The 98,878-nt window shown below is 68.3% G+C and carries 91 protein-coding genes and 3 tRNA genes; 48 read left to right on the forward strand and 46 right to left on the reverse strand.

All coding sequences use genetic code 11. The features are described from left to right. The 4 genes from AVMA1855_RS17385 to AVMA1855_RS17400 form a co-directional block, all read left to right on the forward strand. The coding region (locus AVMA1855_RS17385; RefSeq protein WP_284426671.1) for an aldehyde dehydrogenase family protein at nt 1-311 on the forward strand (311 nt) is incomplete at its 5' end. 301 nt (nt 312-612) lie between these two features. After that, entirely contained in the window at nt 613-1,461 is an 849-nt protein-coding gene (locus AVMA1855_RS17390; RefSeq protein ID WP_284426672.1) for a pentapeptide repeat-containing protein, read from the forward strand. Next, nucleotides 1,458-2,087 (forward strand): hypothetical protein, encoded by a 630-nt coding sequence (locus AVMA1855_RS17395; protein WP_284426673.1) that lies wholly within the window; start codon nt 1,458-1,460, stop codon nt 2,085-2,087. The genes AVMA1855_RS17390 and AVMA1855_RS17395 overlap by 4 nt, the downstream gene beginning before the upstream one ends. Next, nucleotides 2,080-2,376, forward strand: a complete 297-nt coding sequence (locus AVMA1855_RS17400; RefSeq protein WP_284426674.1) for a hypothetical protein — start codon at nt 2,080-2,082, stop codon at nt 2,374-2,376. Before AVMA1855_RS17395 ends, AVMA1855_RS17400 begins: the two co-directional genes overlap by 8 nt. Nucleotides 2,377-2,504: 128 nt before the next feature. Here AVMA1855_RS17400 and AVMA1855_RS17405 read toward each other — a convergent pair whose 3' ends face one another. Both AVMA1855_RS17405 and AVMA1855_RS17410 read right to left on the reverse strand, forming a co-directional pair. Then, the gene (locus AVMA1855_RS17405; protein ID WP_284426675.1) at nt 2,505-4,286 is read right to left on the reverse strand and encodes an SIR2 family protein; all 1,782 of its coding nucleotides are present in this window, start codon (nt 4,284-4,286) and stop codon (nt 2,505-2,507) included. Nucleotides 4,287-4,561: 275 nt separating this feature from the next. Beyond that, on the reverse strand, nt 4,562-4,771 hold the full coding sequence (locus AVMA1855_RS17410; protein ID WP_284426676.1) for a hypothetical protein: 210 nt from the start codon (nt 4,769-4,771) through the stop codon (nt 4,562-4,564). Between the two features lie 347 nt (nt 4,772-5,118). Here AVMA1855_RS17410 and AVMA1855_RS17415 point away from each other — a divergent pair, with 347 nt between their 5' ends. Further along, a complete protein-coding gene (locus AVMA1855_RS17415; protein ID WP_284426677.1) occupies nt 5,119-6,042 on the forward strand; it encodes an AraC family transcriptional regulator in 924 nt (307 codons plus the stop codon). A 129-nt stretch (nt 6,043-6,171) separates the two neighbouring features. Here AVMA1855_RS17415 and AVMA1855_RS17420 read toward each other — a convergent pair whose 3' ends face one another. Next, nucleotides 6,172-6,564, reverse strand: coding sequence for a YkvA family protein (locus AVMA1855_RS17420; protein WP_284426678.1), 393 nt, complete (start codon nt 6,562-6,564; stop codon nt 6,172-6,174). A gap of 97 nt (nt 6,565-6,661) precedes the next feature. On the opposite strand from AVMA1855_RS17420, the gene AVMA1855_RS17425 reads away from it, so the two are divergent. After that, entirely contained in the window at nt 6,662-7,714 is a 1,053-nt protein-coding gene (locus AVMA1855_RS17425; protein WP_284426679.1) for a sensor histidine kinase, read from the forward strand. A 41-nt stretch (nt 7,715-7,755) separates the two neighbouring features. Here the strand turns inward: AVMA1855_RS17425 and AVMA1855_RS17430 are convergent, their stop codons facing one another. Continuing rightward, the gene (locus AVMA1855_RS17430) at nt 7,756-8,370 is read right to left on the reverse strand and encodes a putative glycolipid-binding domain-containing protein (RefSeq protein ID WP_284426680.1); all 615 of its coding nucleotides are present in this window, start codon (nt 8,368-8,370) and stop codon (nt 7,756-7,758) included. Nucleotides 8,371-8,604: 234 nt separating this feature from the next. Here AVMA1855_RS17430 and AVMA1855_RS17435 point away from each other — a divergent pair, with 234 nt between their 5' ends. After that, nucleotides 8,605-9,150, forward strand: coding sequence for a GNAT family N-acetyltransferase (locus AVMA1855_RS17435; RefSeq protein WP_284426681.1), 546 nt, complete (start codon nt 8,605-8,607; stop codon nt 9,148-9,150). Nucleotides 9,151-9,205: 55 nt separating this feature from the next. Here AVMA1855_RS17435 and AVMA1855_RS17440 read toward each other — a convergent pair whose 3' ends face one another. After that, nucleotides 9,206-10,132, reverse strand: a complete 927-nt coding sequence (locus AVMA1855_RS17440; RefSeq protein ID WP_284426682.1) for a LysR family transcriptional regulator — start codon at nt 10,130-10,132, stop codon at nt 9,206-9,208. Between the two features lie 165 nt (nt 10,133-10,297). Between AVMA1855_RS17440 and AVMA1855_RS17445 the strand changes: the two genes are divergently transcribed. Next, nucleotides 10,298-11,173, forward strand: coding sequence for a pirin family protein (locus AVMA1855_RS17445; RefSeq protein WP_284426683.1), 876 nt, complete (start codon nt 10,298-10,300; stop codon nt 11,171-11,173). Nucleotides 11,174-11,215: 42 nt separating this feature from the next. On the opposite strand, the gene AVMA1855_RS17450 is transcribed toward AVMA1855_RS17445, so the two are convergent. Next, the gene (locus AVMA1855_RS17450) at nt 11,216-11,881 is read right to left on the reverse strand and encodes a Crp/Fnr family transcriptional regulator (RefSeq protein ID WP_284426684.1); all 666 of its coding nucleotides are present in this window, start codon (nt 11,879-11,881) and stop codon (nt 11,216-11,218) included. Between the two features lie 120 nt (nt 11,882-12,001). Between AVMA1855_RS17450 and AVMA1855_RS17455 the strand changes: the two genes are divergently transcribed. From AVMA1855_RS17455 to AVMA1855_RS17465, 3 genes are read left to right on the forward strand one after another with little or no spacing between them, the layout of a single operon-like run. Beyond that, nucleotides 12,002-12,604: an HD domain-containing protein gene (locus AVMA1855_RS17455; protein WP_284426685.1), complete on the forward strand. Its 603-nt coding sequence runs from the start codon at nt 12,002-12,004 to the stop codon at nt 12,602-12,604. Between the two features lie 47 nt (nt 12,605-12,651). Continuing rightward, complete coding sequence (locus AVMA1855_RS17460; protein WP_284411924.1) at nt 12,652-13,419, forward strand: class II aldolase/adducin family protein; 768 nt, start codon at nt 12,652-12,654, stop codon at nt 13,417-13,419. Nucleotides 13,420-13,433: 14 nt separating this feature from the next. Then, nucleotides 13,434-14,312 carry a bile acid:sodium symporter family protein gene (locus AVMA1855_RS17465; protein WP_284426686.1) on the forward strand — a complete coding sequence of 293 codons (879 nt, stop codon included), beginning with the start codon at nt 13,434-13,436 and terminating at the stop codon, nt 14,310-14,312. Nucleotides 14,313-14,478: 166 nt separating this feature from the next. On the opposite strand, the gene AVMA1855_RS17470 is transcribed toward AVMA1855_RS17465, so the two are convergent. The 8 genes from AVMA1855_RS17470 to AVMA1855_RS17505 form a co-directional block, all read right to left on the reverse strand. After that, nucleotides 14,479-16,113: a methyl-accepting chemotaxis protein gene (locus AVMA1855_RS17470; protein ID WP_284426687.1), complete on the reverse strand. Its 1,635-nt coding sequence runs from the start codon at nt 16,111-16,113 to the stop codon at nt 14,479-14,481. Nucleotides 16,114-16,332: 219 nt separating this feature from the next. Continuing rightward, nucleotides 16,333-17,580 (reverse strand): MFS transporter, encoded by a 1,248-nt coding sequence (locus AVMA1855_RS17475; RefSeq protein ID WP_284426688.1) that lies wholly within the window; start codon nt 17,578-17,580, stop codon nt 16,333-16,335. Nucleotides 17,581-17,623: 43 nt separating this feature from the next. Continuing rightward, nucleotides 17,624-18,454, reverse strand: a complete 831-nt coding sequence (locus AVMA1855_RS17480; RefSeq protein ID WP_284426689.1) for a putative hydro-lyase — start codon at nt 18,452-18,454, stop codon at nt 17,624-17,626. A 202-nt stretch (nt 18,455-18,656) separates the two neighbouring features. Next, the gene (locus tag AVMA1855_RS17485) at nt 18,657-19,565 is read right to left on the reverse strand and encodes a LysR family transcriptional regulator (RefSeq protein ID WP_284426690.1); all 909 of its coding nucleotides are present in this window, start codon (nt 19,563-19,565) and stop codon (nt 18,657-18,659) included. Between the two features lie 28 nt (nt 19,566-19,593). Continuing rightward, on the reverse strand, nt 19,594-21,321 hold the full coding sequence (locus tag AVMA1855_RS17490; RefSeq protein ID WP_284426691.1) for a phosphoethanolamine transferase: 1,728 nt from the start codon (nt 21,319-21,321) through the stop codon (nt 19,594-19,596). A 76-nt stretch (nt 21,322-21,397) separates the two neighbouring features. Next, on the reverse strand, nt 21,398-22,279 hold the full coding sequence (gene fghA, locus AVMA1855_RS17495) for an S-formylglutathione hydrolase (RefSeq protein WP_284426692.1): 882 nt from the start codon (nt 22,277-22,279) through the stop codon (nt 21,398-21,400). Beyond that, nucleotides 22,276-23,205 (reverse strand): alpha/beta fold hydrolase, encoded by a 930-nt coding sequence (locus tag AVMA1855_RS17500; RefSeq protein ID WP_284426693.1) that lies wholly within the window; start codon nt 23,203-23,205, stop codon nt 22,276-22,278. Before AVMA1855_RS17500 ends, fghA begins: the two co-directional genes overlap by 4 nt. A 32-nt stretch (nt 23,206-23,237) precedes the next feature. Then, nucleotides 23,238-24,344: an S-(hydroxymethyl)glutathione dehydrogenase/class III alcohol dehydrogenase gene (locus AVMA1855_RS17505; RefSeq protein WP_092744641.1), complete on the reverse strand. Its 1,107-nt coding sequence runs from the start codon at nt 24,342-24,344 to the stop codon at nt 23,238-23,240. 354 nt (nt 24,345-24,698) lie between these two features. On the opposite strand from AVMA1855_RS17505, the gene AVMA1855_RS17510 reads away from it, so the two are divergent. The 3 genes from AVMA1855_RS17510 (at nt 24,699) to AVMA1855_RS17520 (ending at nt 29,618) form a co-directional block, all read left to right on the forward strand. After that, the gene (locus tag AVMA1855_RS17510; protein WP_284426694.1) at nt 24,699-25,682 is read left to right on the forward strand and encodes a GlxA family transcriptional regulator; all 984 of its coding nucleotides are present in this window, start codon (nt 24,699-24,701) and stop codon (nt 25,680-25,682) included. 148 nt (nt 25,683-25,830) lie between these two features. Beyond that, nucleotides 25,831-29,220, forward strand: coding sequence for a PAS domain S-box protein (locus AVMA1855_RS17515; protein WP_284426695.1), 3,390 nt, complete (start codon nt 25,831-25,833; stop codon nt 29,218-29,220). A 191-nt stretch (nt 29,221-29,411) separates the two neighbouring features. Continuing rightward, on the forward strand, nt 29,412-29,618 hold the full coding sequence (locus AVMA1855_RS17520) for a hypothetical protein (RefSeq protein ID WP_272568429.1): 207 nt from the start codon (nt 29,412-29,414) through the stop codon (nt 29,616-29,618). Between the two features lie 109 nt (nt 29,619-29,727). Here AVMA1855_RS17520 and AVMA1855_RS17525 read toward each other — a convergent pair. After that, nucleotides 29,728-29,804: transfer RNA gene (locus AVMA1855_RS17525), tRNA-Arg, on the reverse strand. A gap of 226 nt (nt 29,805-30,030) precedes the next feature. Between AVMA1855_RS17525 and AVMA1855_RS17530 the strand changes: the two genes are divergently transcribed. After that, nucleotides 30,031-31,776, forward strand: coding sequence for a cation:proton antiporter domain-containing protein (locus AVMA1855_RS17530; RefSeq protein ID WP_284426696.1), 1,746 nt, complete (start codon nt 30,031-30,033; stop codon nt 31,774-31,776). A 171-nt stretch (nt 31,777-31,947) separates the two neighbouring features. On the opposite strand, the gene AVMA1855_RS17535 is transcribed toward AVMA1855_RS17530, so the two are convergent. From AVMA1855_RS17535 to AVMA1855_RS17545, 3 genes are all read right to left on the reverse strand, one after another. Then, nucleotides 31,948-33,837 carry a M14 family metallopeptidase gene (locus AVMA1855_RS17535; RefSeq protein ID WP_284426697.1) on the reverse strand — a complete coding sequence of 630 codons (1,890 nt, stop codon included), beginning with the start codon at nt 33,835-33,837 and terminating at the stop codon, nt 31,948-31,950. Nucleotides 33,838-33,987: 150 nt separating this feature from the next. Next, entirely contained in the window at nt 33,988-35,079 is a 1,092-nt protein-coding gene (locus tag AVMA1855_RS17540) for an endonuclease/exonuclease/phosphatase family protein (protein WP_284426698.1), read from the reverse strand. Nucleotides 35,080-35,138: 59 nt separating this feature from the next. After that, on the reverse strand, nt 35,139-36,980 hold the full coding sequence (locus AVMA1855_RS17545; RefSeq protein WP_284426699.1) for a DEAD/DEAH box helicase: 1,842 nt from the start codon (nt 36,978-36,980) through the stop codon (nt 35,139-35,141). 401 nt (nt 36,981-37,381) lie between these two features. On the opposite strand from AVMA1855_RS17545, the gene ettA reads away from it, so the two are divergent. Together ettA and AVMA1855_RS17555 are read left to right on the forward strand one after the other, a co-directional pair. Next, the gene (gene ettA / locus AVMA1855_RS17550; protein WP_272568457.1) at nt 37,382-39,043 is read left to right on the forward strand and encodes an energy-dependent translational throttle protein EttA; all 1,662 of its coding nucleotides are present in this window, start codon (nt 37,382-37,384) and stop codon (nt 39,041-39,043) included. 51 nt (nt 39,044-39,094) lie between these two features. Then, nucleotides 39,095-41,482, forward strand: coding sequence for a DUF1631 family protein (locus AVMA1855_RS17555; RefSeq protein WP_284426700.1), 2,388 nt, complete (start codon nt 39,095-39,097; stop codon nt 41,480-41,482). On the opposite strand, the gene AVMA1855_RS17560 is transcribed toward AVMA1855_RS17555, so the two are convergent. The 10 genes from AVMA1855_RS17560 to AVMA1855_RS17605 all read right to left on the reverse strand — a co-directional run bounded on the left by AVMA1855_RS17560 (nt 41,469) and on the right by AVMA1855_RS17605 (nt 51,885). Next, nucleotides 41,469-42,848 (reverse strand): TAXI family TRAP transporter solute-binding subunit, encoded by a 1,380-nt coding sequence (locus tag AVMA1855_RS17560; RefSeq protein WP_284406152.1) that lies wholly within the window; start codon nt 42,846-42,848, stop codon nt 41,469-41,471. The genes AVMA1855_RS17555 and AVMA1855_RS17560 overlap by 14 nt on opposite strands. Further along, a complete protein-coding gene (locus AVMA1855_RS17565; RefSeq protein WP_284398801.1) occupies nt 42,845-43,855 on the reverse strand; it encodes a P1 family peptidase in 1,011 nt (336 codons plus the stop codon). Before AVMA1855_RS17565 ends, AVMA1855_RS17560 begins: the two co-directional genes overlap by 4 nt. A 34-nt stretch (nt 43,856-43,889) precedes the next feature. Beyond that, nucleotides 43,890-44,348: a copper-binding protein gene (locus tag AVMA1855_RS17570; RefSeq protein WP_284426701.1), complete on the reverse strand. Its 459-nt coding sequence runs from the start codon at nt 44,346-44,348 to the stop codon at nt 43,890-43,892. Continuing rightward, a complete protein-coding gene (locus tag AVMA1855_RS17575) occupies nt 44,345-44,878 on the reverse strand; it encodes a DUF411 domain-containing protein (protein ID WP_284426702.1) in 534 nt (177 codons plus the stop codon). Before AVMA1855_RS17575 ends, AVMA1855_RS17570 begins: the two co-directional genes overlap by 4 nt. Nucleotides 44,879-45,004: 126 nt before the next feature. After that, nucleotides 45,005-46,411, reverse strand: coding sequence for a multicopper oxidase family protein (locus tag AVMA1855_RS17580; RefSeq protein WP_284426703.1), 1,407 nt, complete (start codon nt 46,409-46,411; stop codon nt 45,005-45,007). Between the two features lies 1 nt (nt 46,412). After that, nucleotides 46,413-47,870: a TolC family protein gene (locus AVMA1855_RS17585; RefSeq protein ID WP_284426704.1), complete on the reverse strand. Its 1,458-nt coding sequence runs from the start codon at nt 47,868-47,870 to the stop codon at nt 46,413-46,415. Next, entirely contained in the window at nt 47,867-48,238 is a 372-nt protein-coding gene (locus AVMA1855_RS17590) for a hypothetical protein (protein ID WP_284426705.1), read from the reverse strand. Before AVMA1855_RS17590 ends, AVMA1855_RS17585 begins: the two co-directional genes overlap by 4 nt. A gap of 94 nt (nt 48,239-48,332) precedes the next feature. Further along, nucleotides 48,333-48,779 carry a hypothetical protein gene (locus AVMA1855_RS17595; RefSeq protein WP_284426706.1) on the reverse strand — a complete coding sequence of 149 codons (447 nt, stop codon included), beginning with the start codon at nt 48,777-48,779 and terminating at the stop codon, nt 48,333-48,335. A gap of 65 nt (nt 48,780-48,844) precedes the next feature. Then, complete coding sequence (locus tag AVMA1855_RS17600; RefSeq protein WP_284426707.1) at nt 48,845-49,471, reverse strand: YitT family protein; 627 nt, start codon at nt 49,469-49,471, stop codon at nt 48,845-48,847. Between the two features lie 287 nt (nt 49,472-49,758). Beyond that, nucleotides 49,759-51,885: a heavy metal translocating P-type ATPase gene (locus AVMA1855_RS17605; RefSeq protein ID WP_284426708.1), complete on the reverse strand. Its 2,127-nt coding sequence runs from the start codon at nt 51,883-51,885 to the stop codon at nt 49,759-49,761. A gap of 79 nt (nt 51,886-51,964) precedes the next feature. On the opposite strand from AVMA1855_RS17605, the gene AVMA1855_RS17610 reads away from it, so the two are divergent. The 4 genes from AVMA1855_RS17610 (at nt 51,965) to AVMA1855_RS17625 (ending at nt 55,201) form a co-directional block, all read left to right on the forward strand. After that, a complete protein-coding gene (locus tag AVMA1855_RS17610; protein ID WP_272568473.1) occupies nt 51,965-52,426 on the forward strand; it encodes a MerR family transcriptional regulator in 462 nt (153 codons plus the stop codon). Nucleotides 52,427-52,556: 130 nt separating this feature from the next. Then, complete coding sequence (locus AVMA1855_RS17615; protein WP_284398774.1) at nt 52,557-53,360, forward strand: MlaE family ABC transporter permease; 804 nt, start codon at nt 52,557-52,559, stop codon at nt 53,358-53,360. A gap of 144 nt (nt 53,361-53,504) precedes the next feature. Next, the gene (locus AVMA1855_RS17620) at nt 53,505-54,512 is read left to right on the forward strand and encodes an MlaD family protein (protein WP_284406162.1); all 1,008 of its coding nucleotides are present in this window, start codon (nt 53,505-53,507) and stop codon (nt 54,510-54,512) included. After that, on the forward strand, nt 54,509-55,201 hold the full coding sequence (locus AVMA1855_RS17625; RefSeq protein ID WP_284426709.1) for a hypothetical protein: 693 nt from the start codon (nt 54,509-54,511) through the stop codon (nt 55,199-55,201). The genes AVMA1855_RS17620 and AVMA1855_RS17625 overlap by 4 nt, the downstream gene beginning before the upstream one ends. A 78-nt stretch (nt 55,202-55,279) precedes the next feature. On the opposite strand, the gene AVMA1855_RS17630 is transcribed toward AVMA1855_RS17625, so the two are convergent. The 3 genes from AVMA1855_RS17630 to AVMA1855_RS17640 all read right to left on the reverse strand — a co-directional run bounded on the left by AVMA1855_RS17630 (nt 55,280) and on the right by AVMA1855_RS17640 (nt 58,461). Further along, nucleotides 55,280-55,462: a hypothetical protein gene (locus tag AVMA1855_RS17630; protein WP_272568478.1), complete on the reverse strand. Its 183-nt coding sequence runs from the start codon at nt 55,460-55,462 to the stop codon at nt 55,280-55,282. 170 nt (nt 55,463-55,632) lie between these two features. Then, nucleotides 55,633-57,198 (reverse strand): NAD(P)H-hydrate dehydratase, encoded by a 1,566-nt coding sequence (locus AVMA1855_RS17635; RefSeq protein WP_284426710.1) that lies wholly within the window; start codon nt 57,196-57,198, stop codon nt 55,633-55,635. Between the two features lie 15 nt (nt 57,199-57,213). Then, entirely contained in the window at nt 57,214-58,461 is a 1,248-nt protein-coding gene (locus AVMA1855_RS17640; protein WP_284426711.1) for an FAD-dependent oxidoreductase, read from the reverse strand. 310 nt (nt 58,462-58,771) lie between these two features. On the opposite strand from AVMA1855_RS17640, the gene rpsB reads away from it, so the two are divergent. The 16 genes from rpsB to AVMA1855_RS17720 all read left to right on the forward strand — a co-directional run bounded on the left by rpsB (nt 58,772) and on the right by AVMA1855_RS17720 (nt 73,932). Beyond that, a complete protein-coding gene (gene rpsB, locus AVMA1855_RS17645; protein WP_284426712.1) occupies nt 58,772-59,524 on the forward strand; it encodes a 30S ribosomal protein S2 in 753 nt (250 codons plus the stop codon). Nucleotides 59,525-59,628: 104 nt separating this feature from the next. Further along, nucleotides 59,629-60,555 carry a translation elongation factor Ts gene (tsf, locus tag AVMA1855_RS17650; protein ID WP_284426713.1) on the forward strand — a complete coding sequence of 309 codons (927 nt, stop codon included), beginning with the start codon at nt 59,629-59,631 and terminating at the stop codon, nt 60,553-60,555. A gap of 56 nt (nt 60,556-60,611) precedes the next feature. Further along, nucleotides 60,612-61,334, forward strand: coding sequence for a UMP kinase (pyrH, locus tag AVMA1855_RS17655; RefSeq protein ID WP_272568484.1), 723 nt, complete (start codon nt 60,612-60,614; stop codon nt 61,332-61,334). Nucleotides 61,335-61,382: 48 nt separating this feature from the next. After that, nucleotides 61,383-61,943: a ribosome recycling factor gene (gene frr / locus AVMA1855_RS17660; RefSeq protein ID WP_272568485.1), complete on the forward strand. Its 561-nt coding sequence runs from the start codon at nt 61,383-61,385 to the stop codon at nt 61,941-61,943. Nucleotides 61,944-61,975: 32 nt separating this feature from the next. Continuing rightward, on the forward strand, nt 61,976-62,707 hold the full coding sequence (uppS, locus tag AVMA1855_RS17665) for a polyprenyl diphosphate synthase (RefSeq protein ID WP_284399043.1): 732 nt from the start codon (nt 61,976-61,978) through the stop codon (nt 62,705-62,707). A gap of 12 nt (nt 62,708-62,719) precedes the next feature. After that, complete coding sequence (locus tag AVMA1855_RS17670) at nt 62,720-63,574, forward strand: phosphatidate cytidylyltransferase (RefSeq protein WP_284398750.1); 855 nt, start codon at nt 62,720-62,722, stop codon at nt 63,572-63,574. Continuing rightward, nucleotides 63,571-64,749, forward strand: a complete 1,179-nt coding sequence (gene ispC, locus AVMA1855_RS17675) for a 1-deoxy-D-xylulose-5-phosphate reductoisomerase (protein ID WP_284426714.1) — start codon at nt 63,571-63,573, stop codon at nt 64,747-64,749. Before AVMA1855_RS17670 ends, ispC begins: the two co-directional genes overlap by 4 nt. Nucleotides 64,750-64,776: 27 nt before the next feature. Further along, a complete protein-coding gene (gene rseP, locus AVMA1855_RS17680; RefSeq protein WP_284426715.1) occupies nt 64,777-66,141 on the forward strand; it encodes an RIP metalloprotease RseP in 1,365 nt (454 codons plus the stop codon). Between the two features lie 42 nt (nt 66,142-66,183). Then, nucleotides 66,184-68,481, forward strand: a complete 2,298-nt coding sequence (bamA, locus tag AVMA1855_RS17685) for an outer membrane protein assembly factor BamA (RefSeq protein WP_272568493.1) — start codon at nt 66,184-66,186, stop codon at nt 68,479-68,481. Continuing rightward, nucleotides 68,481-69,008 carry an OmpH/Skp family outer membrane protein gene (locus AVMA1855_RS17690; protein ID WP_272568495.1) on the forward strand — a complete coding sequence of 176 codons (528 nt, stop codon included), beginning with the start codon at nt 68,481-68,483 and terminating at the stop codon, nt 69,006-69,008. Before bamA ends, AVMA1855_RS17690 begins: the two co-directional genes overlap by 1 nt. 27 nt (nt 69,009-69,035) lie before the next feature. Then, the gene (gene lpxD / locus AVMA1855_RS17695; RefSeq protein ID WP_284426716.1) at nt 69,036-70,016 is read left to right on the forward strand and encodes a UDP-3-O-(3-hydroxymyristoyl)glucosamine N-acyltransferase; all 981 of its coding nucleotides are present in this window, start codon (nt 69,036-69,038) and stop codon (nt 70,014-70,016) included. Between the two features lie 13 nt (nt 70,017-70,029). Beyond that, nucleotides 70,030-70,470 carry a 3-hydroxyacyl-ACP dehydratase FabZ gene (gene fabZ / locus AVMA1855_RS17700; protein WP_092744676.1) on the forward strand — a complete coding sequence of 147 codons (441 nt, stop codon included), beginning with the start codon at nt 70,030-70,032 and terminating at the stop codon, nt 70,468-70,470. Nucleotides 70,471-70,492: 22 nt separating this feature from the next. Beyond that, nucleotides 70,493-71,284 carry an acyl-ACP--UDP-N-acetylglucosamine O-acyltransferase gene (gene lpxA / locus AVMA1855_RS17705; protein ID WP_284411994.1) on the forward strand — a complete coding sequence of 264 codons (792 nt, stop codon included), beginning with the start codon at nt 70,493-70,495 and terminating at the stop codon, nt 71,282-71,284. 5 nt (nt 71,285-71,289) lie between these two features. Beyond that, nucleotides 71,290-72,459, forward strand: coding sequence for a lipid-A-disaccharide synthase (gene lpxB / locus AVMA1855_RS17710; protein WP_284426717.1), 1,170 nt, complete (start codon nt 71,290-71,292; stop codon nt 72,457-72,459). After that, nucleotides 72,431-73,153 carry a ribonuclease HII gene (gene rnhB, locus AVMA1855_RS17715; RefSeq protein ID WP_284426718.1) on the forward strand — a complete coding sequence of 241 codons (723 nt, stop codon included), beginning with the start codon at nt 72,431-72,433 and terminating at the stop codon, nt 73,151-73,153. The genes lpxB and rnhB overlap by 29 nt, the downstream gene beginning before the upstream one ends. Further along, on the forward strand, nt 73,150-73,932 hold the full coding sequence (locus AVMA1855_RS17720) for a TrmH family RNA methyltransferase (RefSeq protein ID WP_284426719.1): 783 nt from the start codon (nt 73,150-73,152) through the stop codon (nt 73,930-73,932). The genes rnhB and AVMA1855_RS17720 overlap by 4 nt, the downstream gene beginning before the upstream one ends. Before the next feature lie 132 nt (nt 73,933-74,064). Here AVMA1855_RS17720 and AVMA1855_RS17725 read toward each other — a convergent pair whose 3' ends face one another. The 6 genes from AVMA1855_RS17725 to AVMA1855_RS17750 form a co-directional block, all read right to left on the reverse strand. Next, nucleotides 74,065-74,550 (reverse strand): hemerythrin domain-containing protein, encoded by a 486-nt coding sequence (locus AVMA1855_RS17725; protein ID WP_284426720.1) that lies wholly within the window; start codon nt 74,548-74,550, stop codon nt 74,065-74,067. Nucleotides 74,551-74,839: 289 nt separating this feature from the next. Further along, nucleotides 74,840-74,915: transfer RNA gene (locus AVMA1855_RS17730), tRNA-Thr, on the reverse strand. An 11-nt stretch (nt 74,916-74,926) separates the two neighbouring features. Next, on the reverse strand, nt 74,927-75,934 hold the full coding sequence (locus AVMA1855_RS17735; RefSeq protein ID WP_272568522.1) for a class 1 fructose-bisphosphatase: 1,008 nt from the start codon (nt 75,932-75,934) through the stop codon (nt 74,927-74,929). Between the two features lie 31 nt (nt 75,935-75,965). Beyond that, entirely contained in the window at nt 75,966-78,686 is a 2,721-nt protein-coding gene (pepN, locus tag AVMA1855_RS17740) for an aminopeptidase N (RefSeq protein ID WP_284426733.1), read from the reverse strand. A gap of 25 nt (nt 78,687-78,711) precedes the next feature. Next, nucleotides 78,712-79,816 (reverse strand): peptide chain release factor 2 gene (gene prfB / locus AVMA1855_RS17745; protein ID WP_272552141.1). Its coding sequence is split into 2 segments (ribosomal slippage): nt 78,712-79,734 and nt 79,736-79,816, totalling 1,104 coding nucleotides; the frame shifts between segments, so codons are not numbered across the junction. Between the two features lie 186 nt (nt 79,817-80,002). Then, nucleotides 80,003-80,956 carry an alpha/beta fold hydrolase gene (locus tag AVMA1855_RS17750; protein ID WP_284426721.1) on the reverse strand — a complete coding sequence of 318 codons (954 nt, stop codon included), beginning with the start codon at nt 80,954-80,956 and terminating at the stop codon, nt 80,003-80,005. A gap of 174 nt (nt 80,957-81,130) precedes the next feature. Between AVMA1855_RS17750 and AVMA1855_RS17755 the strand changes: the two genes are divergently transcribed. The 3 genes from AVMA1855_RS17755 (at nt 81,131) to plsY (ending at nt 83,435) form a co-directional block, all read left to right on the forward strand. After that, on the forward strand, nt 81,131-82,192 hold the full coding sequence (locus tag AVMA1855_RS17755) for an aldo/keto reductase (protein WP_284426722.1): 1,062 nt from the start codon (nt 81,131-81,133) through the stop codon (nt 82,190-82,192). After that, complete coding sequence (locus AVMA1855_RS17760) at nt 82,189-82,692, forward strand: aminoacyl-tRNA deacylase (RefSeq protein ID WP_284412002.1); 504 nt, start codon at nt 82,189-82,191, stop codon at nt 82,690-82,692. The genes AVMA1855_RS17755 and AVMA1855_RS17760 overlap by 4 nt, the downstream gene beginning before the upstream one ends. Before the next feature lie 107 nt (nt 82,693-82,799). Then, nucleotides 82,800-83,435 (forward strand): glycerol-3-phosphate 1-O-acyltransferase PlsY, encoded by a 636-nt coding sequence (plsY, locus tag AVMA1855_RS17765; protein ID WP_284398703.1) that lies wholly within the window; start codon nt 82,800-82,802, stop codon nt 83,433-83,435. Between the two features lie 39 nt (nt 83,436-83,474). Here the strand turns inward: plsY and AVMA1855_RS17770 are convergent, their stop codons facing one another. Genes AVMA1855_RS17770 through AVMA1855_RS17780 form a run of 3 tightly spaced genes read right to left on the reverse strand, consistent with a single transcriptional unit; the run spans nt 83,475 to nt 85,696 of the window. Then, nucleotides 83,475-84,494: an HD-GYP domain-containing protein gene (locus AVMA1855_RS17770; protein ID WP_272568533.1), complete on the reverse strand. Its 1,020-nt coding sequence runs from the start codon at nt 84,492-84,494 to the stop codon at nt 83,475-83,477. Nucleotides 84,495-84,504: 10 nt separating this feature from the next. After that, nucleotides 84,505-85,152, reverse strand: a complete 648-nt coding sequence (locus AVMA1855_RS17775) for a retropepsin-like aspartic protease family protein (protein WP_284426723.1) — start codon at nt 85,150-85,152, stop codon at nt 84,505-84,507. A 58-nt stretch (nt 85,153-85,210) separates the two neighbouring features. Then, nucleotides 85,211-85,696: a YajQ family cyclic di-GMP-binding protein gene (locus AVMA1855_RS17780; RefSeq protein ID WP_272568536.1), complete on the reverse strand. Its 486-nt coding sequence runs from the start codon at nt 85,694-85,696 to the stop codon at nt 85,211-85,213. Nucleotides 85,697-85,764: 68 nt separating this feature from the next. On the opposite strand from AVMA1855_RS17780, the gene murB reads away from it, so the two are divergent. Further along, complete coding sequence (gene murB / locus AVMA1855_RS17785; protein WP_284426724.1) at nt 85,765-86,847, forward strand: UDP-N-acetylmuramate dehydrogenase; 1,083 nt, start codon at nt 85,765-85,767, stop codon at nt 86,845-86,847. 150 nt (nt 86,848-86,997) lie between these two features. On the opposite strand, the gene AVMA1855_RS17790 is transcribed toward murB, so the two are convergent. The 6 genes from AVMA1855_RS17790 to AVMA1855_RS17815 form a co-directional block, all read right to left on the reverse strand. Next, the gene (locus tag AVMA1855_RS17790; RefSeq protein WP_284426725.1) at nt 86,998-87,456 is read right to left on the reverse strand and encodes a carboxymuconolactone decarboxylase family protein; all 459 of its coding nucleotides are present in this window, start codon (nt 87,454-87,456) and stop codon (nt 86,998-87,000) included. Between the two features lie 139 nt (nt 87,457-87,595). Then, nucleotides 87,596-88,486: an RNA polymerase sigma factor SigJ gene (gene sigJ / locus AVMA1855_RS17795; RefSeq protein ID WP_284426726.1), complete on the reverse strand. Its 891-nt coding sequence runs from the start codon at nt 88,484-88,486 to the stop codon at nt 87,596-87,598. Nucleotides 88,487-88,641: 155 nt separating this feature from the next. Then, the gene (gene argG / locus AVMA1855_RS17800) at nt 88,642-89,985 is read right to left on the reverse strand and encodes an argininosuccinate synthase (RefSeq protein ID WP_272568543.1); all 1,344 of its coding nucleotides are present in this window, start codon (nt 89,983-89,985) and stop codon (nt 88,642-88,644) included. Nucleotides 89,986-90,002: 17 nt separating this feature from the next. Then, the gene (gene ppnP / locus AVMA1855_RS17805; protein WP_284426727.1) at nt 90,003-90,320 is read right to left on the reverse strand and encodes a pyrimidine/purine nucleoside phosphorylase; all 318 of its coding nucleotides are present in this window, start codon (nt 90,318-90,320) and stop codon (nt 90,003-90,005) included. Nucleotides 90,321-90,500: 180 nt separating this feature from the next. Next, nucleotides 90,501-91,136: a glycine zipper 2TM domain-containing protein gene (locus AVMA1855_RS17810; protein WP_272568547.1), complete on the reverse strand. Its 636-nt coding sequence runs from the start codon at nt 91,134-91,136 to the stop codon at nt 90,501-90,503. Between the two features lie 112 nt (nt 91,137-91,248). Continuing rightward, the gene (locus tag AVMA1855_RS17815) at nt 91,249-91,674 is read right to left on the reverse strand and encodes an ArsC family reductase (RefSeq protein WP_284426728.1); all 426 of its coding nucleotides are present in this window, start codon (nt 91,672-91,674) and stop codon (nt 91,249-91,251) included. A 47-nt stretch (nt 91,675-91,721) separates the two neighbouring features. Between AVMA1855_RS17815 and folC the strand changes: the two genes are divergently transcribed. The 7 genes from folC (at nt 91,722) to AVMA1855_RS17850 (ending at nt 98,830) form a co-directional block, all read left to right on the forward strand. After that, the gene (folC, locus tag AVMA1855_RS17820; protein WP_284426729.1) at nt 91,722-93,047 is read left to right on the forward strand and encodes a bifunctional tetrahydrofolate synthase/dihydrofolate synthase; all 1,326 of its coding nucleotides are present in this window, start codon (nt 91,722-91,724) and stop codon (nt 93,045-93,047) included. Nucleotides 93,048-93,069: 22 nt separating this feature from the next. Further along, entirely contained in the window at nt 93,070-93,918 is an 849-nt protein-coding gene (locus AVMA1855_RS17825) for an SPOR domain-containing protein (RefSeq protein WP_284426730.1), read from the forward strand. A gap of 24 nt (nt 93,919-93,942) precedes the next feature. Continuing rightward, complete coding sequence (locus AVMA1855_RS17830) at nt 93,943-94,431, forward strand: CvpA family protein (protein ID WP_284426731.1); 489 nt, start codon at nt 93,943-93,945, stop codon at nt 94,429-94,431. A 78-nt stretch (nt 94,432-94,509) separates the two neighbouring features. Further along, nucleotides 94,510-96,018, forward strand: a complete 1,509-nt coding sequence (gene purF / locus AVMA1855_RS17835; protein WP_284406189.1) for an amidophosphoribosyltransferase — start codon at nt 94,510-94,512, stop codon at nt 96,016-96,018. Between the two features lie 26 nt (nt 96,019-96,044). Then, nucleotides 96,045-97,277, forward strand: coding sequence for an O-succinylhomoserine sulfhydrylase (locus AVMA1855_RS17840; RefSeq protein ID WP_284412024.1), 1,233 nt, complete (start codon nt 96,045-96,047; stop codon nt 97,275-97,277). Further along, the gene (gltX, locus tag AVMA1855_RS17845) at nt 97,274-98,689 is read left to right on the forward strand and encodes a glutamate--tRNA ligase (protein WP_284426732.1); all 1,416 of its coding nucleotides are present in this window, start codon (nt 97,274-97,276) and stop codon (nt 98,687-98,689) included. Before AVMA1855_RS17840 ends, gltX begins: the two co-directional genes overlap by 4 nt. Before the next feature lie 65 nt (nt 98,690-98,754). Further along, nucleotides 98,755-98,830, forward strand: a tRNA-Ala gene (locus AVMA1855_RS17850). The last annotated feature ends 48 nt before the right edge of the window (nt 98,831-98,878 follow it).

A 98,878-nucleotide genomic window follows, 5' to 3' on the forward strand; every position in this document is an offset into this window, starting at 1 on the left:
GCGCGTGCGAGGAGACGTTCGGGCCGGTGGCGCCGCTCACGCGCTTCGACAACGAAGAAGAGGTGATCGCCGCCGCCAACGACACGCCGTTCGGGCTGGCCGCGTACTTCTACAGCCAGGACGTGCGGCGCATCTGGCGGGTGGCGGAGGCCCTGGAGACGGGGATCGTGGGGATCAACGAAGGGGCGCTGGCGGCGGAAGCCGCGCCGTTCGGGGGGGTGAAGGAGTCAGGCTACGGGCGCGAGGGATCGACGCACGGGCTGGAGGATTACCTGCACACTAAGTACGTGTGCCAGGGGGGGCTGGGCTGACGGGGAGGGCATTCAGTGGAGAGATGCATGGCCACATAAGGTGGGGCCATGTTCGCTCAGGCGCTGAAATTGACTATTGGCTGTTTTGGACGCACTCGTGGCTGAGAGCTGCTTTGTTTACCGCTCAAAAAGTTACTAGAGCGATAGTGACTTAGTGCGTTGTGAAGTTTCGGTAGGAAGTATCGCGCGACATGAAAGTTGTGGATAGATAATGGGTTTCTAAGCCCCGCTCGGCCCCTAGCTGCTCGAAAGAAGAGTTGGCTTTAGCGGGGTGTGAGTCAGACCCAAATGCGAGCCAAAAATGACAGACGATCTTTTGCCTGCGATTCCGCCTCATTTTTCTCCTGGCAACAGGGAGGCCATAACCGACCACTATGTACCAAAAAACGTTTTAGACGAGACTGTTGCATTCAAGTTTAAGGTCTTCATCCGCCTTAACGCGAGCAAGATCAAGTTCAAGAACGTGTCATTCGAGCACAGCGTGTTTGACGGATGCTATTTTCGCAGCTGTGTATTTGATTCATGCAATTTCACGGGGTGCCGATTCATCGGTTCTAACCTCCATCAGTCGAGCTTTCCGGGTTCCAGGTTTGACTACGCGACCTTCGAGCGTTGCCAAATCGACTCCGACATTTTGACTGCGTGGAGTCCTAGGGAGGAGAACTTAAAGATGCGTTTCGCGCGTTCGCTGCGGATGAACTTCCAGCAGGTTGGAGACGCCAAGGCGGTCAATGAGGCAATCACACAAGAACTCGATGCTACTTCACGTCATTTGCTTGAGTCCTGGCTATCTGAGGACGAATTTCATCGTAAGAAATATCGCGGTCTGCAGCGTATCCGTCAGTTCCTTGCTTGGGTGGAATTTTGGGTGCTTCATTTTGTTTGGGGAAACGGTGAGAGCATTACCAAACTACTGCGGACCATCATCATCGCAATGGTTGCCATTGCAGTCTACGATGCGAATGCATCCAACGGCTCGGCAACTATCTTGGACTACTTGGGGAGCCTGAAGGACGCCCCGGCAATCTTCCTGGGCACAATCTCCCGGTCTTTTCATACCACCGCTGCCGCGTCGATGATTGTCGCTGCCAGACTAATCGCGTTGTCACTGCTCACTGCGCTCTTGGTAAAGCGCTTCGGCCGGCGATGACTGTGCATTTCTACGCGTTTGGCTCGATTTGCCGTGGTGAGGTCGATAGGTCGTCAGACATCGATCTGCTCGCCTGCATCACGGAGCCTAATCGCCCTGATATCGACACTAAAAAGTTCTCGGTTTATGGGCACGATCGATTGGGCTACTTGTGGGCAGAGGGAAATCCGTTTGCCTGGCATCTACATTTGGAATCTAGGCTACTGTTTTCATCCGACGGTGTTGACTTCATCGCATCGCTTGGCGTTCCTGCCGCCTACAAAGCTGGGGCAGAGGACTGTAAGAAATTTGCTCGCCTCTTTTTCGATTCGTTTGATCAGCTATCGAAGACCCGCGTGAACGCTACTTTCAATCTGTCTTGCATGTTCCTGGGTATCAGGAACTTTGCCACCTGCTATTCGCTATGGCGTGGTCATCCCGTGTTCTCCCGGAGGTCACCCTTGTTGATTGATGCTCCGCTGAGCGTGGATGAAGAGGCCTTTGATGTGCTCGCGCGCGCGCGAGTGCTGTCGACGCGTGGAATTGGCGATGCGTTGTCAAGCGAAGAGGTTATGCTTGCAATCAAGGTGGTTCCTGTCATCCGAGCTTGGATGGCTCAGCTGCTCGCCGAGGTAATAAATGACTGAGTTCAACAATCGTATCGCCGCTCAGCGAGAGATTCTTCTCGCTGTGAACAGCGCGCCTTGGCGCGAAGAACTCTACGGAATGTCCAGTGGAGCACTTGATCGCTGGGTCCAGGCTAACAGCCTCGATCAAAGCTCGACATTGGTCAGTTTGCTCATGGAGGTTGCAGGAAAGCTATTTTTCCTTGCCAACAAGAGCCAAGAGCAGGTGACTGCCGAGTATCAGCTTCGTTCTTGCGAGGTGTCCGGACTTACTGAAAAAATCCGATTTGAACTTCGGCAAAAGAATTAACAATTAAAGGCGCGTGGCCGATGATGAGCATCGGCACGCAAACTGATCTTGTCGCGCAGCAAGCCTGATACGGTGTGATCAACTCCACCTCCGCTAATCGGGTGACCGATTACTGCATTGAAAAATATCTACCAAGAAATCTTGCTGATGTAACGCTTCAGGCTTTCGACGAACAGTTCGAGGTAGCGGCGACTCTTGTGCGCGAATCCCGCGTTCAGCAAGTCAGTGATCATCGCCTCCGACTGAAGCTCCTGCACCAGCGTAGTTGCCGATGTTCCATGCCAGCCCACACGCCCGACTGGCATTTGGGCAAACAGCCCATGCGGCGTATTGGTGAATGCCTGTTCTAAGCTGGCTTCGCTGTCTTCTTCCAGATATGTCAATGCGGCCAGAGTCTCGAATCTTTCGTACACCAACTCGAAATCAGCCGACACGCCAGCAAAGCTGGAGCGCCATTCATTCATCACGTCAAACAAGTGATCGCTTAAGGCCGTCTTGCGATTGTTCAAGCCGTCTAACTGAACCCAAAGATCGTTTCGTTCGCCCTTCCAAGCCCCGAGCAGCAGCATTGACACAGTTCTCTTGGCGTCTTGATACTCTCTTGGCCAAGGAGCAATAAGGAACTTGTGCAGCGTTTGCCAGCGATTCGAACGTGTCAGACCAACACCGTAGGCCGTGAATACCAAGACAGCAGGATAGGAGCGTAGACCAAGCCATACATTCAAGCCATTGCCAACCTTTTCGGCATGGAGATACAAACCTTTGACTATGTCTAACATCGTGCCTAGTTCATTGCCATCTCCCCATCTGCCCAACACGCCAGCCATGCGTGTCAAGGGCTCGGTCATTGCTTTGTATAGCTGGACGCGAGATCGGAATTCTTCCTGACTCCACGGTCCATGGGGCTCGAATTGCTGGGCATCAAGCTGCACCATCAACCGTTCTGTTTCGTGCGAAAGCAATTCTTCTAGTTGAATGCGGTGCTCTGGTTTTGAAAGGTATCGTTTTGCACTGTTGACAAGGAGTTCGACGCTTGCCGGATTTTGACGCTGGCTTTGCTCAAGAGTTTCGACTCGCCTTTGAAGAGTCTGGAAAAATTCATCGGCACCCGTGATTGGGATGGCCCTTGCGGCTCTGTGCATCGCTAACTCCTGCGCGCCCGAGCCCAGTGTTCCACGTGCGCCCCAGTAGACCGGATAGCGCCGGTTCGGCGCTCTAAGGAAGGCTGCACGCAAGGCATGATCCCATTCCCCCGACCAACCGCAGATGATCAGACCATGTTCATCGAAGATGCGGTCCAGCAACCTGTTGTAGCCTTCAGGATAGGCGCTCAGTTCCTGATCGGTGTTCAGGATGCGTGCGTCTTTGTAATCTCCGTGCAGCTTTAGCAGATAGCAGCGACTGTGGGTAAGAGGTTCGGCGCCTGCGAGCGCGTCTGCGGACGCGACAACCGTTGGCTCAACCCCCTGTTCCCGCAGAGCGTTTTCCATTAGTCGGTCGAAATTGGTGGTGACGATCACCCGCACATAGCCGGCCCGGACTAGGTTTGCGATAGCGTGGTGTGCCTTGGTCGCAATCTTCCGGCCTTCCTCGCGGTCCTGCTCATCTGGCTCTATGTAGCGATGCAGTATCGCCCTGCGTTCATCCGGTGAACTGGCGATCTCCTCCAGTAGCACGGAATAGTTCGGCTCCATACCTGTTTTCTCCCGATACCACTTTGCCCAGTCAGGTTGCTCCGCAACGTCCTGAGCCATGGCTACACGGCGTACGAGGTCCAGAGTAATTTCCCAGCCAGTTGGAATCTCAGCGGAGCGAGACAGGCCAGACCCTAGTAAAACAGCGAACACACCTTTGTTTTCGTATACAGAAAACGCAAGTTGGGTGATGGGGTCGTTCTGAAGCAATGTCATTGATCGTCATCCGTGGAAGTACAGCTCTTGCCTCAATCATCATCAATGATGATCGTGCACGTTCATTTGCCAAGCACACGATCTTGCCGTGTACCTGCTGAGTGCGTTGACCGTACAGGCTTGAAAAGACTCGGGATAAACGCTAAATCAATCATGTTTGATTGGCAATAAGCGTCTTGTCAGGGCTATTTCATACAGTCAGAAGCCGAATTCGATTGACAGCAGGGCGGCCTATTGCTGCGGTATTCTGGGCGGTCAACTCTACGACTGCTGAATCATCCCGCCTTGCAATAAGCAAAGTAATCCTTGCTCATCAGCACATCCACGCGATGCACCCGCGCCACCTCAGCAAGGATCGCATTCATCCGCGTCACGTCGCGAAAGATATCGCCCCCTCCACCATCGACATGCGCCTGCCGCCCCGCCAGATCGGGAAACGCTTCAAAATCGCAAAGCGTGTTTCCGAAAACCGCACGGCGAACCACGGCCCCGTGGCGGGTTCGGTTTCGACGCAGGCCCGGATGTCCCGCAGCATCTGCACCACCGCCTCCTCCTGCCCGGGGCGGGCCTCGATCTCGATGAAGAAGGCCTTGCGCCCTCAGCGCCTTGTTCTCCCAGCACCTGCACACCCCGGTGCGGTGCGTGGGCCTGTTCGGCGGCGGGCGGGTTCTCGTGCGGGGGCGACAGCGGAGTCATGGTTGCCTTTCGGGGTTCGGTACAACGCAACGACTGTAGGGTCGCGCTCACTCCGTTGCCTGCCCGAAGATCGGCATTCCTTGCCTGATCGTCCAGGCCGGTTGTGCCGGGTCAGCCTTCCTGGCCAGAATGCGCCATGGCGGACGACGAATTGACGCAAGCGGTCTTGCGCTACACAGGCACCACGCACCAACGGACGGGCGGCATCACCGCCACGCCGGTGCATGGCCTGTACCTGGTTCGGCGCACGGCGCCGAGCGCGTTGGAGCATGCGGTGGAGCAGCCCCTGGTGTGCCTGGTGCTGCAGGGGCGCAAGCGGGTCGCCATGGGCAGCCGCACGGCGTCCTATGCGGCGGGCGACACGACGATCGTCACGGCCAACGTGCCCACGGCCAGCCGCATCAGCCAGGCCAGCATCGCCCAGCCCTATCTGGCCGTTGCCCTGGAGCTGGACCCGTCGGTGATCACCGATCTGGTCCTGGGATCGCCTGCGTGCGATGCGCCTCCCGCCGCGCCCGACGCGGCCGACACGGGCGATGAGGAGGATCTGCGCGATGCCGTGCGCCGGCTGGTGCGGCTGCTGGACCGGCCCGAATCGCTCGCGGTGCTCAAGGACGGCTTGGTCCGGGAGATCCACCATTGGTTGCTGCGGGGCCGCCAGGGCGCTGTGATCCGCCACCTGGGCTTGCCAGACAGCCACGCGCGCCGCATCGCGCGCGCGGTGGCGATCCTGCGTGCCGAGCCCGCGCGGCCGGTGCGTATCGAGCAACTGGCAGCGGCGGCCGGCATGGGCCGCTCGGCATTCCATCTTCACTTTCGGGCCATCACCTCGCTGTCGCCGCTGCAGTTCCAAAAAGCACTGCGGTTGATGGAGGCGCGCCGCCTGATCCTGTCGCAGGGCAAGAGCATGAGCCAGGTCGCTTTCGAAGTGGGGTACGAGAGTGCCTCGCAGTTCAGCCGCGAATACGCCCGCATGCATGGTCAGCCTCCCACCAGGGACAAGCGGCAGGCATCCGGCCGGATGGGCATGGTCCGCACTGCGGGTATCGCCAAGGGCTAGCTAGCCCATCGGCCTTGCATGCGTTTGCTATTAAATATGTAGCGGTATGCCCTAGTGCTGATTGCGCTGGAGCCCGAAAAGGCAAAAAGCGCCGCCCGCTCGCCTGCACCGGCAGGCAAAGCGATAGAGCTACCACCAGCGCTGAACCAGCAGGTACCCCGCAACGCCGGCCCCCAGCCAGACCCCCAGAACCAGAAACACCCCTGCTCGGCTGCGAGGCTTCTTGCCTTCCGTGCGCATCCATTCTTCCGCCTGGCTTCGGCAGGAAGCCAGCACGGGCGCGGGCAGCAGCTTCACCGTGAGCCAGATCAGCGCCGGCAGCAAGAGGACGTCGTCCACATAGCCCAGGACGGGGATGAAGTCCGGAATCAGGTCGATCGGGCTGAGCGCATAGGCCACGACGAACATGCCCAGGGCTTTCGCGTGCCACGGCGTGGCGGGGCTCTTGCAGGCGAACCAGAGCGTGACGCCGTCTCGCTTGATGCGCCAGGCCCAGGCCTTCAGGGTTTCGTGGACGGACATGGTGCGGGCAGGGGTTGGGAGACCGATTTTGCGGCAGAACCCGCAGAGCGCCCGCGGCACGGCAAAGAGGGGCCAAGGCCCTGGCATCATCGCGCGCATGAATCGCCACTATCTGACCGCCGTCGCCGCCGTGGCGGCAGCGCTGCTGTTGCGCTACCTGCTCAATCCGGTGCTGGGGCAGCAGGGGCCGTACCTCATTTTGACGGTGCCGATCGTGGTGGCCGCGATCTATGGAGGGTTCGGCCCGGCACTGCTGGCCACGGTGCTGGGCACGTCGGTGGGCACGTACCTGTTCATCGAGCGCGGCGCTGGTTTGCGCGAGGTGCTGCAGCCAGAGAACGTGGCCCGGCTTCTGCTTTTCCTGGCGATCGGACTGGGCATCGGTCTGATGGGCGGGCAACTGCGGCGCTCGCGCGTGGCGCTGGCGGAAAAGATGCAGCAGCTCAAAGCCAGCAACCGTGCCAAGGACAACGCCATGGCCATCCTCGGCCATGAGATCCGCAACCCGCTGTCCGCCATCCATTCCGCGCAGGCGGTGCTGCAGCGCTCGCCCGGCGATGAAAAACGGGTGCTGCGGGCCAGCGAGATGATTGGCCGCCAGGTGGCGCAACTCACGCGCATGGCGGACGACCTGCTCGACCTGTCCGGGCTGATGCGCGCAAGCCCGCCGCCGAAGGTGCCGGTGGATCTGCAGCAGGTACTGCGACAGGCGCTCGAGCAGAGCGCGCCGCTGGTGGCCAAGAAAGGCCACCGGCTCAACGTCGATCTGGGCGATGCGCCCGTGGTGGTCACTGGCGATGCGCTGCGGCTGGTCCAGGTGTTCGCCAATCTGTTGACCAACGCCGCCAAGTACACCGATCCCGGTGGCGAGATCGCCCTGCAGGTGCAATGGCGCGGCGAGCGCCAGGTGGCGGTGGCGATCCGGGACAACGGCGTGGGCCTGCCTCCAGGCTCCGTGGCCGACTTGTTCGAGCCGTTCGTCCAGGCGCCGGGCGCCGCCTCGAATGCGGAAGGCGGGCTGGGCCTGGGACTGGCGATCGTGCGCAAGATCGTGCTGGCCCACGGGGGCGAGGTGGTGGCCGAGAGCCAGGGACTGGGCCTGGGAAGTGAGTTCACGGTGGTGCTTCCCCTGGCCCGCACGGGTGCCTGAAGGCGCCGCCGCCCGGCGCGGCAGCCCGCGCTGCACCAGGGTCAGGAGGCCGGTCGGATGCGTTCGAAGAGGCCTTCATAGCGCTCGACGAAACCGTTGGCGTCCACCGTCAGGAGGGCTTCGAATCCCCTGAAAAGGCCCAGGTCCACATAGCGCAGCTGCCTCGGTCCGAGCCGGTCGTACCGCTGCCGCGACCGCGTGACGGTCCACTCCAGTGCGTCGATGAAGGCGGTTTCCAGGCGGAGGCTTTTGCCGGTGGACAGCGGCGTGCGCAGGATCGGGAAGGTGTTGCAGAAAGGGGTCGCGGACAGGTCGGGTTCTTCGGCGCCGTCCAGATCGGTGCGCGGCTTGCCGTCGACGGTCCAGCCGCTGCCGTTGCGTTCGAGCGCCAACCGCCGGTGGCCGTTGGCGTTCCAGCGCTCGACCTCGACCGACTGCGTGCGCCAGTCGGGTGTGATCCGCCAGCGATGGGTGAGCTGGAAGCCGCCGCCCTCCAGGCCGATCACCGTGGACGATGCGGTGATGCCGTCGTGCGCGACGTGCAGCGCCAGCCGCTCCAGGCTGGCATTGGCCGTTCCGCGCCAGAACAAAACGGATGTGCCGGGTGTGGCGCAAGTGGGTGCGGGAGTGGGGTCGGAAGCAGGGGCGATGGGCATGTGCGGGCTCCTTCAGGCGGCTGCACCGGCGAAGAAGCCGGGTTCGCGGTTTCGGTTCTGGTGCAGGATGGTGCGCAGATTCCATTAAGATGGAAACATATTCCACTTTACTGGACGAGGCGATGGTGGCATGAAAGGCAACAGGGCCGGCGGGCCGCTTTCGCACGGCGTTCTGCCGATGCCGCCGGATTGTTCCAAAGCGCTGAAGTCCGCCCGCCGTTCGGCATGTTCCCCATGAATCACACCCCCATCCCCGAGGTTCGACTGATCGACTGCGACGAGGCCGCCCATGCGGGGGCAATTCTCGACATTCTGAACGAGGCCATCGCTCATTCGACGGCCCTCTACGACTATGCGGCACGCCCGCCATCGGCGATGTCTGCCTGGTTCGCCACGAAGCGCGCGAACGGCTTTCCCGTGGTGGGAGCGGTCGACGCGCAAGGCGCGTTGATGGGTTTTGCCTCCTGGGGCGCGTTCCGGGCGTTTCCGGCCTACAAGTACACGGTGGAGCACAGCGTCTACGTGCACAAGGACTTCCGAGGGCGCGGGCTGGGCGCGCTGCTGATGCGAACCCTGGTGGAGCGGGCCCGGGCCGCGGGCCTGCACGCGATGGTGGGCTGCATCGACGCGGCCAACGAGGGGAGCATCCGGCTGCACCGGCAAATGGGGTTCGTCCACACGGGCACGATGCCGCAGGTGGGGTTCAAGTTCGGCCGGTGGCTGGATGCGGCGTTCTACCAGCTCACGCTGGAGACGCCGCTCGATCCGGTCGACGGTTAGGCGGCGGACCGTTCGGTGCTGGTGAGAGGGCGCGCCGCACCGCACCGCGCCGTCCTCAAGCCGCCGGGGCCGCGCGCGCTTCGCCGCAATCCGGGTATTGCCGCAGCCGCTCGATCAGCCATCGGCCCGCAGGCCCGGGCAGCGCGTCGCGCCGATAGACCGCTTTCATCTCCAGCATGGGATCGCCCTGCACGCCAGTCTCCACCTGGATGCGCACCAGCCGCCCGTCGCGCAGGTCGTCTTCCACCATGGGCCGGGGCATGTGCCCCCAGCCGAGGCCGGCGCGCAGGAAGGCGTGCTTGGCGCCGATGTCCGCCAGGCGCCACACGGTGTCGCCCAGCACGCCGAAGTCGCGGCCGGCGGTGAGGGGCGAGCGGTCGGTGAGGACGAGCTGGACATGGCCTTTCAGCTGCTGGCGCGTCAGCCGGCCCGGCTGCTTTGCCAGCGGCGATCCCGTGGCCGCCACGGTGACCATGGGCACGCCCATGAGCGGCACCTGTTCGAACTCCGGCGGAATGACGGGCAGCGAACCCATCACGCCCACGCGGCAGCGCCCGTCCAGCACCCATTGGGCCGCGGCGCCGAGTGCCTCCACCTGCAGTTGCAGCGTGGTGCCGGGAAAGGCGACGGCAAAGGCGCCGATGGCGTCGGTCAGGGCCGCCATGGGGAACATGACATCGACCACGACCGACAGTTCGGGCTCCAGGCCGGCGGCCATCGAGCGTGCCTCGGCCTTGAGTGTGTCGGCCGCGCGAACGATGTCGCGGGCGCGGCCGGCCAGGGCCTGGCCTTCCGGCGTGAGGGCGGGCAGGCGCGCCGCCCTGGTGAACAGCGTGACGCCGAGTTGCGCCTCCAGCCCGGCGATGGCCTGGCTGACGACCGATTGCGCCCGGCCGACGCGGCGGCCGGCGGCCGAGAAGCTGCCGGTTTCCACCGCGGCGACGAAGATGCGCAGGTGATCCAGGGAGACGCCATCGAGCATGGTGATGTCCTCAATCCATCGTTAAAGCAGATGGATCATATTCAATCAAATAGGCTTTGCAGATGGAGGGCGCGTCTCTACATTGGATGGGTAGCGGCGCCACGGCAAACCGGATGTGGCGCCGACGCAGATTTGTCCGGCCCGTCTTTTCAGGAGCACCCCACCATGTCCGCCTTGCTTTCCCCCACCGCCCAACGAACCATCGTGCGGCGCACCCGTGGCCGTGGACACGGCCCCATCACCCGGCTGATGAGCCCCGGCGACCTGGGCCAGGTGCTCAAGCCTTTCGTGTTTCTGGATCTGTTCCAGGGCGAATCGTCGTTTGCCGGTGGCATGCCCATTCACCCGCACTCGGGCCTGGCCACCGTCACGGTGGTGACCGAAGGCGACTTTCGCTTCGACGATGCGGTCTCGGGCGAGGGCGAACTGGCCTACGGCGGTGTGGAGTGGATGCGTGCCGGGGGCGGCGTGTGGCATGGCAAGGAGCTTTCACCAGGGCAGTCGCCGCGCATCGCGGGTTTCCAGCTGTGGCTGGCCCTGCCGCCCGAACTGGAAAACGGCCCGGTGGACAGCCAGTACATCGAGGCCAGGGCCATGCCCGCCAGCGGCCCGGTCACGGTGATCCTCGGCGAATACGCCGGCCTTCGCAGCCCGGTGCGGGCGCCGGAGGGCGTTCACTACCTGCTTGTCACGCTGCAGCCCGGCCAGGCATGGACGTATGCGCCGCCCCAGGGTCACGATGCGGCCTGGCTGGCGGTCAGCCACGGCCAGCTGGTCGGCCCCAACGCGGTGGCCACTGGCGAGATGGCGGTGTTTGGCGCATCCGGCACGATCGGACTGCAGGCCTCGCAGGAGCGCAGCGCGGTGTTCGTGATCGGGTCCGCCAGTCCGCATCCGCACGATCTGGTAACGGGCATGTATTCGGTGCATACCAGCCGGGCGGCCCTGGCGAAGGGGGAGGCAGGCATTCAGGCGCTGGCCGAGCGCATGGCACTGCGCCCTGCGGGGCAGCAGCGGCGCATGGCGGTGTTCAGCGGCTGACGGCATCGCGCCGCCGGGCGAGCACGGTGGGCCCGGGCCCGTTCAGTTCGCGCCGCCCACGCGCTGCAGCGCTTCCAGTTGCAGCAGTTCGATGCGCCGGTAGCGCAGGCCGATGAGCCCTAGCTGGGCCAGGGTGTTGAGCTCTTTCGACAGGGTCTGCCGTGTCACGCCGAGCATCATGGCCAGCGCTTCCTGCGGCACGGCCACGCTGGGCCGCAGGGTGGCCGACTGGGTGGCGTCGCCGCGCGCCAGGGCCAGCAGGCGGTGCACCACGCGCACGCGCAGCCCGCGCAGGGTGGCCATGGCGTTGGCGAACACGGGGTCGGCCATCTGCGCGGCGAAGGCGAAGGGCGGCACCACCAGCAGGTCCACCCCGGTGAGCGCCGTGGCGTCGTGCGTGCGCGGCGAGCCGTCGATGAGCGTGATCTCGCCGAACCAGTTGCCCGGCTCCAGCAGCACCAGGATGGCTTCGCGGCCATCGTCGCGCAGCGTGGAGATCTTGAGGGTGCCGGCCAGCAGGCCGTAGAACCCGCTACCGGCCGCGCCCACCGGGTCGCCCTGGCGAAACGGCATGGCGCCGCGCTGCAGGTGCACCCGCTCCGCCGCGCCCAGCAGTGCGCCGCGCTGCGCGGCGGGCAGGGCGGCGAACCAGGGATTGCCTTCCAGGGTGCGGCGGTGGGCGGGCGACAGCGGGGGCGCGTGGGGCATGCAGTGCGGTGTACGGTGCGGCGCGGGCGGGTAAACCAAGGGGTCGAACTGTCAATTATTGGACAGTTGGCAGGGCGGGGCGCGCCTACAGTGGCCCGGTTCCCCCACGGAGACAAAACGATGCAGACCCATCAAAAGGCGACTTTCGTGCGCATGCAGGACAGCACGCGCGAGGACTGGCAGACCATCGGCAGCGAATTCATGCAGTTCTCGCGCGGCCTGGCAGACCGGCTGGCGGCGCACCTGCGCATCTTGGAAGGCGACTACGGCGGCTTTCCGGTGGACCGCTACACGCATTCGCTGCAGACCGCCACCCGCGCGCTGCGCGATGGCCGGGACGAGGAGTACGTGGTGTGCGCGCTGCTGCACGACATCGGCGACACGCTGGGATCGTTCAACCACCCCGACATCGCGGCCGCCATCCTGCAGCCGTTCGTGAGCGAGGCCAACCACTGGATGGTCAAGCACCACGGCATCTTCCAGGGCCATTATTTCTTTCACCACATCGGGCTGGACCGCCACCTGCGCGACCAGTTCGCGGGGCACCCGCACTACCAGCAGACGGCCGATTTTTGCGAGCGCTACGACAACCCGGCGTTCGACCCGCACGCCGAGACGCTGCCGCTCGACACGTTCATGCCGATGCTGCGGCGCGTGCTGGCCCAGCCGCGCCAGAGCCTCTACAAGGCGGCGCTGCAGCCGCCGCAGCCGGCCGCCGCCTGACGGCTGCCGGCGCCCTCTGTGCCATGCACCCAACCCAAGGAATGCTCATGAATGCGATCACCCCGTCCGAAGTCCGGCAACTCGTGTCTGCCGAAGAGTGGCAGTTGCGCGTCGATCTGGCCGCCTGCTACCGCCTGGTGGCCCTGCACGGCTGGAGCGACCTGGTGTTCACCCACATCAGCGCGCGGGTGCCGGGGCCGGAGCACCACTTTCTCATCAACCCCTACGGCCTGATGTTCGACGAGATCACGGCGTCCAGCCTGGTCAAGGTGGATTCGCAATGCAACAAGGTGATCGACTCGCCCCACCCGGTGAACCCGGCGGGCTTCGTGATCCACAGCGCGGTGCATGCGGCACGCGACGACATCCAGTGCGTGCTGCACACCCACACGCGGGCCGGCATCGCCGTGAGCGCGCAAAAGGACGGCGTGCTGCCCATCAGCCAGCAGTCGACCTTCGTGCTGGCCTCGCTCGCTTACCACGACTACGAAGGCGTGGCGATCCGCGACGACGAGAAGACCCGCCTGCAGGCCGACCTGGGCCACGCCAACTTCCTCATGCTGCGCAACCACGGCCTGCTCACCTGCGGCAAGACGGTGGCGGATGCGTTCCTGGCCATGTACACGTTCGAATCCACCTGCCAGATCCAGATCGCCGCGCAGTCGGGCGGCGGGGAGTTGACGCGGGTGCACCCGCAGATCGTGCAGGGGGTGGGCCATGCGATGAAGGTGCAGACGGGCGGCCTGGGCGGGCAGTTCGTCTGGCCCGCGCTGATCCGCAAGCTCGACCGCACCGACCCGGGCTACCGCGACTGAGCGCGGCGGCCCCGATGGACAGCACCCTCATCGTCACGCGCTTTCTGTTCGGCGCGCTGGCCCTCGTCATGTTCGGGCTCGGCCTCACCCTGCGGGTGGCCGACTTCCGGCGGCTGCTGCACAGCCCCAAGGCCGTGGGAATCGCGCTCGGCCTGCAGGTGATCGGCCTGCCGATCCTGTGCTACGCGATCATCCGCGCCTTCGGCTTGTCGCCGATGTTCGCCATCGGCCTGATGCTGCTGGCCGCGTCGCCGGGCGGCATCTCGGCCAACCTGTTTTCTCATCTGTTCGGCGGCAATGTGGCGATGAACATCTCGCTGACGGCGGTGAACACGCTGCTGTCCATCGTCACGCTGCCGATCATCGCCAACGCGGCCATCGCCCACTTTGCCCAGAGCGGGCAGGTGGTGCCGATCCAGACCGGCAAGCTCCTGGAGGTGATCGCCATCGTGCTGGTGCCGGTGGGGCTGGGCATGGCCGCGGCGGCGCGCTGGCCGGCCTTCGCGGCGCGCATGGAAAAGCCGGTGAAGGTCTTCAGCGCGCTGGTGCTGGCTGTGGTGTCCATCCTGTCCATCGCCAAGGAGTGGAGTTCGATCGCCAGCACCTTCGCCGAGATCGGGCCGGCGGTGCTGGTGTTCAACCTGGCGAGCCTGCTGTCCGGCTACTACCTGAGCCGCGCGGCCGGGCTGGACAAGCCGCTGGCCACCGCGGTGAGCTACGAGATCGGCATCCATAACTCGACGCTGGCCATCTTCATCGCCCTGAGCGTGCTGGGCAGCTACACGCTGGCGCTGCCCGCGGCCATCTACTCGGTGCTGATGTACATCACGGCGCCGCTGTTCGGCTGGCTGCTGCTTCGCCGTCCGGCGCCTGCGGTGCCGGCTCGGAATTAGTGCGCCTGCGATGCCGGTTTCGAGTTAGAGCGCCTGCGTTGTCCGTGTCACGTCAGGGCGCCTTGACGGCGGACTCGCAATAGGGTGCCGGGGCGCACACCCCCAGGACAATCTGCCCCCCGCGGGCCGCTGGCACCGTGCCGGCCAGCCCGCGCTGCAGGCCTGGTCAGGCGCGCAGCAGGCGGGTGGAAGGCCTTGGCGAGACCTTGGGCGCCGGGGCCGGCGTGGGGTGGTGCTCGGCCGCTAGGGCTGCGGCCTCGCCCAGCTGGAACACGGCCAGCGCCTCGCGCAGCACGGCCACCTGCGAGGCCATGGCCGAGGTGGCAGCGCTGGCTTCTTCCACCATGGCGGCGTTCTGCTGCGTCATCTCGTCCATCTGCGAGACGGCGCGGTTCACCTCTTCGATGCCGGCCGTCTGCTCCACGTTGGCCGAGGCGATGCCTTCCATCAGGCCCGAGATGCGGTGCACGGACTCGACCACTTCGCCCATGGTCTTGCCGGCTTTTTCGACCAGTTCGGAGCCGGTGTGGACCTCGTTGACCGATTCGCTGATGAGGGTCTTGATTTCCTTGGCGGCGGCCGCGCTGCGCTGGGCCAGCCCGCGCACTTCGGAGGCCACCACGGCGAAGCCGCGGCCCTGCTCGCCGGCGCGCGCGGCTTCCACCGCCGCGTTCAGCGCCAGGATGTTGGTCTGGAAGGCGATGCCGTCGATCACGCCGATGATCTCGTTGATCTTGCGCGAGCTGGCGCTGATGGAGCGCATGGTCTCGACCACCTGGTTGACCACCTGGCCGCCCTGCACGGCGGTCTGGGCGGTGCTGGAGACGTACTGCGCGGCTTGGCGGGCGTTGTCGGCGTTCTGGCGCACGGTGGCGGTCAGCTCTTCCATGCTGGAGGCGGTCTGCTGCAGCGAAGAGGCCTGCTGCTCGGTGCGGCGCGACAGGTCGCCATTGCCCTGGGCGATCTCGCTGGCCGCATGGTCGATGGTGCTGGTGGCCTGCTGGATGCGGTGCAGGATGCTGGCGAGCCGGTCGCGCATGAATCCGATGGCGTACATCAGGCTTTGCTCGTCGCGGGCGCGCAGCGGGATCTCCGCCTGCAGGTCGCCGTCGGCCATGCGCATCGCTGCGCTGGCGGCGGCGCGCGGCTCGCCGCCCACGGAGCGTTCGATGTCGCGCACCACCAGCCCGGTGAGGGCCGAGATCACCAGCCCCAGCAGGGCCAGCAAGCCGATCGCGCGGTACAGCGAGGCGCGGTAGGCCTGCTCGATGTCGTCGACGTAGTCGCCGGCCACCAGGTCCCAGTTCCAGGGCTTGAAGCGCACCACGTAGCCGATCTTGGGGCTGGGGGCGTCGCTGCCCGGGCGCGGCCACCAGTATTCGAGGAACCCGCGGCCCTGCGCGCCGGCGGCGGCGATGTTCACGTAGAGCAGGTTGCCCTTGGCATCCTTGAAGGCGATCATGTTCTTGCCGTTCAGCTCGGGCTTGATCGGGTGCATCGCCATGATGGAGTCGGAGCCAATGACGGTGACGTAGCCGTCCTTGCCGTAGCGCTGCGAGGCGATGCGCGCCAGGGCGGCACTGCGGGCTTCCTCCTGGCTTATCTTGCCGGCCTGGGCCTGCTTTTCGTAATCGCTGGCCACGGTCAGCGCCATGTCGGTGATGTCGGAGAGGGCCGATTGCCGGGCCTGGTACTGGATCTGCCGGGTCTGCCACGCGTTCACGAAGGTCAGTGCCAGCAGCCCCAGCAACGCGAGGACCAGCGGGAGCCAGAGCTTTTGCCGCAAGGTCAGTTTTTTCATGGAAGGGGTCCTTTCAGGAGGGCGTACGGAAGGCATTGGGATGGGTCGCAGTATGGCCGTGAACACCCCTCGTCTGGCAGTCGGGCTACCCCTTTCTGTCGGGTGTTCGCAACGCTTTGATACATATGCAAGTTACGTGCTCGATCCGCACCCCGCGGCCTGCCACCCGGCGAAAACGGAGCTTCCTTTTTGCCCTTTTCCGCACCGCGCAATGCCGGCTCAGTGGATGGGCGCGGCCTCGGCGCCCAGCTCCCGGCCCAGCGTTTCGGGCAGGGCGAGCGCCGCCAAGATCACGAGCCCGTAGCAGATCGCGGTGATCCAGCCGATGGTCTGGCCCAGCGGCAGCGTGTTGCTCAGCGTGCCCACCAGCGCCGGGCAGATGGCGCCGATGGCGCGGCCGAAATTGTAGCAGAACCCCTGGCCCGAGCCCCGCACGTCGCTGGGGAACAGTTCTGACAAAAATGCGCCCATCCCCGAGAAGATGCCTGACAAAAAGAACCCCAGCGGAAAGCCCAGCACCAGCATCCAGGCGTCCGTGATCGGGATCTGCGTGTAGGCCAGCACCAGCGCCATGCCCATTGCCGCGAACAGGATGAAGCAGCGGCGCCGGCCGATCACGTCCGACAGCCAAGCGCTGGCGAGGTAGCCCAAGAACGAGCCGGCGATGAGCACCAGCAGGTAGGTGCTGGTGCCCAGCACGGACAGGTGCCGCTCGGTCTTGAGGAAGGTCGGCAGCCAGGTGGTGACCGAGTAGTAGGCGCCCTGCATGCCGGTGGCCAGCAGGCTGGCCAGCACCGTGGTGCGCAGCAGCGAGGGGTGGAAGATGCGCAGGAAGCTGCCCTGCGTGCCGGCGGCGCGGGCACGGGCCTGGGCCGCTAGGTAGACCGGCGGCTCCTGTATGTTGCGGCGGATGTAGATGATGAGCACGGCGGGCACGATGCCGATCCAGAACAGCACCTTCCAGGCGATCTCCGGCGGCAGCACCGAATACACGCCCCAGAACGCCAGCGCCGAAGCGGCCCAGCCCACGGCCCAGCTGCTTTGCACCAGCCCGGCCGCCTTGCCGCGGTGCCTGGCCGACATGGTCTCCGCGATCAGCACCGAGCCCACGGCCCACTCCCCGCCGAAGCCGAAGCCCTGCATGGCCCGGGTGAAGAACAGCTGACCGAACGATTCGGTGAAGCCGCTCAGGAAGGTGAACAGCGTGAACCACAGCACCGTCCACTGCAGCACCCGCACGCGGCCGTAGCGGTCGGCCAGCACCCCGGCCGCCCATCCGCCGATGGCGGAGGTGAGCAGCGCACCGGTGGCGATGTAGCCGGCTTCCGCCTTGGACATGTTCCACGCGGCCAGCAGCGTGGGGATGAGGAAGGTGTAGATCATGTAGTCGAAGCCGTCGACGCCATAGCCTGCGAAGGTGGCGGTCAGGGTGCGCCGCTCGGTGGGGGAGGTGTGCCGGAGCCACATGGTGCGAAGTCTTTCTTGGAAGGGGGGGACAGGAAGGGCGGCGTCAGGCGGTCACCAGATCGCGGTTGAGCAGATCGGTGACCAGCATGTGCCCCGGCGCGTGGGTGATGCAGAAGGCGGGGCGGGCTGCCGCGATGGCGGCCTGGGGCGTCACGCCGCAGGCCCAGAACACCGGCAGCTCGTGCGGCTGCACGCTCACGGCGTCGCCGTAGTCGGGCCGGGACAGGTCGTGGATGCCGATGAGCGCCGGGTCTCCCAGATGCACGGGGGCGCCGTGCACCTGCGGCATGCGCGAGGTGATCTGGATGGCACGGATCGCGTCCGCGGCCGCCATGGGGCGCATGGAAACGACCAGCGGCCCGCGGAACGCGCCGCTGGGCTCGGTGGCGCGGTCGGTGCGGTACATGGACACGTTGCGGCCCTGGTCCACGTGCCGCAGGCGAATGCCGTCCGCCAGCAGCGCGTGCTCGAACGAGAACGAGCAGCCGATGGCGAAGGTCACGAGGTCGTCGCGCCAGTGGGCGAAGAGGTCGGTGGGCGCGTCCACCTGCTCGCCGTCGCGCCACACTGCATAGCGGGGCAGGTCGGTGCGGATGTCGATGTCCGCGCCCAGCGCGGGCAGGGCGGGCGAGCCGGGCTCGCTGACCGCCAGCACCGGGCAGGCGCGCGGGTTGCGCTCGCAATAGCGTTGGAACTCGGTGGCCAGCGCCTGGGGCAGGATGGCCAGGTTGACCTGCACGTAGTCGCTGGCCAGGCCGCTCGTGTGGTCGGACAGGTGCCCGGCGCGGGCGGCCGCGCGCACGTCGCGGGCGGTGGACCGGGCGGTCAGCCCGGCGGCAGCGCCTGGGCCGGGGGAAAGAACAGGGGATGGCATCGTCGTGAAAGCCCTGGAATGCGGGGCTTGCGGTGGTGGCAATGCCGCGGATTCTGAAAGCCGCACGGCGGCGAATCCAACGCAAAATTTTGCGTTCACGTCATCGAAAAAATCGATGGCGACCACTGAATTTTCAATATTGCGAAAAGCATGCCAATGCCATCCGGGCTTTCCCGGGGGCGCGTGCACTGCGACGGTGCGGTCAGCGCGGCGTGCGCTTTTTTCGGGCAGTCTGGGTCTGGGCCACGTACGCCTGGGCCGATTCCAGCACCGATTCGGTGATTCCCGAGCCGGGGTCTTCGCGGTAGCTGGCGTGGATGGGCAGGGCGGTGAGCGCGCACGAGGCCCGCAAGATGTGCAGCGGCATGCGGTGCGACAGCCGCTGCGTCACGGCGCGCGGCAGCACCGCGATGCCGAATCCCGCTTCCACGAGCTGCAGCATGGCTGAAATCGACGAGATGGCATGCATGCGCGGCACGGCCACGCCCGATTCCTGGAACAGCTGCAGCAGGCTCTGGTGCGGGTGCGAGCCCTTTTGGAAGGTGATGAGGTCGTGCTGCGCCAGCCGTTGCAGGTCGTACCGCCCCGCGGAGTGCAGGGTGCGGTGCCCGACGAACACCAGTTCCAGCGGCGGCATGGTCCGCGTGTGGACCCCGGTGTCGGTGGCGGGCAGGGAGGTGAACACCAGGTCCTGCGCCCCGCGCCGCACCTGGTCCACCAGCACGGGCGAGGTTTCCACGGTCAGCTCCAGCTCGAAGTCGGGGCGGGTCTTGCGCATCTCCTGCAGCCAGCCGGTGAGCCAGCTGTGCACGACCGATTCGATGGCCCCGATGCGCAGCGCCACCGGCGCGTTCGGGCTGGTGCCCAGTTCTTCCTTCACCTGCCGCTGCAGTTCCAGCAGGCGCACGGCCAGCAACTGAAAGCGCTGCCCGGCGGCGGTGAGGCGGAACAGGCGCTCGCGCCGGTCCAGCAGGATCACGCCCAGTTCCTCTTCCAGCGCGGCGATGCGGCTGGACAGGGCGGACTGCGTGATGTGCAGCTTTTCGGCCGCCCGCGTGATGCTCTTGAGCGAGGCGGCCCAGTGGAAGGCTTCGACAAACCGCAGGTTCATGGGCGCGATTGTCGCCGCGCGGCGGCGTTCAGCCCGCGGCGGCAGCGCCCCGGCAGGTGGCGAACATGTCCTTCGACGCCTCGTAAACGCTGGTCTGCACGTCCATCAGCCCGAGGATGGAGTGAAAGTAGTGGTCGTGCGACAGGCGCCGCTCGCCCAGGTCCTTTTGCAGGCAGGCGGTGGCCGTGCGGGTGCGCGATTGCATGGCGGGTGACAGCCAGGTGATCCAGGGCACGTGCTTTTGCACATCGGGCGCGATGGCGTAGGGCATGCCGTGCAGGTAGATGTTGTTCTCGCCCAGCGACTCACCGTGGTCGGCCACGTACATCATCGCGGTCTGTGCGGTGCCCGACTGCGCGGCCAGCCACTGGATGGTGGCGTTGAGGAAATGGTCGGTGGACACGATGCTGTTGTCGTACGCGTTGACCACTTCCTGGCGCTGGCATTCCTGCAGCGCCGAGGTCCGGCATTCGGGCTGGAAGGGCTTTTGCGAAGGCAGGGAGCGCTTGAAATAGGCCGGACCGTGGCTACCCATCTGGTGCAGCACCACCACGGTCCCGCGGGCTCGCTGCTCGGCCGGCAGCGCCGCGATGCGGGCGTCCAGGCCCTTGATCATCACATCGTCCAGGCATTCCTTGCCGTCCGCGCACCACTGGGGGTCGTCGGGCTTGGCCGAGGTGCTGGCCTCGGCCACGCGGTCGCACACGCCCTTGCAGCCCGACTGGTTGTCCACCCACAGCACGGCCAGGCCGGCATGCTGCAGCACGTCCAGCAGCCCCTCGGAGCGGATGTGGCTAGCCTCGTAGGCGGTGCGCCCCAGGTTGGAGAACATGCAGGGCACGGATGCAGCCGTGCTGGTGCCGCAGGACCAGGCGTTGCGGGCGCTGACGAGGTCGTTGCGGGCGGACAGCTCGGGCGTCGTCGGGCGGCCGTAGCCGTTGAGGCCGAAATTGCCGCTGCGCCCGGTCTCGCCCAGCACCAGCACCAGCAGCGGTGGTTTGCCTTGGCCGGCATAGGACGCCCCCAGCCTGGCATCGCGCCCCAGCGGCATCAGCGGGCCGGCATCCCGGCGCAGGGGGCGCGCAGCGGCATTGCCCACGGCATAGATGCTGTTCAGGGGGTTGATCAGGTAGCGCAACTGCGTGTGGTTGCGCATGGCGGAGGAAAAATCCTGGAACACCAGGAAGACCGAGCCGGCGGCCAGGGCCAGCGAGCCCAGCAACAGCAGGCAGTGGAACACGATCTGCCGGGCAAAGCCCAGCAGCTTCACCCGGGTGCGTGCCAGCCACCACAGGGGTGGCACCGCCAGGGCTGCCACGGTGAGCGGCAGGCGCCAGTCGAGCAGGTCGGCGGCTTCGCGCGGATCGGTCTGCAGCACGTTGGTGATCATGCCGGTGTCGATCACGATGCCGTAGGCCATCATGAAATACGTGCCGAACGTGGCTGCCAGCACGGCCATGCCAAGCACCGGCTTGAGCAGTCGCCCCCAGGCCAGCAGACCGAGCACGGCAGCATTGGCGGCCGCCACGGCCACCATGAACATGAGCAGGAAGCCCCAGGCGCGCAACCCGCCCGATTCGTGCAAGCCCAGTACGATCTTCCACAGGTGCACGTTGCAGACGGTGGCCAGCCAGAGGCTGACCAATCCGATCACCGCAGCGGGATGCCATGGCCGCCGGGCGGGGGCGAAGGCGGGTTCGGGTTCGGTGCGGGCGGCGGTAATAACCCGCAACGGTGGCTGCAAGATGTCAGGCATGGCGCGGATTCTTTTCCGCGTGCCTTAAGTCAAGATTAAGAGCCTCCTGTCGTTGCGGGCCCCCGTCGCCAGCGGATCAGGCGGCGGTGTTTCCGGCGCTCAGAACGCCGGCGTGGTGCGCCAGATGGTCTTCGATGAAGGTCTGGATGAAGTAGTAGCCGTGGTCGTACCCCTCGTGGCGGCGCAGGGTGAGCGGCTGGCCGATGGCCTGGCATGCGGCTTCGAAGCGCTCGGGGTAAAGCTGCTCGGCGAGGAATTTGTCGCCCAGCCCCTGATCGATCAGGATGCCGGCCGGGTAGGGGGCCAGCGGCTGGTTTTCCATGAGCACCGTGGCGTCATGCTCGCCCCACGCCGTGCGGTCCGCGCCCAGATAGCCGGTGAACGCCCGCTCTCCCCAGGGGCACTGCGTGGGCGCGCAGATCGGCGCCAGGGCCGAGAGCGACCGGAAGCGGCCGGGATGGCGCAGCGCCAGCGTCAGCGCGCCATGGCCGCCCATCGAGTGGCCGAAGACGCCCAGGCGATCCAGGTCGATCGGCAGGTGCCGGCCCAGCAGGGGGAGCAGTTCCTGCACCAGGTAGCTTTCCATGCGCCAGTGCGTGCGCCAGGGGGCTTGGGTCGCATCGAGGTAAAAGCCCGCGCCGATGCCGAAATCCCAGCGGGCGGTGGCGTCCGGCAGGGCCTCCACCGCGGCACCACGGGGGCTGGTGTCGGGCGCGATCAGTGCCAGGCCCAGTTCCGAGGCCCGGCGTTGCGCGCCGGCCTTGACCATGAAGGTCTCTTCGTTGCACGTCAGCCCCGCCAGGTACAGCACCGCGGGCACCGGGCCGTGGGCGGCCTGCGGCGGCAGGTACACCGAGAACTTCATCGGCAGGCCGATCTCGGTGGAGTCGTGTTGGTAAAAGCGCTGCGTGCCGCCGAAGCTGCGGTGTTCCGGCAGGGTCTGGAGGGGATGGGTCATGGCGTGGGAAGTGAAGAAGAAGGGGTGGCACGGACCAGTTCGAGCACCGCATCGGCAAAGGCTTCGGGGGCCTCCTGCGGCAGGTTGTGGCCGGCGCCGGGCACCCAGCGGTGCGTGCGCAGGCCGCTGAACTTCGCGGCATGGGCCGAGGCGTCGGCCGGCGGGCGAACCCCGTCGTCCACGCCGTCGAAGGTGATGGCCGGCACGCGGATGGCCGGCTGCGCCGCCAGGCGCGATTCGATCCCGGCGTACGCCGGATCGCCCGTGACCAGGCCGAAGCGGTGGCGGTACGAGTGGATCACCACGTCCACGAAGTCGGGGTTGTCGAACGCGGCGGCGCTGCGCTCGAAGGTGGCCTCGTCGAACGCCCAGGTCGGCGACCACGACTGCCACAGCAGGCGGGTGAGGGCCCGCCGGTCGTTTGCCAGGCCGGCCGCGCCCCGTGCGCTGTGAAAGTAGTACTGGTACCAAAGGCGCTGTTCGTTGGCCGGCGTGTCGGGCGCCATGGCCCGGCCGATGTCCTGGATGTTGTAGCTGTTGAGCGAGACCAACCCGGCGCACCGCTCGGGCCACAGCGCCGCGACCACGCAGGCCGCGCGCCCGCCCCAGTCATAGCCGGCGAGCACCGCGCGCTCGATCGCCAGCGCATCGAGCAGCGCCAGCAGGTCCGCGCCCAGCGCCGCCTGCTCGCCCGAGCGCGGCGTGGCCGCGCTCAGGAACCGCGTGGGGCCGTAGCCCCTCAGGAACGGCACCACCACCCGGCATCCCTGCGCAGCCAGACGCGGCGCGACCTCGGCATAGGCATGGATGTCGTAGGGAAAGCCGTGCAGCAGCACGACGGGCGGCCCCCCGGCGGGGCCCGCCTCGAAATACGCGACTTCGAGCACGCCGGCCTCGATCCGGCGCAGGGGTTCCATGCGGTCCATGGCGGGCACCATCGGGGTCTGCCGCGGGGCGGTCAGTAGATGACCACGCCGCGGATCGACTCGCCGCGCTTCATCAGGTCGAACCCGTGGTTGATGTCGGCCAGGGGCATGGTGTGGGTGATCAGGCTGTCGATGTCGATCTTGCCTTCCATGTACCAGTCCACGATCTTGGGCACGTCGGTGCGGCCCCGGGCGCCGCCGAAGGCCGAGCCTTCCCACTTGCGGCCCGTCACGAGCTGGAAGGGGCGCGTGCTGATCTCGGCGCCGGCCTCGGCCACGCCGATGATGATGCTGCGGCCCCAGCCCTTGTGCGTGCACTCCAGCGCCTGGCGCATCACCTTGGTGTTGCCGATGCATTCGAAGGAATAGTCCGCACCGCCGTCGGTCAGCTGCACGATGGCGTCCACCACGTTCTCGACCTCGTTGGGGTTGATGAAGTGCGTCATGCCGAACTGGCGCGCCATCTCCTGGCGGGCGGGGTTGATGTCCACGCCGATGATCTTGTCCGCGCCCACCATCTTGGCGCCCTGGATCACGTTCAGGCCGATGCCGCCCAGGCCGAACACCACCACGTTCGCGCCGGCCTCCACCTTGGCGGTGAACAGCACCGCACCGATGCCGGTGGTCACGCCGCAGCCGATGTAGCAGACCTTGTCGAACGGGGCGTCCTCGCGGATCTTGGCCAGCGAGATCTCGGGGGCCACGGTGTAGTTGCTGAACGTGCTCGTGCCCATGTAGTGGAAGATGGGCTGGCCGTCGATGCTGAAGCGGCTGGTGGCGTCCGGCATCAGCCCCTTGCCCTGCGTGCCGCGGATCAACTGGCACAGGTTGGTCTTGCGCGACAGGCAGAACTTGCACTGGCGGCATTCGGGCGTGTACAGCGGGATCACGTGGTCGCCCTTCTTGAGGGTGGTCACGCCCGGCCCCACGTCCACCACGATGCCCGCGCCTTCGTGGCCCAGGATGGCGGGGAAGATCCCTTCCGGGTCGGCGCCCGAGAGGGTGTAGTAGTCGGTATGGCAAATGCCGGTGGCCTTGATTTCGACCAGCACCTCGCCGAATTTCGGGCCCTGCAGGTCCACGGTTTCGATGGTGAGGGGTTCTCCGGCCTTCCAGGCGACGGCGGCTTGGGTTTTCATGGGATGGGGCTCCTGTCAGTGGTGGTTCGGTGGCTCGCAAGGGGGCGGCGCGGCGCCGCCGTGGGTCGGCGGGCGCGGCGGCACGTCGGGTGGCTGCAGCAGTCTTTCTAGCAGATGCGGCGGGGCCGCCGCGCTTCATGGCCGGATCGTCCGGCGACAATCGCTGCGCCGGCCCGGCCCGGGCGGCGCCCGGACGGTCCTGCATGCCGGTGCCGCGAGCGTAAAAGCGTTTGGCCGGCTCGGCCACCCGGCGCGCTGCGCCCGGCCGTGTTTGGCCGCCGTGCCGGGCATCTTGGCCGCTGAAGCGGGTCGTGCCGTCCGCGGTCTGTCCATCCCTTGGTTTCCACCCCGTCCATGTCCGCTCCCTATACCGTCGATATCGTCGTCTACCCCGGCTTCAAGGCCCTGGAGGCGATCGGCCCCATGTCGGTGTTCGACTATGCCAACGTGCACCTGGCGCGGCGCGGCCAGCCGCCGGGTTATGCGGTGTCGGTGGCTGCTGAAGGGCTGCGCGACGTGCCTTCCGACACGGCCATGTCGCTGCGGGCCACGCGCCAGCTGGGGCAGGGGCCGGACCCGCACATCGCGCTGGTGGTGGGGTCCCGCGATATCGAGACGGCGCTGGCTGCCTCCCCCGGCGTGGTGGCCTGGGCGGCGGCCACTGCGCCGCGGGTGCGGCACATGGTGGCGCTGTGCTCGGGCAGCTTCTTCCTCGGGGCGGCCGGCCTGCTGGACGGCGCGCAGGCCGCTACGCACTGGAGCGTGGCCGATCTGCTGCAGCGCCGTTTCCCCTCCGTGCGCGTGGATGCCGACGCGATCTACGTGCGCAGCGGCAACCTGTGGACCTCGGCCGGGGTCACCGCCGGCATCGACTTGGCGCTGGCCCTGGTGGAGGAGGACTTCGGCCGCACCCTGGCGCTGGAGGTGGCGCGCGACCTGGTGATGTACCTGAAGCGCCCCGGCGGGCAATCGCAGTTCAGCATGCACCTGGCCAGCCAGGGCACGCGCCACCCGGGCATCCGCGAGGTGCAGGCGTGGGTGCTGTCGCACCTGGCCGAGCCTCTGGCGCTGCAGCAGCTCGCCTCGCGGGCGGCCATGAGCGAGCGCAACTTCCGCCGCGTGTTCCTGCAGGAATGCGGGCAAAGCCCGTCGGACTTCATCGAGACGGCCCGGCTCGAAGGCGCCCGCCGGCTGCTGGAGGAAGAGAACGGCCTGCCGCTCAAAACCGTGGCGGCGCGGGTGGGCTTTCGGTCGGACGAGCCGCTGCGCCGGCTGTTCCTGCGCCGCCTGGGGATCACCCCGCAGGCCTACCGCGAGCGGTTCGGCGGGCCGGGCTGAGCCCCGGCGCTGCGGCCCGGCTGGCACTCGGGCCTTTTGGAAAAAAGGCATGATGCCAGGCTGAGCAGCCTCGGGAGACCGCCGGCAACGGCCGGGCCCGACTGCACATCGACACCCAACGAGCGAGCGATTCAAAGGTTTTTTCTCAATGCACACCGTCCCCGGCCCAGCGGCCGCCGGCCCTGCCGATCCCCTTGGTAGCCGTCCCGACGCGCGAGCGATCGCCGAGTTCGATTGGTCCCTGACCCCCCTGGGGCCCGTAGCGCACTGGCCGCAGTCCGTGCAGGCCGCGATCGCGCAGTGGAGCGAGGCCGCCGCGCCATCGGCACCCTTGCCGGATACCGACATCCGCAACCGCCAGATCCTGGACAGCGCCATCGACTACGCGATCATCGCTTTCGACCTGCAGGGCCAGGTCACGCGGTGGAACGAAGGTGCCCGCCGCGTGCTAGGCTGGACGGAATCCGAAATGCTGGGCCACAACGCCGCCCGGATCTTCACCCCCGAAGACCGCGCCGCGCACCGCATGGAGATCGAGATGCAGGCCGCGCTCACGCGGGGCGTGGGCACCGACGAGCGCTGGCATGTGCGCAAATCCGGCGAGCGCTTCTGGGCCAACGGCGAGATGACACCGATCCGCGATGGTGACGGCACGCCTATCGGCTTCGTGAAAGTGCTGCGCGACCGCACCGAGCAGCACCGCGCCGCCGAGGCGCTGCGCCAGTCCGAAGAACGCCTGCACCGCGCGCAGAAGGCGGGCGGCGTGGGCACGTTCTCCCTCGAACTGGCCACCGACCTGCTGTACGGCACGCGCGAGTTCTATCGCATCTTCGGTGTGCCCGAGGCCGAGACCATTCCCGCCAAGGCGCTGGAAGCGCTGGTGATCCCCGAGGACGCCCAGGTGCGTTCCGCCCGCGAAACCCGCAACGCCGAATCGGCCCCGCTGGATGTGGAGTACCGCATCCGCCGCGCCACCGATGGCGCCCTGCGCTGGATCGCCCGCAAGGCCGAATTCGTGCGCAGCCAGGACGGCGCGATCGTTCGCATGGTGGGCGTAGTGCAGGACATCACCGACCGCAAGGCGGCGCTGCAGGCGGTGGCCGACAGCGCGGCGGAGTTCCGCACCTTCGCCCAGTCGCTGCCCAGCCACGTGTGGACCTCCCGGAGCGATGGCCAACTGGACTGGTTCAACGACCGGGTGTACGAATACAGCCAGGCCGAACCGGGCACGCTGGATGGAGACGGATGGACGGGCCTCGTGCACCCCGAAGATCTTCCGGCGGTGTCCCAACTCTGGCAGGCGAGCGTCGCCTCCGGCGAGCAATATGAAACCGAGTTCCGCATCCGCCGCGCGGACGGCGAGATGCGCTGGCACCTGGCGCGGGCGCTGCCCCTGCGCACGGGGGGCGGGGCCATCAGCCGGTGGATCGGCACCAGCACCGACATCCACGAGCAAAAACTCCTGCAGGCCGAAAGCGTGCGCGACCGCAACCGCCTGTGGGCGCTCTCTCGCGAACTCATGCTGGTGTGCGACTTCCAGGGCGTTATCGCCGCGGTCAATCCCGCCGCCACGCGCCTTCTGGGATGGGAGAAGCCCCAGATGGCCGGCCACGCCGTGGCCGAATTCATCCACCCCGAAGATGCCGAGGGCATGGCCGCCGAACTGGCCAAGCTGGAGGCCGGCGCGCCCACGCTGGTGTTCGAGAACCGCTGGCGCAAGGAAGACGGCAGCTACCGGCTGCTGAGCTGGACCGCCGTGCCCGAGGAGGGGCTGGTCCATGCGGTGGCACGCGACGTGACGCGCGAGCGCACGGCCGAAGAGGCGCTGCGCCAGTCGCAAAAGCTCGAAGCCATCGGCCAGCTCACCGGCGGGGTCGCGCACGATTTCAACAACGTGCTGGCGGTCATCCGCACGTCGATCGACCTGCTGCGGCGCGTGCAGCTCACCGACGAGCGGCGCCACCGTTTCATGGAGTCCATCTCCAACGCGGTGACGCGGGCGACCAAGCTCACGGGCCAGCTGCTGGCCTTCGCGCGGCGCCAGGCCCTGCAGCCCACGGTGTTCGATGCCGGGCACAACACCCGGGCGGTCAGCGACATGATCGCCAGCCTGGCGGGCGCGCGCATCGAGATCGAGCTGAACCTGGCGGAGACGGCTTGCTTCGTGCACGCCGACCCGAGCCAGTTCGACACCGCCCTGGTGAACCTCGCCGTCAATGCCCGCGACGCCATGCAGGGCAGCGGCAAGCTCACCATCGAGGTGCGGGCCGTCTCCGAGATTCCCGCGCTGCAGTCGCAGCCCGCGGTGCCGGGCAAATTCGTGGCCGTGTCCATCATCGACAGCGGCACGGGCATCGCGCCGGAGCACCTCACGCAGATCTTCGAGCCCTTTTTCACCACCAAGGGCGTGGGCCACGGCACGGGACTGGGCCTGTCGCAGGTGTTCGGCTTCGCCAAGCAGTCCGGCGGCGACATCCGTGTGGAAAGCACGCTGGGTGAGGGCAGCCGTTTCACCCTGTACCTGCCGCGTGCCGCGCGCCCCGGCTACGACGCGCAGGCCGCCGAGGGCGACGACCGGCTGGCCCTGGGCAACGGCGGCTGCGTGCTGGTGGTGGAGGACAACGCGGAAGTGTCCGCGTCCGTCGAGCAGACCCTGCACGAACTGGGCTACACCACCGTGGTCACGGCCAGCGGCGAGAAGGCGCTGGAGGCCTTGAAGGCCGGCCCGGGCCGCTTCGTGGCAGTGTTCTCCGACGTGGTCATGACCGGCATGAGCGGCATCGAACTGGGCCGTGAGATCCGCCAGCGCTACGGCGCGACCCTGCCCATCGTGCTGTCCAGCGGCTACAGCTACGTGCTGGCGCAAAGCCCCGACCACGGCTTCACGCTGCTGCCCAAGCCCTATTCGCTGGACGAGTTGGCGCAGGTTCTGCACGACAGCATCCACCGCGGCGCGGACGCCGCGCGGCCGCGCCGCCGCAAGGTGCGTGCGGCACTGCCCCCATCGGCCGCGGCGGATGCGGCGCAGTCGGAACTGCTGCGCCAGGCCGAACTGGAATCCATGCGCATCCTGGACACCGACGAAGAAGCGGCCTTCGACGAGTTCGCCCGGCTGGCGGCGGCCCTGTGCCAGACGCCCATCGCGCTCGTTTCGCTGGTGGATGCCGACCGGCAGTGGTTCAAGGCCAAGGTGGGGCTGGCAGCGCGGCAGACGCCCCGCGCGCATTCCTTCTGCGCCCACGCGATCCAGGTGCCGGAAAGCGTGATGATCGTGAGCGATACCTCGCGGGACGAACGCTTTGCCGACAACCCACTGGTGACGGGCGAGCCCAACATCAAGTTCTATGCCGGCGCGCCGCTCATCACCTCGACCGGGCAGGCGCTCGGAACGCTGTGCGTGATCGACCGGGTGCCGCGGGAGCTGGAGGCCCGGCAGGTGGAGATGCTGCAGTTCCTGGCCGCCCAGCTGGTCGAGCGGCTGGAGTCGCGCCGCGCCGCGCTGCCGGATGCCCCGGCGCGGCCGTCCCCGCCGCAGTAGCCCGTCCACCGCATTTCGCCCGGCCACCGGACTGCGATCCGCCCCCTTTGACCCGCCAGCCGGCGGAGAGGGGCGCGGTTGGTGTCGGATTGTGCCTACGCCCGCCGGCCCGGCCTTCCGACGCGCTGCTCTGCGGTGCGGGCGCCCAATGGCAGCCCCAGACGACGGTTCTGTTTTTGGAGGGTTTCCCCATGTTTTCCAACCCGGCTGTTCCCTCGCCGCTGCGTTTCGGCGAAAGCGTCCCCTCCGCCCAGATGGGGGAATTCGGCGGCTTCGGCCTCCAGTGGCAACAGGGCGATGGCGCCATCGACGGAGACGGCCAGCAGGCCTTCCGCTCTGCCGCATCCGAATACCAATACGGCGACAGCTGTCGTTTCGAGACCCAGGCCCAAGGCTGAAGCCCGGGTTTTAGACAGCGCGCTTTCCGCGCCGCTGCTGGATGCAAGGCGTGGGCAGGCACTGAATCGATGCCGGGGAGTGCGCCCCCGGTGGTTGTAAAAAATGGATTGGCCTGCCCGGAGGGACTCGAACCCCCGACCTATTGCTTAGAAGGCAATTGCTCTATCCGGTTGAGCTACGGGCAGACGGAAAAAGAAAAAAGACGCGGGGCTTCAGGCCCTGCAGCACGGGCCAGACGCCGTGTGGCACATCGGGACGATGGCGGGCGGGTCCGTGCGAGGCGTGAATGATACCTGCCTGCCGGGGCCTTCCCGGTCTTTTTGGCCCCTGGCGTTTTGCGGTAACCGGGGGCTTGCGGGTATAACGCAAGGGCAGGTGCCCATCGGGTGCGCCCGCTCCCCCATCACCCCCATGCCGCACAGCCTCTCACTCATCAACACCATTGCCGCGGCGCTGGGCCTGGCGCTCGTGCTGGGCTTCATCGCGACCCGGATCCGCCTGCCGGCCCTGGTGGGCTATCTGCTCGCGGGCGTGGTGATCGGCCCCTTCACCCCGGGGTTCGTGGCCGATGGCGAAATGGCCAGCCAGCTGGCGGAGATCGGGGTGATGCTGCTGATGTTCGGCGTGGGGCTGCATTTTTCGCTGGGCGACCTGCTGGCGGTGCGCAAGATCGCCGTGCCCGGGGCGCTGGTGCAGATGGCGGTGGCCACGCTGCTGGGCATGGGCCTGGCGCTGTGGTGGGGCTGGGGCCTGGGTGGGGCGCTGGTGTTCGGCCTGGCCCTGTCGGTGGCCAGCACCGTGGTGCTCTTGCGGGCGCTAGAGACGCTGGGCATCCTGGATTCGTACACCGGCCGCATCGCCGTCGGCTGGCTGGTGGTGGAGGACCTGGCCATGGTGCTGGTCCTGGTGCTGCTGCCGCCGCTGGCGCAGTGGCTGAACGGCACCGCCGGGGCGGGCAGCACGGGCGAGCTGTGGAAGACGCTGGGCTGGACCATCGCACAGGTGGGCGGCTTCGTCGCGCTGATGCTGGTCGTGGGGCGGCGGGTGTTTCCGTGGATTCTCTGGCAGGTGGCGCGCACCGGCTCGCGCGAGCTGTTCACGCTGTGCGTGGTGGCGGCGGCGGTGGGCATCGCCTTCGGCTCCGCCGCGCTCTTCGGCGTGTCGTTCGCGCTGGGGGCGTTCTTCGCCGGCATGGTGATGCGCGAGTCGGAGTTCAGCCACCGCGCCGCCCAGGAGTCGCTGCCGCTGCGCGATGCGTTCGCGGTGCTGTTCTTCGTCTCCGTGGGCATGCTGTTCAACCCCTGGGTGCTGGTGGAGCGACCCTTCCAGGTGCTGGCCGTGGTGGCCATCATCATTTTGGGCAAGACGCTCGCGGCGGCCGCCCTGGTGCTGGCCTTCCGCTACCCGCTGAACACGGCGCTCACGGTGTCGGCCAGCCTGGCGCAGATCGGCGAGTTCTCGTTCATCCTGGTGGGCCTGGGCGCGTCGCTGGGGCTGCTGCCGCCGGAAGGGGCCAGCCTGGTGCTGGCCGGTGCGCTCATCTCGATCGCGGTCAACCCTCTGCTATTCCATGCCATCGCCCCGCTGCAGGAGTGGCTGCGCGCCCGCTCGGCCCTGGCGCGCCGGCTGGAGCAGCGCGACGACCCGCTGGCGGAGCTGCCCCTGAGCACGCACCGCCGGTACCTCGCGCGCCAGGTGGTGTTGGTCGGCTACGGCCGCGTGGGGCGGCGCATCGCGGCGGCGCTGTCGGAGAGCGACATTCCCTTCGTCGTGGCCGAGCAGAACCGCGATCTGGTGGAGACGCTGCGCAACGGCGGCATGGCGGCGGTCTACGGCGACGCGGTGGAGCCGGCCGTGCTGATCCAGGCGCACATCGCCCGGGCGCACATGCTGGTGATCGCCACGCCGAACACGCTGGACGTGCGCCAGATCATCGCGACGGCGCGCACGCTCAACCCGGAGATCGAAACCTTGGTCCGCAGCCACAACGAGGCCGAGGCCCGGCTGCTGGAGCAGGAAGAGGGCGTGGCCAAGGTGTTCCTCGGCGAGGAGGCGCTGGCCGCGGCGATGACCTCGCATGTCCTGGGCCGCGCCGGCGAGCGCCAGGCCGAGGCGACGGCGCCGGGTGCGCTGGAGGAGCGGCACGCTTCGGTTTGAGTTCGGTTTGAGCCGAATCGGGCTCCACGGCATGATTGACTAGGGCATATTGCTACTATTTTTGTAGCAATGTGCAGGGGCCTTGGCGCGCCCCATTCCGTCTGTCCGTCAGGTGGTCTGCAGGCTGGCCGGCGCCGTGGCGCTGGGCCCCACGCCTTTCTTTCCCCGGCCTCAGTCGGCCTCTTCGAACACCAGCGACGGCGTGGCCATGACCCGCGCCGTGTCGCCCAGCGCCGGAATCAGGTGGTTGGCGAAGTAGCTGTTCTGCGTGTCGGGCTCCAGCGCGGCGACGGCCAGGTTGGCCAGGGGCTGGTTCAGCGGCACGTAGTAGCTGCCTTCGGGCACGTCGATGGCGGTGCGCACGGTGGTCACGCGCACGCGGGTGATGTCCTGCTGGCCGGCGATGGTGCCGCGCACGTCCTGGCGCACGCCTTCCTCGCGGCCGGTTTCCTGGTAGCTGTCGCTCAGGAGCGAACCCGGCTCGGCCACCCGCATGACCTGAAGCCCGAGCAGCTTGAGCCGCTCGGCCGCCTGGCCCGCCGTGGGCGAGAGCCAGTAGCCGCAGGGCCGGGGGAGCGATGCGACGGTGCGCAATTCGAGCGACGAGTTCCAGTCCACGCGCACGGTGCGGTCCGCACCCGTCGCGGGGTCGAGCATGACGAGGTCGCGCTGCGTGGCGGTCGGCCCCGCCTCGATGGCGACCTGGCCGCGGCAGGCCTGCGCCGCGGTGTCGCGCACCACGAACGAGCGCACCTGCTCCAGGTTGCCGGCCCGCTCGGCCGTGCTGCGCAGCGCGCTGGACAGCGCCGTCACCTGGGCATGCACGCGGCGCTGGATGTCCAGCCGCCCGATGCCCACGCCGCGCGTCTCCACCAGCAGGCTGACGGCGTTCTTGAGGCCGTTCACGTTGCGGCCCGTGTCGGGCTGCGTGCCGCCCATCGACACGCGGCGGTCCTGCGGGTCGGTGGAGGTGGTGTAGTACCACTCGCTGGTCAGGCCCTGGCCCTGCAGCGCGGCCGCCATGGGCTGGTGGTACCACTCGCGCGCCGCCTTGGTGAGGAACTCGGGCACGTTGGCCGTGGTGGCGTACTGCAGCAGCGCGTCGTACTTCTGGATGGCGCCGAACTTCTCCAGGAAGCGGCCGGCGACGGTGTATTCGTGCGCATCGAGCACGGCGATGGGGCGGTAGTCCCGCGTGAGCCGCGCCAGGGCCTGGGCCTCGGGCGTGTTCAGCAGCAGGTGGTCGCGGTTCATGTCCGTGCCGTTGGCCGTGGCGCGGGTGCCGGCCTCGGCGCCGTCCGGGTTGGCGCGCGGCACCACGACCACGTTGATGCGGTCCAGCAGAGGCTCCAGCAGGCCCTGCGACAGTTCGCGCGCCATCACCAGCAGGGCTTCGCCGCCGGCGGGCTCGTCGCCGTGCTGCTGCCCGATCAGCAGCACCGTTGGCTTGCCGCTCGCATCCAGGCTGGCCACGTCGGTGTTGGGCGCGTGCGTGAGCACCAGGGCCTGCAGGGGCGTGCCGCGCTGGGACATGCCCAGGTCCAGCACCGTGGCCTTGGTGGCGCCCTGCGGGGTGGCGGCGAGCTGCCGCAGCCACTGGGCGGCCTCGGCATTGGTGGTGAAGGCACGGCGCCCGTCGGCCAGGCCGGGGGTGTCGTAGTGCACGGCTGGCGCGGGGAAGCGGGCGGCGACCGCCGCGCTGTAGGGCAGGTCGGCCGGGGGCGCGGCCGCGGCGGGCGGCGTGGTGCCGGGCGCGGGCTCCGCGCTGGGAATGATGGGGGTGGACAGCACCGGCGAGGTGACGACCTCGGCGCGCTGTGTGCCCAGCGGCGGCGGCACCACGCGCGCGGTCTGAGGGCGGGGCGCCGCGGGCACCGTGGCCTGGGGCGGCGCGGAGGAGGGCCAGGGCGGCAGCGGGGTGCTGCTGCATGCCGCCAGCACGGCCGAGGCGAGGACCGTGCTGCAAGTCCACAAGGTGCGCGCTTTCCAAGGCTCCGAGCCGGCAGGGCCGGCCAGGGGAGGCGATGAAAGGGCGCGTTGGTGGGGAATGGGCTGTTTCATGGTCTGTGGGTCCGGCCAAGGGGGCTGCTATGGGGCTGCGCCGATGTTACCCGGCGTTGCAGACGGGGCCTGTCGGCCAAACACGCGGCTCTGCCGGGTTTTCGCGCAGGGCCGCGGCGGCGCGGCCGGGCTGCGCACGGCGGTCGCCGGTCAGGCCGCAGGCGGCACGGCGGACGTCGTGGGCCTCGTGGGCCTCGTGGGCCTCGTGGGCGTGAGGGCGGGCATCGGCAGGCGCAGCAAGGCGCGGACGAAGCCGTGGTCGGAGCGCGTGCGGTCGCGCCCCTCGTGCAGGTGGTCGTTGAAGTAATCGACCCGCCGCACGTCGCCGGTGTTCGGGCCCGACCGGGCGCTGGGCACGAACTCCTCGCTGACCAGGATCTGGTCCAGCACCGCGGGCATGCCCTGGTGGATGTGCGAGTAGGCCACATCCTTTTTCAGGCCGGCGTCGCCCTGCACGTCGTAGGCGTTGTACAGGGCCACGTCGCGCGCGCTGCGGTCGTAGGCGACCTCGGTGGTCGCGCAGATGAGCTGCGTGGTCACGCTGTCGGGCGTGTCGTTGAAGTCGCCCAGCAGCACCAGCGGCACGTCGGTGCGCTGCAGCAGGTCCACGACCAGGCAGCGCAGCGCCGCCGCTTCCACGCCGCGCATGATGAGCGAGCGCAGCGAAGCCAGGGCCGCGACCTTGCGGTCGTCGCGGTCCTCCAGCGGCTGCCCGAGGGCGTCGAGCAGGAATTTGGGGCGTTTGGATTTGAGGTGCGCCGTGACCACGTTCACCGTCTGGCCGTGCTTCATGCGCAGGGTGGCCAGCAGGGGCGGGCGTTCGAACCGGTGGTGCGTTCCCAGGCCCGGCACATCGACCGCCAGCGCGGGCGGAAACTCCGCTATCGAGCGCAGCGATTCGACGCGCAGCCGCGTGGCGATGCCCACGCGCGGCGTGCCCTGTGCGCCGTGCGAGGCGCCGGTGTTCTCGGCGCCGGGCACGCTCACGAAGTCGTAGCGCAGGCCGCTGCGGCCGATGGCCGTCTGCAGCGCCTGTTCGTCCCACACCTCCTGCACGGCCAGCACATCGGCATTCAGCGCGCGCAGGCGCCCGCCGAGCCAATCGACCTTGCGTTCGAATTCGGCCTGGGTATAGGCGTCCTGGTTGGGATAGAACACCCGCCCGGGCAGGGCGAGGTTCAGGGTGTTGCAGGTGGACACCAGCAAGGTGTCCATGGGCCGCGCGGGATCGGCAGGGCGCATGCGTTCCTCAGGATCGGGGCGCGGGCCGGCTGCGGCCGTGCACGGGCGGGGCCGGTGCTTCAGCGGCCGTAGCCGCCACCGCCACCACCCCGGGGGCCGCCACGCGAGCCGCCGCCGGAATTGCCGCGGTTGCCGCCACCGCCGTAGCCGCCACCACCACCGCCACCGCTGCGGTAGCCACCGCCGCCGCGGCGGCCGGAGCCGGCCATGCTGTCCACGCTCGTGCGCATGGGATCGGGCTGGCCGCCGCCGGCACCGGCATGGCGGGGGGCGCCGAGGTGGCCACCCGTCTGGGTGCCCAGGTGCGCGTTCTCACGGCGCGGCTGGCCGTCGTCGAAGCGGTTGCCACCGCCACCGCCGCCGCCGTTGCCACCGCCGTAGCCGCCAGCACCGGCATTGCCGCCGCCGGGGCCGCGGCCGCCACGTCCGGCTGCCTGCGCGCCGGGACCGCGGGGATTGCCGCCAGGACCGCCGGCACGCGGGCCGTTGCCGCCGCGTCCGCGGGGAGCGCCATTGCCGCCGCCTTCGCCGGCGGCGGCGCGGGGGCCGCCGCCGGAGCGTGCGCCGCCGCCTGCGGGCTTGCCGCCCCGGTCGCCGCCGCCACTGCCCTGCGTGGCCTTGTTGGTGCGGATGCGATCCATCATTTCACTGCGGGCGGCCTTTGCGGCGGCCTGCATGACTTCGCGGCTCGGGGGCTTGCCCGCGCCGCCCCAGATGGTCTGGCGGCCCATGGCGATGGGCTCGGCCTTCTCGCCGGGCTCGGGGCCGAAGCCGTCGAGGATCTGGACCGGGATCTCCTGCTTGGTGAAGCGCTCGATCTCCATCATGAAACCCTCTTCGTCCATGCAGACCAGGCTCACGGCCTGGCCGCTGGCGCCCGCGCGGCCGGTGCGGCCGATGCGGTGCACGTAGTCTTCCGACACGTTGGGGATTTCGTAGTTGACGACGTGCGGCAGCTCATCGATGTCGATGCCGCGGGCCGCGATGTCGGTGGCCACCAGCGCACGGATGTCGCCGCTCTTGAAGCCGGCCAGGGCCTGCGTGCGGGCGCTCTGGCTCTTGTTGCCGTGCAGCGCCATGGCGTTGACGCCGTTCTTGGTGAGGAACTCGGCCACGTTGTTGGCGCCGAACTTGGTGCGGGTGAACACCAGCACCTGGCTCCAGTCGTGCTCCTGGATGATGTGCAGCAGCACCTGCTTCTTCTTGCCGCGGCCCACGGGGTGGATCACCTGCGTGATGCGCTGCACCGTGGTGTTGCGCGGCGTGACCTGGATGCTCTGCGGGTTCTTGAGCAGCGTGTTGGCCAGCTCGCGGATCTCGTCGCTGAACGTGGCGGAGAACAGCAGGCTCTGCTTGTCCTTGGGCACCAGGGCGAGGATCTTCTTCACGTCGTGGATGAAGCCCATGTCCAGCATGCGATCGGCTTCGTCCAGCACCAGGATCTCGACCGTGGACAGGTCCAGGAAGCCCTGCTGCTGCAGGTCCAGCAGGCGGCCGGGGGTGGCGACCAGCACGTCCACGCCGCGCTTGATGCGGTCGATCTGCGGGTTCATGCCCACGCCGCCGAAGACGACGGTGGACGAGATGTCGACGTACTTGCCGTAGTCGCGCACGGATTCCTCGACCTGGGCGGCCAGTTCGCGCGTGGGCGTGAGCACCAGGGCGCGCACGCCCTTGCCGCCGAACTTGCTCTTGGGGGCCGTGCCCTGCGAGAGGCGGTGCAGCATGGGCAGGGTGAAGGCGGCGGTCTTGCCGGTGCCGGTCTGTGCGCCGGCGAGCAGATCGTGGCCCTCGAGCACGGCGGGGATGGCCTGTGCCTGGATGGGGGTCGGGGTTTCGTAACCCTGTTCGTGCACGGCCTTCAGAATGGCTGGGGCCAGATTCAGTTCGTCAAAGTTCATTCAAGGAAACGCCCTATCCGGGCGCTGGGGGCATCGGCCTGTCGCAGGACCCATGTCGGGGCTGCGGCCAGTCAAGGCAGATGGGATTCACGAATGGGAGCCAGAACGCCGCATGGCGGCTTCGTCGTCCCCAGCAGGTTGCTGAGGCCACCGATCACTGGAGCCGGTGGCTGGGCGCTATTGTGGCACGAGATGCCCGCTGGCGGTCGGGGCTTTACGCAGGCAGCGCGGGCAGGCCGCCCCTGGGGCAAACTGTCGCGCGCGGGCACCGCGTTGCGGGGTTGCCGAAAGCGCCGGCGCCAAAGCATCCGATAATCCGCCTGAACGCGCTTTTCCGGCAGGCCTCCCCGGCCGCTCGTGCATCCCCGGCAGCGCAGCCCCCATCTAAGGAAAGAAAGCCAATGGCCCAATACGTGTATTCGATGAACCGCGTCAGCAAGACCGTGCCGCCGAAGCGGCAGATCTTGAAAGACATCTCCCTGTCGTTCTTCCCCGGCGCCAAGATCGGCGTGCTCGGCCTGAACGGCTCGGGCAAATCCACGCTGCTCAAGATCATGGCCGGCGTGGACAAGGAAATCGAAGGCGAAGCCATTCCGATGCCGGGCCTGACCATCGGCTACCTGGAGCAGGAGCCCAAGCTCAACCCCGAGCACACCGTGCGCGAGAGCGTGGAAGAGTCGATGGGCGCGGTGTTCGCGGCCAAGGCGCGCCTGGAAGAGGTCTATGTGGCCTACGGCGCCGAAGACGCCGACTTCGACGCCCTGGCGGCCGAGCAGGCCCAGCTGGAGGCGATCATCGCCACGGCCGGCACCGACTCCGAGCACCAGTTGGAAATCGCCGCCGACGCCCTGCGCCTGCCCGCCTGGGACGCCAAGATCGGCCTGCTGTCTGGTGGCGAAAAGCGCCGCGTGGCCCTGTGCCGCCTGCTGCTGTCCAAGCCCGACATGCTGCTGCTCGACGAGCCCACCAACCACTTGGATGCCGAGTCGGTCGAGTGGCTGGAAGTGTTCCTCAAGCGCTTTTCCGGCACCGTCGTGGCCATCACCCACGATCGCTACTTCCTCGACAACGCCGCTGAATGGATTCTGGAGCTGGACCGCGGCCGCGGCATTCCATGGAAGGGCAACTACAGCACCTGGCTGGAGCAAAAGGGCGACCGCCTGGCGCAGGAGCAAAAGAGCGAGGAGGCCCACGCCAAGGCCCTGAAGAAGGAGCTGGAATGGTCGCGCCAGAACCCCAAGGCCCGCCAGGCCAAGAGCAAGTCGCGCCTGGCCCGCTTCGAGGAACTGAGCGATTTCGAATACCAGCGCCGCAATGAAACGCAGGAAATCTTCATCCCCGTGGCCGAACGCCTGGGCCAGCAGGTGTTCGAGTTCCATAACGTCAGCAAGTCCTTCGGCGACCGCGTGCTGATCGACGACCTGAGCTTCAGCGTTCCCCCGGGCGCCATCGTGGGCATCATCGGCCCCAACGGTGCCGGCAAGTCCACGCTCTTCAAGCTGCTGGCCGGCCGCGAGCAGCCGGACAGCGGCCAGGTGGTGGTGGGCTCCACCGTCAAGATGGCGTTCGTGGACCAGCACCGCGACGAGCTGGGCAACGACAAGACCGTGTGGGAAGACATCTCCGGCGGCCTGGACATCCTGAACGTCGGCAAGTTCCAGATGGCCAGCCGCGCCTATGCGGGCCGCTTCAACTTCAACGGCTCGGACCAGCAAAAGAAGGTCGGCAGCCTCTCGGGCGGCGAACGTGGGCGCCTGCACCTGGCCAAGACGCTGATCGCGGGCGGCAACGTCCTGCTGCTGGACGAGCCCTCCAACGACCTGGACGTGGAAACCCTCCGCGCCCTGGAAGACGCGCTGCTTGAATACGCCGGCACCGTGCTGGTGATCAGCCATGACCGCTGGTTCCTGGACCGGATCGCCACGCACATCCTGGCCGCGGAAGGCGACAGCCAGTGGGTGTTCTTTGACGGAAACTATCAGGAATACGAAGCCGACAAGAAAAAACGCCTGGGCGAAGAGGGCGCAAAGCCCAAGCGCATGCGTTACAAGGCACTCAAATAAGCAACAACCCGTTAGGATCGTCGCTGCTGCCTCTTTTCCTCGCCCGCCACCATGTCCCTGCCCGCGTCCCGGTCCAGAACGGTCTTTCGTGCCTGCGTCGTCAACGCGGTGCGGCAGGGCGAGGCGTTGATGGGACGGCTGACCAGCGTGACCCAGGGGGCGCTGGCCAGCGATGAATCCACCGAGCGCAACATCCAGCAGCGCACGCTGCTGGCCGATGCGCTGCGGCTGATCAAGCAGCACGAGGACGCCCTGGCCAAGGCCTACCCCATGGCCTTGCTGGAGGTGTTCGCCGAGGGGCCCTCCAACCCGCGCGCGCGTCCGGGCGACGAAACGGGCATGGACTTCGGCGAGCTGTCGCTCATGGACGAGTCCGAGGTGCTGGCCCAGGTCGAGCTGTCGCGGGCCCAGCAGATCGCGGTGCACGCCACCGAGGCTACGCTGGCCGAACTCAACACCCTGGTCAGCTCCGCCCAGGGCCTGCAGCGCGTGCAGCCCGAGCGCAATCCCCTGCGCCCCGAGAACTACATCCGCGCCCTGCAGCAGGTGGTGGGCGACACGGGCGTGTCCGCCGAGGTCCGCCAGGTGTGGATGGCCCACATGCGCAAGGTGCTGGGCGACGAACTCGTCTCCGTCTACAAAACCGCCGCCCAGAGCCTTCGCGACAACGGCATCGCCCCGGTGGGCTATGCGGTGGCGGGTCAGGCCGGCCAGTCAACGGGGCGTGCCACCGGCTACGGTGGCGCCTACCCCAGCAGCCACGGCGGCGGCTACGGCGGCCCGGCGAGCAGCTACGGCGCGCCCCATCCCGGCGCGTACCCCAGCCAGTACGGCATGCCCGGCGGCATGGGCGGCGGTGGCGGCCCGGCCTCGCTGGGCATGCCGCTCGCCGCCGAGGCCGAGGAAGCCCTGCTGACCGTGGGCATGCTGCGTCAGATGCTCGCCAGTTCCGGCGATGCCTTCGCCTACGGCATGGCGCCCGTCGCCGCGTTCGGCGGCGTGCCCTCGCAGCCGGCCGCCTGGGCCGAGGCCCGCAGCGGTGGTCCGGCCAGCTCGCAGATGGGTGCCGGTGGCTCGGACTACTTCGCGCCCAGTTCCGCGGCGGCCGCCGAGGCGATGGAAGACATCGCCCAGCTGGAGCGCCTCGTCGGCCGGCTGGCCGGCAGCCAGCCTGCAGCGCTGGGGGCCTGGAGCGGCGCTGCGGCCGTCGCGGTCCCGGCGCCGGTCGCGGCCCCCGCGCCGCCCTCTCCGTCGCGCACGGCCACCGAGGTGGTGAGCCGCATGATGGACAACATCGCGCAGGACCAGCGGCTGCCCCCGCCCATCCAGCGGGCCGTGCAGAACCTGCGGCCCGCCATCAAGCAGCTGGTGCGGCACGACCGGCGGTTCTTCACCGACGACAAACACCCCGCGCGCCGCCTGCTGGACGAGCTGACGCAGCGCGCGCTGGACTTCGAATCCGATGCCGACCCCCGTTTCGACCGCTTCATGCGGCTCGTGGACGAGGCGGTGAGCCACCTGGCCACCAGCGAAAGCCAGGACGCCGACACCTTCGCCACCGTGCTGACCGCGCTCGAATCGGCCTGGGCGTCGCAGGAGCGCCAGTTGCGCGAGGCCCAGGAGGCCGAGCGGCAGGCCGCCCTGCGCGTGCAGCAGCGCGAGGCCCTGTCCAAGCGCATCGCGGCCGACATCCGCGCGCTGGCGGGGGCGGACCAGGTGCCTCGGGACATTCTCGATTTCGCCGCCGGCCCCTGGGCCGACGTGGTGGCGCTCGCGCAGATGGACGACCCCGGCAGTGCCGATGGCGACCCCGGCGGCTACCTCGCCCTGGTGCCCGAGCTGTTCTGGATCGCCCAGCCCGAGGTGGCCGCGGCCGAGCCCGAGCGGCTGGGCGGCACCGTCACGCGCATGCTCGGCACCGTGCGCCAGGGCCTGGACAGCGTGGGCCATGCCGAGGCCATGGCGGGCGCCGTGCTCGAGCGCATCGCCGGCCTGCACCAGGCCGCGATGGAGCGCGCCGCCAGCCTGGCCTTGCAGCCGGCCGATGCGTCCACCGAAGAGCCGGACGGCATGGAAACCATCGTGCCGCCGGAATCGCTCTACGGCTCGCTGCACGAACCCGGCGTGGCCGACGAGGGGGGCGATGCCGCCGCCAGCGGCGCCGAGGCCACCAACGACTTTCCGCTGGGCAGCTGGGTCGAGCTGATCTCCAACCAGCGCGCCGTGCACACGCAGCTGACCTGGTCGAGCCCGCACCACACGCTGTTCCTGTTCACCGCGGCCGACGGCAGCACGCAGTCGATGACGCGCCGCATGCGCGACAAGCTGATGGCCGAAGGGGCGTTGCGGGTGCTGCCCGGCCCGCCGCCCGCGGTGGCGGCCGCCCACGGCCGCGCGCAGCGCGGCAAGGGCGCCGGCAAGCCCGTCAGGCCGCGCTAGCCGGCGCGCCGCCCGGCGCCGCGCGCAGCTTCTTGCGCACCAGTTGGATGTGGTTGCGCAGCGCGTACAGCTCGTCGGCATACGACAGCGGCACGCTCACCTTTTCCACCTGCGCCTCCAGCCGGTCCAGGGCCTCGTGCAGCGCCTGGGGCGCGGATTGTCCGGCGTCCATTTCGTCCTCGATCTCGCGCAGGCGGCCATACCAGCGGAACACGCGCGAGCGCACGCGGAACTGGTAGAGCGGCGGCACCACGCGCGACAGCGGCAGCATGGCGGCCAGCAGGATGCCCAGCACCAGCCACATGCGCTCGATCAGGTTGGCCATCCAGAAGGGCAGGTAGCGCTGCAGCAGCGGCGCGGGCTCGTTGATGGCGCGCTCGCCCTCGGCGGCGATGGGCAGCTCGCTGTGGCGGGTGCTCGGAAATTCCCGCGCCCGGTTGAACCAGCCGGCGCTGCCGTGCAGGGACTGCGCGTTCTGCGCGAACAGCTGCAGCAGCGCCGGGTGCGTGCCCTCGCGCGCCAGCAGCGACGTGGTGGAGGCCACCAGCCGCACATCGGCGGGCGGCACGTTGCCGGCCAGGTCCACCACGCCGCGCGGCAGCGTGACGGGCGTGAGGAACGGAAAGCGCCGCCCATAGGCCTCGTGCTGCGGAAAGTCCATGAGCCGCACGCCCGGCGTCTGCAGCAGCATCTGCACCATGAGCGACTGTGGCGCCGAGGCGAACACCAGCGCATCGAGCCGGCCCGCGAGGAACTCCACCGTCGCCGGCGTCTGTCCCAGCTCGGACAGCCGCAGCGCCCGGGGCTCCATGCGGTTGGCCTCCAGCAGCTTTTCCATCAGCGTGGGCACGCCGCTGCCGGCGGTGCCCACGTTCACGCGCAGGCCGCGCAGCTGCGCCAGGCTGTCGAGCCGGCCGCTTTTGACCACGCGGCGCGCGGCCTCGGTGCGGTAGAAGATCCACACCGGTTCCACGAACAGGCTGCCCAGCGATTCCAGGGCGTCGGCGTCTTCGGGCCGCAGTTCGCCGGTGCCGCCCTGCACGAAGGCCAGGTCGGCTTCGCCGCTGCGCAGCAACTGCAGGTTGGCGGACGAGCCTTCCGTCTCGCGCAGGACGACCTCGATGCCGTCGGCCGCCAGCGCCTTCTGGTAGCGCTGGCCGAAGTCCGCATAGGCGCTCTGCGCGGGCCCGGTGGCCAGGGTGACGCGCTTCGGGGGCGCGGGCTGCAGCCACCAGTAGGCCAGCACCAGCAGCCCCACCGCCAGGAAGGCGAGCGGCCCGGCCGACAGGATCAGGTCGCGCAGGTTCAGCAGGGCCGTGTGCACCCGTCGCGTGACGGTGCGGGAGCGGGCGGCGAGGGCGTTCATCGGCCGAGGTCCGCCGCGCTCGGCAGGTACAGGCCTTCGTGCGTGGTGAGGGACTGCGCGGCCTGCACGGCGCGCAGCGTGGCGCGGGCCACGGCCTCGGCCGCCATGGTGGCCAGCACCAGCATGCCCGCGTGGCGGCCCGTGGCGCCGGTGGCCAGGGTGAACAGCGTGTCGCCGTCCAATTGGGTGTGTACGGGGTTGATGCTGCGCGCCAACCCGTCGTGGCCCGACACGGCCAGGCGATGGGCCTGGGCCTTGGTCAGCACCGCGTCGGTGGCGATCACGCCGATGGTGGTGTTGGTGCCGGGCAGCACGGGCTCGGGCGGCACGCCGCCCAGCAGCGCGCGCCGCGTGTCCATCAGCCGCTGGCCGTCTTCCGAGCGCGCGCCGGCCACGGGCCGGGCGGTGTGCGGGTCGACCACGTCGCCCACGGCGTTGCAGGCGATCAGGGCGCCCACGGTGATGCCGTCCAGCGACACCGAGGCCGTGCCGATGCCGCCCTTCATCGCGCGCCCGATGCCGAAGAGCTTGCCCACCGCGGCCCCGGTGCCCGCGCCCACGTTGCCCTCGGCCGGATCGTCGCGCGACGCGGCGGCGCAGGCGGCATAGCCGGCCGCGGCGTCGGGGCGGATGCGCATGTCGCCCACCAGCAGGTCGAACAGCACGGCCGCCGGCACGATGGGCAGGCGGCCCACGGCCACGTCCAGGCCCACGCCGCGCTCCTCCAGCCAGCGCACGGCGCCGGTGGCGGCCTCCAGGCCCCAGGCGCTGCCGCCGGCGAGCACGATGGCATGCACCTTCTCGACCAGGTTGGAGGGCGCGAGCAGGTCGGTCTCGCGCGTGCCCGGCGCGGCGCCTCGCACGTCGACGCCGCCCACGGCGCCCTCGCGCGCGAGGATGGCGGTGCAGCCCGTGGGGCGGCGGGCGTCGGTGTAGTGGCCGACCTCGATGCCCGCCACGCGGGTGATGCTGCCAGCGTCGCTGGCCGAACGGGTTGCTGCGGTCATATGGGCGGCGATTATGGCGCCGCGCCGGTGGCCTTCAGCGGGCCGCCTCGATGCGGGTGATGACGAGCGCGCCGCGCTGGCTCTCGGCATGGAAGCGCACCGGCGTGCCGGGCGCGAGCGGCAGGTCCGGCGCCGGGTCCTGCAGGCGGAACACCATGGTCATGGGCGGCATGGCGAGGTTCTTCAGTTCGCCGTGGCGCAGCGTGAGCCGGGCGGCCGACGGATCCCAGCGCACGACCTCGCCCTGGGACAGTTCGGCGTCCACCGCGGTGGCGGTGGCCGCAGCGGACGCCGCATCGGACGCCGCATCGGACGGGGCGGCTGCCGCGGCGGTGTGGCCGGCATGTCCATCGTGTCCGCCGTGCCCGGCCTGGCCGTGCGATGACGCCTGCGCGGGGACCGTGCCCGCCAGGGCAAAGACGGCGATGGAGGCGATGGCGGCGATGAAGGGGGACAGGGCGGCACGGCCCGGGGTGGAGGGGCGGCGGGTCATGCGGGCTCCTTGGATGGCGGGTAGTGGCTGAAAACGCGGGTGCTGGCACCGCCGTGCGCCACCAGCAGCACGTCGTAGGCGTCCTTGCGCCCGCCGTAGATCGCGCCGTCCATGCCCGGCGAGCCCACCGGCATGCCGGGCACGGCCAGGCCCAGGGCCTTGGGCTTTTCGCGCAGCAGGCGCTGCACGTCCGCGGCCGGCACATGGCCCTCGATCAGGTAGCCGCCGACGAGTGCCGTGTGGCACGAGCCCAGCTTTTGCGGCAGGCCCAGGCGGCTGCGCACGGCGGCGTTGCCGGTCTCATGCACCGTGGCGCGAAAGCCGTTGGCCTGCATGTGGTCCACCCAGTCCTGGCAGCAGCCGCAGCTGGGGTCCTTCCAGACCTCGATGGCGGTGGGTTGCGGGCCGGCCGCGAAGGCCGGCCAGGGCAGGGCGGCGGCAGCGCTCCAGGCGGCGATCCCGTGCAGGGCGCGGCGGCGCGCGGCCAGTGGGGGCTGGGCGGCGCCAGCGGCGGGAGGGGTCAGGGGCATGGCAGGGTCCTTTCGGTGGGTGGGGGTGTCCACCCGGGTTTCAAGTAAAAAACGGCTCCAGTGCATATTTTTCTAGGGCATATTGCTATTTAATTAATAGCAAAAAAGGGGTGCTGGCATGGCCGGTCAATGGGCGTGGCCGGTGCCGCCGGGGCCCGGTTTTCGCACGGTGGCAGCCCCGGCCCGCGGCGCGGTGGAAGCGGTGGGTGCCGCCGGCGCGGGGGGCAGGTCCGCCGCGGCGCCCTGCCATTCCCAGGCCTGGGGGCCGGGCGGCTGCACGTAGTCGCCCGGGTCGCGCCAGTCGCCGGCGGCCAGGTGCTCGCGCACCTTGAGCACGCTGAACATGCCGCCCATCTCCAGCGGCCCGTAGGGGCCGGTGCCGGTCATCATGGGCAGGGTGTTCTCGGGCAGCGGCATCTCCATGGCGCCCATGTCGGCCATGCCGCGCTCGCCCATCACCATGTAGTCGGGCACGATCTTCTGGATCTTGGCCACCAGCCCCCGGTGGTCCACGCCGATCATGGTGGGCACGTCGTGGCCCATGGCGCCCATGGTGTGGTGGCTCTTGTGGCAGTGCACGGCCCAGTCGCCGGGCTCGTCGGCGACGAACTCGATCTGCCGCATCTGGCCCACGGCGATGTCGGTGGTCACCTCGGGCCAGCGGGCGCCGGGGGGCACCGCGCCGCCGTCGGTGCCGGTCACCTCGAATTCGTGGCCGTGGATGTGGATGGGGTGGTTGGTCATGGTGAGGTTGCCCACGCGCACCCGCACCCGCTCGCCGCGCCGCGCCACCAGCGGGTCGATGCCCGGGAACACGCGGCTGTTCCAGGCCCAGATGTTGAAGTCGGTCATCTCGTTCACGCGCGGCGTGCGCGTGCCGGCCTCCACGGCGAAGGCGTTGAGCAGGAAGGCGTAGTCGCGGTCGGCCGTGGCGATGAGCGGGTGGCGCCCGCGCGCATCCAGTCGCGGGTGGGTGATCCACAGGCCCATCAGGCCCATGGCCATCTGCGTCATCTCGTCGGCGTGCGGGTGGTACATGAAGGTGCCCGGGCGCCGCGCGGTGAACTCGTACACGAAGGTCTTGCCCGCGGGAATCGCCGGCTGGTTCAGGCCCGAGACGCCGTCCATGCCGTTGGGCAGGCGCTGGCCGTGCCAGTGCACGCTGGTGTGCTCGGGCAGGCGGTTGGTGACGAAGATGCGCACGCGGTCGCCCTCGACCACCTCGATCGTGGGCCCTGGGCTCTGCCCGTTGTAGCCCCACAGGTGGGCCACGAAGCCGGGTGCGAACTCGCGCACCACGGGCTCGGCGACCAGGTGGAATTCCTTCACGCCGGCGTTCATGCGCCAGGGCAGGCTCCAGCCGTTCAGGGTGACCACGGGGCGGAACGGGCGCCCGGTGGGCGGCGCGGGCGGCACGGCGGTGTCGGCCGATCCGTGCTGGGGGATTTCGGGCAGCGCGGCCAGGGCGGCGCGGCCCACGGAGGCGGCGGCCACGGCAGTGGCGGCGCCGGAGAAGAAGTGGCGGCGTTTCATGTCAGTGGCCTTGGGATTCGGGGTTGGCGGCGCGGCCGGCGGCGGCACCGGGCAGGGCGGCGGATGCGACGGCGCTGGACGCACCGCCCGAGGTGCCGGCCAGGGCCCGTTGCAGGTCGGCCTCGGCGAGCCAGAAGTCGCGCTGGGCCTGCAGCGCATCGGCCACGGCCTGGCTGCTGGCGCGGGCTTCGGCGAGCATCTGCCAGACGCTGGCGAGCATGCCGTTGTAGCGCAGGGTGGTTTCCTCGCTGATGAAACGGCGCAGCGGCACGACCGCGTCACGCTGCTGGCGCGCCAGGTCGTAGGCGGTGCGGTAGCCCAGCCAGGCGGTGCGCGCCTCGCTGCGGGCGCGCAGGGCCACATCCTGCAGCTGCGCCGCGCTCTGCAGCGTGCGGCCCCGGGCCTGGGAGCGTGCGGCGCCGCCCCAGTCGAACAGGGGCACGGCCAGTTCCACCTCCCAGCCGCGCTTGACGTCGGCATGGCCGGTGTCCTGCTCGGTCGTGGTGTTGCGGGTGTAGGCCAGGCCGATCCCGCCGGCCCAGGGGGCCACGCCGGCAAAGCCTTCGGTGTCGGCCACGCGGTCCAGCTCCAGCCGCGCGGCGCGCACGTCCAGCCGTTCGCGCAGGGCCCGGGCCTCGATGCCTTCGCTGGCCTCGGGCTCTGCCGGCAGGTCGGGCAGCCGGTCGGGCAGCGTGTAGTGCGCATCCGGTCCCCACAAGCCCATCAGCCGCGACAGCTGCTCGCGCTCGGTGGCGGCGTCCAGCCGCGCGCGGGCCAGCTGGGCGGCGCTGTCGGCCCACAGCGCCTGTTCGCGGGCCTGCTGCAGCCGGCTCCAGTTGCCGACGCGGGCCATGCGGCGCGCCAGTTCGGCACCGGCGTCGGCCGCCTCGTGCATGCGCTCCTGCGTGGCCGCCACCTGCTCGGCCGCCACGGCGCGCAGCCAGGCGCGCCGCGTGTCGAAGGCCAGGCGCACCACGTCCTGCGCGGCGTCCAGCGTGGCCTGCTCCATCTGCTGGCCCTGCCAGCGCGTGCGCCAGGGCAGGGTGACGAGATCGATCAGGCCCAGGCCCAGCGTGCGCTCGATCTCGCGCTCGTGCCCGCTGCGAAAGCGCCCCAGCGTGAGCGTGGGGTTGGGCAGGGTCAAGGCCTGCACGCGCTGCGCATCGGCCACGCCCAGGGCGGCCAGCCGCGCCTGAAGGCCCGGGTTGCGCAGCAGGGCGATGCGCACGGCGTCGTCGGCTGCGAGCGGCCCGGCCAGCCACCGCGCGATGGCCGCGTCGGCCTGCGCGCGCGCAGCGGGGTCGGAGGAGGGCAGCGCGGGCGCGGCCACGCCGGCGCTGCGGCCATCGGCCAGCGCCTGCACCTGGCTGCGCAGGCCGTCGGGCGACACGCTGGCGCAGCCGGCCAGCAGCAGGGCGGCGGCCAGCGCGCCCCAGGCGGCGGTGCGGGGCGCGGTCATGGCGTCCCCCGCGCGGGCGTGGGGTCGGACGGCGGGTGGTGGTGCGCACCGTGGCCTGCTGCCGGCGCTACCGATGCCGCCGAGGGCGCGGCCTGGCGGGCTTCCCACGCCACGATGTCGGCATGGCCGCGCGGCGTGGCCGCCACGGCGGCCTGGGCATCGCGCCAGGCCACCGTGCCGGTTTCGACGGGCGGCGCGGCGGCGGTGAATACGCTGCGGTGGTGGACCAGCGCACCGGCAGGTGCCAGCGGGTCGGCTACCGGCCCGGGGGCCTGGGCCAGGGCCGGCCATGGCGGCAAGAGCGCGGCGGCGGCCAGGGCACCGCGCAGGAGCGAAGAACGAACGGAAAGGGATGAGGGGGCGCGCACGGCGATCTCCTGAGCAAGGGCGAAACCAGCGGCCGCCGATCCGCGCGCCGCCGGTGGCGGGTGCGGATCGCGGACGCACTTCGGGCGTCGGGGCTCAGGAAATGGGTGGCTTGATGGCCTGTGCGGCCAGGGCGCTGGCAAAGCGGCGCTCTGCCAGGGGCAGGGGCGCACGGGGTAGCGCGGTGCGCGCGGGGTCCGCCAGCGGGGGCGTCAGCATGGCCGAGTGGCAGATGCCGCAGGCCGAGCAACCGCCGTCATGGGCGTGGTGGCTGGTGTGGGGGGATGCATCGCCTGTGCCACCGTGGGGTGCCTCCGCGGTCTCGGCCGACGGGGCGGTGGCCTCGCCATGGCAGGGCGGCAGCGCCGCGGCATCGGAGGGCGCCGCGGTGTGCAGGGTGTGCGCCGGGGGCGTGTCGGATCGCGGTTCGGCCGCTGCATGGGCCGAATGCACCGCCGTGCCCACCGCCGGCAGCATGCCGGCCGCCATGGCATTGCCCGCCAGGCCCCGAAGGGCCATGAGCACGATGAGAAAGAGGAACATGCCGCGGCGCATAGCCGGGAATGATAGCCCCGCGCTGCGGGAGTTCCTGGCGGAGCCTGCGCCGGCTACATGGCCATGTAGCGGCCCGGGCGGTGGTTCATCGCCACGACCAGGTTGAGCGCCACGGCGCCCGCGATGGACCAGAGCACGCGCATGGGGTCCACCGTGAACAGCGCCAGCAGCACGATGCAGCAGTCCACCGCCATCTGGACCTTGCCCGCGCGCCAGCCGTAGCGGTCCTGCAGGTACAGCGCCAGGATGCCCATGCCGCCCAGGCTGCACCGGTGGCGGAACAGCACCAGAAAGCCCGTGCCCGTGATGAGCCCGCCCGCCATCGCCGCATACAGTGGCTGCATTGCGACGAACTGCATCAGGCCCGCCTGTGCTTCGGTCAACGCCGACAGCAACACCACGGCCACGAAAGTCTTCAGCGTGAAGTTGAGCCCCATCTTTCGCCACGCCAGCCAGTAAAACGGCAGGTTGAGCAGGAAGAAAAGCTTGCCGAAGCCCATGTCCGTGGCGTAGTGCAGCAGGAAGGCCAGACCGGCGGCTCCCCCCGTGAGCAGGCCGGCACTGCCGAAGAAGCCGACGCCCACCGAGATGAGCAGCACACCCGTGAACAGGGCCGCAGTGTCTTCGGTAGCGGAATGGGGAACCATGGACGGCAGGGAGTTCGGGGCAGAGGTGCTCATGGAAAAGGGGCGGCACGGCCGGAACCGGGCCGCTCGGGGTCCTGGCAATCCGGCACCGGTAAAAAAAGATGGGCGAATTCTATAGGGTGGAATGCGGAATTACCCCACGGGCTACCGGTGGCCGCGCGCGATTGTGCGAAGCGCCACCTGCAGATCGCGAAGGCGGCTCCGCCGCCCCGCCAGCACTTCGTTCGCTGGGGCGCAAGCTGTCTCTCCGGGGCCCGCCCGCTGCGCGCCGGAAATCCAGCGAAAACGGGCTTGGGCCGGGGTTTCGAATGTGCCGAATGCTATTTTTTTGATAGCAATTCGCTGTGCAGCATGCGCAGGCCGTTCACCACCACCAGCAGGCTGGCGCCCATGTCCGCGAACACCGCCATCCACATGGTGGCGTGCCCGGCCAGCGCCAGGCCGAAGAACACCGCCTTGATGCCCAGTGCCAGCACGATGTTCTGCATCAGCACGGCATGCGTGCGGCGCGACAGGCGCACGGTCTCGGCCACGCGGCGCAGGTCGTCGTTCATGATGACCACGTCGGCCGTCTCCATCGCCACGTCGGTGCCGGCGCCGCCCATGGCGAAGCCGATGTCGGCCTTGGCCAGGGCGGGCGCGTCGTTGATGCCGTCGCCCGCCATGGCGGTCATGCCGTGCTTTTGCTGCAGCGCGGCGATGGCCGACAGCTTCTGCTCGGGCAGCAGGCCCGCCTGCACCTCGTCGATGCCGGCCTCGCGCGCGGCCGCCTGGGCCGCTGCGGCGTGGTCGCCGGTGAGCATCACGGGCACGATGCCCAGCGCGCGCAGGTCCGCCACGGCCTGTGCCGACTGTGGGCGCAGCGTGTCGGCCACGGCGAACAGCGCCCGCACGGCCTGGCCGTCGGCCAGCAGCGTGACGCTGCGCCCCTGGGCCTCGTGCGCGGCGGCGGCGGCCTCCACGGCGTCGGTCCACAGGCCTTTTTCCTGGGCCAGCCGGCGGTTGCCCAGCAGCCAGGTGGCGCCGGCGATGCGCGCCTGCACGCCGCGCCCGGGCAGGGCGGTGAAGTCCTCCACCTCGGGAAGGCCGGCGGGGGTGCCGAGCCCGGCCGCGATGGCCTTCGATACGGGGTGGTCCGAGCGCCCGGCGAGTGCCGCCGCCACATCCTGGGCGCCATCGCTGCCGAAGGACTCGCGGCCCACCAGCACCGGGCGCCCGGCGGTCACGGTGCCGGTCTTGTCGAAGGCCACGGCGCGCACGCCGCGGGCCAGCTCCAGCCAGTTGCCGCCCTTGATGAGAATGCCGCGCCGGGCGCCGGCGGCCAGGCCGCTCACCACGGTGACGGGCGTGGCCAGCACCAGCGCGCAGGGGCAGGCGATCACCAGCAGCACCAGCGCGCGGTAGATCGCATCCAGCCAGGTCCAGCCGAACAGCAGCGGGGCGCCGATGGCCACGGCGACGGCCATGGCGAACACGGCGGGCGTGTACACGGCGGCGAAGCGGTCCACGAAGCGCTGGGTGGGCGCCCGGGCGCCCTGGGCCTGCTCAACAGCGCGGATGATGCGGTCCAGCGTGGTCTGGCCGGCCGCGGCCGTCACGCGGAACTCCAGTTCCGACTGCGCGTTGAGCGTGCCGGCGTACACCGGATCGCCCGGGGCCTTGTCCACGGCCAGGCTCTCGCCCGTCACGCTGGATTCGTCCACCGCGCTGCGGCCGGTGGTGACCACGCCGTCCAGCGGCACGCGGCCCCCGGGGCGGATGCGCACGGTGCTGTCCACGGCCACGTCGGCGGCGGGCACGGTGCGCCACTGGCCGTCCGGGCCGCGCACGTCGGCCTGGTCGGGGCTGAGCGCCAGCAGGGCGCCGATGGCGTCCCGCGCACGGCCGACGGCGCGGTCCTCGATGCGCTCGGCCAGGGCGTACAGCGCCATCACCATGGCGGCTTCGGGCCACTGGCCGATCAGGAACGCGCCGGTCACGGCCACCGCCATCAGCGCGCTGATGCCCAGCTGGCCCCGCATCAGCGAGCGCAGGCCGCTGCGGTAGATGCCCAGCCCCGCCAGCAGGATGGCCGCCGCGGCGACGCCCATGCCCGCCACGCGCCACGGCGTGCTGTCCGGCCCCAGCAGGTGCAGCAGTTCTGCGCCGGTGGCCGCCACCAGGGCGGCGGCGAGGCGGCCCCAGCCGGGCAGGGCGCCGTGGTCGTGCCCGTCGTGGTCGCCTTCGGAGGCATCGCCGTGGTCGCCGTGCGCTTCGCCCGCCGGGGTGGCTGCCGCCTTCTTGCCGGCCTGGGGCGCGGTGCTTGAGCACCCACCACCGCAGCAGGACACATCGATGCGGGGCGCGGTGGCCGGCCGGGCGGAAGCCGGGGCAGGGACATGGTCATGCCCCGCGTGGTCATGGCCGTCGTGGCCGGCATGGGAAAGGTCGTGGCTGTGTTTTGTCATGGTTTTCCTGGTGTGTCGGGGCGCGCGCGATGCCGCCGTGCCATGATTGAAAACCTTGAAGCCGCTCGAAGGTCAAGCCATGTCTGCCCAAAGCCCCTGCCACCGTATCGGAGATGCCGCCCGCCTGTCGGGCGTGCCGGCCGCCAACATCCGCTATTACGAGAAGGAAGGCCTGCTGCCCCAGCAGGCCCGTGCCGACAACCGCTACCGCCTGTACAGCGCGGACGAGGTGCACCGCCTGCGCTTCATCCGGCTGTGCCGGGCCATGGACATGTCGCTGGACGAGGTGCGCACCCTGCTGGCGCTGGACCACAGCGGCGCAGCGGCCGACCACGCGGCCTGCGACACCCTGGACGAGCACCTGCAGCACGTGCGCACCCGGCTGCAGGAGCTGCGCACGCTGGAGGAAGAGCTGCTGTCGCTGCGCGGCCGCTGCGACGGCACCGATGCCGGCCGCTGCCGCGTGATCGAGGCGCTGCACGCCCGCGCCGATGCCGAAACCGTGCCGCCGCCCGCGCCGATGGCCAAGCGGCACGTGTGACGCCAGGCCGCGCCACCCCCGGTCACCAGTCGCATTGCAATGAAATTGATAGCGGAACGCCCTAGTGGAATATGCGCTGGAGGCCAATTTTGTTACGCTTCGTCGCCGGCCCGTCCACTATGATGCCCGCATGATCGCCGGCCTGCCGTCCCCCTCGCTGATCGACCGCATCTGGCGCGCCGCGAGGGGCTGGGCGGTGGCCTGGTGGCGCATCGTGCACCTCGGGTCGGTGGCGCTGGTGCTCATGCTCTCGCCGTCCAGCTACGGGCGCGCCACGCGCTGGCGGCTCGCGCGGCACATGTACCAGGACACGGCGCCCATCCTGCTGGGGTTCACGGTGCTGGCGGCGCTGGTCAGCCTGGTCATCACCCGCATCGTCGTCGTCACGGCGCTGAGCTACGGCCTGTCGCGTTACGCGCTGGAGATGGTTATCCGCGTGCTGGTGCTGGAGCTGATCCCGCTCACCGCCGCGCTCTTCGTCGCCATGCGCACCACCATCCCCAACGGCACCCAGCTCGCCCTCATGCGCCAGGCCGGCCGCCTGGACAGCCTGCGCCGGCACGGCGCCGACCCGATCCGCGTGGAGCTGCTGCCCCGGGTGGTGGCCGGCATCTACGCCAGCATCACGCTCGCGGCGCTGTCGTGCGTGGTCGCGCTCGCCATGGCCTATTTCGGGGTGTATGGGCTCAACACCGCGGGGTTGCCGAGCTACACGCGCATGTTCGGCCAGGTGTTCACGCCGGCCGTCACGCTGGTGTTCGTGCTGAAAACCCTGTTCTTCAGCCTGGCCGTGGCCCTCATTCCCATGGCGGCGGGGCTCTACGAAAACGGCGACGGCCGGGGCCGCCACGGCTCCGAACTGGGCGGGCTCGCGCGCATGTTCGCCGTGCTGCTGCTGATCGAAGTCGCGTCCCTGCTGGGCAATTACTACTAACTGGTTCCGTGACCCATACCACGACCGACACCGGCCATGGCACGCGCTGCGCGCCGTGGCCTCACCGAGGAAACGCTTTCATGCCCGACCCAGACACCTTCCCCGCCGGCGCTTTCGGCCCGCGGGCCCACGGCGGTGCGCGCCATGGCTGAGCGGCCCCCTTCCCACGAAGCGGACGATGCCGCCAGCGAGGCGCTGCTCGAAGCGCAGCGCCCGGTGGCGAACCTGGAGCGCAAGGCCGCGGCGCTGCTCTTGTTCACGCTGGCGCTCATCGTGGGCTCGGCGTTCTACCTGCTGTATGCGCGGGGCGTCTTCGAGCCCACGCAGCGCCTGGTGCTCACGGCCGACGACTCCGAGGGCGTGGTGGTCGGCATGGACATGACGTTTTCGGGCTTCCCGATCGGGCGGGTGCGCGGCATCGAGCTGTCGCCCGACGGCAACGTGCGCATCCTGATCGACGTGCCGCGCAAGGACGCGCACTGGCTGCGCGAGTCCAGCGTCTTCACGCTGGTGCGCGGCATCGTGGGCGGCACCACCATCAAGGCCTACAGCGGCATCCTCACCGATCCGCTGCTGGCCGACGGCGCCGAACGCCCGGTGCTGCGCGGCGATGCCACGGCCGAGATCCCGCAGCTCATGGCCTCGGCGCGCGAACTGCTGTCCAACCTGCAGGCCATGACGGCCCAGGACGCCGCGCTGGGCGGCACGCTGTCCAACGTGCGCACGCTGACCGAGCGGCTGAACGCGCCGGGCGGCGCGCTCAACGTGCTCATGGGCAGCGAGGCGGATGCCAAAAAGATCACCGCCACACTGGACCGCACCAACCAGCTGCTGGCGCGCATCGACGGCATGGCCGCCAAGGCCGACCGGCAGGTGTTCGGGGCGGCCGGCGATCCGGGGCTGGTGCCCGAGGTGCGGGCCACGGTGGTGCAGCTCAACGGCCTGCTGGCCGACACCCGCCAGAGCCTGAAAAAGGTCGATGCCGTGCTGGCCGAAGCCCAGGCCATCGGCGCCAACGCGCGCGAAGCCACCACTGACCTGGGCACCTTGCGGGCCGAAGTGGAGAGCAACCTGCGCAAGGTGGAAGGGCTGGTCAACGACATCCAGCGCAAATGGCCGTTTGCGCGCGACACGGAACTCAAGCTGCCATGAAACCCCTGCTGTCTTCCCCGCTGCGCACACCGGTGCTGCGTGCCGCCGCGCTGCTCCCCTGCCTGGCCCTGTGGGCCTGCTCGGCCAAGCCCCCCACGCCGCAATGGCAGATGAATGCCCACGGCGCGGCCCGCAACGCCACCGAGGCATACCTGTCGGGCGAGCCGCGCATCGCGCAGCTGGAGTGGGACCGGGCCCGGGCGGAAGTCGCCCGCACCGGGCGGCCCGACCTGCTGGCACGCGTGGAACTCATGCGCTGCGCCGCCCAGGTCGCCAGCCTGGTGGTCGAGCCGTGCACGGCTTTCGAGGCCCTGCGCGCCGACGCCGCGCCGCAGGACCAGGCCTATGCCGATTACCTGGCCGGCACCATCGACAGCGCCGCCGCCGCCCGCCTGCCCGAGCCGCAGCGCAGCGCCTGGGCGGCCGGCACGGCTGCGCAAGCCGGCCTGGCCGATCCGCTGTCGCGCCTGGTGGCCGCAGGGGTGTGGGTGAAAACCGGCCGGGAAACGCCGCAGGTGGTCGACTTCGCCGTGGAGGCCGCCTCTGCGCAGGGCTGGCGACGGCCGTTGCTGGCCTGGCTGACCCTGGCGGCGCAGCGTGCCGATCAAAGGGGCGATGGGCCCGCCGCTGCCGCCGCCCGCAGGCGGTTGTCGGTGCTGGAGCTGGGGCTCAGCGCTGAAAAGCGCTGATGCAGAAACTCAAGGGGGAGGGGATGGCGCGGAGGTTCAGGGGACGGCCCCGGCCCGCGCCGTGCCGGGATGCCGGACTCAGTTGAGGAACGATTCCGCGGGAAGAATCTGTTCGAGGTTGCCCGGCAGATTCACCAGCGAGTCGGCGGCCTGCACCGCCTCGTCCGGCACCAGCGTCATGGCGGTGGCGGCCACCGCGAGAAGCACTGTCACCGTAAAGGCTGCGAAAGCGCGGGTTCCGGAATGGATTTTGCGTTTCATGACAGATGTCCTTCAAGAGGGGTGGGGGCCTGCACGGCGGGTGGAGTGAACGCATTAAACCGCTTGCGTTCTGGCCCGGTCTGTCAGACAAGGCCTTTTGGAAGGCTGTTGCGACGACAGTTACGGTTGGTTGCGATCCGTTGACGCAAATCAACCGTTTCGGGCTGAATTCACCCAGGCGTCAGCCGCCGGGCGAGTGCCGACGCCGTCAGGGCGGTGCCGTCAGGCCATTGGTCTGCCGCCTCGCCGTGCATCCAGCAGGCTGCCATGGCCGCATCGAAGGCGGCGTTCGGCACGTCGGACGCCGCGGCCAGCCGCGCACCCACCAGTCCCGCCAGCACATCCCCCGTGCCGCCCGTTGCCAGGCGTGCGTTGCCGGTCGGATTGATGCGGGGCGTTTGCCCCGGGGCCGCGATCACGCTGCCCGAGCCCTTGAGCACCACGGCGCAGCCGAATTGCTCCGCCAGCCGGGAGGCCGCGGCCAGCCGGTCGGCCTGCACGCCTGGCGTGTCCACCGCCAGGAGCCGGGCCGCTTCCAGCGGGTGGGGCGTGAGCACGGTGTGCCGGCCCAGCTGCGCCGCGCGATCGCGCAGCGCCTTCGCCAAGCACGGGTCGCCGGCCACGGCATTGAGCGCATCCGCATCCAGCACCAGGCGGCGCGCCTCGGCCAGGACCTTCGGCAGCACCGCCCGGATGGCCTCGCCCCCGCCGCATCCGCAGACCACGGTGCCTTGCTCCAGGTGCAGCGCTTCGAAACGCCGGAACATGCATTCCGGCTGCATGGGGTCGAGGGACAGATCGCCCCCGTCCAGCAGGGCCACCATTACCCGCCCGGCACCCGCGTGCAGTGCCGCCGATGCCGCCAACAGCGCTGCGCCCGCCATGCCCATGCCCCGGGCCCGCAGCCCTTCTCCGCCCACCACCGCCACATCGCCGTAGCTGCCTTTGTGGCTGGCATGGGCGCGGTGGGCGGGCGGTGGCGCTGCCGCCAGCCAGGCGCAGGGCGCCACGTCCGTCGCGCCACAGCCCAGGTCGTCGAACCAAACCTGTCCGGCCGCGTCGCGCCCGTTCCCCGTGAACAGCCCGGGCTTCAAGGTGAGCAGGGCCAGGGTGTGCCGCGCAGACGCCGCGGCGCCCGGCGGCGGTGCCAGTCCGGCCGCGAACTGGCCCGCGTCGCCCGACAGGCCGGAGGGCGTATCCACGCACAGCACCGGGGCGGGCGTGGCATGCAGTTGGGCCAGCAGGTGCTGGATGCGCGGGTCGGCCGCACGGGGCTTGCCGCTGCCCGCCAGGCCGATCCCCAGCAGCGCGTCCACGCACACGTCATCGGGCCCCATGTCGGGCGGCGGGCCATCGGAAAAAACGACGCCCGCGGCTGCTGCGCGCCGATAGGACGCGAGCGCATCGGGTGGCACCGTGTCCGGCCGGCCCAGCCAGGTCACCGTGGCGATGCGCCCCGCCCGGTGCAGGTGGAACGCCGCTTCCAGGCCGTCGCCGCCGTTGTTGCCCGCGCCGCAGACCACCCATGCGTTGCGTGCGTGCGGGGCGATGGCCTGGGCCAGCCGGGCCACCGCCCAACCGGCCCGCTGCATCAGGGTGTGCGGGGGGCACTGCGCTGCCAGGGCCTGTTCGATCCGGCGCGTGGCCGGCGTGTCGAACAGGGGATGGGGCCGATCGGCCGTGATCCGGCGCAGGGTGGGCTGCGGCGCTGTTGCTGCGGGCGGCTCGGAGCGCATGGCGTCGGGTCCGGCTCAGAAGCGGCGCAGCGCGAAGTGCTGCAGATCCACCTCGGGCGCGCGTTGGGCCATCAGGTCGGCCAGGGCCCGCGCGCTGCCACTGGCGAACGCATAGCCACAGCCGCCATGGCCGGCGTTGACCCACACTCCCGGCAAGCCGCTCTGACCCACGACCGGGGCGCCGTCCGGCAGGGTGGGGCGGGCACCGCGCCACACCTGCACCTGGCCCGACGAAACCTGCACCCCGCCGGGAAACCAGCCGGAGATGGCCTGGTAGAGCGTTTGCAGCGTGGGCGCATGGTGCGCGCCATCGCCCCGGCCGAGTTCAGCGCCACCCGCGATGCGCACGCGTTGGCCCTGGCGCGTGATCGTCACCCGGTGGAGCGGGTCCACGACCGATCCTTGCGGGGCATGGGAGTCTTCGCGCACCGGGGCGCTGATCGAGTAGCCGTGGAGCGCGGCCATCGGTAGCTCGGCACCCAAGGGGCGCAACAGCGCCGCCGCTGCCACGCCGGCGCAGACGACGACGGCATCGAACCGGCGCGGCAGCGTCTCGCCGGCGATCCGCAGGCCCGCGGGCGCCGCATCCAGCCCGGTGACCTGGGCATTGAAATGAAATTGCGCCCCGCGCTCCTGCGCGGCATAGCGCAGCATCTGGGCGAAGAGGCGGCAGTTGCCGGACTCGCCGTCGGGAATGTGCAGGGCGCCGATCATGGGGGCGTCGGGCGACAGGCCCGGCTCGATCTGGCGGGCGGTCTCGGCATCCACGTCGTGGATGGCCATGCCCGCGTCCCGGAGCAGTTGCAGGGCCGGCTGCACGTGCGCCAGGTCTTCGACCGTGCGCAGCAGGACCAGCGCGCCGCGGCCGGTTTCCGCGTCCACCTGCAACTGCTCCGACACCCACCGCATGCGCGCCTGGCTGTAGCGGCCCAGTTGCTCCAGTGCGGAAAGGGCCATCGGAAGGGCCGGCGAACGGCCGGCCTTGCGCCAACGCCAGAGCCATCGCAGCTCGGAAGCCGTCACCCCCTTCGCGATCCGCACCGCCGCATGGCGTCCCCAGAGCCGGGTGCTTTGCGGGCCGCCGATGCCGGGGGCCGCCAGGGGAATGAGAAGGGCGGGCGAGGACAGGCCGGCATTGGCGAAGCTCGATTCCTCGGCCGCGGCGCTGCGTTGTTCGAAAACCGAAACCTCGTGGCCGTCGCACGTCAGTTCGTAAGCAGTGGTGACGCCGACGATCCCGGCGCCCACGATGGCGATGTGCATTTGGTTTCTGAGCTCTTTCAGGCACCGGCGCTAATGGACACTGCGCTGGCTGCTACTGTTTTTGTGTTTTCCAAGGGACTGTTTCCAGGCGGGCCCTGCCGGCGCCGGCCGCGCCGGTGGCGCAAGGGTCCGTTTGGGCTCGGTCAATCTGCCATGCTAGAATCTTTGGGTTTTGCTGGTGGCTGCGCAGTGCGTGGCCGACAACTTGGCAAGACAAATCGCAAACCAGCCCTTTCAAGGTGCTGCCTTCTTCTTGCAAGCCGGCAGTTATTGGGGCTGGATTTTAGACCCAACCTTCGGAGAAATTCTCATGTCCGTCACCATGCGCGAAATGCTGGAAGCCGGTGTCCACTTCGGTCACCAAACCCGTTTCTGGAACCCCAAGATGGCCCCGTACATCTTCGGCCATCGCAACAAGATCCACATCATCAACCTGGAAAAGTCGCTCCCGCTCTTCCAGGATGCCCAAAAGTTCGCCAAGCAGCTCACCGCCAACCGCGGCACCATCCTGATGGTCGGCACGAAGCGCCAGGCCCGCGAAATCCTCGCCACCGAAGCGCAGCGCGCCGGTGTGCCCTATGTCGACCAGCGCTGGCTGGGCGGCATGCTGACCAACTTCAAGACGGTCAAGACCTCCATCAAGCGCCTGAAGGACATGAAGGCCCAGCAAGAATGCGGCCTCGACGCCATGAGCAAGAAGGAACAGCTCACCTTCACCCGCGAAATGGAAAAGCTGGAAAAGGACATCGGCGGCATCCAGGAAATGAATGCACTGCCCGATGCCATCTTCATCATCGACGTGGGCTTCCACAAGATCGCCGTGGCTGAAGCCAAGAAGCTGGGCATTCCGCTGATCGGCGTGGTGGACTCCAACCACTCCCCCGAAGGCATCGACTACGTGATCCCCGGCAACGACGACTCGGCCAAGGCCGTGGCACTGTATGCCCGCGGTATCGCCGACGCGATCATCGAAGGCCGTGCCAATGCCGTGAACGACGTGGTCAAGGCCGTGGCTGCCGAAGGCTCTGACGAATTCGTGGAAGTGGAAGAAACCGCTGCCTGATTCCCGGCCGCGCGACCTGTCGCGAATGAAAGCGGGGCTCCTGGTTAGCCCCCTTTTTTTTAGCCCGAATGCTGTAACGAACTGAACTGAGACTGGAGAAAAAGATGGCTGCAATTACCGCAAGCATGGTCGCCGAACTGCGCGCAAAGACCGATGCCCCCATGATGGAATGCAAGAAGGCCCTGACGGAAGCCGAAGGCGACCTGGCCAAGGCGGAAGAGCTGCTGCGCGTGAAGCTGGGAACCAAGGCCGGCAAGGCCGCTGCCCGCATCACCGCGGAAGGCGTGGTCGCCAGCTACATCGACGGCACGACCGGCGGGCTGATCGAAGTGAACAGCGAAACCGACTTCGTGAGCAAGAACGACAGCTTCCTCGCGCTGGCCAAGGCCGCTGCCGAACTGGTGGCCAAGCACAATCCCGCCAACGTGGAAGCCCTGGGTGCCCTGCCTTACAGCCAGGACGGCTTCGGCCCCACCCTGGAAGAAGTGCGCAAGGGCCTGATCGGCAAGATCGGCGAGAACATGTCGTTCCGCCGCTTCAAGCACTTCTCCGGCAACAAGCTGGCCTCTTACCTGCACGGCACCCGCATCGGCGTGGTGGTCGAGTTCGAAGGCGACGAAACCGCTGCCAAGGACGTGGCCATGCACATCGCTGCCATGAAGCCCGTCGCGCTGACCAGCGCCGACGTGCCTGCCGACCTGATCGAGAAGGAACGCTCGGTCGCCGCTGCCAAGGCCGCGGAAGACAAGGCCAAGGCGGAAGCCGAGGGCAAGGCCGTGCAGTCCGACGAAATCGTCAGCAAGCGCATCGAAGGCGGCGTGCAGAAGTACCTCAAGGAAGTGTCCCTGTTCGACCAGGTCTTCGTAAAGGCCGCCGACGGCAAGCAGTCCGTGGGCCAGATGATCAAGGGCGCCAACACCACGGTCAAGGCGTTCACGCTGTACGTGGTCGGCGAAGGCATCGAGAAGAAGGTGGACGACTTCGCTGCCGAAGTGGCCGCCCAGGTGGCAGCCGCCAAGTCTGCCGCTTGATCGCAGACCCCATCGCCACCTCACCCGCCATTCCATTGCCCCACGGAGAAGTCCCCATGTCCATCGCTGCACCAGCCCACAAGCGCATTTTGCTCAAGTTGTCTGGCGAGGCGCTCATGGGGGACGATGCCTTCGGCATCAACCGTGCCACCATCGTCCGGATGGTGGAGGAGATCGCTGAGGTCACCCGCATGGGTGTGCAGGTGGCCGTGGTGATCGGTGGCGGAAACATCTTTCGCGGCGTGGCCGGCGGCTCGGTCGGCATGGACCGCGCCACCGCCGATTACATGGGCATGCTGGCCACGGTCATGAACGCGCTGGCATTGGCCGACGCCATGGACAAGCAGGGACTGACGGCCCGCGTGATGTCGGCGATCGCCATCGAGCAGGTCGTCGAGCCCTACGTGCGTCCCAAGGCCCTGCAATACCTGGAAGAGGGCAAGGTGGTGGTGTTCGCCGCCGGTACTGGCAATCCCTTCTTCACCACCGACACCGCGGCAGCGCTGCGGGGTGCCGAAATCGGTGCCGAGGTGGTTTTGAAGGCGACCAAGGTGGACGGTGTGTACACCGCCGATCCCAAGAAGGACCCGACGGCGACCCGCTACACCAAGCTCACGTTCGACGAGGCCATGTCGCGCAATCTGGGGATTCTGGATGCGACGGCGTTTGCTCTGTGCCGTGACCAGAAGTTGCCGATCCGCGTGTTTTCCATCATCAAGCACGGCGCGCTCAAGCGCGTGGTCATGGGTGAGGACGAAGGCACGCTGGTGTACGCTTGAGCGTTGGGCGCGCCCCGGCGCGCCCGGCTTCATGCTGAGGAGAAAAACATGACCATTGCCGATATCAAGAAGAATGCAGAAACCAAGATGGACCAGTCCATCGTGGCGTTCAAGAACAATCTGTCCAAGATCCGCACCGGCCGCGCCAATCCAGCGCTGCTCGATTCCGTGCAGGTCGAGTACTACGGCTCGTTCGTGCCGTTGTCGCAAGTGGCGAACGTGGCCCTGATCGACTCGCGCACCATCAGCGTCCAGCCCTGGGAAAAAGGCATGGGCGCCAAGATCGAGAAAGCCATCCGCGAAAGCGATCTGGGCCTGAATCCCGCCTCCATGGGCGACCTGATCCGCGTACCCATGCCTCCCATGAGCGAAGAGCGCCGCAAGGAAATGACCAAGCTCGCGCGCAACGAAGGCGAGAGCGCCAAGATCGCCGTGCGCAATCTGCGCCGTGACGCCAACGAAGCCGTCAAGAAGCTGGTCAAGGACAAGCTGGCCTCCGAAGACGACCAGAAGCGTTCGGAAACCGAGATCCAGAAAGTCACCGACAAGCACATCGCTGAAGTCGATGCGCTGGTGTCCGGCAAGGAACAGGAAATCATGGCGGTCTGATCCCCGGTTCCGGGAATCGATCATTGCCCTGCATGTCCGCCTCTTCGGCCATTCCGCACCACGTTGCCATCGTCATGGATGGCAATGGCCGTTGGGCCACGCGCCGTTTCCTGCCGCGGCTGGCAGGGCACAAGCAGGGCGTGGAATCTCTCAAACGCTGCGCGCAGGCCTGCGTGGAGCGGGGCGTGGCCGTGCTGACGGTGTTCGCTTTCTCTTCGGAAAACTGGAACCGGCCTGCCGATGAAGTGTCGGGCCTCATGGACTTGCTGGCCAAGGCGCTGTCCCGGGAAGTCCCCCAGTTGCAAAAGGACGGAGTGCGCCTGCATTTCGTCGGTGAGAAGGCCGGGTTGTCCGAGAAGGTGCGTGCGGGCCTGCGCCAGGCCGAGCTGGACACCGCGCACAATACCCGCCTGGTCCTGAACGTCTGCTTCAACTACGGCGGCCGTTGGGACATCGCGCAGGCCGCTGCGGCCGTCGCGGCGCGGGGCGAGCCCATCACCGAGGCCAGCCTGCATGCGGCCATGGGCCTGGCGCACGTGCCGGATCCGGACCTGGTGATCCGCACGGGTGGCGAAATGCGCATCAGCAATTTCCTGCTGTGGCAGTCGGCCTATTCCGAGTTCTACTTCAGTGACCGGCTCTGGCCGGACTTCGACGGCAAGGCCCTGGATGAGGCCATTGCCGCCTTCAATGCCCGAGAGCGCCGTTTCGGCAAGACATCCGAGCAAATACTGGCGTCGTCACCTGCCTCGCTGCAGGTCTGAAAGGGCTTTCCCATGCTTCGACAGCGCGTCATCACTGCTATCGTCCTGCTGGCCATTTTGCTGCCGGCGCTTTTTTACCCGTCTCCGTGGCCCTTTGCCACGGTTATCCTGGTCTTGATGGCCGCGGGTGCCTGGGAGTGGGGCCGTCTTCAAGGGCTGGGCTCTGGCGCGGCCGTGGGGGTGGGGGCCGCCTGCGTCGCGCTTTGCGCGGCGAGCTGGTCACTGGGCTGGTTGCAGCAACCGCTGGCCTGGCTGTGGACCCTGGGTGGCGCCGCGTGGGTGCTTGTCGGTGCATGGATGCTGCGCGCGGGTGTCCAGGGCTGGCCCCAGGTTCCCAAGGCCGTGCGGCTGGTCGGCGGCGTGTTCGTGCTGTGGCTGGCGTGGCTGGCCGCGGTGCAGGCGCGCATGGCGGGCATCAATTTTCTGATGTCGATCCTGGTTCTTGTCTGGGTGGCCGACATCTTTGCGTACTTTGCAGGCCGGGCCTTCGGCCTGCGCTTCACCAAGAACAAACTGGCCCCCTCGATCAGCCCCGGCAAGAGCTGGGAAGGCGTGTGGGGCGGCATGGCCGGTGTGGTGGTTCTGGCGGTGGGCTGGGTGGTCGCCGACGCGTCCGCCAGTGCATCGGTCGCGAGTTTCTATACCCACCTGTTCGCGCGCGGCTGGTGGCTGCTGTTGCTGGGTGCCGTGTTCATGGCGGCCATGAGCGTGGTGGGCGACCTGACCGAGTCCCTTGTCAAGCGCAGCATCGGCGCCAAGGACAGCAGCGGTTTGCTTCCGGGCCACGGCGGCGTGCTCGATCGCGTGGATGCGCTGCTGCCCACCTTGCCGCTGGCCATGATGTTGACCCACTTCGCTTCCGCATGAAACAACGCATCACGGTCCTGGGATCCACGGGGTCCATCGGTACCAACACCCTGGATGTGGTGGCACGCCATCCCGAGCGCTACGAGGTGTTTGCCCTGAGCGCTGCCACGCAGGTCGACGCCATGCTGGCGCAGTGTGTCCGTTTCCAGCCCCGCTTCGCCGTGATGGCCAGCGCGCCGCATGCGCGGCTGCTCGAGGAGCGGCTCGCGGCGCATGGCCTGGCAACGCGGGTGTTGCAGGACCCGGACGCGCTGGACACCATTGCCTCCCACGAAGAGGTGGACGTGGTGATGGCGGCCATCGTCGGCGCTGCGGGCCTGGGCCCCTGCCTTGCGGCGGCCCGGGCCGGCAAGCGCCTGCTGCTCGCCAACAAGGAAGCGCTGGTGGTGGGCGGCGAGGTCTTCATGTCCGCCGTCCGGGAGGGCGGGGCCACGCTGCTGCCGATCGACAGCGAGCATTCGGCGATCTTTCAATGCCTGCCGGAAGACCCGCAGACCTGGGCCCGCCGCGTGGACCACATTTTGCTGACCGCATCCGGCGGGCCGTTTCGCACCCGGGCGCCGGCCACGCTGCGCGATGTCACGCCGGAGCAGGCCTGCGCCCATCCCAATTTCTCGATGGGGCGAAAGATCTCGGTCGATTCGGCCACCATGATGAACAAGGCCCTGGAGGTCATCGAGGCACGCTGGCTCTTCGATCTGGCGCCGGAGCAGATCAAGGTGGTGATCCATCCGCAGCAGATCATCCATTCCATGGTCCAGTTCGTGGATGCGTCGGTGCTGGCGCAACTGGGAACGCCGGACATGCGTGTTCCGATCGCCTGCGGGCTGGCTTGGCCGGAGCGCATCGAGAGCGGAACGCCGCGGCTGGATTTTTCCACCCTGTCCGCGCTCACCTTCGAGGAAGCCGATGCGACCCGCTTCCCGGGGCTGCACCTGTCCTGGCAGGCGCTGCGCGCGCAAAGCGGCACCACGGCGGTGCTCAATGCCGCCAACGAAGTGGCCGTGGCCTCGTTCCTGGAGCGCCGCATCCGTTTCGATCAGATTCATCGGCTGAACCTTGCAACTCTGGAGGCGGTGAAGCCCTCCAACCCCGAATCGCTCGGGGCCCTGCTGGCGCTGGATGCCGAAGCACGGTCCGTTGCTCTGCGCAGTGCGCAGCGGCTGGCCGCCTGAGCGATCGCCTCCGGGCAGAAAGACACCATGTTGCTGACCGTCATTGCCTTCATCGTCGCGCTGGGCGTGCTCATCGCCGTCCATGAATACGGCCACTACCGCGTAGCGGTCGCCTGCGGCGTGAAGGTGCTTCGTTTTTCGGTGGGTTTCGGCAAACCCCTGCTGCGCTGGCAGCCCAAGGGATCGCCCACGGAGTTCGTCATCGGCGCGTTTCCCCTGGGCGGGTATGTGCGCATGCTGGACGAGCGCGAGGCCCCCGTCGATGCCCATGAGCGCCACCTGTCGTTCAATGCCAAGCCGTTGCGATCCCGCGCTGCGATCGTGGCAGCGGGCCCGGCGGCCAATCTGCTGCTCGCCGTGCTGCTGTACGCCGCAGTGAACTGGATGGGCGTGGAGGAGCCGAAGGCGGTTCTCGCCAGCCCCGTGCCCGGGTCCGTGGCCCAGAAAGCCGGCCTGCAAGGCGGCGAGCTCGTGCTGGAAGCGGCCCTCGGCAACGAAGAATCCGAGCCAGTGCGATCCTTCGAAGACCTGCGCTGGCTCCTGACCCGCGGCGCGCTCGACGGCACCGACGTCCGCCTGCAGGTGCAGCCGTCGCCCGGGGCGCCGCAGCGCCAGATGGTGCTGGAACTCGCGCAATTCGATGCGCGGGAGGCGGATGCGCAGCTCTTTCGCAAGATCGGCATCGTGGGTCCGTGGACGCGGCCCGTGCTCGGCGAGGTGGTCCAGGGTGGCCCGGCGCAACGCGCCGGATTGCGGCAGGGGGACCTGATCGTCAGGTTGGGTGCGACCAATGTGGTGGATGGTCAGCAACTGCGGGAGCTCATCCGTGCATCGGTCAGTGGCGGGGTGGCCGTATCCCAGCCGTGGCGCATCGAACGCGGCGGCCAGACCTTGACGCTGGATGTACTGCCGGATTTGCACAGCGAGCCTTCGGGCCCGGTCGGCCGCGTGGGAGCGTTCGTGGGCGCCCAGCCGGAGTTCGTGACCGTGCGGCACGGGCCGCTCGAAGGACTGTGGAATGGGGTGGTCCGCACCTGGGAGGTTTCGGCACTGACCCTGCGCATGATGGGGCGCATGGTGATCGGCGAGGCCTCGCTCAAGAACCTCAGCGGCCCGCTCACCATCGCCGATTACGCGGGTCGTTCGGCCAGCATGGGGCTGACCCAGTATCTGGTGTTTCTGGCCCTCATCAGCGTGAGCCTGGGCGTGCTGAACCTGCTTCCGCTGCCGGTTTTGGACGGTGGGCACCTGATGTATTATCTTTGGGAAGGCGTGACCGGCAAGGGCGTGTCCGACGCCTGGATGGAGCGATTGCAGCGCGGCGGCGTGGCGGTGCTTCTCCTGATGATGTCCATCGCCCTGTTCAACGATATCACCCGGCTTTTTGGCTAACCTTTTTGCCGCGCGCGTTCACCGCGCGGTACCAGTTCACTCATGAAAAAACAATTCAATCGCTTGGGCGTGCGCAAGGCTTGTGCCGTGGCCGCCATGGTTTTTGCTGCCAATGCGGCATGGGCCCTGGAGCCGTTCAAGGTGCAGGATATCCGGGTGGAGGGTTTGCAGCGCGTCGAGCCGGGCACGATCTTCGCATCGATGCCGCTGCGGGTGGGTGACGACTACAACGACGAGAAGGGCGCTGCGGCGATCCGTGCGCTGTTCGCGCTGGGCCTGTTCAAGGACGTGCGCCTGGAGGCCAGCGGCAACGTGCTCGTGGTGGTCGTGGAAGAGCGTCCCACCATCGCCGACGTGGACTTCGCCGGTGCCCGCGAATTCGACAAGGACACGCTCAAGAAAGCCATGCGCGATGTGGGCCTGACCGAAGGCCGGCCTTTCGACAAGGCGCTGGCCGACCGCGCGGAGCAGGAGCTCAAGCGCCAGTACATCAACAAGAGCCTGTACGGCGCCGAGGTCGTGACCACGGTCACCCCCATCGAGCGCAACCGCGTCAACCTCACGTTCACGGTCACCGAAGGCGAGCCCGCGCGCATCAAGGAAATCCACTTGGTGGGCAACAAGGCCTTCAGCGAATCGACGCTCAAAGGGCTGTTCGACCAGGACACGGGCGGCTGGCTCAGCTGGTACACCAAGTCGGACCGCTATTCCCGCACCAAGCTGAACGCCGATCTGGAAACCCTGCGTTCCTACTATCTGGCGCGCGGCTACCTCGAGTTCCGTATCGACTCCACGCAGGTGGCCATCTCCCCGGACAAGCAGGACATCACGATCACCGTCAACGTGACCGAAGGCCAGCGCTACGTGGTCTCCGGCGTGAAGATCGAAGGCAATTACCTGGACCGCGACGACGAGTTCAAGTCGCTGATCACCATCCAGCCCGGCGAGCCCTACAACGCCGACAAGGTGGCCGAAACCACCAAGGCATTCACCGACTACTTCGGCAATTTCGGCTTCGCGTTCGCGCGTGTCGAAGCGGTGCCCGAAGTGGACCGCGAGAACAACCGCGTTGCCCTGGTGCTGCGCGCCGAGCCGGCCCGCCGTGCCTACGTGCGCCGCATCAACGTGAGCGGCAACAACCGCACGCGCGACGAAGTGATCCGCCGCGAGTTCCGCCAGTACGAAGCCTCCTGGTACGACGGCGACAAGATCAAGCTGTCCCGTGACCGCGTAGACCGCCTGGGCTTCTTCACCGAAGTCAATGTGGAAACGCAGGAAGTGCCGGGCTCGGCCGATCAGGTGGACCTGGTGGTGAACGTGGCCGAAAAGCCCACCGGTTCGCTGCAGCTGGGCGCGGGCTTCTCAAGTGCGGAAAAGGTCTCGCTGTCGTTCAGCATCAAGCAAGAGAATGTGTTCGGTTCGGGCAACTACCTCGGGGTGGACGTCAACACCAGCAAGTACCGCCGCACGCTGGTGTTCAGCACCACCAACCCGTACTTCACGCGGGACGGCATCTCGCGCACGCTCGATCTGTACTACCGCACTGACAAGCCGTACGAGGACCAGGGCGGCAACTACGAGCTGATCACTGCGGGTACCAGTGTGCGTTTCGGCATCCCCTTCAGCGAAACCGATACCGTGTTCTTCGGGGGCGGCCTCGAACAGACGCGGATCAAGCTGGGCACCAACATTCCCGCTGCGTACCTGTCGTATGCCACGACCTACGGCTCCAGCAGCACCGCGATTCCGCTCACGATCGGCTGGTCGCGCGATGACCGCGACAGCGCCTTGGCACCCAATTCGGGCCGCTACCAGCGCCTGAACACCGAATGGTCGGTGGCCGGCGATGCGCGCTATGTCCGCGGCAATTACCAGTTCCAGCAGTATGTGCCGCTGAACAAGAAGTTCACCATGGCCTTCAACAGCGAGTTCGGCTGGGGCAAGGGCATGAACGGCCGGCCGTTCCCGGTGTTCAAGAACTACTACTCGGGCGGCCTGGGCTCCGTGCGCGGTTTCGACCAGGGCACGCTGGGTCCACGCGACGTGACGGGTGCGTCGCTGGGCGGACCGAAGAAGGTCACGCTCAATGCCGAGTTGATCGCACCGTTCCCAGGTGCGGGCAACGACCGCACGCTGCGCGTGTTCACTTTCGTGGATGCGGGCAACGTGTATGGCGAAGATGAAAAGGTCACCCTCAGCGACATGCGTGTCTCTGCCGGCCTGGGCCTGAGCTGGATTTCTCCGCTCGGTCCGCTTCGCCTCGCTTTTGCGCAACCGGTGCGCAAGTTCGCCGGCGATAGAATCCAGAAACTGCAATTCCAGATCGGAACGTCTTTCTAATGAAATCTCTCTCCCGCCATATTCCCCTCGTTCTCTTGCTGGGCACGCTCGGTGCAGCCGTGCCTGCACAGGCGCAGGAGTTCAAGGCCGGCTTCGTCAACACCGACCGCATCTTCCGCGAGGCCAGCACCGCCAAGGCGGCCCAGGCCAAGCTGGAGCAGGAGTTCTCCCGTCGTGAGAAGGACCTCGTGGAGCAGGGCAACAGCCTGAAGTCCGCCACCGAGAAGTTCGAGCGCGAAGCGCCCACGATGGCCGAGAGCCAGCGCACGGCCCGCCAGCGCCAGCTGGTCGACCAGGACCGCGACTTCCAGCGCAAGCGCCGCGAGTTCCAGGAAGACCTGGGCGCCCGCAAGAACGAAGAGCTGGGCCAGGTGCTCGAGCGCGCCAACAAGGTCGTCAAGCAAGTTGCCGAGGCCGAGAAGTACGACGTGATCCTTCAGGAAGCCGTCTACATCAACCCCAAGCACGACATCACCGACAAAGTGATCAAGGCACTGAATGCCGCTGCTGCCACGCCCGCCAAGTGATGGCCGTCGGCTGACGGGGCGCGCGGCGTGAGCCTCTCTCTGGGGCAGATCGTCGATGCGCTGGGCGGCACGCTGGAGGGGGGCGAGAGGGACGGAGAGATCCACCGCATCGCTCCCCTGGAGTCTGCAGGTCCCGGTGACCTGGCTTTTTTAAGCCATCCGCGCTACCAGCAGCAACTGGCCGCCTCCCGGGCGGCCTGTGTCATTGTGGCGCCATCGATGCGCGAGGCCGGGCTGGCCCGGGGGGCGTGCATCGTCGCGGACGAGCCGTACGTGTATTTCGCGCGTGCCACGCAGCTGTGGAAGCGCGCGCACGCCGTGGCGGTGCCGCAGGGCATCCATCCCAGCGCGGTGGTGGACCCGGACGCCACGGTGCATCCCACGGCCTTCATCGGCCCGCTGTGCGTGGTGGAGCGCGGTGCGCGCGTGGGTGCAGGCACGGTGCTCAAATCGCGGGTGACGCTGGGCGAGGACTGCCACATCGGCGATCGCTGCATCGTGCATGCCGGCGTGGTGATCGGGGCCGACGGCTTCGGCTTCGCGCCGCAGGGCGGCGAGTGGATCAAGATCGAGCAGCTGGGGGCCGTGCACATCGGCAATGACGTCGAGATCGGCGCCAACACCTGCATCGACCGCGGCGCACTGGAAAACACGGTCATCGAAGATGGCGTGAAGCTCGACAACCTCATCCAGATCGGCCACAACGTGCGCATCGGCCGGCATTCCGCCATGGCGGGGTGCGTGGGGGTGGCGGGCAGCGCGACCATCGGCGCGCATTGCACGGTGGGGGGCGGAGGCATCGTGCTGGGGCATCTCGAACTGGCCGACCACGTGCACGTGTCGGCGGCCACGGTGGTCACGCGATCGCTGACCCGGCCGGGTCAATACACCGGCATGTTCCCCATCGACGAAAATGCGAAGTGGGAAAAAAACGCGGCCACGCTCAAGCAGCTTCACAGCCTGCGCGAACGGATCAAGGCCCTCGAACAAACTCGAAAAGACGGTTAGACCGCATCTTCCAATGATGGATATCCACCAAATTCTCAAGCTCTTGCCGCACCGCTATCCGTTTCTGCTGGTGGACCGCGTGGTCGAACTCGAAAGGGGCAAGCGCATCCAGGCGCTCAAGAACGTCACGATCAACGAGCCTTTCTTCACGGGGCATTTCCCGAGCCGGCCCGTGATGCCCGGCGTGCTCATGCTCGAGGCCCTGGCGCAGGCCGCGGGCCTGCTGTCTTTCGACATGATGGGCGAGGCGCCCGGCGACGACAAGGTGTTCTATTTCGTCGGCATCGACGGTGCGCGTTTCAAGCGCCCGGTGGAGCCGGGCGACCAGCTCATCCTGGAAGTGGATCTGGACCGTATCAAGGGCGGCATCTACAAGTTCAAGGGCCTGGCACGCGTGGGCGACAGCGTGGCCTGCGAGGCCGAGATCATGTGCACCATGCGCACCGTGGGCTGACGCTGCGAGGGCAGGGCGGCACGTGACCAGCAGCATCCACTCCACAGCCATCGTCGACCCCGCAGCGCGGATCGACGCCTCCGCGGCCATCGGCCCCTATGCGGTGATCGGCCCGCACGTGACGATCGGTGCGCGCACCTCGGTGGGCGCGCACTGCGTCATCGAAGGGCGCACCACGATCGGCGAAGACAACCGGATCTTCCAGTTCGCCTCCCTGGGCGCCGCGCCGCAGGACAAGAAGTACGCCGGCGAGCCCACCGAGCTGCGCATCGGCGACCGCAACACGATCCGCGAGTTCTGCACGTTCAACACCGGCACGGCGCAGGACCGGGGCGTGACCACGATCGGCAACGACAACTGGGTGATGGCCTATGTGCACATTGCCCACGACTGCGTGGTCGGCCACCACACCGTTCTGGCCAACAACGCCACGCTGGCCGGCCATGTGCACGTGGGTGACCACGCCATCATCGGCGGCCTCACGGGCGTGCACCAGTTCACCAAGGTGGGCGCGCATGTCATGGCGGGGTTCGCCAGCCACATCTCGCAGGACGTGCCCCCCTTCATGATGGTGGACGGCAACCCGCTGTCCGTGCGCGGGTTGAACCTCGAAGGCCTGCGCCGGCGCGGGTTCTCGGCCGACCGGCTCGCCGCGATCAAGCAGGCGCACCGCCTGCTGTATCGCCAGGGCCTCACGCTGGACGCGGCGCGGCAGGCGATCGCCGAACTGCCGTCGGTCCACGGCGAGGCCGCGCCCGACATCGCGCTGCTGCTGGATTTCATCGCCAACTCCTCGCGCGGCATCGCGCGCTGACCGCGATGGCGCCTTCCCTCCAACCGGCACCGCGCATCGCGATGGTGGCAGGCGAAACCTCTGGCGATCTGCTCGCGGGCCTGCTGCTCGACGGCCTGCAGGCACAGTGGCCTGGCGTGGTGGGGCAGGGCATCGGCGGGCCGCAGATGCAGCGGCGGGGCTTCACGGCCTGGTGGCCCAGCGAGCGCCTGGCCGTGCACGGCTACAGCGTCGAGCTGCTGCGCCGGCTCTGGGGCATCGTGCAGATCCGCAAGCAATTGCGGCGTCGGCTGCTCGCGGACCCGCCGCAGGTCTTCATCGGCGTGGATGCGCCCGACTTCAACCTGGGGCTCGAATCCGACCTGCGCGTGGCCGGGATCAAGACGGTGCACTTCGTGTGCCCGTCGATCTGGGCCTGGCGTGCCGAACGCATCGAGAAAATCAAGCGCAGCGCCGACCACGTGCTGTGCATCTTCCCGTTCGAGCCCGCGCTACTGGCCCGCCACGGCATTGCCGCCACTTACGTCGGCCATCCGCTCGCCAATGTGATTCCCATGCAGCCGGACCGCGAGGCGGCGCGGGCCGGGCTGGGTCTGGCCCCAGGCGACGAGGTGCTGGCCATCCTGCCGGGCAGCCGTTCGGCCGAGGTGGACTACATCGCCGCGCCGTTCCTGCGGGCGGCGGCCTTGCTGCGCCAGGCGCGCCCCGCGTTGCGCATGGTCATTCCGGCCGTACCGGCGCTGCGCACGCGCATCGAGCAGGTGGTGCGCGAATGCGGCATGGCCGAGGCGGTGCAGGTCGTCGAAGGCCAGTCGCACACCGTGCTGGCGGCCTGCGACTGCACGCTGATCGCCAGCGGCACGGCCACGCTGGAGGCGGCCCTGTTCAAGCGGCCCATGGTGATCGGCTACCACATGCACCCCATCAGCTGGCGCCTCATGCGGCGCAAGCAGCTGCAGCCGTGGGTGGGGCTGCCCAACATCCTTTGCGGCGAGTTCGTCGTGCCCGAGCTGATCCAGGACGCTGCCACCCCTGAGGCGCTGGCCGCGGCCGTCACGCAGTGGCTCGACGCGCCCACGCACTCCCCCGACACGCTGGCAGCTCTGGAGCAGCGCTTCACCGCGCTGCACGAAGCCCTGCGCCGCGACACCCCCCGATTGGCCGCCGATGCGATCCAGAAAATCCTTGCCGCCTGAGCAGGCGGCCCTGCCGTGGCATCCCCCAGGCCTGGTGGCCGGGGTGGACGAAGCCGGGCGCGGTCCGCTGGCCGGCCCGGTGGTGGCTGCCGCCGTGATCCTCGACGATCAGAATCCGATCGCCGGGCTGGCCGATTCCAAGACATTGACCGCCGCGCGCCGCGAAGCGCTGTACGACGAGATCCGCGCCAAGGCCCTGTGCTGCGCGGTGGCCGAGGCCAGCGTGCAGGAGATCGACACCATCAACATCCTGCAGGCGACCATGCTGGCCATGCAGCGCGCGGTGCAGGGGCTGCGCCTGAAGCCCGTGCGCGTGCTGGTGGACGGCAACCGGCTGCCCGTGCTGGAAGTGCCCGCGGACGCCATCGTCAAGGGCGATGCGCTGGTGCAGGCCATTTCTGCGGCGTCGATCCTGGCCAAGGTCACGCGCGACCGCTGGTGTGCGCAATTGCACCTGGAATATCCCCAATACGGTTTTGCCGGCCACAAGGGATATGGGACGGCCGAACACATGGCGGCGCTGCAGCAGCATGGCGCTTGCCCGCACCACCGCCGCTCGTTTTCGCCCGTGGCCGCGGCTCTCGTCCGGGGCAACGCGGCGGTGCTCCCGCTGCCTGAGGTGCCTACCGTGAATGGGTCGCACGCGTTGCCGGCGCCGCAGGGCCTGGTGCGGGCGGAATGGCAGCCGGCATGACCTCGGACAACGTCACCTTCGTTCAGTCGCGCGACAACGCGTTCGTCAAGGACCTGCGGCGCCTGGCGCAGGACAGCAGCGCCTACCGCAAGCAGGGCCGTGTGTGGCTGGAAGGCGACCACCTGTGCCGTGCGGCGCTGGCCCGGGGACTGCAGCCAGCGGTGGCCGTGTATGCGGAGTCTTTTTGGCCTGCAGCGCAAGAAAGCTACTGGCATGCTGCTATCAAAAACATAGTAATCGCCGACCCCCTCTGGGCGGACGTGAGCGGCCTTGAATCGCCGGCGCGCATGGGCTTCGTGCTGGAGATGCCCGCGGCCGCCGCGTTGGTGCCCGGCGTGTCCACCGTGGTGCTCGATCGCCTGCAGGACGCCGGCAATGTGGGGTCCATCCTGCGCAGCGCGTCGGCATTCGGTTTCGGACAGATCGCGGCCATCAAGGGCACGGCGGCGCTGTGGAGCGCCAAGGTGCTGCGGGCCGGCATGGGGGCCCACTTCGGCCTGCGGCTGGTGGAGGGGCTCGATGCGACGGACATCGATGCGCTCGGCCTGCCCCTGCTGGCGACCAGTTCGCACGGCGGCGAATTCCTGCACCGGGCGCAACTGCCCTGGCCTTGTGGGTGGGTCATGGGGCATGAAGGGCAGGGCGTGTCGCCAGCGCTGCAGGAGCGCGCGAGTCGCCTGATCCGCATCGCCCAGCCGGGCGGGGAAGAATCGTTGAATGTGGGTGCGGCGGCCGCGATCTGCCTGCATGCGAGCGCTGCGGAGACGGGCCGCACCTGACGGCCTGGCCCACAGGCTTTCAGCAGACGCTGCTCAGGGCGGCGGCGAGAGAGAGGGCGGTAAGTGCCTCGCAGCGCCGACCCTGCGGTTCGCGGCAAGGCCGCCCTGAGGGAGGGCGGCCCGCCAGGGTCGTCAGGCCATTGCTTCTTCACCCGCCATCAGCTCTTCCTTGCGGGCTTCGAGCGCTTCGCGCATGGCCACGAGGTCGAGCTTGCGGGCGGCACGTGCCTTCGGAAAGATCTCGTTGCGCTCTTCTTTCACGTGGTGGTCGATGTACTCGCCCAGCACGGTCACCTTGGCATCGAACATTTCATCGGCGGCGCTGGCGGCCTCGATCTGCGCGATCAGGTCCTTGGCGCTGGCATGCTCCACTTCGGCTTCGGCCAGGAGGTCGGTGTCCTTGATGGCATCGCGCAGGGCGGGGTAGAAAATCTCTTCTTCGATCTGCGCATGCACCGTCAACTCGCGGCAGATCTGGCGCGCCAGTTCGAACCGCTGGGTGGCGGCCGCCTTGGAGCGGGACTCCATCAGCGACTCGTATTCCTTGAACATTTTCTTGACGGCGCGATGGTCCGCATCGAGCAGGGAGCAGGCGTCTCGGGGTGCATGGGTGGTCATGGGATTTCCTCGTCGATGGTTTGTGGGGAAGGCCATGCTGCACGGGTGGTCTACCCCCTGCCGTAGGACGCCAAGCCACGGGCCTGCGCGGGTTCGCCTGCGGCCGACATGCCGCTGGGGCAGGGCCATGGGCCCCATCGATCATTGGATGGGTTGCGGATGGTGCTGGCAACGTGCGTTGGCCACCGCCATTTAGCCGCTCGATGCCGGGCTGCTGTGCAGCGCCAGCACATGCGAGGCAGACACCAAAAGAAAAACCCCTGACTCTTTCGAATCAGGGGTTTCCATTTGGTGCCGGAGAGATGAATCGAACACCCGACCTTCTCATTACGAATGAGCTGCTCTACCGACTGAGCTACACCGGCGAAGACTGAAATTATATATCGGAATGGTAGCGTGTCACGCGTTCCACTTCATTTTTTGAGCCCAGCACCACGCTGACGCGCTCGTGCAACTGCGTGGGCTGGATGTCCAGGATGCGCTGCTTGCCGTTGGTGGCGGCGCCGCCGGCCTGCTCGACGAGCCAGCTCATGGGATTGGCCTCGTACATCAGGCGCAGCTTGCCGGGCTTGTTGGGTTCGCGCTTGTCCCAGGGGTACAGGAACACGCCGCCGCGCGTGAGGATGCGGTGCACGTCGGCCACCATGCTGGCGATCCAGCGCATGTTGAAGTCCTTGCCGCGCGGGCCTTCGGTGCCGGCCAGGCATTCGTCGATGTAGCGCTTGACCGGGGTGTCCCAGTGGCGCATGTTGCTCATGTTGATGGCGAATTCCTTGGTGTCCTCGGGAATGCGCACGTTCTCTTCCACCAGCACGAACGAGCCCTGCTCGCGGTCCAGCGTGAACATGGCGACGCCGTCGCCCACGGTGAGCACCAGCGTGGTCTGGGGGCCGTAGATGCAATAGCCCGCGGCCACCTGCTGGGTGCCGGCCTGCAGGAAGTCCTCGGTCATGACGCCGGGGTGGCCTTCGGGCTTTTTCAGCACGCTGAAGATGGTGCCGATGCTCACATTCACGTCGATGTTGGAGGAGCCGTCGAGCGGATCGAACAGCAGCAGGTACTCGCCCTGCGGATAGCGGTTGGGCACCACGTAGATGCTGTCCATCTCTTCGGATGCCATGGCCGCGAGGTGGCCGCCCCATTCGTTGGCTTCGATGAGCACTTCGTTGGCGATGATGTCCAGCTTCTTCTGGATCTCGCCCTGCACGTTCTCGCTGGCGGCCGTGCCCAGCACGCCGCCCAGCGCGCCCTTGTTCACGGCGTGGCTGATGCTCTTGCAGGCACGGGCGACCACTTCGAGCAACAGGCGCAACTGCGAGGGGATGAGGCCGTCCACCCGCTGCTGTTCGACGAGGTAGCGGGTGAGGCTGATGGTTTTTGCCATGGAGGGGGTTTCCTAAATTTTTTGGACGTGATCAGTCGGCCAGCGCGCGGGTGACCACCTCGCGCACGTCGTTGGACAGGTCGGGCTTGGCCGCCACGCGGGCGATGGCGTCGCGCGCTGCGCCGCGGTAGGGGTCGGCCAGCTTCTTCCAGCGGTCGAGCGCCCGGGCCAGGCGCGCCGCCACCTGCGGGTTGAGCGTGTCCAGCTCCAGAACGCGGTCGGCCCAGAACTGGTAGCCCGCCCCGTCCAGGCGGTGAAAGCCCCCGGGGTTGGCGCTGCAGTAGCTGAAGATCACGCTGCGCGCGCGGTTCGGGTTCTTGAGGCTGAAGTCCGCGTGCTTCATGAGCTGCTGCACGGCCGCCAGCACCTGCCCGCCGCGGTCGGGCGCGCCCGCCTGCAGCGAGAACCATTTGTCCAGCACCAGGGCCTCGTCCTTGAACAGGGCGTGAAAGCGCGCGAGTGCCGGCTCGGCCAGAGCATGGCCGCTGTACACCAGCGCCGTGAGGGCGTTGAAGCGGTCGGTCATGTTGCCCGCGTCCTTGAAGCGCTGGTACGCCTTGCCCGGCCACACGCTATCGCCCGTGGTGCGGGCCGCCAGGCACAGCATGGACAGCGCCAGGCCCGACAGCGCGCGGCGGCCGGCCGAGATCGCGTCGGGGCGGTAGGCGCCCGTGTCGTGGTGCTGCGCCCAGATGGCTTCCCACTCCGGCTGCAGCGCCACGGCGAGTTGCGCGCGCATCGCTTCGCGCACGGCGTGCACGCGCTGCGGGTCCACCACGTCCAGGTGCTCGGCGATGTAGCCCTCGGAGGGCAGGCTGAGCACCAGTTCCTTGAAGGCCGCGTCCAGCGCGGGGTGGCGCAGCACGCCGCGCATGGCCTCCACGAAGCTGTCGGGCACGATCGCTTGCTCGATGGGCGCGCCTGCCGGCGGATTGATTGCCTCGTTTGCTATCGTTTTGATAGCGATTCGCAGGGCCAGGCGCTGGCCTGCCTCCCAGCGGTTGAAGGCGTCGGTGTCGTGCGCCAGCAGGGCGAGCAGCTCGGCATCGCTGTAGTCGATGTCCAGCACCACGGGGGCGCTGAACCCGCGCAGCAGCGACGGCACGGGCTGGGAGCCCACGTTCACGAAGGTGAACGCATGGGTGGCCTCGGTCAGCACCACGGTGCGGTCCGCGCCGCCCGCGGCGGCCTCGCCCTCCAGTTGCAGCGGCAGTGCGCTGCCGTCCGCGCCCAGCAGGCCCAGGGCCACCGGGATCACGGCGGGCTCCTTGAGCGGCTGGCCGGGCGTGGGCGCGAGGCTTTGCGACAGCGTGAGCGTGTAGGTGCGCGCGGCGGCGTCGTACACGCCCGTGGCCTGCACGCGCGGCGTGCCGGCCTGCGAATACCAGCGCTTGAACTGCGGCAGCAGGCGGGCCAGGTCGCTGTCCGGGTTGGCATCGGCGATGGCCTGCGCGAAATCGTCGCAGGTGACCGCCTGCCCGTCGTGCCGCTCGAAGTACAGCTTCATGCCGCGCGCGAAGCCTTCGCGGCCCACCAGCGTGTGCATCATGCGCACGACCTCGGCACCCTTTTCGTAGATGGTGACGGTGTAGAAGTTGTTGATCTCGACGTAGCTGTCGGGCCGCACCGGGTGCGCCATGGGGCCGGCGTCCTCCGGGAACTGCGCGGTGCGCAGCACGCGCACGTCCTCGATGCGCTTGACGGCGCGGGCCGAGGGGCTGCCCGACAGGTCCTGGCTGAACTCCTGGTCCCGAAAGACCGTGAGGCCTTCCTTGAGCGACAGCTGGAACCAGTCGCGGCAGGTGACGCGGTTGCCGGTCCAGTTGTGGAAGTACTCGTGGCCCACCACGCTTTCGATGTTGCCGAAATCCACATCGGTCGCCGTGGCCTGGCTGGCCAGCACGTACTTCGTGTTGAAGATGTTCAGGCCCTTGTTCTCCATCGCGCCCATGTTGAAGTCGCTGGTGGCGACGATCATGAAGCGCTCCAGGTCGAGCGGCAGGCCGAAGCGCGCCTCGTCCCAGGCCACGCTGGCCATGAGGGAGTTCATGGCGTGCTCGGTCTTCTCCAGGTCGCCCGGGCGCACGTACACCTGCAGCAGGTGGTCGGCGCCGGAGCGCGAGCGGATGCGCTGCTCGCGCGCCACGAGCTTGCCGGCCACCAGCGCGAACAGGTAGCAGGGCTTCTTGTGCGGGTCCTGCCACTTGGCGAAATGGCGCGCGCCGTTGGGGCCGTCGTCCAGCGGGCCGTGGTCGATCAGGTTGCCGTTGGACAGCAGCACCGGGTAGGCGGCCTTGTCGGCGCGCAGCAGCACGGTGAAGCTGGCCATCACGTCCGGCCGGTCCAGGAAGTAGGTGATGCGCCGAAAGCCCTCGGCCTCGCACTGGGTGAAGAAGGTGCCCTGGCTCACGTAAAGGCCCGACAGCTGCGTGTTCTTGGTCGGAGAGCAGGTGGTGAAGATCTCCAGGTCGAAGGGCTCGTGGCCCTCCGGCAGGTTCTCCAGCACCAGCTGGCCGTTTTCCATCTTGAACGAGGTGCCTGCGCCGTTGACCAGCACGCGCGCCAGGTTCAGCTCGTCGCCATCGAGCCGCAGCGCGCCCGAAGGCACGTCCGCGTTGCGGCGCAGCCGCATCTTGTTGAGTACCCGGGTCTTGGCCGGGTCCAGGTCGAACGTGAGGTCCACCGTGTCGATCCAGAACGCGGGGGCGGTGTAGTCGGCACGGTGGATGGCCGTGGCGTGTCCTTCTCTCATCATGGCTTGGGGCTTTCCGGGCGCGTTACACGCCCTGCTTGAGGGAGGCTTCGATGAAGGCGTCGAGATCGCCGTCCAGCACCTTCTGGGTGGCGGAGATTTCGACGTTGGTGCGCAGGTCCTTGATGCGGCTGTTGTCCAGCACGTAGCTGCGGATCTGGTGGCCCCAGCCGACATCGGTCTTGGTGTCTTCCAGCTTCTGCTGCTCTTCCTGGCGCTTGCGCATCTCGAAGTCGTACAGGCGCGAGCGCAGGCGCTGCCATGCCACGTCGCGGTTGCTGTGCTGGCTGCGGCCATCCTGGCACTGAACGACGATGCCGGTTGGAATGTGCGTCAAACGCACGGCCGAATCGGTCTTGTTGATGTGCTGGCCGCCGGCGCCGCTGGCGCGGAAGGTGTCGGTGCGCACGTCGGCCGGGTTGATGTCGATCTGGATCGAGTCGTCGATCTCCGGATAGACGAACAGGCTGGCGAAGCTGGTGTGGCGCCCGCCGGACGAGTCGAACGGGCTCTTGCGCACCAGCCTGTGCACGCCGGTCTCGGTGCGCAGCAGGCCGTAGGCGTATTCGCCCTCGATCTTGATCGTGGCGCTCTTGATGCCGGCCACGTCGCCCGGTGTTTCGTCTTCCACCGTGGTCTTGAAGCCCTTGCGTTCGGCGTACTTGAGGTACTGGCGCAGCAGCATGCCCGCCCAGTCGCAGGCCTCGGTGCCGCCGGCGCCGGCCTGGATGTCCACGAAGCAGTTGAGCGGATCGGCCTCGTTGCTGAACATGCGGCGGAACTCGAGCATCTCGATCTCGGGCTTGAGCTTGGCGGTCTCGGCCTCGATGGTCATCAGGCCGTCGTCGTCGCCTTCTTCCTTGCTCATGTCGAAGAGCTCGGTGTTGTCGGCCAGCTCGCGGGTGAGCCGCTCCAGCGTGAGCACCACGCCGTCCAGGCTCTTCTTTTCCTTGCCCAGCTCCTGGGCCTTCTTGGGGTCGTTCCAGACCGTGGGGTCTTCCAGCGAGGCGTTTACCGTGCGCAGGCGTTCGAATTTGGCATCGAAGTCAAAGATACCTCCGTAACTCTTGCGTGCGCACGGTCAGGTCGGAGAGGGTGTTGCCGATGAGGTTGATGCGTTCTGCGTCCATGGTGCGTGTCCTGAGTGTTCGGTGGAATAACCGGCGATTTTCTCACGCGATGCGCCGCACGCCCCCAATGCCCTTCCACGGGGCGCAGGGCGCTGCCGGCCGGCCCCGTTGCCGGGGCGCAAAACGGGCCGTTATTTCAAAAATGATAGCAAAACGCCCTAGTGGAATATGTGCTGGCGGCCTGTTTCATTCAGGGGTGCTCAGGAACGACTCGATCAGCGCCGCCACCGCGCCGGGCTGGTCGTGGTGCAGCATGTGCCCGGCGTCCTGGACCACGGCGGTGCGGCAATCGCGCACGTGGCGCAGGCGGGCGTGGTATTCGGGCAGGTCGTAGCAGTCCTTCCACCACAGGCCCATGCTGTCGTCGCTGGCCTCCACCGCGAGGGTGGGCGCGGTGATGCCGTCGTACAGGGCCAGCGCTTCCTCCACGCGGTAGATCTGCGAACTGGTGATCTTGTGCGCCGCATCGCCCAGGATGCGCCAGCGGCCCTGCGCGTCGGGCGCGGCCCACTGGCAGGCCAGCCAGGCGGCCTTGTCGGCGGACAGGCGCGGGTTGGTCTTGATGAGGCGCTGGGCCACGCCGTCGGCGCTGTCGTAGGCCTTGAGCGATTTCTCGCCGCGCTCCAGCGCCCGGATCTCGTCCATCCACTGCGCGTAGCGCCGGGGGGCCTGGTCGGGCGTGGTGGCCGGCAGGCCGAAGCCTTCCAGGTTCACCAGCCGGCGGATGCGCGCGGGCCGCACGCCGGCATAGGCCATGCACACGTTGCCGCCCATGCTGTGGCCCACCAGATCGACCGGCTGGCCGGGCGCGTAGTGGTCCAGCAGGTGATCCAGGTCGGCCAGGTAGTCGGCGAACACGTAGTGGTCGCAGGGCGCGGGCAGGCGGCTCAGGCCGAAGCCCCGCCAGTCGGGCGCGATGACCGTGCGGCCGGCGAAGAACGCCCGCGACAGCGCGTCCACCACGAACTGGTAGGAGGCGCCCACGTCCATCCAGCCGTGCATCAGCACCAGCGGGGGCCGAGAAGGGGAAGACGGGGAAGCGGAGGCGGGCGACGGCTCGCCGTTCCAGCGGCGAACGTGGTACTGCAGGGTGCGGACGGGGACGAATTCGCTCTGGGAGGCGCGGGCGGGCTGGTACATCGGGCGATTATTCGCGCAGGGCGCGGTGGCGTCAGTCAAGGCTGGGACAAGCGGGCGGCCGCTCGTTCGGGGCCCTGGCTGCGGGGGCCTTCGGGCATGCGGTGCGCTCGCTGCGGGAACAGGGAAAATCCATTATTCTGCCCAGCCCATCCGCAGCTTGTAGGTCCTCTCCCCATGCAAAAAATCCCATTGGGCGCCAGCGCGCTCCAGGTCACGCCCATCTGCCTGGGCACCATGACGTTCGGCGAACAGGTGGACGAAGCCACGGCCCATGCCATTCTCGACCGCTCGCTGGAGCGGGGCGTGAACTTCATCGACACCGCCGAGATGTACGCCGTGCCGGCGCGCGCCGAGACCTACGGCGCCACCGAGACCATCATCGGCCGCTGGTTCGCCAGCCGCCCCGGCGCCCGCGAAAAGACGGTGCTGGCCACCAAGGTGGCGGGCCCCTCGCGCGGCATGCCCTGGGTGCGCGAAGGCAAGGGAATGACCCCGGCCGACATCGTGGCCTCGTGCGACGCCAGCCTGCGCCGCCTGCAGACCGACGTGATCGACCTCTACCAGATCCACTGGCCCGAGCGCCATGTGCCCGCGTTCGGCACGGTGTACTACGACCCCGCCAAGGAAACCTCGGCCACGCCCATCCACGACCAGCTGCAGGCGCTGGCCGGGCTGGTGCAGGCCGGCAAGGTGCGCGCCATCGGCCTGTCCAACGAAACGCCTTACGGCGTGCACGAGTTCGTGCGGCTGGCCGAGCAGCATGGCCTGCCGCGCGTGGCCACGGTGCAGAACCCGTACTGCCTCATCAACCGCACCTGGGAAAACGGCATGGACGAGTCCTGTCACCGCCTGGGCGTGTCGCTGCTGGCGTATTCGCCCCTGGGCTTCGGGCTGCTGACGGGCAAGTACGACGCCAGCGGCACGACCGGCGACGGTGCGCCGAAAGGCGCGCGCATCGCCAGCTACGAATCGGTGCGCAAGCAGCGCTGGGGCCGGCCCGAGGCGCTGGAGGCCTCGCGCCGCTACAACGCGCTGGCGCGCGAGCACGGCCTCACGCCCACACAGATGGCGCTGGCGTTCTGCTACACCAAGTGGCAGGTGGCCAGCACCATCATCGGCGTGACCTCGCTGGCCCAGCTGGACGAAGACCTCGATGCCTGGGGCACGGTGCTCTCGCCCGAGCTGCTCGCGGCCATCGACGCGGTCCGCTGGGAACTGCGAGACCCGGCACTGTGAGCAAGAAGGCCGCCAAGGCCGCCCATGTGAGCGAAACCCCGGCCACCCAGTGGCTGCGGCGCCAGGGCGTGGCCTTCACCGAGCACCCCTACGACTACGTGGAGCACGGCGGCACCGCGCACAGCGCGGCCAGCCTGGGGCTGGACGAGCACGTCGTCGTCAAGACGCTGGTGATGCAGGACCAGGATGCGAAACCCCTCATCGTGCTCATGCACGGCGACCGCAAGGTGTCCACCAAGAACCTGGCGCGGCAGATCGGCGCCAAGTCGGTCGAGCCCTGCCAGCCCGAGGTGGCCAACCGCCACAGCGGGTATCTGGTGGGCGGCACCTCACCGTTCGGCACGCGGCGCGACATGCCGGTGTACATCGAGGAAAGCATCCTCGCGCTGCCGCGCATCGCCATCAACGGCGGCCGCCGGGGCTTTCTGGTGCAGATCGATCCGCAGGTGTGCGTGCAGCAGCTCGGTGCCAAACCGGTGCAGTGCGCGCTGGCAGAATAGGCCGCCCCGCCGAACCGGGGCCGCGCCTTCGGGGCGCCGGCCACCGGCCCCCCGTGGCGCCCGCCACCGGCCTCTCGTGACGCCCGCATCCTGAAGGAATTCCTACCTTGACCACCGTCTATTGCCTCCTGGCCACCGTGGCCGCCTACCTGCTGGGCTCGCTGTCGTTCGCCGTCATCGTGAGCCGCACCATGGGCCTGAACGATCCCCGCACCTATGGCAGCAAGAACCCCGGCGCCACCAACGTGCTGCGCTCCGGCTCCAAGGCCGCGGCTGTGATCACGCTGCTGCTCGATGCGGTCAAGGGCTGGCTGCCCGTGGTGCTGGTGCAGGCCTTCGGCAAGCCCTATGGCCTGGAGGACGGCACGGTGGCGCTGGTGGGCCTGGCGGCATTCCTCGGGCATCTGTGGCCCGTGTTCTTCCGCTTCGAGGGCGGCAAAGGCGTGGCCACGGCGCTGGGCGTGCTGGTTGGCATCAGCCCATGGCTGGGACTGGCCACGCTGCTGACCTGGGTCATCATCGCGTTCTTCTTTCGCTACTCGTCGGGCGCGTCGCTCGCGGCGGCGGTGTTCGCGCCGCTGTACTACGTGATGTTCGGCGGCGTGCTCTGGTACACCGAGGCGACCATCGGCGTGGCCATCGCCGCCATGTCGGCGCTGCTGGTGTGGCGGCACCGCGAAAACATCCGCCGCCTCATGGCCGGCACCGAATCCCGGCTGGGCCAGAAGAAGAAAAAGCCCTGAATCGAAGGGAACGGAGCCAGGCGGGGGGGAGCCGCCCGGTCAGGGCCGGCCCGCTGTGCTCACCAACCCCATCAGCCCGCTGCTGTGCTGGGCCGCGTAGTGGCCCAGGCGCACCAGCGTGCGGTGGTTGATCTCCACCTTCACCGCGGGCCGGGCCAGTGCCGACTGGATGCGTGGCCGGCCGCTGGCCGTCTGGTGCAGCCGGGGCTGGGCCAGGTGCTCGCCGTCGCGGTCGAGCAGGCTGGCCACCAGGGGGGAGTTGACCTTCTCGCTGCGGCGCAGCACCAGCGCGGTCTCGCCGTTGTCCAGCCGCACGAAGGTGCCGGGCGGGCACAGCCCGACGGCGCGCACCAGCGCATAGGTGACTTCATCGCGCCGGTCCACGTCCTGGCCCACGATGGCGCGCACCGAGTCCGTGGCGCTGCGGCCCGCACGCGACTTGCGCGGGCTGATCATCGCGGCGTAGCGGTCGATCGTGCCCAGGATGCGGCTGAGCCGGTCCTCGGCGGGCATGCCCGCCAGCGGCTGCGTCTCGGCCAACGGCGCATGGTGCTGGCCCACGACGTCCAGCCACAGCGGGTCCTTCACGTCCAGCTGCTCCAGCAGAGTCATGCTGCGCAGAGGGTGCGCCTCGATGGCCTCCTGCTGCGCGGGGCTGGGCCGCTCGCGCTGGCTGGCCAGCTCGTCCTGCAGCGCGGTCATGCCGATGTTCATGGTGATCGCGGCCCGCACCAGGCTGTCGCGCTCCAGGGAGGGCAGCTGCAGCTCGTGCGCGAGGATGTGGCACAGCGTGCCGCACACCAGGGCGTGCGAGGTGCTGTAGCCCACCGTGGAGGTGGAGGCCAGCTGGAACATCAGGTACAGCGCCGCGTCGATGTCGTGCGCCACCAGTTCCTGCAGCCACCGGTCGCACTGGCGCACCTTGGCGGGAAAGTCGTGCACCTGCAGGGGCCGCGAGAGGATCACCGCCAGGGCGGATTCCAGGTCCGACCACAGTCCGAGCAGGTCTTCGTATTCGCTGTCGGACGGCTCGCCGGCGCTGGGGGGGCTGTGGGGCATGGGGCGCGGGCTATTGGCGCTTTTCCAGCACCATCTGGTCGTTGATGCGGCTCATCTGGAACTCGTTCAGGAAACTGTTGCCCAGCAGCACGAAGGGCATGGCCTGGGGCGTGACGACGGCGTCCACGCCGAGCACCTCGACATCGCCGATGCGCACCGAATCGAGCTTGATCCGCCAGCCCTGTGCCGTGCCGTTGGCCGTGCCCAGCACCACGGGCTGCCCGCTGCGGTAGGCCAGGCCCATGCGCTCCGCCTCGGGCTGACCGATGGCCACGGTGCTGGCGCCGGTGTCCACCAGGTACTGCATCGGCCGGCCGTTGATGGTGCCGCTGTTCACGAAATGCCCGCGGCTGTCGGCGGTGAGCACCACGCGCCGGCCCGTGCCGGCGGCGCTGCGGCTGCCCACGCTGACCGGGGCCTCGCCCAGGATCAACGTGCGCCGCGCGCCGGCCAGCTCGACCACCGCCTCCTCGCGGCCGACCGAGACCACCTTCACGCCCTGGTGGCTTTCACCCGGGCCCACGCCGCGCGGCGCGCCGCCGTTTACGACCAGCAACGCCTTGCCGCCCAGGATGCCGGACAGCGCCACCGCCTGGGCGTGCGCCTGCCATGGCGCAAGCGCCAGGGCGGCAGCGAGGGGGAGGGCGCGCAGGAGCATGGAGGGGCAGCCTGGGGGGGGGCGGGCGGTGATGCGGCAGCCAGCGGGGAAGTCGGTGTCAGTCGCGGAAGTTGTCGAACGACAGTGGAATGTCCACCACTTCCTTGCGCAGCAGCGCCATGGCGGCCTGCAGGTCGTCGCGCTTGGCGCCGGTCACGCGCACTTTCTCTTCCTGGATGGCGGCCTGCACCTTGAGCTTGCTTTCCTTGAGGAGCTTCTGGATCTTCTTGGCCAGCTCGCTCTCGATGCCGTTGCGCACCTTCACGACCTGTTTGACCTTGTCGCCGCCGACCTTCTGCGGCTTTTCCATGTCGAGAAAGCGCACGTCCACGTTGCGCTTGGTGAGCTTGTTGCGCAGGATGTCTTCCACCTGGGTGAGCTGGAAGTCGGCATCGCCGAACAGCGTGATCTCCTTGTCCTTGATCTCGATGGCGGCGGACGTGCCCTTGAAGTCGAAGCGCGTGCCGATTTCCTTGGCGGTGTTTTCGACCGCGTTCTTCACTTCTACGAGGTTGGCTTCACAAACGGTGTCAAAAGAAGGCATGGCATCACTCTCGGGAACTGGGGGGAGAACCCGGCCGCGAAAAGGGGCCGGGTGCGACAATCCGGTCGATGTTAGTCGAGAAAAACGCTCCCCTGCAGCACTGCAATACCTTCGGTATCGTGGCCCGCGCCCACACGCTGGTGCGTGCCCGCTCGGTCGAGGACGTGCGCGCCCTGGTGTCCGACCCGCAGCTGGCGGGCTCGCCCGTCTTCGTGCTGGGCGGCGGCAGCAACATCGTTCTCACCGGCGACGTCAAGCCCGTGGTTCTCAAGATGGAGATCAAGGGCCTGCGGCTGGTGCAGGAAACCCCCCAGGCCTTCATCGTGGAGGCCGGTGCCGGCGAGTCCTGGCACGACGCCGTCGCCTGGACCCTGGCGCACGGCTTTCCCGGCCTGGAAAACCTGGCCCTCATCCCCGGCACCGTGGGCGCGGCGCCCGTGCAGAACATCGGCGCCTACGGCGTCGAGCTGCAGGACCGCTTCGATTCCCTGGATGCCATCGACCTGGCGACGGGCCAGCCGTTCACGCTCGATGCCGCCCAGTGCGCGTTCGGCTACCGCGATTCCGTCTTCAAGCACCAGGCCCCCGCCGCCCGCGCGGGCGCCGCCGAGGGCAGCGCGCCGCGCGGCATGGGCCTGGCGGGGCGCGCGGCCATCACGCACGTGCGCTTTCGCCTGCCCAAGCCCTGGAAGCCCGAGCTGGGCTACCTGGACCTGGAGCGCAAGCGGGCCGAGGCCGGCGTGGCCGAGCCCACGGCGCAGCAGATCTTCGAATGGGTGTGCGAGGTGCGCCGCGCCAAGCTGCCCGACCCGGCGGTGGTGGGCAACGCCGGCAGCTTCTTCAAGAACCCCACGGTCACGCCCGACCAGTGCTCGGACATCATCGCCCGCGAGCCGCGCATCGTGCACTACCCCATGCCCGACGGCACCATCAAGCTGGCGGCGGGCTGGCTGATCGATGCCTGCGGCTGGAAGGGCAAGAGCGTGGGCAAGGCCGGCGTGTACGAAAAGCAGGCGCTGGTGCTGGTCAACCGCGGCCGAGGCGCCGACAGCGTGACCGGCGGCGAAGTGATGACGCTGGCCAAGGCCATCCAGACCAGCGTGTACGAGCGCTTCGGCATCCGGCTGGAGCCGGAGCCGGTGGTGGTCTAGGCCCGGCGCATGCGGCCGGTTCTGCCGCGAAGCGGCTGCAAAGCCGTTGCGGAGAAATTGCTATGCTATTAATAGCATCGATGGCATGTTTTACTAGGGCGTGAGGCCAATTGGGCTCTTATTTTTGGTGCGACGGCCCGAACGGGGCGCTCAGGCGCCGGCGCCGCCCGCCGGTGGCGCGCGGAAGGCGACCTGGAACCGGTTCCAGCCGTTGATGGCGACGACGGCCAGCGACAGCTCGACGATCTCCGCCTCCGAGAACTGCGCCGCCACCAGGTCATAGACCGCGTCCGGCACGTCTTGCGTGGTGGCCAGGCGGGTCAGCGATTCGGCCCAGGCCAGCGCCGCGCGTTCGCGGGCATCGAACAGGCCGGCCTCGCGCCAGGCGGCCAGCAGGTGCAGGCGCCGGTCGGTCTCGCCATGCCGGCGGGCCACGCCCACGTGCAGGTCGATGCAGAACGCGCAGCCGTTGATCTGCGACACGCGCATCTTCACCAGTTCCTTGAGGGCTAGGGGCAGCGCGCCGGCGCGCAGCTGGTTCTCCAGCGCCATCATGGCGTTCGCGGTGGCGGGGTGTTTTTTCATGAGGTCGATGCGGGCTTGGGACATTGGGGAGCCTTTCGTGGCGGTGGGTGGTTGAAGGAAGGAGCGGGTGGGAAAACCGTGGCCCATGGCGCGGCCCGCACCCGGCGCGGGTGCCATGCCATCGGGAACGGAGCGGGAAAACGGGACAGGGCGGCGGCGGGGCCTACAGCCCGCGCAGCTTGTCCGGGTTCAGCACGGCGTAGATGCCGTGGATGTGCGTGCCGTCGGTCTGCAAGGCCAGCGCCACGCGCGGCGTGCCGTCCTCGCGCAGCACCAGGCCCGGCGTGCCGTTGATCTGCACCTCTTGCACGGTGAGGTGGCGCAGGTACACGCGCCACAGGCCCGCCGCCAGCCGGGCCAGGGCCCGGGGGCCGCGCACCACCTTGGTGGCGGCCTGGACCTTGCCGCCCGCATCGGGCGTCCAGGTGGCGTCCGGCGCGAAGAGGGCGAGCAGGGCGCCGTGGTCCTGGGCGCGCATCGCGGCCATGAAGCGGTGCAGCAGGGCCCGCGCGGCGTCCGGCGTGGCGGAAAAGCGCACCTTCTCCCGGCGCACCTGGGTGCGGGCGCGGTGCACCAGCTGGCGGCAGGCTGCCTCGCTGCGGTCCAGCACGGTGGCGATCTCGGCGTAGTCGCTGTCGAACACGTCGTGCAGCAGGAAGGCGGCGCGCTCGTCGGGCGACAGGCGCTCCAGCACCACCAGCAGCGCGATGGACAGATCGGACGCCAGCTCGGCGCGCGCATCGGCCGCCGGCGCGGTGGCGTCGCGGTCCAGCCAGGGCTCGGGCAGCCACGGGCCGCTGTAGGCCTCGCGCTCGGTGCGGGTGGCGCGCAGCCGGTCCACGCACAGGCGGGTGACGGTGGTCACCAGCCAGGCCTCGGCCGTCTGCACGCGCTCGGCCGGCGTGGACTGCCAGCGCAGCCAGGCGTCCTGCAGCACGTCCTGCGCATCGGCGCGGCTGCCCAGCATGCGGTAGGCCACGCCCAGGAGGCGCGGGCGGTGCTGAAGGAACGTGGCGGTGTGCGGGTCCGGGGCGAGGGGAATGTCGGCGTTCATGCCTTCAAGACGGGTGGCCGGGCCGGTTTGTGACGGGAATCCGCGCCGCCTGCCAAAAAAGAAAACCGCCCGGCCGGGTGGCGGGGCGGTTGCTCTTTTTTTCATAGCTGCCAGCGAATGTCGCAGTAGCGCTGGAGGCCTTTCGATGCCTGGCGTTACTTTTTCTCGCTGCCGTCGCCCAGCTGCGCCAGCGCGGCATTGCCGCCCAGCGACAGCAGGCCGGACTGGGCGTAGACGCCCAGCTTGTGGCGCGTGTCGATGATGTCCAGGTTGCGCATGGTCAGCTGGCCGATGCGGTCGGCGGGGCTGAACGGCGCGTCTTCCACCTTTTCCATCGACAGGCGCTCGGGCGCGTAGGTCAGGTTGGGCGATTCGGTGTTGAGCAGCGAGTAGTCGTTGCCGCGGCGCAGCTCCAGCGTCACCGTGCCGGTCACGGCGCGCGCCACCCAGCGCTGGGCGGTCTCGCGCAGCATGATGGCCTGCGGGTCGAACCAGCGGCCCTGGTACAGCAGGCGGCCCAGCTTCAGGCCGTTCATGCGGTACTGCTCGATGGTGTCTTCGTTGTGAATGCCGGTCACCAGGCGCTCGTAGGCGATGTGCAGCAGCGCCAGGCCCGGGGCTTCGTAGATGCCGCGGCTCTTGGCTTCGATGATGCGGTTCTCGATCTGATCGCTCATCCCCAGGCCGTGGCGGCCGCCGATGCGGTTGGCTTCCAGGATCAGCGCCACGGGGTCGTTGTACTCGACGCCGTTCAGGGCGACGGGCTGGCCTTCCTCGAAGCGCACGGACACTTCCTCGGACTTGACCTGGACATCGTCCTTCCAGAACGCCACCCCCATGATGGGGTTCACGATGCGGATGCCGCTGTTCAGGAACTCCAGGTCCTTGGCCTCGTGCGTCGCGCCCAGCATGTTGCTGTCGGTGCTGTAGGCCTTTTCGGCGCTCATTTTGTAGCCGAAGCCTTCCTTCGTCATGAAGGCCGACATTTCGGCGCGGCCGCCCAGCTCGTCGATGAACAGCTGGTCCAGCCAGGGCTTGTAGATCTTGAGCGAAGGGTTGGTGAGCAGTCCGTAGCGGTAAAAGCGCTCGATGTCGTTGCCCTTGAAGGTCGAGCCGTCGCCCCAGATGTGGACGTCGTCTTCCTTCATGGCTGCCACCAGCATGGTGCCGGTGACGGCGCGGCCCAGCGGCGTGGTGTTGAAGTAGGTGATGCCGGCCGTGCTGATGTGGAAGGCGCCGGCCTGCAGCGCGGCGATGCCTTCATGGGCGAGCTGCGTGCGGCAGTCCACCAGGCGGGCCTTTTCGGCGCCGTATTCCATCGCCTTGGCGGGGATGGCGTCGTAGTCCGGCTCGTCGGGCTGGCCCAGGTTGGCCGTGTAGGCGTAGGGCAGGGCGCCCTTGTTCTTCATCCAGCGCAGCGCGGCGCTGGTATCGAGACCGCCGGAGAAGGCGATGCCGACCTTCTGGTTCAGGGGCAGGTTCTGGAGGATGGTGGCCATGTGCAGTGCCTTTCGGTTCAGCCGAAGTGGCAGATGTAGTGGTAGGCGCTGGCGACGCGGATCTCGAACTTCGACTGGCCGGGCACGCTGAATTTCTCGCCCGCGCTGGACTTCACCCAGGCGTCGGTGCCGTCGAGCTTGTACTCGCACGCGCCGCCCACGCATTCCATGATCTCGGGCGCGCCGGTGTTGAAGGTCAGCGTGGCGGGCAGGATCACGCCCACCGATTTCTTCGTGCCGTCCGGAAACGTGATGTTGTGGCTCACGCATTTGCCGTCGAAATACACTTTGGCTTGGGTGGTGACGGACACGCCGTCGATGGTTTCGGTGGTCATGGATGCGCTTGAAAGGAAGAGGAAGGGGGAAAACCGAAGATTCTAGGTTGAACGCTGCAGCCGGCCCCCGTTTCCCGTGCGAGGCGGCGCCCCAAAACGCCAGGCCGAAGGCGCGCCCCACGAAAAAGGGAGCCCGAAGGCTCCCTGATGGATGCGTTGGCCGTCCGGCCGGTGGCCCCTTCAGCGCCAGTAGGGATCGCGCGGGCGGGGTGGGTAGTAGGGGCGGCCGTAGCTGTCGTGGTATTCGATGACCGTGGTGGACGGGGGCGTCACGTAGGCGGGTGGGCCGGGGTAGGTCGAGACCACCACGCCCGGCTGGGCGTAGCCGCCGGAGTAGGCGGGGGCCGGCGGTGCGCTGGCGATGGGCTGCACGCTCACGGGAATCCAGGCGCCCGGGTCGTGCTGCGTGCGGGTGGTGTACTGGCGGCCCGCGTACTCGTAGAGCACGTTGTAGCCCATGGTGCGGTTCTCGTAGTACGTCTGGGTGGAGCAGCGCTGCACGTTCTGGTACTCGGGCCGGGTGCCCTCGATGTTGTTGCCCAGCACGGCCCCGCCGATCAGCCCGATGGCGGTGGCGGCGGCGCGTCCGCTGCCTTTGCCGATCGCGTTGCCGGTGGCCCCGCCGGCGATGGCACCCAGCACCGCTCCAGCGCCGGTCGGCCGCGATTCGCCGTAGATGGTTTCGTTACCGCACACCTGCTGGGGAATGGCCACCTGCTCGGTGATGGGGGTGGCGGAGAGGACGCGGCCCTGTTCCTGGGCGCTGGCACCGGCTGCAACGGCAGCCAGCGCGGTCAACAAGATGATTTTCTTCATGGAGAAGCTCCTTTCGGTCGGTGTACAACGCATCAGGCTGAGAAAAAGTTTAGGGTCGCCGTGTCAAGCCTGCAGCCGGAGGCCGTAAATCTGGGTAAAGATTTGTGCCGTTTCAGGGCTTGGAGCGCGCGGTGGCGGCTTCGTTCCAATCGGCTTCGTTGAAACCCACGGTGATGCGGCCGTCCGCCCATTCCACGACCGGGCGCTTGATGACGCTGGGCTGCGCCTTCATCACCTCGGCGGCGCTGCCCGCGTCGTGTACGGCGGCCTGGGTGTCCGCATCCAGTTTGCGCCAGGTCGTTCCCTGGCGGTTCAGCAGCTTTTCCCAGCCCACCGCATCGGCCCAGTGCGGCAGGCGATCGGCCGGCACGCCCTGCTTCTTGAAGTCGTGGAACTGGTGCGCAACGCCCTGGGCGGCAAGCCAGGCGCGGGCCTTCTTGACGGTGTCGCAGTTGGGAATGCCGTAGAGCACGGTGGTGTCCGGGCGGGCGGCGGCGTGGGCGGGGGTACGGGCGGGGGTACGGGTGGGGGTACTCATGGCGCCGATCATCGTGCAAGCCGCGCTCGGCGACAATCCGGCCCCGTATGCACACCAATTTCGACACCCTGGAAGGCTGGCTCGGCCATTGCGAGCGCCTGCACCCGAAGAACATCGACATGGGCCTGGACCGCGTGCGTGCCGTGGCCCGGCGCATGGATCTGCGGTTCGACTGCCCGGTCATCACCGTGGCCGGCACCAACGGCAAGGGCTCCACCTGCGCCATGCTCGAAGCGGTGGCGCTGCAGTCGGGCTACCGCACCGGGGTGTACACGTCGCCGCACCTGGTGCACTTCGAGGAGCGGTGCCGCATCCACGGCGAGATCGTCGCCGCTTCGGATCTGATCGCGCACTTCGCCGCCGTGGAAAGCGCCAGGACCCTGGACGGCGAGGACATCTCGCTGTCGTACTTCGAGTTCACCACCCTGGCGATCCTGCGGCTCATGAGCCTGGCGCGGCTGGATGTGGCCATCCTCGAGGTCGGCCTGGGTGGGCGGCTCGATGCCACCAACGTGATCGACACGGACTGCGCCGTCATCACCAGCATCGACATCGACCACACCGAATTCCTGGGGCCCGACCGCGAAACCATCGGGCGCGAGAAGGCCGGCATCATGCGCACGGGCCGCCCCGTGGTGGTGAGCGATCCCATGGCGCCGCAGAGCGTGCTCGACCATGCGCTGGAGATCGGCGCCGACCTGTGGCGCTTCGGCCATGACTTCAACTTTTCGGGCGACAAGCAGCAGTGGAGTTGGGCCGGTCGGGGCCGCCGCTACGCCGGCATGGCCTACCCCTCCTTGCGGGGCGCCAACCAGCTCGTCAATGCCTCCGGCGCCCTGGCGGCGCTCGAGGCCCTGCGCGACCGGCTTCCGGTCACCGCGCAGGCGGTGCGCAACGGGCTGGCCATGGTGGAGCTGCCCGGGCGCTTCCAGATCGTTCCCGGCCAGCCGACCCTGGTGCTGGATGTGGCACACAACCCCCATTCGGTGGCGGCGCTGACCGCCAACCTGGACGCAATGGGGTTCTTCCCCACCACACATGCCGTGCTGGGCGCCATGGCCGACAAGGACCTCGGCCCCATGCTTGCCAAGATCGGTCCGCTGGTGGACCGCTGGTATTTCACCGATCTGCCCACGCCCCGCGCCGAGAGCGCCGCGGGCCTGCAGCAGAAATGGAACGCCCTGCAGATCGTGGCCGGGGGGCGCCGCACCGTGCCCACCAGCCTGCACGTGGACCCCCAGCAGGCACTGCAGGCGGCCGTCGATGCCGCGGAGCCGGCTGATAGAATCGTGGTCTTTGGCTCGTTCTACACGGTGGGCGGCGTTCTGACCAACGGGACGCCTCGCCTGCAGGCCAAGCATCTGGGCGCATAAGGTCCGCACGATTCTGCACTCCATGGCATTTTTCAAGTTTCGGTGGCCCGGCAGCAAGGAGCAACCCGATAAACCCGCGGGCAAGCGTTCGCGCAATGCCCAGGCTGAGAGCATCGAGGCCATGCGTCGGCGCGCACGGCACCGGCTGATCGGCGCAGCGGTGCTGGTGTTGCTGGGGGTGGTGGGTTTTCCCATCCTGTTCGACACCCAGCCGCGCCCCATTCCGGTCGATATTCCCATCGACATTCCTGATCGCAACAAGGTGGCGCCCCTGGTGGTGCCCGAGGCTGCGCCGGCCCGTCCGGCAGCGTCGGCCCCGGCCATGGCGTCGGCCGGGGGCCTGGCCGAAGGCGAAGAGGTCGTGCCGTCCAGCCGCAACGCGCCCAAGCCGGCGGCGTCTGCGCCGGTGCATGCCCCTGCGCCCGCGCCTGCGGCGGCGTCCAAGCCTGAGGTGCGGGCCGAGCCCAAGCCGGCCCCCCGGCCGGAGCCCAAGCCTCAGGTCCACGAATCGAAGCCGGAACCCAAACCCGAACCCAAGCCCGAGGCCAAACCGCAGCGCTCGGAAGACGCGGCGCGTGCGCGGGCCTTGCTCGAAGGGCGCGATACCCCGGCGCCGGCCGCGGCCGCCTCCAAAAGCGAAGAGGGCCGGCTGATCGTGCAGGTGGGCGCCTTCGCAGATGCCGACAAGGCCCGCGAAGTGCGCCAGTCGCTGGAGCGCGCCGGCCTCAAGACCTACACCCAGGTGGTGGACACCAAGGACGGTAAACGCACCCGCGTCAGGGTCGGCCCCTATGCCTCCCGCGCCGAAGCGGACAAGGCGGCTGCGCGCGTGAAGGGCCTGGGCCTGTCGGCTTCGGTCCTGGCGCTGTAGCCGGCCGACGGCTCGCGTGCGTGCATGGCATCGCTGGACTGGATTTTCTTGGCGGTGCTGCTGGGGTCCCTGGTGCTGGGGGCCTGGCGCGGGCTGATTTATGAAGTGTTGTCGCTGGCGGGCTGGGTCATGGCCTTTTTCATGGCCCAGTGGTGGGCCGAGGACGTGGGGCGGTGGCTGCCGATTTCCGATTCGGCCGAGTCCGTGCGGCATGCGGCGGGCTTTGCGCTGGCGTTCATCGGCACGCTGTTTGCCTGTGGATTCCTGGCCTGGCTGGCCAAAAAATTGATCGAGGCGGTGGGGCTGCGCCCTGTGGACCGCACGCTTGGGGCAGCGTTCGGGGCCCTGCGGGGCATGGTGCTGCTGTTGGCGGCATCGCTCGTGGTGCTGTGGACCCCCTTGCAGGAGGGGCTGTGGTGGAAAGAGTCGCAGGCCGCCCCCATATTGACGGGTGTGCTGGAAATTTTGAAGCCGGCTTTGCCGCCAGCGCTGGGAAGGCATCTGCCTTCATGACAGGGACGCGGCGCCACCCCGGTGGCGCTGCACTGATTTTTTATTGCGGGATCGCCCGCCTTTGGATGGAACGCGAATATGTGTGGAATCGTCGGCGTGGTCAGCACGGCTCCTGTCAACCAACTGGTCTATGACGCTCTGCTGCTCCTGCAGCACCGGGGCCAGGATGCGGCGGGTATCGTCACCCAGCAGGGGCGCAAGTTCTTCATGCACAAGGCCAAGGGCATGGTGCGCGACGTGTTTCGCACGCGCAACATGCGTGCGCTGCCGGGCACGGTCGGCCTGGGTCAGGTGCGCTACCCCACGGCGGGCAATGCCTACAGTGAGGAAGAGGCCCAGCCGTTCTACGTGAACGCCCCCTTCGGCCTGGTGCTGGTGCACAACGGCAACCTGACCAATGCGCAATCGCTGCGCGCCGAACTGTTTTCGACCGACCACCGCCACACCAACACCGAGAGCGACTCCGAAGTGCTGCTCAACGTGTTCGCGCATGAGCTGGAGCGCGCCACCCGCGGTGTGCCGCTGCAGACCGAAGACGTGTTCGCGGCCGTGCGTGCCGTGCATCGCCGCGTCAAGGGCTCCTACGCCGTGATCGCGCTGATCGCCGGCCACGGGCTGGTCGCCTTCCGCGATCCCCACGGCATCCGCCCGCTGTGCATGGGCCGCAGCCCGGAAGGCACCGTGATGGTCGGCAGCGAGTCGGTGGCCCTGGAAGGCACCAACCACGTGTTCGAGCGCGATATCCAGCCGGGCGAGGCTGTGTTCATCACGGACGACGGCACGGTGCATGCGCAGCAGTGCGCCGATGCGCCGCAGCTCAACCCCTGCATCTTCGAGTTCGTCTATCTGGCGCGTCCGGATTCGGTGCTGGATGGCATCTCGGTGTACCAGGCCCGCCTGAACCTGGGCGAGGCATTGGCCAAGCGCGTGGTCTCCACGGTGCCGCCCAGCGAGATCGATGTGATCATTCCCATCCCGGAATCGAGCCGCCCGAGCGCCACGCAACTGGCGCATCTGCTGGGCATTCCGTACCGCGAGGGCTTCGTGAAGAACCGCTACGTGGGGCGCACCTTCATCATGCCGGGGCAGGGCGTTCGCAAGAAGTCCGTGCGGCAAAAGTTGAACGTCATCGCCAGCGAGTTCAAGGGCCGCAACGTGCTGCTGGTGGACGACTCCATCGTGCGTGGCACCACCTCGCGCGAGATCGTGCAGATGGCGCGCGACGCGGGCGCCCGCAAGGTCTACCTGGCCAGCGCCGCGCCGCCGGTGCGCTATCCCAACGTGTACGGCATCGACATGCCCACGAGCAATGAACTGGTGGCCCATGGCCGCACGGTCGAAGAAGTGCGGCAGTCCATCGGCTGCGATGCCTTGATCTATCAGGACGTCAACGGCATGAAGAAGGCGGTCGGCGCCCTGAACGGGCGCATCGAAGGCTTCGACGCCTCGTGCTTCGACGGCGTGTACGTCACGGGCGACATCACCGCGCAGGACATCGCGCGGCTGAACGAAGGGCGTGTAGGCGTGGAGGAGCCGCAGGAGGAAGACACTTCCCGCCTGGCCCTGCCCAACGCGCAGGACGCCTGACCGCTATTCGCTTGGATCTTCACGCCATGAACTCCCCCTTGAATGCCCGAACCCTTCCCGAAGGCCTGCACCCCGACACGCTGGCGGTGCGCGAAGCCATTCCCCGCAGCGTGTATGGCGAGCATTCCGAGGCGCTGTACCTGAGCAGCAGCTTCGTGCAGCCCGACGCGGCGACGGCGGCGCGCCGGTTTGCCGGCGAGGAAGAGGGCTACACCTACACCCGGACCGGCAATCCCACGGTCACGAGCTTCGAGCGGCGCCTGGCCGCCCTGGAAGGCACCGAATCCGCGATCGGCACCGCCACCGGCATGTCGGCCATCCTGCTCATGTGCCTGGCACTGCTCAAGACCGGCGACCATGTGATCTGTTCCCGGTCGATGTTCGGCTCGACCATCAAGCTCATCGGCGGAGAGCTGTCGCGTTTCGGCGTGCAGACCACGTTCGTGCCACAGACCGATGCGGCCGCATGGAAGGCCGCGCTGCGCCCGGAGACACGGCTCATGTTTGCGGAAACCCCCACCAATCCGCTGACCGATCTGTGCGACATCCAGGCGCTGGCCGACATCGCCCATGAAGCCGGCGTGCTGCTTGCCGTGGACAACTGCTTCGCCTCTCCCGCCTTGCAGCAGCCCGCCAAATGGGGGGCGGATTTGGTCCTGCACTCCGGCACCAAGTTCCTCGACGGACAAGGCCGGGTGATGGCGGGGGCCGTGTGCGGACCCCGCGCGCTCATCGACGACAAGCTCGCGCCCATGATCCGCAGCGCGGGCATGAACCTGTCGCCCTTCAATGCATGGGTGGTTCTGAAGGGCATGGAAACCTTGTCCATCCGCATGAAGGCGCAAAGCGCCAACGCGCTGCAACTGGCCACCTGGCTCGAATCGCATCCGCGCGTGGCGCGCGTGTACTACCCGGGGCTGGCGTCCCATCCCCAGCATGCGCTGGCCATGCGCCAGCAATCCGGCCTCGGCGGCGCTGTGGTGTCGTTCGACGTCAAGGTGAAAGAGGGCGATCCGGCCTCGGCCCGTGCGCAGGCATTCCATGTGATCGACAGCACGCGGGTGTGCAGCATCACGGCCAATCTCGGCGACACCAAGACCACCATCACCCATCCCGCCAGCACCTCGCATGGCCGCCTGACCGAAGAGCAGCGCCAGGCCGCCGGCCTGGGGCAAGGCCTGATCCGCGTGGCGGTCGGGCTGGAGCACATCGAAGATTTGAAGGCCGACCTCGCGCGCGGCCTGGATACCCTGCAATGACCGAAGCCAACCTGACCCAGCGCGTTCGCACGCGTTTCGCTCCCTCGCCCACGGGGTTCATCCATCTGGGGAACATCCGCTCCGCCCTGTACCCTTGGGCGTTCGCCCGCGCGACGGGTGGCGACTTCATTCTGCGCATCGAGGACACCGACCTGGAGCGGTCCAGCCAGGCCGCCGTGGACGTGATTCTGGAAGGCATGGAATGGCTCGGCATGCAACCCGACGAAGGCCCGTTCTACCAGATGCAGCGCATGGACCGGTACAAGGAAGTGCTGGCCCAGCTGCAGGAGGCCGGCCATGTCTATCCCTGCTACATGAGCGTGCCGGAACTCGACGCGCTGCGCGAACGGCAGATGCAGGCCAAGGAAAAGCCGCGCTACGACGGCACGTGGCGTCCCGAGCCTGGCAAGACCCTGCCGGACGTGCCGCAGGGCGTGCAGCCGGTGCTGCGTTTTCGCAATCCGCTGGGCGGCTCCGTCGTATGGGACGACAAGGTCAAGGGCCGCATCGAGATCCGCAACGACGAGCTCGACGATCTGGTGATCGCGCGGCCCGATGGCACGCCCACGTACAACTTCTGCGTGGTGGTCGATGACATCGACATGGCGATCACCCACGTGATCCGTGGGGACGACCACGTCAACAACACCCCCCGCCAGATCAATATCTTCGAGGCCCTCGGAAAGCAGCCGCCGGTGTATGCCCACCTGCCCACCGTGCTCAACGAGCAGGGCGAGAAGATGAGCAAGCGCAATGGCGCCAAGCCCGTGACCCAGTACCGGGACGAAGGCTATCTGCCCGAAGCCATGGTGAACTACCTGGCCCGGCTGGGCTGGAGCCACGGCGATGACGAGATCTTCAGCCGCGAGCAGTTCTTGCAGTGGTTCAATCTCGACCATCTGGGGCGCAGCGCCGCCCAGTTCGACGAAGCCAAGCTGCGGTGGGTGAACGCGCAGCATCTCAAAGCCATGGCGGACGACGCCCTGGCCGCCCTCGTGACGCCGCGGCTGGAACAGCGGGGCATTTCTGCGGCAGAGCTGGCCGATGGCCGCCTGCCGAGCATCTGCGCGCTCTTCAAGGACCGGTGCGACACGATCGTGGCATTGGCGGACTGGGCTTTCGTGTTCTACGGCGATGTGGCGCCGAACCCCGAGGAGTACGCCAAGCACGTGACCGAAGCCGTTTGGCCTGCCATCGGTGCATTGTCGCAGGCCTTGGCCACCTGTGCATGGGACAAGGCGGCGATCGCTGCAGCCTTCAAGGAAGTGCTCGCCGCCCATTCGCTCAAGATGCCGCAGCTGGCCATGCCGGTGCGCGTGCTGACCGTGGGAACGGCCCACACGCCATCGGTCGATGCGGTGCTCGAACTCGTAGGCCGCGAAAAAATCGCCGCGAGATTGCTGAAGCCTTAAAAACCTGTCTATAATTCAAGGCTCAGGAAATGATGACAGTCACAGTGTGAATGTGGTCATTCAGTGGGGGTATAGCTCAGCTGGGAGAGCGCTTGCATGGCATGCAAGAGGTCATCGGTTCGATCCCGTTTACCTCCACCACTGAGATTTAGAGAACGGTTAGTTCCCAGGTTTTGACCCTATCGTCTA

This window comes from Acidovorax sp. SUPP1855 (assembly GCF_030158955.1).
In the GTDB taxonomy this organism is placed as follows: domain Bacteria; phylum Pseudomonadota; class Gammaproteobacteria; order Burkholderiales; family Burkholderiaceae_C; genus Paracidovorax.

Excerpts from the sequence above, each read along its gene's own strand:
- AVMA1855_RS17390 (WP_284426672.1), top strand. The coding sequence starts at position 613 with ATGACAGACGATCTTTTGCCTGCGATTCCGCCTCATTTTTCTCCTGGC.
- AVMA1855_RS17395 (WP_284426673.1), top strand. The coding sequence starts at position 1,458 with ATGACTGTGCATTTCTACGCGTTTGGCTCGATTTGCCGTGGTGAGGTC.
- AVMA1855_RS17400 (WP_284426674.1), top strand. The coding sequence starts at position 2,080 with ATGACTGAGTTCAACAATCGTATCGCCGCTCAGCGAGAGATTCTTCTC.
- AVMA1855_RS17405 (WP_284426675.1), bottom strand. The coding sequence starts at position 4,286 with ATGACATTGCTTCAGAACGACCCCATCACCCAACTTGCGTTTTCTGTA.
- AVMA1855_RS17415 (WP_284426677.1), top strand. The coding sequence starts at position 5,119 with ATGGCGGACGACGAATTGACGCAAGCGGTCTTGCGCTACACAGGCACC.
- AVMA1855_RS17420 (WP_284426678.1), bottom strand. The coding sequence starts at position 6,564 with ATGTCCGTCCACGAAACCCTGAAGGCCTGGGCCTGGCGCATCAAGCGA.
- AVMA1855_RS17425 (WP_284426679.1), top strand. The coding sequence starts at position 6,662 with ATGAATCGCCACTATCTGACCGCCGTCGCCGCCGTGGCGGCAGCGCTG.
- AVMA1855_RS17430 (WP_284426680.1), bottom strand. The coding sequence starts at position 8,370 with ATGCCCATCGCCCCTGCTTCCGACCCCACTCCCGCACCCACTTGCGCC.
- AVMA1855_RS17435 (WP_284426681.1), top strand. The coding sequence starts at position 8,605 with ATGAATCACACCCCCATCCCCGAGGTTCGACTGATCGACTGCGACGAG.
- AVMA1855_RS17440 (WP_284426682.1), bottom strand. The coding sequence starts at position 10,132 with ATGCTCGATGGCGTCTCCCTGGATCACCTGCGCATCTTCGTCGCCGCG.
- AVMA1855_RS17445 (WP_284426683.1), top strand. The coding sequence starts at position 10,298 with ATGTCCGCCTTGCTTTCCCCCACCGCCCAACGAACCATCGTGCGGCGC.
- AVMA1855_RS17450 (WP_284426684.1), bottom strand. The coding sequence starts at position 11,881 with ATGCCCCACGCGCCCCCGCTGTCGCCCGCCCACCGCCGCACCCTGGAA.
- AVMA1855_RS17455 (WP_284426685.1), top strand. The coding sequence starts at position 12,002 with ATGCAGACCCATCAAAAGGCGACTTTCGTGCGCATGCAGGACAGCACG.
- AVMA1855_RS17460 (WP_284411924.1), top strand. The coding sequence starts at position 12,652 with ATGAATGCGATCACCCCGTCCGAAGTCCGGCAACTCGTGTCTGCCGAA.
- AVMA1855_RS17465 (WP_284426686.1), top strand. The coding sequence starts at position 13,434 with ATGGACAGCACCCTCATCGTCACGCGCTTTCTGTTCGGCGCGCTGGCC.
- AVMA1855_RS17470 (WP_284426687.1), bottom strand. The coding sequence starts at position 16,113 with ATGAAAAAACTGACCTTGCGGCAAAAGCTCTGGCTCCCGCTGGTCCTC.
- AVMA1855_RS17475 (WP_284426688.1), bottom strand. The coding sequence starts at position 17,580 with ATGTGGCTCCGGCACACCTCCCCCACCGAGCGGCGCACCCTGACCGCC.
- AVMA1855_RS17480 (WP_284426689.1), bottom strand. The coding sequence starts at position 18,454 with ATGCCATCCCCTGTTCTTTCCCCCGGCCCAGGCGCTGCCGCCGGGCTG.
- AVMA1855_RS17485 (WP_284426690.1), bottom strand. The coding sequence starts at position 19,565 with ATGAACCTGCGGTTTGTCGAAGCCTTCCACTGGGCCGCCTCGCTCAAG.
- AVMA1855_RS17490 (WP_284426691.1), bottom strand. The coding sequence starts at position 21,321 with ATGCCTGACATCTTGCAGCCACCGTTGCGGGTTATTACCGCCGCCCGC.
- fghA (WP_284426692.1), bottom strand. The coding sequence starts at position 22,279 with ATGACCCATCCCCTCCAGACCCTGCCGGAACACCGCAGCTTCGGCGGC.
- AVMA1855_RS17500 (WP_284426693.1), bottom strand. The coding sequence starts at position 23,205 with ATGGACCGCATGGAACCCCTGCGCCGGATCGAGGCCGGCGTGCTCGAA.
- AVMA1855_RS17505 (WP_092744641.1), bottom strand. The coding sequence starts at position 24,344 with ATGAAAACCCAAGCCGCCGTCGCCTGGAAGGCCGGAGAACCCCTCACC.
- AVMA1855_RS17510 (WP_284426694.1), top strand. The coding sequence starts at position 24,699 with ATGTCCGCTCCCTATACCGTCGATATCGTCGTCTACCCCGGCTTCAAG.
- AVMA1855_RS17515 (WP_284426695.1), top strand. The coding sequence starts at position 25,831 with ATGCACACCGTCCCCGGCCCAGCGGCCGCCGGCCCTGCCGATCCCCTT.
- AVMA1855_RS17520 (WP_272568429.1), top strand. The coding sequence starts at position 29,412 with ATGTTTTCCAACCCGGCTGTTCCCTCGCCGCTGCGTTTCGGCGAAAGC.
- AVMA1855_RS17530 (WP_284426696.1), top strand. The coding sequence starts at position 30,031 with ATGCCGCACAGCCTCTCACTCATCAACACCATTGCCGCGGCGCTGGGC.
- AVMA1855_RS17535 (WP_284426697.1), bottom strand. The coding sequence starts at position 33,837 with ATGAAACAGCCCATTCCCCACCAACGCGCCCTTTCATCGCCTCCCCTG.
- AVMA1855_RS17540 (WP_284426698.1), bottom strand. The coding sequence starts at position 35,079 with ATGCGCCCTGCCGATCCCGCGCGGCCCATGGACACCTTGCTGGTGTCC.
- AVMA1855_RS17545 (WP_284426699.1), bottom strand. The coding sequence starts at position 36,980 with ATGAACTTTGACGAACTGAATCTGGCCCCAGCCATTCTGAAGGCCGTG.
- ettA (WP_272568457.1), top strand. The coding sequence starts at position 37,382 with ATGGCCCAATACGTGTATTCGATGAACCGCGTCAGCAAGACCGTGCCG.
- AVMA1855_RS17555 (WP_284426700.1), top strand. The coding sequence starts at position 39,095 with ATGTCCCTGCCCGCGTCCCGGTCCAGAACGGTCTTTCGTGCCTGCGTC.
- AVMA1855_RS17560 (WP_284406152.1), bottom strand. The coding sequence starts at position 42,848 with ATGAACGCCCTCGCCGCCCGCTCCCGCACCGTCACGCGACGGGTGCAC.
- AVMA1855_RS17565 (WP_284398801.1), bottom strand. The coding sequence starts at position 43,855 with ATGACCGCAGCAACCCGTTCGGCCAGCGACGCTGGCAGCATCACCCGC.
- AVMA1855_RS17570 (WP_284426701.1), bottom strand. The coding sequence starts at position 44,348 with ATGACCCGCCGCCCCTCCACCCCGGGCCGTGCCGCCCTGTCCCCCTTC.
- AVMA1855_RS17575 (WP_284426702.1), bottom strand. The coding sequence starts at position 44,878 with ATGCCCCTGACCCCTCCCGCCGCTGGCGCCGCCCAGCCCCCACTGGCC.
- AVMA1855_RS17580 (WP_284426703.1), bottom strand. The coding sequence starts at position 46,411 with ATGAAACGCCGCCACTTCTTCTCCGGCGCCGCCACTGCCGTGGCCGCC.
- AVMA1855_RS17585 (WP_284426704.1), bottom strand. The coding sequence starts at position 47,870 with ATGACCGCGCCCCGCACCGCCGCCTGGGGCGCGCTGGCCGCCGCCCTG.
- AVMA1855_RS17595 (WP_284426706.1), bottom strand. The coding sequence starts at position 48,779 with ATGTTCCTCTTTCTCATCGTGCTCATGGCCCTTCGGGGCCTGGCGGGC.
- AVMA1855_RS17600 (WP_284426707.1), bottom strand. The coding sequence starts at position 49,471 with ATGAGCACCTCTGCCCCGAACTCCCTGCCGTCCATGGTTCCCCATTCC.
- AVMA1855_RS17605 (WP_284426708.1), bottom strand. The coding sequence starts at position 51,885 with ATGACAAAACACAGCCACGACCTTTCCCATGCCGGCCACGACGGCCAT.
- AVMA1855_RS17610 (WP_272568473.1), top strand. The coding sequence starts at position 51,965 with ATGTCTGCCCAAAGCCCCTGCCACCGTATCGGAGATGCCGCCCGCCTG.
- AVMA1855_RS17615 (WP_284398774.1), top strand. The coding sequence starts at position 52,557 with ATGATCGCCGGCCTGCCGTCCCCCTCGCTGATCGACCGCATCTGGCGC.
- AVMA1855_RS17620 (WP_284406162.1), top strand. The coding sequence starts at position 53,505 with ATGGCTGAGCGGCCCCCTTCCCACGAAGCGGACGATGCCGCCAGCGAG.
- AVMA1855_RS17625 (WP_284426709.1), top strand. The coding sequence starts at position 54,509 with ATGAAACCCCTGCTGTCTTCCCCGCTGCGCACACCGGTGCTGCGTGCC.
- AVMA1855_RS17630 (WP_272568478.1), bottom strand. The coding sequence starts at position 55,462 with ATGAAACGCAAAATCCATTCCGGAACCCGCGCTTTCGCAGCCTTTACG.
- AVMA1855_RS17635 (WP_284426710.1), bottom strand. The coding sequence starts at position 57,198 with ATGCGCTCCGAGCCGCCCGCAGCAACAGCGCCGCAGCCCACCCTGCGC.
- AVMA1855_RS17640 (WP_284426711.1), bottom strand. The coding sequence starts at position 58,461 with ATGCACATCGCCATCGTGGGCGCCGGGATCGTCGGCGTCACCACTGCT.
- rpsB (WP_284426712.1), top strand. The coding sequence starts at position 58,772 with ATGTCCGTCACCATGCGCGAAATGCTGGAAGCCGGTGTCCACTTCGGT.
- tsf (WP_284426713.1), top strand. The coding sequence starts at position 59,629 with ATGGCTGCAATTACCGCAAGCATGGTCGCCGAACTGCGCGCAAAGACC.
- pyrH (WP_272568484.1), top strand. The coding sequence starts at position 60,612 with ATGTCCATCGCTGCACCAGCCCACAAGCGCATTTTGCTCAAGTTGTCT.
- frr (WP_272568485.1), top strand. The coding sequence starts at position 61,383 with ATGACCATTGCCGATATCAAGAAGAATGCAGAAACCAAGATGGACCAG.
- uppS (WP_284399043.1), top strand. The coding sequence starts at position 61,976 with ATGTCCGCCTCTTCGGCCATTCCGCACCACGTTGCCATCGTCATGGAT.
- AVMA1855_RS17670 (WP_284398750.1), top strand. The coding sequence starts at position 62,720 with ATGCTTCGACAGCGCGTCATCACTGCTATCGTCCTGCTGGCCATTTTG.
- ispC (WP_284426714.1), top strand. The coding sequence starts at position 63,571 with ATGAAACAACGCATCACGGTCCTGGGATCCACGGGGTCCATCGGTACC.
- rseP (WP_284426715.1), top strand. The coding sequence starts at position 64,777 with ATGTTGCTGACCGTCATTGCCTTCATCGTCGCGCTGGGCGTGCTCATC.
- bamA (WP_272568493.1), top strand. The coding sequence starts at position 66,184 with ATGAAAAAACAATTCAATCGCTTGGGCGTGCGCAAGGCTTGTGCCGTG.
- AVMA1855_RS17690 (WP_272568495.1), top strand. The coding sequence starts at position 68,481 with ATGAAATCTCTCTCCCGCCATATTCCCCTCGTTCTCTTGCTGGGCACG.
- fabZ (WP_092744676.1), top strand. The coding sequence starts at position 70,030 with ATGATGGATATCCACCAAATTCTCAAGCTCTTGCCGCACCGCTATCCG.
- lpxB (WP_284426717.1), top strand. The coding sequence starts at position 71,290 with ATGGCGCCTTCCCTCCAACCGGCACCGCGCATCGCGATGGTGGCAGGC.
- rnhB (WP_284426718.1), top strand. The coding sequence starts at position 72,431 with ATGCGATCCAGAAAATCCTTGCCGCCTGAGCAGGCGGCCCTGCCGTGG.
- AVMA1855_RS17720 (WP_284426719.1), top strand. The coding sequence starts at position 73,150 with ATGACCTCGGACAACGTCACCTTCGTTCAGTCGCGCGACAACGCGTTC.
- AVMA1855_RS17725 (WP_284426720.1), bottom strand. The coding sequence starts at position 74,550 with ATGACCACCCATGCACCCCGAGACGCCTGCTCCCTGCTCGATGCGGAC.
- AVMA1855_RS17735 (WP_272568522.1), bottom strand. The coding sequence starts at position 75,934 with ATGGCAAAAACCATCAGCCTCACCCGCTACCTCGTCGAACAGCAGCGG.
- pepN (WP_284426733.1), bottom strand. The coding sequence starts at position 78,686 with ATGAGAGAAGGACACGCCACGGCCATCCACCGTGCCGACTACACCGCC.
- AVMA1855_RS17750 (WP_284426721.1), bottom strand. The coding sequence starts at position 80,956 with ATGTACCAGCCCGCCCGCGCCTCCCAGAGCGAATTCGTCCCCGTCCGC.
- AVMA1855_RS17755 (WP_284426722.1), top strand. The coding sequence starts at position 81,131 with ATGCAAAAAATCCCATTGGGCGCCAGCGCGCTCCAGGTCACGCCCATC.
- AVMA1855_RS17770 (WP_272568533.1), bottom strand. The coding sequence starts at position 84,494 with ATGCCCCACAGCCCCCCCAGCGCCGGCGAGCCGTCCGACAGCGAATAC.
- AVMA1855_RS17775 (WP_284426723.1), bottom strand. The coding sequence starts at position 85,152 with ATGCTCCTGCGCGCCCTCCCCCTCGCTGCCGCCCTGGCGCTTGCGCCA.
- AVMA1855_RS17780 (WP_272568536.1), bottom strand. The coding sequence starts at position 85,696 with ATGCCTTCTTTTGACACCGTTTGTGAAGCCAACCTCGTAGAAGTGAAG.
- murB (WP_284426724.1), top strand. The coding sequence starts at position 85,765 with ATGTTAGTCGAGAAAAACGCTCCCCTGCAGCACTGCAATACCTTCGGT.
- AVMA1855_RS17790 (WP_284426725.1), bottom strand. The coding sequence starts at position 87,456 with ATGTCCCAAGCCCGCATCGACCTCATGAAAAAACACCCCGCCACCGCG.
- sigJ (WP_284426726.1), bottom strand. The coding sequence starts at position 88,486 with ATGAACGCCGACATTCCCCTCGCCCCGGACCCGCACACCGCCACGTTC.
- argG (WP_272568543.1), bottom strand. The coding sequence starts at position 89,985 with ATGGCCACCATCCTCCAGAACCTGCCCCTGAACCAGAAGGTCGGCATC.
- ppnP (WP_284426727.1), bottom strand. The coding sequence starts at position 90,320 with ATGACCACCGAAACCATCGACGGCGTGTCCGTCACCACCCAAGCCAAA.
- AVMA1855_RS17810 (WP_272568547.1), bottom strand. The coding sequence starts at position 91,136 with ATGAAGAAAATCATCTTGTTGACCGCGCTGGCTGCCGTTGCAGCCGGT.
- AVMA1855_RS17815 (WP_284426728.1), bottom strand. The coding sequence starts at position 91,674 with ATGAGTACCCCCACCCGTACCCCCGCCCGTACCCCCGCCCACGCCGCC.
- folC (WP_284426729.1), top strand. The coding sequence starts at position 91,722 with ATGCACACCAATTTCGACACCCTGGAAGGCTGGCTCGGCCATTGCGAG.
- AVMA1855_RS17825 (WP_284426730.1), top strand. The coding sequence starts at position 93,070 with ATGGCATTTTTCAAGTTTCGGTGGCCCGGCAGCAAGGAGCAACCCGAT.
- AVMA1855_RS17830 (WP_284426731.1), top strand. The coding sequence starts at position 93,943 with ATGGCATCGCTGGACTGGATTTTCTTGGCGGTGCTGCTGGGGTCCCTG.
- purF (WP_284406189.1), top strand. The coding sequence starts at position 94,510 with ATGTGTGGAATCGTCGGCGTGGTCAGCACGGCTCCTGTCAACCAACTG.
- AVMA1855_RS17840 (WP_284412024.1), top strand. The coding sequence starts at position 96,045 with ATGAACTCCCCCTTGAATGCCCGAACCCTTCCCGAAGGCCTGCACCCC.
- gltX (WP_284426732.1), top strand. The coding sequence starts at position 97,274 with ATGACCGAAGCCAACCTGACCCAGCGCGTTCGCACGCGTTTCGCTCCC.